81 protein-coding genes, 2 tRNA genes and 1 rRNA gene (1 of these 84 only partly in view) are annotated in these 88233 nt (G+C 60.6%); 53 read left to right on the forward strand and 31 right to left on the reverse strand.

Features of this window, described 5'->3' with window-relative positions; translation table 11 throughout:
- The 15 genes from asd to FEU76_RS11915 form a co-directional block, all read left to right on the forward strand.
- Positions 1-355 carry the final stretch of an aspartate-semialdehyde dehydrogenase gene (gene asd, locus FEU76_RS11845; RefSeq protein WP_144983231.1) on the forward strand. The gene continues 758 nt to the left of window position 1, outside the view, so 355 of the gene's 1113 nt are visible here — the last part of the coding sequence; its start codon lies beyond the left edge, outside the window; the stop codon is at positions 353-355.
- Positions 356-550: 195 nt separating this feature from the next.
- Positions 551-2623 carry a FimV/HubP family polar landmark protein gene (locus tag FEU76_RS11850; protein WP_144983234.1) on the forward strand — a complete coding sequence of 691 codons (2073 nt, stop codon included), beginning with the start codon at positions 551-553 and terminating at the stop codon, positions 2621-2623.
- A 9-nt stretch (positions 2624-2632) separates the two neighbouring features.
- On the forward strand, positions 2633-3571 hold the full coding sequence (truA, locus tag FEU76_RS11855) for a tRNA pseudouridine(38-40) synthase TruA (protein WP_039179907.1): 939 nt from the start codon (positions 2633-2635) through the stop codon (positions 3569-3571).
- Positions 3568-4200, forward strand: a complete 633-nt coding sequence (locus FEU76_RS11860) for a phosphoribosylanthranilate isomerase (protein WP_039179909.1) — start codon at positions 3568-3570, stop codon at positions 4198-4200. The genes truA and FEU76_RS11860 overlap by 4 nt, the downstream gene beginning before the upstream one ends.
- Before the next feature lie 72 nt (positions 4201-4272).
- On the forward strand, positions 4273-5511 hold the full coding sequence (gene trpB, locus FEU76_RS11865; protein WP_039179913.1) for a tryptophan synthase subunit beta: 1239 nt from the start codon (positions 4273-4275) through the stop codon (positions 5509-5511).
- Positions 5512-5519: 8 nt separating this feature from the next.
- Positions 5520-6323, forward strand: coding sequence for a tryptophan synthase subunit alpha (gene trpA / locus FEU76_RS11870; RefSeq protein ID WP_039179916.1), 804 nt, complete (start codon positions 5520-5522; stop codon positions 6321-6323).
- Positions 6324-6418: 95 nt separating this feature from the next.
- Entirely contained in the window at positions 6419-7420 is a 1002-nt protein-coding gene (gene accD, locus FEU76_RS11875; protein ID WP_039179919.1) for an acetyl-CoA carboxylase, carboxyltransferase subunit beta, read from the forward strand.
- Positions 7413-8708 carry a bifunctional tetrahydrofolate synthase/dihydrofolate synthase gene (gene folC / locus FEU76_RS11880; protein WP_144983238.1) on the forward strand — a complete coding sequence of 432 codons (1296 nt, stop codon included), beginning with the start codon at positions 7413-7415 and terminating at the stop codon, positions 8706-8708. Before accD ends, folC begins: the two co-directional genes overlap by 8 nt.
- 17 nt (positions 8709-8725) lie before the next feature.
- Entirely contained in the window at positions 8726-9409 is a 684-nt protein-coding gene (locus FEU76_RS11885; RefSeq protein WP_144983242.1) for an SPOR domain-containing protein, read from the forward strand.
- Between the two features lie 2 nt (positions 9410-9411).
- Entirely contained in the window at positions 9412-9960 is a 549-nt protein-coding gene (locus FEU76_RS11890) for a CvpA family protein (RefSeq protein WP_039179928.1), read from the forward strand.
- A 104-nt stretch (positions 9961-10064) separates the two neighbouring features.
- Positions 10065-11585, forward strand: coding sequence for an amidophosphoribosyltransferase (gene purF, locus FEU76_RS11895; protein WP_096922868.1), 1521 nt, complete (start codon positions 10065-10067; stop codon positions 11583-11585).
- Positions 11586-11675: 90 nt separating this feature from the next.
- Positions 11676-12875, forward strand: coding sequence for an O-succinylhomoserine sulfhydrylase (locus tag FEU76_RS11900; RefSeq protein ID WP_144983245.1), 1200 nt, complete (start codon positions 11676-11678; stop codon positions 12873-12875).
- Between the two features lie 221 nt (positions 12876-13096).
- Positions 13097-13672, forward strand: coding sequence for a cytochrome b (locus FEU76_RS11905; RefSeq protein ID WP_144983248.1), 576 nt, complete (start codon positions 13097-13099; stop codon positions 13670-13672).
- Between the two features lie 70 nt (positions 13673-13742).
- On the forward strand, positions 13743-14327 hold the full coding sequence (locus tag FEU76_RS11910) for a YceI family protein (RefSeq protein WP_016914033.1): 585 nt from the start codon (positions 13743-13745) through the stop codon (positions 14325-14327).
- A 109-nt stretch (positions 14328-14436) separates the two neighbouring features.
- Positions 14437-15768: an MATE family efflux transporter gene (locus tag FEU76_RS11915; RefSeq protein WP_144983251.1), complete on the forward strand. Its 1332-nt coding sequence runs from the start codon at positions 14437-14439 to the stop codon at positions 15766-15768.
- A gap of 13 nt (positions 15769-15781) precedes the next feature.
- Here FEU76_RS11915 and FEU76_RS11920 read toward each other — a convergent pair whose 3' ends face one another.
- From FEU76_RS11920 to FEU76_RS11935, 4 genes are all read right to left on the reverse strand, one after another.
- Positions 15782-17266, reverse strand: a complete 1485-nt coding sequence (locus tag FEU76_RS11920; protein ID WP_144983254.1) for an NCS2 family permease — start codon at positions 17264-17266, stop codon at positions 15782-15784.
- Positions 17267-17484: 218 nt separating this feature from the next.
- The gene (locus FEU76_RS11925; protein ID WP_096922872.1) at positions 17485-18675 is read right to left on the reverse strand and encodes an amino acid aminotransferase; all 1191 of its coding nucleotides are present in this window, start codon (positions 18673-18675) and stop codon (positions 17485-17487) included.
- Positions 18676-19014 carry a 4a-hydroxytetrahydrobiopterin dehydratase gene (locus FEU76_RS11930; protein ID WP_144983258.1) on the reverse strand — a complete coding sequence of 113 codons (339 nt, stop codon included), beginning with the start codon at positions 19012-19014 and terminating at the stop codon, positions 18676-18678.
- Positions 19015-19044: 30 nt separating this feature from the next.
- Positions 19045-19956 (reverse strand): GGDEF domain-containing protein, encoded by a 912-nt coding sequence (locus tag FEU76_RS11935; RefSeq protein WP_144983261.1) that lies wholly within the window; start codon positions 19954-19956, stop codon positions 19045-19047.
- Positions 19957-20247: 291 nt separating this feature from the next.
- On the opposite strand from FEU76_RS11935, the gene cobA reads away from it, so the two are divergent.
- The 4 genes from cobA (at position 20248) to dcd (ending at position 23865) form a co-directional block, all read left to right on the forward strand.
- Positions 20248-21063 (forward strand): uroporphyrinogen-III C-methyltransferase, encoded by an 816-nt coding sequence (cobA, locus tag FEU76_RS11940; protein WP_039182296.1) that lies wholly within the window; start codon positions 20248-20250, stop codon positions 21061-21063.
- 178 nt (positions 21064-21241) lie between these two features.
- Positions 21242-22333, forward strand: coding sequence for a kinesin (locus FEU76_RS11945; protein ID WP_144983264.1), 1092 nt, complete (start codon positions 21242-21244; stop codon positions 22331-22333).
- 153 nt (positions 22334-22486) lie between these two features.
- Positions 22487-23287 (forward strand): iron-sulfur cluster carrier protein ApbC, encoded by an 801-nt coding sequence (apbC, locus tag FEU76_RS11950; RefSeq protein ID WP_052196470.1) that lies wholly within the window; start codon positions 22487-22489, stop codon positions 23285-23287.
- Positions 23288-23298: 11 nt separating this feature from the next.
- The gene (gene dcd / locus FEU76_RS11955; protein ID WP_039182260.1) at positions 23299-23865 is read left to right on the forward strand and encodes a dCTP deaminase; all 567 of its coding nucleotides are present in this window, start codon (positions 23299-23301) and stop codon (positions 23863-23865) included.
- A 100-nt stretch (positions 23866-23965) separates the two neighbouring features.
- On the opposite strand, the gene purN is transcribed toward dcd, so the two are convergent.
- Both purN and purM read right to left on the reverse strand, forming a co-directional pair.
- Positions 23966-24709, reverse strand: a complete 744-nt coding sequence (gene purN / locus FEU76_RS11960) for a phosphoribosylglycinamide formyltransferase (protein WP_144983267.1) — start codon at positions 24707-24709, stop codon at positions 23966-23968.
- On the reverse strand, positions 24706-25785 hold the full coding sequence (gene purM, locus FEU76_RS11965; protein WP_039182255.1) for a phosphoribosylformylglycinamidine cyclo-ligase: 1080 nt from the start codon (positions 25783-25785) through the stop codon (positions 24706-24708). Before purM ends, purN begins: the two co-directional genes overlap by 4 nt.
- Positions 25786-25977: 192 nt before the next feature.
- Here purM and FEU76_RS11970 point away from each other — a divergent pair, with 192 nt between their 5' ends.
- Both FEU76_RS11970 and hda read left to right on the forward strand, forming a co-directional pair.
- A complete protein-coding gene (locus FEU76_RS11970; RefSeq protein ID WP_039182252.1) occupies positions 25978-27081 on the forward strand; it encodes an AI-2E family transporter in 1104 nt (367 codons plus the stop codon).
- Positions 27078-27782, forward strand: a complete 705-nt coding sequence (gene hda / locus FEU76_RS11975; protein ID WP_039182250.1) for a DnaA regulatory inactivator Hda — start codon at positions 27078-27080, stop codon at positions 27780-27782. Before FEU76_RS11970 ends, hda begins: the two co-directional genes overlap by 4 nt.
- 100 nt (positions 27783-27882) lie before the next feature.
- Here hda and FEU76_RS11980 read toward each other — a convergent pair whose 3' ends face one another.
- A complete protein-coding gene (locus FEU76_RS11980; RefSeq protein WP_039182247.1) occupies positions 27883-28257 on the reverse strand; it encodes a phasin family protein in 375 nt (124 codons plus the stop codon).
- A 353-nt stretch (positions 28258-28610) separates the two neighbouring features.
- On the opposite strand from FEU76_RS11980, the gene FEU76_RS11985 reads away from it, so the two are divergent.
- Positions 28611-29987 (forward strand): class II fumarate hydratase, encoded by a 1377-nt coding sequence (locus FEU76_RS11985; RefSeq protein ID WP_144983271.1) that lies wholly within the window; start codon positions 28611-28613, stop codon positions 29985-29987.
- Between the two features lie 37 nt (positions 29988-30024).
- On the opposite strand, the gene FEU76_RS11990 is transcribed toward FEU76_RS11985, so the two are convergent.
- A complete protein-coding gene (locus tag FEU76_RS11990; RefSeq protein WP_144983274.1) occupies positions 30025-31095 on the reverse strand; it encodes an endonuclease/exonuclease/phosphatase family protein in 1071 nt (356 codons plus the stop codon).
- 181 nt (positions 31096-31276) lie between these two features.
- On the opposite strand from FEU76_RS11990, the gene FEU76_RS11995 reads away from it, so the two are divergent.
- Both FEU76_RS11995 and FEU76_RS12000 read left to right on the forward strand, forming a co-directional pair.
- A tRNA-Val gene (locus tag FEU76_RS11995) sits at positions 31277-31353 on the forward strand.
- Between the two features lie 20 nt (positions 31354-31373).
- Positions 31374-31450, forward strand: a tRNA-Val gene (locus tag FEU76_RS12000).
- Between the two features lie 42 nt (positions 31451-31492).
- On the opposite strand, the gene FEU76_RS12005 is transcribed toward FEU76_RS12000, so the two are convergent.
- From FEU76_RS12005 to FEU76_RS12020, 4 genes are all read right to left on the reverse strand, one after another.
- Positions 31493-31960, reverse strand: a complete 468-nt coding sequence (locus FEU76_RS12005) for a GAF domain-containing protein (RefSeq protein ID WP_144983277.1) — start codon at positions 31958-31960, stop codon at positions 31493-31495.
- 95 nt (positions 31961-32055) lie between these two features.
- Positions 32056-32850 (reverse strand): MetQ/NlpA family ABC transporter substrate-binding protein, encoded by a 795-nt coding sequence (locus tag FEU76_RS12010; RefSeq protein ID WP_039182233.1) that lies wholly within the window; start codon positions 32848-32850, stop codon positions 32056-32058.
- 136 nt (positions 32851-32986) lie between these two features.
- Complete coding sequence (locus FEU76_RS12015) at positions 32987-33640, reverse strand: methionine ABC transporter permease (RefSeq protein WP_026001709.1); 654 nt, start codon at positions 33638-33640, stop codon at positions 32987-32989.
- Positions 33621-34664, reverse strand: a complete 1044-nt coding sequence (locus FEU76_RS12020) for a methionine ABC transporter ATP-binding protein (RefSeq protein ID WP_039182229.1) — start codon at positions 34662-34664, stop codon at positions 33621-33623. The genes FEU76_RS12015 and FEU76_RS12020 overlap by 20 nt, the downstream gene beginning before the upstream one ends.
- 462 nt (positions 34665-35126) lie before the next feature.
- Between FEU76_RS12020 and FEU76_RS12025 the strand changes: the two genes are divergently transcribed.
- The 10 genes from FEU76_RS12025 (at position 35127) to moaE (ending at position 42907) form a co-directional block, all read left to right on the forward strand.
- Positions 35127-35753, forward strand: a complete 627-nt coding sequence (locus FEU76_RS12025; RefSeq protein ID WP_144983280.1) for a riboflavin synthase subunit alpha — start codon at positions 35127-35129, stop codon at positions 35751-35753.
- A gap of 192 nt (positions 35754-35945) precedes the next feature.
- Positions 35946-37244, forward strand: coding sequence for an NCS2 family permease (locus FEU76_RS12030; protein WP_039182223.1), 1299 nt, complete (start codon positions 35946-35948; stop codon positions 37242-37244).
- A gap of 34 nt (positions 37245-37278) precedes the next feature.
- On the forward strand, positions 37279-37824 hold the full coding sequence (locus FEU76_RS12035; protein WP_039182221.1) for an adenine phosphoribosyltransferase: 546 nt from the start codon (positions 37279-37281) through the stop codon (positions 37822-37824).
- Between the two features lie 6 nt (positions 37825-37830).
- A complete protein-coding gene (gene gpt / locus FEU76_RS12040) occupies positions 37831-38310 on the forward strand; it encodes a xanthine phosphoribosyltransferase (RefSeq protein ID WP_016914007.1) in 480 nt (159 codons plus the stop codon).
- Position 38311: 1 nt separating this feature from the next.
- The gene (ung, locus tag FEU76_RS12045) at positions 38312-38995 is read left to right on the forward strand and encodes a uracil-DNA glycosylase (protein WP_144983283.1); all 684 of its coding nucleotides are present in this window, start codon (positions 38312-38314) and stop codon (positions 38993-38995) included.
- A 97-nt stretch (positions 38996-39092) separates the two neighbouring features.
- On the forward strand, positions 39093-39722 hold the full coding sequence (gene upp / locus FEU76_RS12050; protein WP_039182214.1) for a uracil phosphoribosyltransferase: 630 nt from the start codon (positions 39093-39095) through the stop codon (positions 39720-39722).
- A gap of 89 nt (positions 39723-39811) precedes the next feature.
- Positions 39812-41041, forward strand: a complete 1230-nt coding sequence (locus FEU76_RS12055) for a uracil-xanthine permease family protein (RefSeq protein ID WP_144983286.1) — start codon at positions 39812-39814, stop codon at positions 41039-41041.
- Positions 41042-41064: 23 nt separating this feature from the next.
- Positions 41065-41625 (forward strand): molybdopterin-guanine dinucleotide biosynthesis protein B, encoded by a 561-nt coding sequence (gene mobB / locus FEU76_RS12060; protein ID WP_144983289.1) that lies wholly within the window; start codon positions 41065-41067, stop codon positions 41623-41625.
- 4 nt (positions 41626-41629) lie between these two features.
- Positions 41630-42424, forward strand: a complete 795-nt coding sequence (gene moaC, locus FEU76_RS12065) for a cyclic pyranopterin monophosphate synthase MoaC (protein WP_039182206.1) — start codon at positions 41630-41632, stop codon at positions 42422-42424.
- A gap of 3 nt (positions 42425-42427) precedes the next feature.
- Positions 42428-42907 carry a molybdopterin synthase catalytic subunit MoaE gene (moaE, locus tag FEU76_RS12070; protein ID WP_144983292.1) on the forward strand — a complete coding sequence of 160 codons (480 nt, stop codon included), beginning with the start codon at positions 42428-42430 and terminating at the stop codon, positions 42905-42907.
- A gap of 80 nt (positions 42908-42987) precedes the next feature.
- Here moaE and FEU76_RS12075 read toward each other — a convergent pair whose 3' ends face one another.
- A complete protein-coding gene (locus FEU76_RS12075; RefSeq protein ID WP_144983295.1) occupies positions 42988-44586 on the reverse strand; it encodes a ribonuclease J in 1599 nt (532 codons plus the stop codon).
- A gap of 274 nt (positions 44587-44860) precedes the next feature.
- On the opposite strand from FEU76_RS12075, the gene purU reads away from it, so the two are divergent.
- Positions 44861-45715: a formyltetrahydrofolate deformylase gene (gene purU, locus FEU76_RS12080; RefSeq protein ID WP_039182197.1), complete on the forward strand. Its 855-nt coding sequence runs from the start codon at positions 44861-44863 to the stop codon at positions 45713-45715.
- A gap of 23 nt (positions 45716-45738) precedes the next feature.
- Entirely contained in the window at positions 45739-46410 is a 672-nt protein-coding gene (locus tag FEU76_RS12085) for an energy-coupling factor ABC transporter permease (protein WP_096922891.1), read from the forward strand.
- 34 nt (positions 46411-46444) lie between these two features.
- Here FEU76_RS12085 and lexA read toward each other — a convergent pair whose 3' ends face one another.
- The gene (gene lexA / locus FEU76_RS12090) at positions 46445-47122 is read right to left on the reverse strand and encodes a transcriptional repressor LexA (protein ID WP_096922892.1); all 678 of its coding nucleotides are present in this window, start codon (positions 47120-47122) and stop codon (positions 46445-46447) included.
- 224 nt (positions 47123-47346) lie between these two features.
- Here lexA and FEU76_RS12095 point away from each other — a divergent pair, with 224 nt between their 5' ends.
- The 4 genes from FEU76_RS12095 (at position 47347) to FEU76_RS12110 (ending at position 50238) form a co-directional block, all read left to right on the forward strand.
- Positions 47347-48033: a TetR/AcrR family transcriptional regulator gene (locus tag FEU76_RS12095; protein WP_039182189.1), complete on the forward strand. Its 687-nt coding sequence runs from the start codon at positions 47347-47349 to the stop codon at positions 48031-48033.
- Positions 48011-48526, forward strand: a complete 516-nt coding sequence (locus FEU76_RS12100; RefSeq protein WP_144983298.1) for a L,D-transpeptidase — start codon at positions 48011-48013, stop codon at positions 48524-48526. The genes FEU76_RS12095 and FEU76_RS12100 overlap by 23 nt, the downstream gene beginning before the upstream one ends.
- Before the next feature lie 83 nt (positions 48527-48609).
- Complete coding sequence (gene nagZ / locus FEU76_RS12105) at positions 48610-49629, forward strand: beta-N-acetylhexosaminidase (RefSeq protein WP_039182183.1); 1020 nt, start codon at positions 48610-48612, stop codon at positions 49627-49629.
- A gap of 30 nt (positions 49630-49659) precedes the next feature.
- Positions 49660-50238 (forward strand): hypoxanthine-guanine phosphoribosyltransferase, encoded by a 579-nt coding sequence (locus tag FEU76_RS12110; protein ID WP_096922894.1) that lies wholly within the window; start codon positions 49660-49662, stop codon positions 50236-50238.
- Positions 50239-50247: 9 nt separating this feature from the next.
- On the opposite strand, the gene ppsR is transcribed toward FEU76_RS12110, so the two are convergent.
- The gene (gene ppsR, locus FEU76_RS12115; RefSeq protein WP_016913992.1) at positions 50248-51081 is read right to left on the reverse strand and encodes a posphoenolpyruvate synthetase regulatory kinase/phosphorylase PpsR; all 834 of its coding nucleotides are present in this window, start codon (positions 51079-51081) and stop codon (positions 50248-50250) included.
- Positions 51082-51423: 342 nt separating this feature from the next.
- On the opposite strand from ppsR, the gene ppsA reads away from it, so the two are divergent.
- Both ppsA and ggt read left to right on the forward strand, forming a co-directional pair.
- The gene (gene ppsA / locus FEU76_RS12120) at positions 51424-53808 is read left to right on the forward strand and encodes a phosphoenolpyruvate synthase (RefSeq protein ID WP_144983301.1); all 2385 of its coding nucleotides are present in this window, start codon (positions 51424-51426) and stop codon (positions 53806-53808) included.
- A 180-nt stretch (positions 53809-53988) separates the two neighbouring features.
- The gene (gene ggt, locus FEU76_RS12125) at positions 53989-55776 is read left to right on the forward strand and encodes a gamma-glutamyltransferase (RefSeq protein ID WP_144983304.1); all 1788 of its coding nucleotides are present in this window, start codon (positions 53989-53991) and stop codon (positions 55774-55776) included.
- Positions 55777-55798: 22 nt separating this feature from the next.
- Here the strand turns inward: ggt and FEU76_RS12130 are convergent, their stop codons facing one another.
- The 3 genes from FEU76_RS12130 to acnB form a co-directional block, all read right to left on the reverse strand.
- Positions 55799-57682 (reverse strand): glycerophosphodiester phosphodiesterase family protein, encoded by a 1884-nt coding sequence (locus FEU76_RS12130; RefSeq protein WP_446718807.1) that lies wholly within the window; start codon positions 57680-57682, stop codon positions 55799-55801.
- Between the two features lie 87 nt (positions 57683-57769).
- Positions 57770-58264 (reverse strand): ribonuclease E activity regulator RraA, encoded by a 495-nt coding sequence (gene rraA / locus FEU76_RS12135; protein WP_039182167.1) that lies wholly within the window; start codon positions 58262-58264, stop codon positions 57770-57772.
- Positions 58265-58407: 143 nt separating this feature from the next.
- A complete protein-coding gene (gene acnB, locus FEU76_RS12140; protein ID WP_096922897.1) occupies positions 58408-61011 on the reverse strand; it encodes a bifunctional aconitate hydratase 2/2-methylisocitrate dehydratase in 2604 nt (867 codons plus the stop codon).
- 531 nt (positions 61012-61542) lie between these two features.
- Between acnB and miaE the strand changes: the two genes are divergently transcribed.
- Together miaE and FEU76_RS12150 are read left to right on the forward strand one after the other, a co-directional pair.
- A complete protein-coding gene (gene miaE / locus FEU76_RS12145; RefSeq protein ID WP_026001703.1) occupies positions 61543-62199 on the forward strand; it encodes a tRNA-(ms[2]io[6]A)-hydroxylase in 657 nt (218 codons plus the stop codon).
- A 30-nt stretch (positions 62200-62229) separates the two neighbouring features.
- Positions 62230-66135 (forward strand): AAA family ATPase, encoded by a 3906-nt coding sequence (locus FEU76_RS12150; RefSeq protein ID WP_144983310.1) that lies wholly within the window; start codon positions 62230-62232, stop codon positions 66133-66135.
- Here the strand turns inward: FEU76_RS12150 and FEU76_RS12155 are convergent.
- Genes FEU76_RS12155 through queC form a run of 4 tightly spaced genes read right to left on the reverse strand, consistent with a single transcriptional unit; the run spans position 66132 to position 68627 of the window.
- Entirely contained in the window at positions 66132-66416 is a 285-nt protein-coding gene (locus tag FEU76_RS12155; protein WP_052196469.1) for a YkgJ family cysteine cluster protein, read from the reverse strand. The genes FEU76_RS12150 and FEU76_RS12155 overlap by 4 nt on opposite strands.
- Positions 66413-67246 carry a 6-carboxytetrahydropterin synthase gene (locus FEU76_RS12160; protein WP_144983312.1) on the reverse strand — a complete coding sequence of 278 codons (834 nt, stop codon included), beginning with the start codon at positions 67244-67246 and terminating at the stop codon, positions 66413-66415. Before FEU76_RS12160 ends, FEU76_RS12155 begins: the two co-directional genes overlap by 4 nt.
- On the reverse strand, positions 67246-67920 hold the full coding sequence (queE, locus tag FEU76_RS12165) for a 7-carboxy-7-deazaguanine synthase (protein ID WP_039182154.1): 675 nt from the start codon (positions 67918-67920) through the stop codon (positions 67246-67248). The genes FEU76_RS12160 and queE overlap by 1 nt, the downstream gene beginning before the upstream one ends.
- Entirely contained in the window at positions 67920-68627 is a 708-nt protein-coding gene (queC, locus tag FEU76_RS12170; RefSeq protein ID WP_144983316.1) for a 7-cyano-7-deazaguanine synthase QueC, read from the reverse strand. Before queC ends, queE begins: the two co-directional genes overlap by 1 nt.
- A gap of 193 nt (positions 68628-68820) precedes the next feature.
- On the opposite strand from queC, the gene FEU76_RS12175 reads away from it, so the two are divergent.
- Entirely contained in the window at positions 68821-69237 is a 417-nt protein-coding gene (locus tag FEU76_RS12175; protein WP_144983319.1) for an SRPBCC family protein, read from the forward strand.
- A complete protein-coding gene (locus FEU76_RS12180; RefSeq protein ID WP_096922902.1) occupies positions 69230-69898 on the forward strand; it encodes a VTT domain-containing protein in 669 nt (222 codons plus the stop codon). Before FEU76_RS12175 ends, FEU76_RS12180 begins: the two co-directional genes overlap by 8 nt.
- 9 nt (positions 69899-69907) lie before the next feature.
- On the opposite strand, the gene FEU76_RS12185 is transcribed toward FEU76_RS12180, so the two are convergent.
- The 8 genes from FEU76_RS12185 to FEU76_RS12220 form a co-directional block, all read right to left on the reverse strand.
- A complete protein-coding gene (locus FEU76_RS12185; RefSeq protein ID WP_039182146.1) occupies positions 69908-70147 on the reverse strand; it encodes a DUF2789 domain-containing protein in 240 nt (79 codons plus the stop codon).
- An 86-nt stretch (positions 70148-70233) separates the two neighbouring features.
- Positions 70234-71304: an asparaginase gene (locus FEU76_RS12190; RefSeq protein ID WP_144983322.1), complete on the reverse strand. Its 1071-nt coding sequence runs from the start codon at positions 71302-71304 to the stop codon at positions 70234-70236.
- A gap of 29 nt (positions 71305-71333) precedes the next feature.
- Positions 71334-72536, reverse strand: a complete 1203-nt coding sequence (locus tag FEU76_RS12195; protein WP_144983325.1) for an MFS transporter — start codon at positions 72534-72536, stop codon at positions 71334-71336.
- A gap of 9 nt (positions 72537-72545) precedes the next feature.
- A complete protein-coding gene (locus FEU76_RS12200) occupies positions 72546-73049 on the reverse strand; it encodes a hypothetical protein (protein ID WP_039182141.1) in 504 nt (167 codons plus the stop codon).
- Between the two features lie 75 nt (positions 73050-73124).
- On the reverse strand, positions 73125-74381 hold the full coding sequence (locus FEU76_RS12205; RefSeq protein ID WP_039182139.1) for a DEAD/DEAH box helicase: 1257 nt from the start codon (positions 74379-74381) through the stop codon (positions 73125-73127).
- Between the two features lie 247 nt (positions 74382-74628).
- Positions 74629-75225, reverse strand: coding sequence for a PqiC family protein (locus FEU76_RS12210; protein ID WP_096922905.1), 597 nt, complete (start codon positions 75223-75225; stop codon positions 74629-74631).
- A gap of 11 nt (positions 75226-75236) precedes the next feature.
- A complete protein-coding gene (pqiB, locus tag FEU76_RS12215) occupies positions 75237-76910 on the reverse strand; it encodes an intermembrane transport protein PqiB (RefSeq protein WP_144983328.1) in 1674 nt (557 codons plus the stop codon).
- The gene (locus FEU76_RS12220; RefSeq protein ID WP_039182132.1) at positions 76903-78246 is read right to left on the reverse strand and encodes a paraquat-inducible protein A; all 1344 of its coding nucleotides are present in this window, start codon (positions 78244-78246) and stop codon (positions 76903-76905) included. The genes pqiB and FEU76_RS12220 overlap by 8 nt, the downstream gene beginning before the upstream one ends.
- A gap of 185 nt (positions 78247-78431) precedes the next feature.
- Between FEU76_RS12220 and FEU76_RS12225 the strand changes: the two genes are divergently transcribed.
- The 6 genes from FEU76_RS12225 to FEU76_RS12250 all read left to right on the forward strand — a co-directional run bounded on the left by FEU76_RS12225 (position 78432) and on the right by FEU76_RS12250 (position 86455).
- Positions 78432-79406: a calcium/sodium antiporter gene (locus FEU76_RS12225; protein ID WP_096922908.1), complete on the forward strand. Its 975-nt coding sequence runs from the start codon at positions 78432-78434 to the stop codon at positions 79404-79406.
- Positions 79407-79627: 221 nt separating this feature from the next.
- Positions 79628-81043, forward strand: coding sequence for a cytochrome ubiquinol oxidase subunit I (locus tag FEU76_RS12230; RefSeq protein ID WP_144983331.1), 1416 nt, complete (start codon positions 79628-79630; stop codon positions 81041-81043).
- Positions 81044-81046: 3 nt separating this feature from the next.
- The gene (cydB, locus tag FEU76_RS12235) at positions 81047-82048 is read left to right on the forward strand and encodes a cytochrome d ubiquinol oxidase subunit II (RefSeq protein ID WP_144983335.1); all 1002 of its coding nucleotides are present in this window, start codon (positions 81047-81049) and stop codon (positions 82046-82048) included.
- Positions 82049-82051: 3 nt separating this feature from the next.
- Positions 82052-83728, forward strand: coding sequence for a thiol reductant ABC exporter subunit CydD (cydD, locus tag FEU76_RS12240; protein ID WP_144983338.1), 1677 nt, complete (start codon positions 82052-82054; stop codon positions 83726-83728).
- On the forward strand, positions 83725-85431 hold the full coding sequence (gene cydC / locus FEU76_RS12245; RefSeq protein ID WP_144983341.1) for a thiol reductant ABC exporter subunit CydC: 1707 nt from the start codon (positions 83725-83727) through the stop codon (positions 85429-85431). Before cydD ends, cydC begins: the two co-directional genes overlap by 4 nt.
- 31 nt (positions 85432-85462) lie before the next feature.
- Entirely contained in the window at positions 85463-86455 is a 993-nt protein-coding gene (locus FEU76_RS12250) for an adenosine deaminase (protein ID WP_039182118.1), read from the forward strand.
- 40 nt (positions 86456-86495) lie between these two features.
- Here the strand turns inward: FEU76_RS12250 and FEU76_RS12255 are convergent, their stop codons facing one another.
- Positions 86496-87479: a cytochrome-c peroxidase gene (locus tag FEU76_RS12255; protein ID WP_144983344.1), complete on the reverse strand. Its 984-nt coding sequence runs from the start codon at positions 87477-87479 to the stop codon at positions 86496-86498.
- Between the two features lie 405 nt (positions 87480-87884).
- Between FEU76_RS12255 and FEU76_RS12260 the strand changes: the two genes are divergently transcribed.
- A 16S ribosomal RNA gene (locus FEU76_RS12260) occupies positions 87885-88233 on the forward strand; the annotation flags it as partial.

Consider the following 88233-nt stretch of genomic DNA (forward strand, 5'->3'; position numbering starts at 1 on the left):
GGGTCTGCAGAACAACCCGATTCCCATCGATGGGCTTTGCGTGCGTATCGGTGCCATGCGCTCCCACAGTCAAGCGTTCACCATCAAGCTGAAGCAGGATGTGCCGCTGGACGAAATCGAAGAGCGCATTGCCAAGCACAACGAGTGGGTTCGCCTGATTCCCAACGACAAGGAAGCCACTGTGGCAGGCCTGACCCCGGCAGCAGCCACGGGCACGCTGCAAGTGCCGGTCGGTCGGCTGCGCAAGCTGAACATGGGCGGTGAATACCTCTCCGCCTTCAGCGTGGGCGACCAGCTGCTGTGGGGGGCCGCCGAGCCGCTCAAGCGCATGCTGAAGATCCTGCGCGAGCAGTAATCCAGCGCGGGTCGTCAGGTAAACCAGTGGGAAGCTGTTCGCAGCTTCCCATTTTTTTGCCCGTCAGGCGTGTCGAGGGTGCATTGGCCCAAGCGGCATGTTAAATACGTTATGATAAAAACGAATTAAGTCATTGTGATGGGTGAACGTCTCGGCACAATGTAACGCAGGGAATCGCAGGCAGTAGGGGCCGTAATGAAAAACAAGCTGGCATGGTTGTCATGGCTGCCGCTAGGTGCGGTAAGCCCGTTGGCGCTGGCCGTGGGGCTGGGGCAGGTGACGGTCAACTCACCGCTGCAGGCACCGCTGAATGCCTCCGCACCCATCGTGGATGTCTCCGAGGCTGCGCTGGGCGAGTTACGAGTGGAGGTCGCTGATGAAGCAGCCTTTACCGCCCAGGGGCTGGAGTGGACACCGCTGGCGGCTAGCGTGCGCGCCGAGATCGAGCGTCTGCCCGGCGGTGCTCGGGTGGTGCTGCGCACCGAGCAGGAGGTGCTGGAACCCTGGCTGGATCTGCTGTTGACCATCAGCGGCCCCGAGGGGCGTAGCGCCGAGGCGTTCACGCTACTGTTCGATTTGCCGGAGAGCGCCGCCAGTGCGCCGGTGGCGGCACCGGTCAGCCATGTAAGCCCGTCCGCGACGGCTGCACAAGCCCCGCCACAGGCAGTCTCTTCTTCGCCATCGCCATCGCCATCGCCATCGCCATCGCCATCGTCCGCATCCGTGGCCAGTGCGGCCCAGGCGCCTGGCGGAACGGCCTATGTGGCCAGCGGCGATTCATTGTGGGGCGTGGCGGCGCGGGTCAAGCCCGCCGAGGTCAGCGTCCAGCAGATGATGCTGGCCCTGGTCGAAGCCAACCCGTCGGCGTTCCCTTCCGGTAACCCGGATGAACTTCGCGCCGGGCAAACCCTGGTAGTGCCAGGTCGCGAGCAAATCATGGCACGTAGCCCCAGCCAGGCATCCCAGGCGGTGCAGGCCATGCGCCAAACGGCGGCGGCGCCCGCGCCTGCGTCAACCCCTGCGGCGAGCGAACCCGAGGCCACGGCGGCGGCGCCATCGTCAGGCGAGGAGCCGGTGCTGGCCGACGAGGCGCTGGCCGCGAGCGAGCAGTTGCCACAGGGCGCGCCAGAAGGCCCATTGGCCGAGGGTAATGCCGAGGGCGAGACAGAGAGCGAGCTGGCAGGGCTGACCCTCAACGACCTGGCAGAACAGCTGCGCGAAAGCCAGGCCATGCTGCAAACCGTCCTCGAAGAGCGTGATCTGATGCGGGCGGAAATGGCCGCGCTGCGTCAGGAGGTGGCCTCGTTGACGGAGGCGCTACAGGCGTCTCAACAGGAAACCCAGCGTGCCCTGGCCGCCGCAGAAGCCATGGCGGCCAGCGCGGGTCAGGCGGCCGGTGCGCGAGCGTCCGGGCCGGGGGTGGTCGCACGGCTGGAGGCCTATCAGTGGCCGCTGGCCAGTGCCGCCCTGGCGCTGTTGCTGGGGGCGCTGGTGTGGTCACGCAAACGCCGCGAGCGCCAGTGGGAGGACGTGCCAGCGCCCGCCGCTGCCGTGGAAACGCCCCCACGGCGCGCCGAGCCAGTCATGGAAAGCACCGGCACCGCTGGCGCGCCTCTGGCGGAGCCGCCCCTTGCCGAACCACCGCCTTTCGATATCCCGAAAGCGCCGCCGCAGGTAGCCGAGCGCTATGAGCAGGTGTCTGCTGCTGACGAGCCGGTGACCGACGAGCTTGCTGTCCAAGAGCCTGTTGCTCAAGAGCCTAGTGAGCATAGCCCCTTGGAGGAGCCATCTTCGCAAGCCAGCTCCCCGGAGTGGAGTTCAAGCGAGGAAGAAGTCGAATCCGCTGTCGATGAAGACGAAGCCGCCCTGGAAGCGGCTTTCCTGGACACCCCCGAGCCCGTCGAAGAGCCAGCGCCGCGGCCGCCGCTGGCGCTGGAAGAGCCAATGCTCGTCGAACCGACGCCTGCCGGAGTGAATCAGGCCGCGCCCGACGCTCCGCCGGAACAGGAGGAGGATGCTGCGGAGCCGTCGACGCCCCAGGCGCCTGCGCAACCGGTGCCGGACGATCATCGGGCGCACTATATCGATTATCATCCGCCCTCGCTGCAGGCCAACGAGCCAGACGAGGCCGAGACCTCCTTGTCAGGAAACGCGGACGCTGCGCCGCTGCGCACCCGCTATACCCCTGAAGAGGAGTGGGAAATCGAAGAGGTGGCATTCGAGCCGCGACGTCGGGATAATAGCGACTCTTCCAAATCCTCCAAATGACGTGGCTTGATGACGCTGTTCTACCACTTTGATGAAACACAACCGCTGGCTGGCCGACTGGCCATGGGCGTCGAATATGACGGCACACGTTTTTGTGGCTTTCAGCGCCTGAAGCATGCCGCCTCCGTGCAACAGGCCATCGAAGATGCGCTGGGCAAGGTGGCGGGGGCGCCCGTGCATATCTACGCCAGCGGCCGTACCGATTCCGGTGTGCACGCCACGCGCCAAGTGATTCACTTCGACCCGCCGGTACAGCGCACTGAAAAAGCGTGGATCTTCGGCTCCAATACCAATCTGCCCCGAGACGTGGCGGTGCGTTGGGTGAAGCCGGTATCCGACGATTTTCATTCGCGCCTTGGCGCGCTGGCACGCCGTTACCGCTACATCTTTCTGAATCAGATCAGCCGCCCGGTCATGGAGCGCCACAACGTCACCTGGTGTCGCGACCCGCTGGATGCCGATGCCATGCATCGTGCGGCCCAGGTGCTGGTGGGCGAGCACGATTTCAGCAGCTTCCGCGCGGCGGGCTGCCAGTCGAAATCCCCCTGGCGCCAGATGCACTTCGTCGAAGTGAAGCGTTACGGCCCGCTGGTGGTGATCGATATCCAAGGCAATGCCTTCCTGCATCACATGATCCGTAACATTGCCGGAGCGCTGGCCAGCGTTGGCCGGGGGGCGCAGGACGAAGGGCATATCGCCCGCCTTCTGGCGATGAAGAATCGCCAGAAGGGCGATGTCACGGCGCCTGCCTGCGGCCTGCATTTCGTCGACTCCCTCTACGACGAACGTTTCGAGATTCCCAAGGAGCCGCTGGGGCCCAATCTGCTGGCCTTCACCGGCGAGTGGACCGGCGAGCGGGCGCTGCCGGAGACGCCCAGAGTGGCCGCCCGGCGCCAGCTCACCTTTACCCAGCAAGCCAGCCCTGAACAGCAGGAGAGCGCCTCATGACCGCACCTGGTCGCACGCGTATCAAGTTTTGTGGCTTTACTCGCCACGAGGACGTGGCCCAGGCCGTGGCGCTGGGGGTCGATGCGCTGGGGTTCGTCATGTGGCCCAAGAGCGCGCGGGGTATCGACCCTGATGCGTTGGCGGCGCTGGCAGCACCGGTACCGGCTTTCGTGACGCGGGTGGGGCTGTTCGTCAACCCTGACGTGGCGCTGGTGGAGGCGTGTTTGCCGCACCTGGATTTGATCCAGTTCCACGGTGACGAGCCCGCCGACTTCTGCGCCCAGTTCGATCGCCCCTGGATCAAGGCGCTGCGCATGCGTGACGACCTCGACCTGCATCAGGCAGCGCAGCAGTACGCGGCCGCCCAGGCACTGCTGCTGGACGCTTACCGACCGGGCGTGCCTGGCGGAACCGGAGAAACCTTCGACTGGTCTAGAATCCCCGCAGCCCTGCAAAAACCTGTTATTCTCGCGGGTGGGCTGACGGTCGAGAACATTGCCGCCGCGGTGGCGCAGGTGGCTCCCTATGCGGTTGATGTATCAGGGGGAATCGAAGCCGCCCCAGGCCAAAAGGATGCTCGGCGAATGGCCGACTTCGTGGCTCAGGTCGGGCGGGCCGATCAGCGCTGACGAGGGGCGTGAAACCCTTCTTCCGCCTTTATGTATTCATTCATCTTTGCCTTTCTGGCAATCCTGTGAGGTATGCCTGTGACAGTCTCAGCAACTGAAACCAAGTTCAGCGACCTGACCCGAATGCCGGATGCCCGTGGTCACTTTGGCCCCTATGGCGGCCGGTTCGTGTCGGAAACCCTGAGTTACGCTCTTGAAGAGCTGGAGCAGACCTACTTCAGCCTGCGCGACGACCCGGCCTTTCAGGCGGAGTTCGACCGCGACCTGGCGCACTATGTGGGGCGCCCCTCGCCGCTGTATCACGCCGAGCGCTGGTCCAACTCACTGGGTGGCGCGCAAATCTGGTTGAAGCGCGAAGACCTCAACCATACCGGTGCCCACAAGGTGAACAACACCATCGGTCAGGCGCTGCTGGCCAAGAAGACCGGCAAGCCTCGGGTCATCGCTGAAACCGGCGCGGGTCAGCACGGTGTGGCCACGGCCACGGTTGCCGCGCGGCTAGGGCTGGAGTGCGATGTCTACATGGGCGCCGCCGATGTCCAGCGCCAGAAGCTGAACGTCTATCGCATGCGGCTGCTGGGCGCGCGGGTCATTCCGGTGGAGTCCGGCACCCGCACGCTCAAGGACGCCATGAACGAGGCGTTGCGTGACTGGGTCACCAACGTGGACAACACCTTCTACATCATCGGTACCGTGGCCGGGCCGCATCCGTACCCGCTGCTGGTGCGCGATTTCAATGCGGTGGTGGGGCGCGAGGCGCGCCGCCAGTCGCTGGAGCAGATCGGCCGCTTGCCGGATGCGCTGGTAGCGTGCGTCGGCGGTGGCTCCAATGCCATTGGCCTGTTCTACCCGTTCGTCGAAGATGACGCCGTGGCCATGTACGGTGTCGAGGCAGGGGGCGACGGGGTGGAAACCGGCCGCCACGCCGCGCCGCTGTCTTCCAATGCACCGCGTGGCGTACTGCACGGCAACCGCACCTACCTGATGTCCGACGAAGCGGGCCAGGTGATGGATACTCACTCCATCTCCGCAGGCCTCGATTATCCTGGCGTTGGCCCCGAGCACGCGCTTTGGAAAGACGCCGGTCGCGTGCAGTATGTGGCCGCCAACGACCAGCAGGTGCTGGAAGCGTTCCGCGAGCTGACCCGCATGGAGGGCATCATGCCTGCGCTGGAGTCTGCCCACGCCTTGGCCCATGCCAAGGTGCTGGCGCCCACCATGCGGCCTGATCAGCATATCGTGGTGAACCTTTCAGGGCGTGGTGACAAGGACATCATGACCGTGGCTAACATCGACGGCATCGAGTTTTAAGGGCTAGCATGAATCGAATCGACCAGCGTTTTTCCGAATTGAAGCAGCAGGGCCGCAAGGCTCTGATCCCTTACATCACCGCCGGGGACCCTGCGCCCCAGTACACGGTAGGCTTCATGCACGCCCTGGTGGATGCCGGGGCCGATGTGATCGAGCTTGGCGTGCCGTTCTCCGACCCGATGGCGGATGGCCCGGTCATTCAGAAGGCCTGCGAGCGGGCTCTGAAGCAGGGCACCCGGCTGGTGGACCTGCTGGACATGGTGGCCGAGTTTCGCCAGACCGATACCCAGACACCCATCGTGCTGATGGGCTACCTGAATCCTATCGAACGCATCGGTTACACGGCCTTTGCCGATAAAGCCGCCAGCGTCGGTGTGGACGGCGTGCTGGTGGTGGACATGCCGCCGGAAGAGGCGGACGAGTTCGGCCCGCTGCTCAAAGCGCGCGGCTTGGCAGCGATTTTCCTGGTTGCGCCTACCACTTCCCATGCCCGTGCCGCTACAATATGCGCCCACGGTGAGGGGTATCTTTACTATGTGTCGCTCAAAGGCGTGACCGGGGCGGCCACATTGAACGCAGCCGATGTCGCTGAACACCTGGCGCCGCTGCGTGACATGACCGATTTGCCGCTGTGCGTTGGGTTCGGCATTCGCGATGGGGTGACGGCCGCCGAGGTGGCGAAAGTCGCCGATGGCGTGATCGTCGGCAGCGCGCTGGTCAACCGCATTGCGGACAGCGTGGATGCCCCTGAAACCATCGCCGGACAGTTGAAGAGCGTGTTGGCTGAAATGCGGACCGCCATGGATGCCTGAGTGCATCCTCTCATCGTCTACACTGAATCTTGAATTGACGACACTCATCAAGCTTGGCTTGGCCAAGCGTTGACGTATACGGAAGCCTTTTTGATATGAGCTGGTTAGACAAGATCGTGCCCTCCATGGGGCGTATCCAGCGGAAGGACCGTCGTGCCAGCGTGCCCGATGGCCTCTGGCGTAAATGTCCCAAATGCGAGGCGGTGCTGTACCTGCCGGAGCTGGAAAAGCACCACAGCGTCTGTCCCAAGTGTGACCATCACTTGCGTCTGACCGCCCGCAAGCGCCTTGACTGGTTCCTGGACAAGCAGGGGCGCGAAGAGGTGGGGGCCGAGATCGAGCCCAATGACCGCCTCAAGTTCCGCGACTCCAAGAAGTACAAGGACCGCCTGACGGCTGCCCAGAAAGAGACCGGTGAAAAAGACGCGCTGGTTGCCATGCGTGGCGAGCTGGATGGCCTGCCGGTCGTGGCCGTGGCCTTCGAGTTCACCTTCATGGGCGGCTCCATGGGTGCCGTGGTCGGCGAAAAGTTCGTGCGCGCGGCCACCATTGCGCTGGACGAGGGTATTCCGCTGATCTGCTTTGCTGCCTCGGGTGGCGCGCGGATGCAGGAAGCGCTGTTCTCGCTGATGCAGATGGCCAAGACCTCGGCAGCACTGGAGAAGCTCAAACAGGCGGGCGTCCCCTATATTTCCGTGCTGACCGACCCGGTGTTTGGTGGCGTTTCCGCGTCGCTGGCCATGCTGGGTGACCTGAACATTGCCGAACCCAACGCACTGATCGGTTTTGCAGGCCCTCGGGTCATCGAACAGACCGTGCGCGAAACGCTGCCGGAAGGTTTCCAGCGCAGCGAGTTTCTGCTCGAACACGGCACGGTCGACATGATCGTACATCGTCATGACATGCGTGCGCGTGTCGGTGGTGTGCTGCGCAAGCTGACTCATCAGAACCCACTGCACGTCAGTGGTGAGCCGGAAGTCGATGCCGAGATCGCGGAGCCAGTGGTTGATGAAGCAGCGCTGGCCGATGCCGCAGAAAGCAGCGCTCAGGCAGAGCCTGCCAAGCCTGCGAGCGATGACGCGTCGCGCAATGCCTAGCACGTTAGCCGAATGGCTGAATCATCTTGAGACGCTGCATCCGGTAGGCATCGACATGGGCCTGGAGCGGGTGTCGCAGGTGGCCCGGCGCATGGGGCTGCTGGACCGCCCCCTGGCCCGCCAGGTGATTACCGTGGCAGGCACCAATGGCAAGGGCTCGACCCTTGCCATGATCGATGCGGTGGCGCGGGCGCATGGCCTGCGCACCGGTACCTACACGTCTCCTCATCTGCTGCGCTATAACGAGCGTGTCACGCTGGAAGGTCGCGAAGCCAGTGACCAAACCCTGGTCGAAGGCTTCATTCAGGTGGAGGATGCTCGCCTGGAAGCGCCCGCCATCAGTCTGACCTACTTCGAGGCGGGCACTCTGTGTGCGCTCTGGTGTCTGGCCAATGCCGAGCTGGATCTGGCGGTATTGGAGGTAGGGCTGGGCGGGCGGCTGGATGCCGTCAACATCATCGATGCCGATGTGGCCATCGTGACCACCATCGCGCTGGATCATGCCAATTTCCTGGGAACCGATCTGGCTCAGATCGGCCGCGAAAAAGCGGGCATCTTTCGCCCCCTGAAACCCGCCGTATTGGGAAGCTTGACGCTGCCCACGAGCGTGCTGGACACGGCCATTGCCGTGGCTGCGCCCAGCTACGTGCTGGGCGTGGGTTTCAGCCATAGCGCGGGTGACGAGCCGCCAGGAACTCCTTGGTGCTGGCATGGGCTCAACGGTGAAGGGGATACTCTTTCCCTTGACGCGCTGCCCGACCCAGGCTTGCCCATCGACAATGCGGCGACGGCGCTGCAGGCGCTGGCGCTGGCAGGCGTGCCGTTGAAGGTGCGGCCGGTCAGTGAAGCGCTGGCCACTGTGACGCTGCCGGGGCGCATGCAGTGGAGCGGGCAGTGGTGCCTGGACGTGGGGCATAATCCGCATGCGGCCAGCTATCTGGCGCGCAGGCTTCCCGCGCCGCCTGCCGGTGGTCGCCAGTGGGGGCTGCTTGGCATGCTCAATGACAAGGATGCCGACGGTGTGATTGAGGCATTGTTGCCGCGTATCCGTGACTGGGTCTGCGTCAGCCTGGAAGGCGAACGTGGCCGCTTGGCCAGCGAGCTTGCCGAGCGTATTACGTCGCTGGGTGGGCGCGTGTATCATTGCGCCGATTCTCCGCAGGCCGGGGCAGAGTGGCTGGCTCAACGGCTGACGCCAGAGGATCGGGTATTGGCAACGGGGTCATTCTTTACCGTGGCAGCGCTACTGGCGATGTCACTGCCTCAAGCATCGCCGCAGGCACGTTAAGCTGGAGGGAGAGGGATATGAAATACGGTAAAACGGAACGCATTAGCGGTCTCGTGATTCTGCTGGCCGTGCTGGCGATCATCGTGCCGTGGTTGATGAGTGACCCGGCTCCCCGGGAGGAGCGTCCGCAGCCCACCTTCGTGATCGAACAGCCGGTGAACGTGGTGCGTCAGGACGTTCCTGTGCCCGAGATGCCTGCTTCCATCAACGCGCCGTCTCCCCTCGAGCCGCTGGAGAATGCCGAGGTAGTGGACGAGCCCATCGAGGTCGTGCCGCTGGAACCGCAGACCGAGGCCGTTGCCAGTGCGCCCGCTGAGACGCCTCCGCCAGCGGCACCCGCCGAAGCGCCGCGCAGCGAACCGACGCCCGCTCCCGCCAATGACCCGATTGCCGAGCTGGTGGCCGCTAACCAGAACCGTGGCAGCAGTAGCAGCGGCAGCAGCAATGGTTCTGCTCCCCAGGCTCAGCAGCAGGGCGAATGGGCCGTTCAGGTAGGCAGTTTTGGCGATGCCGCCAATGCCCAGCGCATCAGCGACCAACTCACCAATCAAGGTTTCCGCGTTTTCCAGCGCCCGCGTGACAACAACCTCACCACCGTGCTGGTGGGCCCGTACGGCTCTTCGGAAGATGGCGAGGCGGCGTTGGCGCTGGTGAAAGAGCGCGCCAATGTTCAAGGCCTTCTGGTGCGGGTAAGAGACTGATCATGGCGCTGACATGGATTGATGCCGTTTTTCTGGCCGTGCTGGCGCTATCGATGCTGGCAGGCTTCGTACGGGGCTTCGTGCGTGAATCGCTGGGGCTGGCTGCCTGGGTCGTCGCGCTGATGGTGGCGCGGGTGCTGGCCGAGCCGGTGGCCGAGCTTATGGCCGGCTTCATCGAGAGCTTCGATGCTCGCCTGGTGCTGGCCTTTGCGCTGGTCATCTTTGCGGTGATTCTGCTGTGCGGCATCGTGATACGTATCGTTCACGCCGCCGTGGAGTGGGTGGGCATGGGGCTGTTGAACCGCTTTGCGGGCGCTGCGTTCGGGCTTGCCCGTGGCGCGGTCATCCTGCTGGTGGTGACCGTGCTGATCACCTTGACACCGTTGGCAGACCTTCAGGCATGGCAGGAAGCCTCGCTGCGCCCCACCTTCATCGAGTTGCGGGACTGGGCCGTGAGCCAACTGGACCAGTGGGAGCGTGAGCTGCCGACGCCACCGGCGTCGCTGCGCGATGTCTCGCTCCCCGAATTGCGCGTACCCGTTCAGCAGTAGCCGAGCGGTGGATGTCGTGCCGCTGTCTGGCAGCGGCACGAGTAAGTTTGATGATCATACGGGTTTGCACCAGCAAGCCGTGGTTTTAAAGCGAGGTAACTGGAATGTGCGGTATAGTGGGCCTTCTGGCCAAGCAGGCGGTAAATCAGGGAATCTACGATGCCCTGACCGTACTTCAGCATCGGGGCCAGGACGCTGCCGGCATGATGACCTGGAGCGAGGGACGCTTCCTACTGCGCAAGAGTAACGGCCTGGTCCGTGACGTTTTCCATACTCGCCACATGGCGCGCCTGAAAGGCAACCTGGGCATTGGTCACGTGCGCTACCCCACGGCAGGCTCCTCCAGTGAGGCCGAGTCTCAGCCGTTCTACGTCAACTCCCCCTACGGCATCGCGCTGGCCCACAACGGCAACCTGACCAACTCCGAGCAGTTGAAGCAGGAACTGTTCTCCACGGACCTGCGCCATATCAATACCAGCTCCGACTCGGAAGTGCTGCTCAACGTCTTCGCCCACGAGCTGGGCAAGCAAGGACTTCACCTGGAAGCCGAGGACATCTTCGATGCGGTGCGTCGCGTGCATCGTCGCTGCAAGGGTGGCTATGCGGCCGTGGCGATCATCAACGGGTTCGGTATGGTCGCCTTCCGTGACCCCCACGGCATTCGCCCGGTGGTGTTCGGAACGCGCCAGGACCCCAACGGCCAGGAAGTGATGATCGCTTCCGAGTCGGTGGCGCTGGACGTGGGTGGTTTCGAGCTGGCGCGTGACCTGGCGCCGGGCGAGGCCATCTTCGTCGACATGCAGGGTCAGATTCACACCCAGGTCTGTGCCGACCGCCCCGAACTGCGTCCGTGTATCTTCGAGCACGTCTATCTGGCGCGCCCCGACTCCATCCTCGATGGCGCTTATGTCTACGGCACGCGCATGCAGATGGGTCGCAAGCTGGGCGACCGCATCATGAACGAGTGGCCCGACCACGATATCGATGTGGTCATCCCGATCCCGGACACCTCACGTACTTCGGCACTGGAGATGGCCCAGCATCTTGGCGTCACCTACCGCGAAGGCTTCATGAAGAACCGCTACATCGGCCGTACCTTCATCATGCCCGGGCAGACTCAGCGCAAGAAATCGGTGCGTCAGAAGCTGAATGCCATCGATGTCGAGTTCAAGGGCAAGAACGTACTGCTGGTGGATGACTCCATCGTGCGCGGCACCACCTGCAAGCAGATCATCCAGATGGCCCGGGATGCCGGTGCCCGCAAGGTCTATTTCGCCTCGGCGGCGCCCCCGGTGCGTTACCCCAACGTTTACGGCATCGACATGCCCGCGGCCACCGAGCTGATTGCCCATGGCCGTACGGAAGATGAAGTGGGTCAGCTGATCGGCGCCGACCGCATTTTCTATCAGGACCTCGAAGACCTGAAGAGCGCCTGTCGCGAGGTCAACCCCGAGATGGAAGCCTTCGATTGCTCGGTGTTCGATGGCAACTACGTCACCGGCGATATCGACGAGGCCTACCTGGCGGTACTGGAAGCTAGCCGTAACGATGCGGCCAAGGACAACAGCGCGGGTGACCATGCGCTGGTTGACATGCACAATCAAGACGATGACCTGGACGACTGAACGCGCATGCGCTGGCAACTTTCCTCAGGGGGAGTTGCCGGGGGAGTGGACGTTTTGGAAGCTGGACGTTTTGGAAAAGAGGGCGCTGCCATGCACGATGATCATCACCAGGAGGAGTGGTCGCTCGAAACGCTCGCCATTCGCGCGGGGCACCACCGCACGTTTGAGCAGGAGCATGCCGAGCCGATTTTTCCCACCTCGAGCTTTGTTTACGAGAGTGCTGCCGAAGCTGCCCGCAAGTTCGGTGGTCAAGAGCCGGGTAACGTCTACTCGCGCTTCACCAATCCGACGGTACATACCTTCGAACGCCGACTGGCGGCCCTCGAAGGCGGTGAGCGCTGCGTCGCCACCAGCTCTGGCATGGCCGCCATTCTTTCCACTGCCCTGGCACTGCTGTCGGCGGGGGATGAGATCGTGGCCTCGCGTTCGCTGTTTGGCTCTACGGTCAGCCTGTTCGACAAGTATCTGGGCAAGTTTGGCATTACCACGCGCTATGTGGAGCTTTCCAATCTGGCAGCCTGGGAAGCCGCAGTGACGCCCGCAACTCGGCTGATGTTTGCAGAAACGCCGTCCAATCCGCTTTCCGAAGTGGCCGATATTCCGGCCCTGGCAGCGTTGGCGAAGCGCAGCGGGGCCTTGCTGGCCATCGATAACTGTTTCCTTACGCCTGCTCTGCAACAGCCGCTGGCACTGGGGGCTGACCTAGTGATTCACTCGGCCACCAAATACCTGGATGGCCAGGGGCGCGCCGTGGGTGGAGCGGTGGTGGGGCGTCATGACCTGCTGGAAGAGGTGTTTGGCGTCGTGAGGACCTGTGGCCCTTGCCTGAGTCCGTTCAACGCGTGGATCTTCACCAAGGGGCTCGAGACCCTGTCGCTGCGCATGAAGGCCCACTGCGAGAACGCCTTGAGCCTGGCCCGCTGGCTCGACCAGCACCCCGCCGTCACTCGGGTGTATTACAGCGGCCTGGAAGCGCACCCTCAGCATGCGTTGGCCAAGCGCCAGCAGCAGGGTTTTGGTGCCGTGCTGGGATTCGAGGTGCTGGGTGGGCAAGAGGGCGCCTGGCAGGTGATCGACGCCACGCGCATGCTGTCGATTACCGGCAATCTGGGCGATGTCAAAACCACCATCACTCACCCGGCCACCACGACCCACGGGCGCCTTTCCGATGAGCAAAAAGCCGCCGCAGGGATTGCGCCGGGGCTGATTCGGGTAGCCGTCGGGCTTGAAAGTCAGGCGGATATCCAGCGTGACCTGGCCCGTGGCCTGGATGCGCTGGCTGCTCGTTGAAGTACGATATTGTGACGACTGACCGGCCGAGAGGCCGGTTTTTTATTGGCGAAACACGCCGACGTTTCATAAAGTGACACGGTACGGGCACGATGAAACGGTTTTTCCGAACGATGCGTTCTGCTTTTTTCAGCAGTGTTTTGTCATGCGAAAGGTTATGATTTTCATAACAAGTGAAGCATGCTGTGGGGCAGCGTGCAGCCGTCAATGGGGAATCAAGGATGTGGCGTAATACACGCAGTGGCTGGGGGGTGATCAGTATCGCGTTTCACTGGCTGAGCGCTTTGACCATCATTGGGTTGTTCGCGTTAGGCTGGTGGATGACCGGGTTGGGTTATTACGACCCTTGGTACAATCAGGCTCCCTGGATACACCGCTCGGTGGGCGTGCTACTGCTGCTGGCCACCTTTGGTCGATTGGCTTGGCGTTTCATGCAGCCGACCCCCGCGGCCGAGGGAGGGCGATTCGAGCGTCTGGCGGCTCACCTTGGCCACATAGCCCTTTACGTTTTGATGCTGACGGTACTGTTCAGTGGCTACCTGATTTCGACCGCCAACGGCCGTTCCATCAGTGTGTTTGGCTGGTTCGATGCCCCTGCCATCCTGCATGGCCTGCCCAATCAGGCCAGCGTGGCGGGCGACATACACTGGTACAGCGCGTTGGCGCTCATGGTATTGGCAGGTGGGCATGCGTTGGCGGCATTGGTACATCATTGGCGCTGGCGGCACGACACGCTGCGCCGCATGGTCAACCCGCGCCATGCGCAGCCAAAGCCCCATGCCCAGCCAAAGATTTGAACCCCTGTTCTACTCACCGCGGACTCATGATGGATCCGCAGTTTTGACCAAGGAAAGCGAGGAGATAGCAATGTTGAAGAAGACAGCGATTGCCACGGCACTGGCCGCAGCGGCTCTGGTTCCCTTGAGCCAGGCTCAGGCGGCTGATTATCAGATCGATATCGAAGGCCAGCACGCATTCGTGCAGTTCAAGATCAACCATCTGGGCTTCTCTTACATTCTGGGCAGCTTCGAGACCTTCGATGGCCAGTTCCATTACGATGCCGACGACCTGGATGCGTCTTCCGTCTCCATGGAAGTGCAGGTCAACAGCCTGACCACCAACCATGCCGAGCGTGATCGTCATATTCTGAGCGCTGACTTCCTCAACGCCAGCGAATTCCCCACGGCGACCTTCACGTCCACTGGTTTCGAAGCCACGGGTGATAACGAAGGCGTGGTGACCGGCGAGCTGACGCTGCACGGCGAAACTCAGGAAATCGAAATGCCGGTGACCCTGATGGGCGAAGGTGAAGACCCCTGGGGTAACTACCGCGCTGGTTTCGAAGGCAGCACCATGCTGACGCTGAGTGATTTCGGCATCGACATGAGCGACTTCCCGGAAGCCATGCACGAGCTGGAACTGTACGTCACCTTCGAAGGCATCCGCCAGTAAGCGATGACTGATCAGAACGCTGCCACCTTCACGGGTGGTGGCGTTTTTTGCGTTTTAAAGCCCCCGTAAATCGAGCAATACACCAAGGAGGCCGCCGTTGGCAGCCGCTATGCAACAACGTGAGTTGGCTATCACCCTGTGGCGTCAAACCTGGCCCATGGCCATTGGTGTTCTGGCGCTGCTCGGGTTTCAACTGGTCGACAGCGCCTTCATCGCGCGGCTGGGCACGGCCCCGCTGGCCGCGCAGTCGTTCACTTTTCCGCTGTCGTTTTTGATCATTGGTATTCAGGTGGGGATGGGCATCGCCATTGCGGCGCTCATCTCCCGAGCCTTGGGGGCCGGTGAGCAGGCCAGAGCCAGGCGCTTGAGCAGCCTGGTGCTGTTGGCGGGTGGTGCGGTCATCGGTGTGCTGGTCGTCGTGCTTTGGGCGTTGCAGGAGCCCTTGTTCAGCCTGCTGGGGGCCGACCAGCGTGCGCTAGGGCACATTCGAGCCTACTGGGCGCCGCAGCTGTTCGCCGCCTGGTTGGGCGCCTTGCTTTACTTCATCTACAGCGTGTTTCGCGCCCACGGCGATACTCGGTTGCCTGGCAAGATGATGGTGGTCAGCAGCCTGGTGAACCTGGTGCTGGACCCGCTGTTCATTTTTGGCATAGGCCCCTGGGAGGGGTGGGGGTTGCCGGGGGCTGCCTGGGCCACGGCCATTGCCTTTGCCGTGGGCTTGTGGTTTACCTGCCGCAAGCTCTATCGGCGTGACTGGGCGACCTCGGTGGCGCTGTGGCCAGAGATCAAACGCTCCTGGCGGCCTTTCACCGGCATTGCCGCGCCAGCCATGGTCAGCCAGCTGATGCCGCCGCTGGCCGCCATGCTGGCGATTGCGGCGGTGGCGGGGCTGGGGGATACCCAAGTCGCGGCCTGGGGGTTGGCCAGCCGATTGGAAACCCTTTCGCTGATGGTGATTCTTGCCATGACCATGTCGCTGCCCCCCTGGTTGGGGCGCTGCTATGGGGCTGGAGACTGGGAGCAGATTCATCGTCTCATGCGCCTGGCGCTGACCGTGGCCGTGGCCTGGCAGTTGGCGCTGGGCGTGTTGTTGGCGCTGGCGTCACCCTGGGTGGCCATGGCGCTGGCCGGTAATCCGGAAGTACAGAGCGAACTGGCGCTGCTGATACGTTTTCTGCTGCCCAGCTATGCGGCGCTGGGTGTATGCATGCTGGTGGTCTCGGCGGGCAATGCGCTGGGCTGGCCGCTGCGGGCCATGCTGCTCTCCAGTGCGCGGCTGTTCGTGTGCTACCTGCCGTGCCTTTGGGTGGGGGCGCAGCTGTTTGGCTGGACGGGGCTGGCTGCGGGTGCCGCTGTGGGGAATGTGCTGGCAGGCCTGATGGCTTGGGGAGCGCTGCGGCAGATTCTCTCCCGCCCGCATCGGCGGGCGGGAGTGTCATGACCCGACGACAGGTTCAGTGCTGGCGGCGTGATTCCTGAAACGAGAAATACAGGAACAGCAGCGCCATGGCGAGATAGCCCATCACGAAGTCGGGGGCCGCATTGAAGGCCAGCTTGGGCGCATGCATCAGGCCAACGAATGAAAAACCCGCTGCGATGGCGGCAAAGGCCGCTGCCCTGCGGAACTGATGGTCGATCACCGACACGGTCATGGCGCCCAGCAGGATGGCCATGAACATGGCACCTTGCCCCAGCACGACGATGGCGCTGGAGATGTCGCTGACCACCTCACCAGCTCCCCGGTTGAAGCGCGTCATCACATAATTGGCGAAGTAGGGCAGCATCGCCAGGGCGATGGCCGGGTAGTAGCGGGTATCGTTGGCCTGGAACGCAGTGGCGATCATGGACATCCCCACGAACACCAGAATAGGCGCCACGACGGAAACCGGAATGATGGCCGCCAGGGCAGCAATCAGGCCGAACATGGTGGCCAGCGCGTAGACGGCGCCGTTCAGCAGGCTGTAGCCGCGCCCGGCGCCCATCCATTTGGCACCCACCGTGGCAATGTAGACCGTGGTAGGAAACACGCCCCCAAACAAGGCCCCGATCATGGTGCCCGCGCCATCCACGGCCTGGCACTCCCGCACATCGTACTTGTCGCCTGCGGCTTCCATGGCCTCGACGTTGTTCATGGTTTCGATGGCGTTGTACAGGGTAATGGGCAGCACCACGGTCAGGACGGCCAGCATGCCGGTGAACAGCAGGCCCAGCCCTTCGAACCAGGCGAGATTGGGCAGCAAGGGGTAGAACCCCAGGTGGGTGAAGGCATCGCTGAAACGCTCGGTGCCTGCATCGCCAATCAGGTAGGCCATGGTCGTCCCGATGACGATGGCAAACAGCGAGGTGGGGAGCTTGAAGGGCATGCTCACCCTGGCGACCAGGCCCACGATGATGATCCCCAGCACCAGTAGCCCGATCACCGGCATTTCCAGTGTCTTGAACAGCATTTCACCCGCAATGAAGGTCAGCGCAACGCCTGCCACGGCACCCAGCATCGCGGCTCTGGGCAGGTGATACTGTACCCAGCGGCCCACGACGCTGATCAGGGCTTCGATGGCGCCGCTGATGAAGCAGGCGGCCACGGCGACTTTCCAGGCGAGTTCAGCATCGCCGGTCAGCTGTTTGGCGGGCAGCAGCACCCCGAACAGGAAGACGAACATCACCGGCGTGGAAATACCGTAGGAGAGCGCTGTGACGTCGCTGCGGTTCTCCTTGCGCGCCAAGCGAGCGGCGCTCCAGGCGTAGTAGAAATTGCCCACCATGACGGCGACCGCCGCCCCTGGCAGCACCTGCCCATACACGATGGAAGCAGGGAAACCCATGCCCAGCATGGTAATGGCGATAATGACGAAATTGGCGATGTTGTTCTGGAACAGCGCAAAGAAAGCGTCGGTATCTTCTTTTTTGTACCAGGGGTAGGGAGTGCTGGCAGCCGCCATGTTGTGCCTCTCGGTTATGGTGTGTTGTATACAAGGCTACGCTGAGTGTGCCGAATATTTGACTAATCGGTCAAGCGTTGCGTTGTCACGGACGCCGCGCGGGCGCCCCAGGCTCTGGCGGCGAAGGCGCAATTGTACACATCATTGCCCAAGAGGTTGATCTTTCTAAACAAAAACGCCCAGGCCAAAGCCTGGGCGTGATACGTCAGTGCGCGAGATCAGTCGTTGACTGCCGCGATGGCCTTGGCCAGGTAGGGAAGGTTCTCGTGGGAGAAACCTGCCACGTTGGCCCGGCCCGAGCGCACCATGTAGATGCCGAACTCGTCACGCAGGCGGTCTACCTGTTCCGGAGTCAGGCCTGTGTAGGAGAACATGCCGCGCTGCTCGGCTACGCAGGCGTATTTTTCCGCCAGACCGTAAGGCTTGAGTGCTTCGACGAAATCGCGACGCAGGGTGTTGATACGGTCGCGCATCTCCGTCAGCTCTTCACGCCACAGGGCGGACAGCTCGGCATCGTGGAGGATTTCACTGACGATGGCGCCGCCGTGGGCGGGCGGGTTGGAGTAGTTTTCCCGGGCAACGATGGCTGCCTGAGAGCGTACGTTTTCCATCTGCTCGGCGTCCTTGGCCACCAGAATCAGGCAGCCAGTGCGCTCGCAGTAGATACCGAAGTTCTTGGAGCAGGAGCTGGTGATGATCACCTCATCCAGGTTTTCAGCCAGCAGACGAACGCCGTAGGCATCTTCTTCCAGCCCTTCGCCGAAGCCTTGGTAGGCGAAGTCGATCAGCGGCAGCAGCTTGCGCTCTTGCAGAACGGCCATGACTTCCTGCCACTGGGCTTGAGAAAGATCGAAGCCGGTGGGGTTGTGGCAGCAGGCATGCAGCACGACCACGTCGCCTTCGGGGATCTGCTTGAGTGCTGCCAGCATGCCCGCGAAATCCAGACGGTTCTCGGCATCGACGTAGGGGTATTTGTGCAGCGCAATGCCCGCCGCGGTGAAGATGCCGTGGTGGTTGGGCCAAGTGGGGTCGCTGACCCAGATGCCTTTGCCGGGCAACTGGCTGGCAATGAAATCGGCCGCCAGACGCAGAGCGCCCGTGCCGCCCGGTGACTGCGTGGCGCTGGCACGATTGGCTTTCAATACCGCTGAGTCGGCACCCAGTACCATGGGCAGCACGGCATCGCCATAAGCAGGCGCGCCATGGGAGCCGATGTAGGTCTTGGTGGTTTCATTCTTGAGCAGGCGAGCTTCTGCTTCCTTGACCGCGCGCATGACCGGGGTATTGCCCGCTGCGTCACGATATACACCGACACCAAGGTCCACTTTCTGCGGATTGGTGTCTTTCTTGAAAGCTTCGATCAACCCGAGAATGGCGTCTCCAGGGACTCGCTCAATTTGCTCAAACATTTATTCGACTACCTCGTCGGTTCTGGCGGCAAGAATGAAATCATTGAGATGCAGGCCGCGCAGGGTATGCGTCCACCAGGTCACGGTGGTGCGACCCCACTCGGTCACGATGACCGGATGATGCCCAGCCTGCTCGGCGACCTCACCGACACGCTGGGTAAATGCCAACGCATCCGCGAAATCACGAAACGCAAAGCGTCTCGTCAACTTCATGATGCCATCGTGTTCGATAATCTGCCACTCTGGAAGTGCGGCCAGATGGGGTTGGCATGCCTCATGAGCGAGCGGCATGGCATCTGACGACACGGGCTGGAAGGCAGTGCGAGCGAGGCTTTGCATGGTCGGTCTCCGAAGGCGACGTTACTAGCGTCAGGGTAGAAGACGCACGCAGTCCCGGCCAACCTCCTTGGCGCGATAGAGCGCCTGATCCGCACGCTCCATCAGGCTGGTCAGGGGTTCGCCACAGCGGTACTCCGCAACCCCGATGCTCAGCGTGACGCTGCTCTGGCCAATGCCGAAATCGTGCTCGGCGATGGTTTTGCGCAGGCGGTCGGCAAGCGCATGGCATTGCTGCAGCGAGGTGAGCGGCAACAGTACCATGAACTCTTCACCTCCCAGGCGGGCAACCACGTCTTCACAGCGCAGCAGCGAGCAGGTCAACGTGGCGAGCTGTTTGAGTACCTTGTCGCCCTGCAGATGTCCCCAGGCGTCATTGAGCTGCTTGAAGTGGTCGATGTCGATCATCATGACCGACAGTGGTGAGCCATGGCGCGTGCTCAGGGAGCTCAAATGCGTCAGTTGCAGCATCAACTTGCGCCGGTTGGCCAGGCCGGTCAGCGGGTCGGTATCGCAAAGCCGACGCAGGCGCTGCTCTTCCAGCACCTGGTCGGTGATATCCATCATGATACCGCTCCAGCGCACGCCATTGGTGAAAGGTTCTGGGTTGGCGCTGACCGCGATCCAGCGAGGGTTTTCTTCTGGAAAGGGGAATCGGAAGCGGGTGGTCAGCGGCAGCATCCAGCGTGCTGAGCGCTCGATGGCCGACATGATCTTTGGGTAGTCGCTGCCAGTGAGTTGCTCCAGCAGCGGCTGGGCATCTTCGGCGAGCTGGTGTTTGTCGATATAGGCAAGTGCCATGCCACCCCCTTCCAGATAGGGAAAATGCATGTGGCCAGCGTGCGTGCGGTAAAACTGAAAAATGACCCCTGGGATGCTGCTGATCAACTCTTCCGTGCCCGGGGCGGCAGGCTTGGAAGTAACGGATGCCTCATTCACGGACATGCGTGAATCTCCAGACGATAGGCCTATTATAAGTTAGCTGTGAAGATTAGCCCTAAATAGGTAAATGGGATGTAAGCCATTGCTGACAAATTGTCTTTTATTAATAATTTTTTGGAATTAAAAGCAGATTTTAAATTCTATATGGCTCGTTTTTGGCGGAGATGGCCTGTGCAGAGCGCACCATTCGGTTTAAAATTACTTTTCGGCATATGAATTATTATTCTTATTACTTTGGTGGCGGGTTTGGCTGCACAGCAATCACACGAGGTGGATACGTCCATAATGGCAACCATGAGCGCACAGACAGGCGTTGGCCGTGTCAGTTTGGTAGGCGCAGGGCCAGGCGACCCGGAGTTACTGACCCTGAAAGCCTTTCGTCGGCTCAAAAGTGCCGAGGTGGTGCTTTATGACCGTCTGGTGAGTGATGAAATCATCGCGCTGCTGCCACAGGAAGCCGCGCGCTACTATGTCGGCAAGGCGCGTTCGTCCCACAGTGTGCCTCAGGAGGGGATCAATCAGGCATTGGTGGAGTGGGCCCGACAGGGCAAGCAGGTGGTGCGTCTGAAAGGTGGCGACCCGTTCATTTTTGGGCGTGGGGGAGAAGAGCTGGAAACCTTGGTGGCTGCCGGTATCGAGGTAGACGTCGTGCCCGGCATCACCGCTGCCTCGGGGTGTGCGGCTTATGCTGGCATACCGCTGACCCATCGCGATCATGCGCAATCCGTGCGTTTCGTGACCGGGCATTTGCAGCAGGGCGAGTTTACCCTCGATTGGCCTACTCTGGCGCAGCCTGGCCAGACCCTGGTGTTTTACATGGGGCTGAGTAATTTGACGGCCATTTGTGAGGGGCTGATGGCCCATGGTTTGCCACCGGAAACGCCCCTGGCACTGATCGAGCAGGGAACCACGCGCCAGCAGCAGACCCATACGGGCACCCTGCGGCAACTGCCGACGGCTTTTCTGCAAGGTGCCATCCAGCCGCCTACGCTGTTGATCGTGGGAAGCGTAGTGACATTGCATGCGCGCCTTTCGTGGTTCGAGGTGGAACAGGGAGCCGCTCAGGGCTTCGGTGAAGAGAGCCATCTTTGCAAAGTGCGTCGCCCGTGACGGCATCTGGCCACTCGAGAGAGGCAGGCTTCGAAGCCGTATCTTGCTGAGCGCTGGCGATATGCGGGTGGCTGTGTATGCTGGTAAGGACTACTTTTAGAAACGATCGTTGACGATAGCGAGCGATTTGTCACTCACGTTGCTATTACCAGCAGCCAAGCGAAGAGAGGGATGCAGCATGTCAGAAGCAAACCACCCAGAGCCGCACACACCTGCTGGCAAGCCTGATATGAAGACGCTGTTTCAGGATAACCGCGTCAAGGGGATTGCCGGTATCGCGGCCATTGCGGTGATATGGGCCATCATGGCGCAGTCCAATGCAGGCACCCATCGTGATCGCGTCGAGCGGCTGGAAGGCCAGCTCAACAGTGTCGAGCAGGAGAATGCCCAGTTGAGCCAGCGCCTGGCCGAGGTCGAAGAAGCCGAAGCCGACCTGACCGCCATGCGTGAAGAAATTGCCTTGTTGGCGCAGCAGCAGGAAGAAGCTTCTGAAACGCTGGCGTCTGCTCAGGGCGAGGTAGGCACCGTGCAGTCGCGTCTGGAGGAGTTGGAAGCGCAGCGGGATGCCCTTGAGCAGGAAGTGACGTCACTGGAAGAGCGTCTGGCGGGCGCCGAGAGCGAGATGGAAAGCCTGCGCGAAGCGCGCGACCAGATCGTCAGTGAGCGTGATGAGGCCGAGTCTAGCCTGCAACAGATCGAAGATGCCCGTGAAAGCGCGGAGCAGGCGCGTCAGGAGGCTGAAGCAGCTCGTCAGGAAGCCGAAGAGCAGCGCCAGCAGGCGGTAGAAGAGCAGACGGCTGCCGAAGACGAGCTCAGTGAGCTGGAATCCCAGGTCAACGAGGCCAATGAGCGCCTGGCCGAGCTGGAAGAGCAGATTGCCAGCCAGCAGAGCGAGCTGGAGTCGCTGCAGGAAGAGCGCGATAGCGTGACCAGCGAGCGCGATGCGATGCAGTCCGAGATCGAGTCCATGACCCAGCTGCGCGAGGAGGAAGAAGAGAGCCTGAGCCAGGTGCGCGGTGAAATGGATGACCTGATGGTGGCGTTGGACATTGGCCGTGAGGAAGTCGCCAATGTCGAGAGCGATATCGAGACTCGCGAAGAGCAGCTGGAACGCTTGGAGAGCCAACTGCGCGAGTGGCGTGAAGAGCTGGCCGCGCTAGGCGACCGCCTGCACGTGGATGATGCTGCCAACGATGAGGTGCCTGACCTGTCAGGTGATCAAGAGAGCGATGGCGACGACGCTGACGCTGACGATACGCAAGCGCAGTAAACGGAGTTCCGATGGCTGAGGCCATCGTGTTCTTCCAAGAGCGGGCACGGGGCTTCCCATGCCCGCTTTTGTTTTTGTCGGTTTAGAAATGGGCGGTGGAGGAGTATCATTCCCGCCAGACCATGCAGGTATTCAACAACGGGAGAGCCATTGATGGATGGTGTGAAACATATCGTGGCCGTGGCCTCGGGCAAGGGTGGTGTCGGCAAGTCGACCGTGACCGTGAATCTGGCGCTGGCATTGTCGGCTCAGGGCTACCGTGTGGGCGTGCTGGACGCCGATATCTATGGACCCAGCCAGGCCCAGATGCTGGGCGTCAAGGAGGGCATGCGTCCTCAAGCCGGGGAGAACAATACATTTTTGCCCCTGGAAGCACACGGCATCCAGGCCATGTCGATGGCGTTCATGGTCAATACCCGTGATGCCATGGTATGGCGTGGCCCTATGGTGGTGGGGGCGTTCCAGCAGATGCTCACCCAGACCCAGTGGGACAACCTGGACTTCCTGCTGATCGACATGCCGCCCGGTACCGGCGACATTCAGTTGACCCTGGCGCAGAAAGTGGCCGTGTCGGGTGCGGTGATCGTGACGACACCTCAAGACATCGCGCTGCTGGATGCTCGCAAGGGCATCGAAATGTTCCGCAAGGTCAATGTGCCTGTGCTGGGGGTAGTCGAGAACATGAGCCTTTACCACTGTGAGCAGTGCGGCCATGAAGCGGCGATCTTTGGCACCGGTGGCGGTGACCGCATTGCCGAAGAGTATGATACGGCGGTGCTGGGTCGGCTGCCGCTGACCCTGTCGATTCGTGAATTGGCCGACTCCGGGCGCCCCAGCGTGGTTGCCGAGCCGGAGAGTTCCGTGAGCCAAACGTTTGCCGAGATTGCCCGTCAGGTGGCGCAGTCCGTCAACGCCCATCAATCCGGTGGCCCGACGATTTCCTTTAGCGAGTGATGAAGTAACCGATGAGCATTAAATCAGACAAGTGGATCCGCCGTATGGCGCAGAGCGATGCCATGATCGAGCCATTCGAAGCCGAGCAGGTGCGCTACGTCAACGATCAGCGGGTGATCTCCTACGGCACGTCCAGCTACGGATACGATGTGCGCTGTGCCGATGAGTTCAAGGTGTTTACCAATATCCACTCTGCGATTGTCGATCCCAAGTCGTTCGATGACAAGAGCTTCGTCGATGTGAAAGGGGACGTGTGCATCATTCCCCCCAACTCGTTCGCGCTGGCGCGCACGGTGGAGTACTTTCGTATTCCGCGCAACGTGCTGACCATTTGTCTGGGCAAATCGACCTACGCGCGCTGCGGCATCATCGTCAACGTGACGCCGCTGGAGCCGGAGTGGGAAGGTCACGTGACGCTGGAGTTTTCCAACACGACCAACCTGCCTGCCAAGATCTATGCCCATGAAGGCGTTGCCCAGATGCTGTTCCTCGAGTCCGACGAGGTCTGCGAAACCTCGTACAAGGATCGTGGCGGCAAGTACATGGGACAGCGTGGGGTGACCTTGCCCAGAACGTGATGGGGAAGGCCTGAGCGCTTGGCCATTGTCAGATGGCAGGAGAAAAAACGCCCTGATGCAGTGATGCATCAGGGCGTTTTGGGTTGGGCGCAACGATGGGTCAGGTGTCGTTGGCTTCTTCGTCCAGCTCTTCGGCGGCATCCGCATGGGAAAGACGCATGCCATGGGGCGGTAACAGGTGGCCGTCCATGCGTGCGCCTTCGGCGGTGTATTGCATGCGTCCTTCAAGGAACCAGTGAACGGCAATCGGGAAGATCAGGTGTTCACGGGCGTGGACTTTTTCCTTGAGGGTCTCGACGCTGTCGTCGGCGGTGACGGCGAGCTCGGCTTGCAAGACCACTGGCCCTCCGTCCAGCTCTTCGGTGACGAAATGCACGCTGCAACCATGCTGGGCAACGCCATCGGCCAAGGCTCTGGCGTGGGTGTTGAGGCCCTGGTAGGCAGGCAGCAGCGACGGGTGAATGTTGAGCATTCTGCCCAGGAAGCGCTGTACGAAACGTGGCGTCAGAATCCGCATGAAGCCCGCCAGAACGATGAGATCCGGCTCATGGCGTTCGATCACTTTGATCAGCGCGCCGTCGTAGGCGTCGCGACTATCGTATTCACGGTGGGGCAAGGCCACCGCTTCGATACCCGCTTCGTGGGCGCGCTTCAGACCGTAAGCGTCCGGCTCGTTGGAGATGACCGCGACGATCTCGCCGCCCAGACGGTCGTGCTGCTGGGCATCGATCAAGGCCTGCAGGTTGCTGCCGCTGCCGGAGATCAACACCACCACACGACGCGCTCCCACGGGTTCCGGGGTCAGGTCGTTGATGGTATCCGTGCTGTACTCGGTACTGCTCATGCCTGCGGGCCTGCCTTGAGGTTGTTCAGCACCACGGCCTCGTCCTCGCGTGCCACGATGTGACCAATCTGGTACACGGTTTCACCTTGAGCCTGCAAGTGAGCCTTGGCGGCTTCCGCCTGGCTCGCAGGCACTACTACCACCATGCCGATGCCGCAGTTCAGCACGCGGTGCATTTCGGTTTCGTTGACGTTGCCCTTGGCTTGCAGCCAGTTGAATACTTCCGGGCGCTGCCAGGTGGTCAGGTCGATCTGTGCCGCCAGGTGGTCGGGCAGCACGCGGGGAATGTTTTCCAACAGGCCGCCGCCGGTGATGTGCGACAGCGCATGCACCGCCAGCTCCGTTTCACGCATCATGGAGAGTAGCGATTTCACATAGATGCGCGTGGGGGCCATCAGTGCCTCGCTCAGCGGCTTGCCGTCCACCTGCTCTTCCAGCGACGCCTGGCTGACTTCGAGGATCTTGCGAATCAGGGAGTAGCCGTTGGAGTGAGGGCCGGAAGAGGCGAGGCCCAGCAGCACGTCGCCTTCGGCAACCTTGCTGCCGTCCAGGATCTCCTCTTTCTCCACGACGCCAACGCAGAAGCCGGCCAGGTCGTAGTCGTTGCCTTCGTACATGCCGGGCATCTCGGCGGTTTCGCCGCCCACCAGGGCACAGCCGGCCAGTTCGCAGCCTGCACCAATGCCGGTGACCACGTCGGCGGCGATATCCACGTCCAGCTTGCCCGTGGCATAGTAGTCGAGAAACAGCAGCGGCTCGGCACCGGCCACGATCAAGTCGTTGACGCACATGGCTACCAGGTCGATCCCAATAGTGTCATGCTTGCCCAGGTCCATGGCCAGACGCAGCTTGGTGCCTACGCCGTCGGTACCAGAGACCAGTACGGGTTGACGGTAACCCGCAGGCAGCTCGCACAGGGCGCCGAAACCGCCGAGGCCGCCCATGACCTCCGGGCGTGACGTGCGCTTGGCCACATGCTTGATGCGGTCCACCAAGGCATTGCCTGCATCAATATCGACGCCTGCGTCCTTGTAGCTGAGAGAGGGAGTCGACTGGGAAGAGGAGGTCTCGGTCATGACGGGTCCTGTGAAGCCTATGCAAAGCGATTGTGCTGGCAAATTGCCAGTGCCGGAGCGATAACGGCCTGCGATTGTATCACTGCGCGACGTAAGTCGCACCGATGGACACGTTATCAGATGCGTGCTGGCCAGGTTTTGTTACTATTCATTGCTTGACGCTGACCGTTTATCCAGGAAGGAGAGAGTGAAATGCGACATTCGTGGTGGGGCATCCTGTTTTTGGTGGCCCTGGTTGGCGTTGTGTATTTGCTGGATGCCGTCTTGATGCCCTTCATTGCCGGACTGATTCTGGCGTACCTGGCAGACCCGTTGACCAACTATTTTCAGCGGCTGGGCCTCAAGCGGGTGTGGGCGGTCAGTAGCGTATTCCTCATTTTACTGCTGGTGCTGGCCATCAGTCTGTTGATTCTGATTCCGCTGGTCATCCAGCAGATCAAGCAGCTTGGGGAGATGGTGCCGGGGGTGTTCGACTGGGTGGAAAACTACCTGGCCCCGCAGGTGCAGGAGTGGACGGGGTATGACCTGCGTTCCGAGCTGGACAATGTTCAGGAGACCCTGGCTGAAAATTGGCGCGATGCCGGTAGCTACCTGGCCCAGGCGCTTGGTCAGATCGGCCGTTCGGGCATGGCGTTTGCCACGTGGGTGACCTACGTGGCGTTGATCCCGGTGGTCACCTTTTACCTGTTGCTCGACTGGAACCGGTTGCTGAACAATCTGATCGACTTGATTCCGCGTCACTGGGTCGATGACGCCACTCGGTTGGCCAAGCGCTGCGACGAGGTGTTGGCGGCTTTCCTGCGGGGGCAGTTGCTGGTCATGCTGTGCCTGGGCATTATCTATGCGGTGGGTCTGACCCTGATGGGGCTGAATTTTGGCCTGTTGATCGGTGTCATTTCTGGCCTGGTGAGCATCGTCCCCTTTCTGGGGTTCATCGTTGGGCTCAGCAGTGCCTTGGTGGTGGCATTGTTCCAGTTCGACAGCTGGTGGGCGCTGTTGGGAGTGCTGGGGGTATTCAGCCTGGGGCAGGTCATCGAAAGTGTCGTGCTGCAGCCCAAATTGCTGGGTGACAAGATTGGCTTGCACCCGGTGGCGGTCATTTTTGCGGTACTCGCGGGGGGCAATCTGTTTGGCCTGACCGGGGTGCTTCTGGCCTTGCCAGCGGCTTCGGTCATCATGGTGCTGCTCAAGGAAGTCAAAGAGCGTTACCAGAACAGTGCCTTGTATGATGAGACGCTGGAGCCGACGTCACCGCCGCACGAACTGGGTCTCCAGGACAAAAGGGAGTCTTCATGAGCCGATTGCCGGCACAGTTACCGCTCGGGGTGGGGTTGCGTGATGACGCAACGCTGAACAATTACTATCCCTCGAGCGGTAATGCAGCTCTGGTGCAGCATCTGACGCAACAGCTGTCGCCAGACGCCGAGCCGTTCATCTATCTTTGGGGCGCGCCGGGCAGCGGCCGTAGTCATTTGTTGCAGGCGGCCTGCCACGCGGCGTCGGATCAGGACAAGCGTGCCCTTTACCTGCCGTTGGCCGACCTGGGCCATTTCCCACCGCTGATGCTGGAGGATATCGAGCGTCTTGACCTGGTGGCCATCGACGACCTTGAATACGTCATCGGGCGCAAGCGTTGGGAAGAGGCGTTGTTCCACGCGTTCAATCGCTTGCGAGATGCTGGCAAAGCGCTCTTGATCGCCGCCAATGCGCCGCCCAGACGGCTGGACGTCGTGCTACCGGATCTGGCCTCACGGTTGACCTGGGGGGTGACGTTTCATCTTCACCCGCTGGATGACCAGGAGCGCTTGGCCGCCTTGAAGCTGCGGGCTCGGGTCAGGGGAATGGAGTTACCCGACGATGTGGGGCGGTATATCCTGCATCGCGGCCCCCGAGAGCTTGGCGAGCTGTGTCGGGCGTTGGAGACCCTGGATCAGGCGTCGCTGTCGGCCAAGCGCAAGCTGACCATCCCTTTCGTGAAAGGCGCACTCAACTGGTAGACATCATTGGCAGGTGCCATGAAAAAGCCCCGAGCACAGCGTGTTCGGGGCTTTTTACGTTGGGCTGGCCTCACTCACGTGCTACCAGCCTGGCGTTTGATCAGGCGCTCTTGCTCATTTTGCTGGCGGCTGCCTGAGCCTGCTTGACGTTTTCTTCGGTCAGCTTCTGGCTTTTCTGCAGGAAATCCTGCTGCAGCGATACTACCTTGTCAGCGTCGCCCTTGACGCGCTCGGCCAGGTCCTTGGCCACTTTTTGCTGGCTTTCCATGTAGCTGCGCAGGCCATCGGCATCCTTGACGCTCATCAGCTGACGCACCTGAGCGATGCCGGTGTCCACGTACGCTTTGTTCGCGTCCAGCTGGGCATTCAGCAGTTTTTCAGAGTAGTCGATGCTCAGGGTCATGTAAGCACGGGCAGGTGCCATGAACAGGTTATCGAACTGCTGAGTCATTTCGTTGGTGTTGAAGGTACGCATGGTGATATCTCCTAGCCTTGTTTTGGGCAAAGTCTTGGGCAAAGTCTTAGGCAAACGGATTGCTGATCGAGTAGGGCAATCCAATATTCAAGGCTCAGCAACCGCGTTCCTGAAATCGCTACTGCAACTGCTGACCTCATCTTGCTTTGCAGCATAACAGCTGTTTTTGTGCAGTGCAACATGGCGCAATCGCCTCTTGCCCTCCATGCTGTGGGGACGCTGTTTACCGATCCACGGAACATCGCTACACTTTAAGTTATGGATAATCATTATCATTTGATCGTCACTGCTGGCTATGCCAGCCATTGACGAGCGAACTGAATTCGATGAGCCAATTGGAAAAGGAGAGCACCATGAGCACGCGGATTGAACGAGACAGCATGGGTGAGCTGGAAGTACCCGCAGAAGCCCTCTACGGTGCCCAGACACAGCGGGCGGTAAACAACTTCCCGGTGTCGGGCACACCGTTGCCCGCGGCGTTCATTCACGCTGTGGCGCGGATCAAGCTGGCTGCCGCGCGCAGCAATCAGGCGCTGGGGTTGCTGGATGAACAGCGCGCCGCGGCCATCGAAAAGGCGGCCATGGCGGTGATCGACGGGCAGTACGATGAGCACTTCCCAGTGGATGTGTTCCAGACGGGGTCGGGCACCTCGACCAACATGAACGTCAATGAGGTGCTGGCGACCCTGGCCAGTCGTGAAGGGGTCGAGGTCACGCCCAATGATCACGTCAACATGGGGCAGTCCAGTAACGATGTCATCCCGACCGCCATTCATCTGTCCGCAGCGATTGCGGTACATGAACAGCTCCGACCTGCCCTGGTGCAGCTGAAAGAGACCATCGACCGCCGTGCCGAAGCGCTTTCCCACGTGGTGAAGACCGGGCGCACGCATTTGATGGACGCCATGCCGCTGCGCATGGACCAGGAACTGGGTGGTTGGTCCAGCCAGGTGGGGCAGGCCATCGAGCGTTTTGACAGCGCCCAGCAGCGGCTGTGCCGATTGGCGCAAGGCGGTACGGCAGTGGGCACGGGTATCAATGCGCCTGAAGGGTTTGCCGAGCGGGTGGCCGAGGACCTGAGTCGACAAACAGGGCTTTCTCTGGTGCCCAACGACAGCTTCTTCGCCAGCCTGGGCTCTCAAGATGCTGCCGTCGAGCTGTCCGGGCAGCTGCGCGGCTTTGCCTGTGTGGTGATGAAAATTGCCAATGACCTGCGCTGGATGAACTCTGGACCGCTGGCAGGGCTGGGTGAGATCGAGCTGGAGGCGCTGCAGCCGGGGAGCTCCATCATGCCTGGCAAGGTCAATCCGGTGATTCCCGAGTCCGCGGCCCAGGCGGCGGCTCAGGTGATCGGCCTGGACACGGCGGTGACCGTGGCCGGGCAGAGCGGTAACTTTCAGCTGAACGTGATGCTACCGCTGGTGGCGGCCAATCTGCTGACCTCCATTACGCTGATGAGCAACACTGCCACGCTGCTGGCCGAGCGGGCCATCGCCACTTTCAAGGTGCGCGAGGACAATTTGCAGGGGCCGCTGGCGCGCAACCCGATTCTGGTCACGGCACTGAACAGTGTCATTGGATATAACGCTGCCGCGGCCATTGCCAAGAAGGCGTATCAGGCGGGTCGGCCCATCATCGACGTGGCCGAGGAAGAAACCGACCTGGACCGCGCGACCCTGGAGCGCTTGCTTGACCCGGCGGTGCTCACGCGTGGGGGGATTCCTCAGTAAACAGCCGCGCTCTGGCCTGGTTCAGGCCAGTTTGGCGTCAGGTCTGCTGTTCTTCGCTCTTGCCTTGCGCAATGGTGGCACTGGCTTCCTGACGCTCTTCCGAACTGGCGGAAGGGGTGTCGTGCTCATCCTGGCGCGCCGGCTGGTAGCTGAGCGTCGCCAGGATGGGGAAGTGATCCGACCCGAAGTCTTCCAGGCGCTCCATGTGGGTGAGCGTAAACTCCTCACTGACGAACACATGATCCAGCGGCCAGCGCAGCACAGGGTAGTGGGCGTGAAAGGTGCTGAAGAGCCCGCGGCCGCGCCGGGGGTCGAGCATGCCACTGACCCTGCAGAACAGCCGCGTGGTGCGCGACCAGGCCACATCGTTTAGATCGCCCGCCACGACGGTGGGGAAAGGCTCTTCGTGGACTTCCTGGCCTACCCATAGCAACTCGGCGTCGCGCCACAGCGACTTTTCGCTCTCGCTGGGGGCGGGCGGTCTGGGGTGCAGGGCGTAGAAGCGAATCTGTTCGCCGTTGTCCAGGGTGACGCGCGTGTGGATGGAAGGGATGTCGTCCTGAATGAGCCACTTTACCTGTGGGTTGCTCAGCGGCAGGCGCGAATAGAGATGCATGCCATAGAGGTTGTCCAGCGGCACCTTGACGCTGTGGGGCCACCGTTCATGGAGAACGCTATCGAGCTGCTCTTGCCACCACTGGTCGGATTCGAGAGTGAGCACCACGTCTGGCTGGTGGCGCTCGATCATGGCCAGCAGTTTCGCTGACTGGCGGTTGGGCGTGAGCACGTTGGCGATCAGCAGCGTCAGCGTCGGGGCCTGGCTGTCGGCGTGGGTGGCCTTGACCTGGACTGGCCAGCAGCGGGTCCAAGGGATGATGTAGCGCAGTTGAAGCAGCAGGCTCACCAGGGAAGCCGCCAGAGCAATGTTCTGCCAATTGCCAGCAGGCAGTATCAGTCCGCTCAGCAGCGCACAGAGCGCCGCGGCGGTCGCCAGCTGCAAACGTGGAAATTCGACGCTGCGAATCCACCACCAGCGTAGGCGGACTCTGGCCAGCAGCGTGGCGAACAGGAGTGTCAGAGCGGTACAACCCAGTAATGGACCGAGCAAGCGATACCTCCTGGCATCATGATATGGCGATTTAACGTAGATGCAGCTTAGTGGTTACGTTTATCAAGTGTCGATATAATTCTTCCAGCTCAGGCGGTTGCCAGAGCCTTGCAGAGAAGAAGACGTAAAAATGACTTGCAATTCAGCTATAAAGCCGTAGAATACGCATCCGTTGCACAGCAGGACCATAGCTCAGTTGGTTAGAGCGCCACGTTGACATCGTGGAGGTCGGCGGTTCAAATCCGCCTGGTCCTACCAATCATGTGCAGCCACGTTTCAGGACCATAGCTCAGTTGGTTAGAGCGCCACGTTGACATCGTGGAGGTCGGCGGTTCAAATCCGCCTGGTCCTACCAGATTCTCCAAAAAGCCCCGAGCAATGCTCGGGGCTTTTTGCGTTATGGGCGGGGCAGATCGGTGTGGCGAATGAAGGTATCGACCAGCGCCTCGATGCCGGCCTGGTCCTGGGCGCTGAAGCGGGCCAGCTGGGGGCTGTCGATATCCAGAACGCCCCATAGCCAGCCATCCTGAACGATGGGGACGACCAGTTCGGACTGGGAGGCCGCATCGCAGGCAATGTGGTCGGCTACGGCGTGTACGTCGTCGACCCGCTGGGTGGTGCGACTGCGCGCCGCTGCGCCGCATACTCCCTTGCTGAACGGAATCGGGTTGCAGGCGGGCTTGCCCTGGAAGGGCCCCAGGGTCAATATTTCCGGCTGGCGCTGCAGGTAAAAGCCTACCCAGTTGAGCTGTTCCAGCGATTGCTGGATGAACGCGCTGGTCTGGGCGCTGTTGGTCAGCCAGTCGCGTGTGTCCAGCAGGGCAGCGAGCTGTCGATTGAGCAGGTCATAATCGATGGGGGTCATGTTGTTTCCCGGTTCGGATCAATGTATCGGATCAAAACGCATCAGGCCAGCCTCGCGGCTGGCCTGATGGCAAAGCGTGTGTGCTGCTCGGCGGATTATTCTTCGATCCAGCCAGGTACGGCGGCACCTTTGAACAGCTCGGTGGCTTTCTCGATGACTTCGTCGCGCTGGTAGGCTTCGACCAGTTGGCGAATCTCTTCACGCTCTTCGTCACCGCCACGTACGGCAATCAGGTTGACGTAGGGAGACTCGGGGCCTTCCTTGATCAATGCGTCATCCAGGCTGAGGCCTGCTGGCTGAGCAAAGGTGTTGTTGATGAAGGCCATGTCCACGTCGGGCAGTACGCGAGGCAACTGCGCTGCTTCGATTTCACGGAAGCGGAAGCCGCGCGGGTTTTCAGCGATGTCGATGGGGGTGGCTTCCAGGAACGTCGGATCGTTCAGCGTGATCAGACCTTCGTTGTGCATCAGGATCAGAGCGCGACCTTCATTGGAAGGGTCGTTCGGCAGGGCGATCTGAGCGCCGTCCGGCAGCTCATCGATGCTGCTGTATTTTTCAGAGTAGGCGCCAATGGGGTACACGAAGGTGTAGCCGGCGATGGCAAAGTCGTAGCCACGGTCGTTGATCATGGCTTGCATGTAGGGCTCGTGCTGGTAGGCGTTGGCATCCAGGCTGCCATCGGCCAGTGCCGCGTTGGGCGTCACGTAATCGGTAAACTCGATGATTTCGACGTTCAGGTCGAACTCTTCCTTGGCAATGCGCGCCGCGACTTCCATGACTTCGGTTTCCGGGCCAGCGACCGTGCCCATCTTGATGGTGCGCGTGTCGGCGTTGGCGACGTTGATGGCCAGTGCCAGGGCGGTCAGGCTGCCAATAACGAGTTTTTGCATGGCGTTGCTCCAGTGTTGTGGTGAATCGTGTTGCAATGATGCGGTAATAAGAAACGCAAGTCTAATTCGTTTTCGCTATATGTGGCTATGCTGATCAAAGCTAAAAGCTATGTCATTTCGCTGAGCCGTCGGTGGCTTACTTGCGATCGCTTTTGCGTACCAGATAGTCGCCCAGGCTTTGGAAGCCTTGCACCATGACCACCAGAATCACCACGGTGATCAGCATGATGGTCGGGTTGAAACGGTTGTAGCCATAGCGAATGCCCAAATCGCCAAGGCCGCCACCGCCAACGGCGCCTGCCATGGCCGAGTAGCTCACCAGGGTCACCACGGTAATGGTGAGGCCGGTGATGATGCCGCCGCGTGCTTCAGGGATCAGCACCTTGGTGATGATTTGCCAGGGCGTGGCGCCCATCGACTGGGCGGACTCGATCAGGCCGGGCGAAATTTCGTTGAGCGCGCCTTCGATCAGACGGGCGACGAAGGGGATGGCCGCGATGGTCAAAGGAACCGAGGCGGCATTGATGCCGATGGAGGTGCCGACCAGCATTCGCGTGAAAGGAATGATGGCGACCATCAGAATGATGAACGGAATCGAACGGCCTACGTTGGTGATGATGCCCAGTGCCTGGTTGAGTACCGGCATGGCCAGAATCTGCCGGGGCCGCGTGACGTACAGCAGCACCCCCAGCGGCAGGCCCAGCAGTGTGGCGATGACGCCGGACACGGCCACCATGTAAAGGGTGTCCAGCGTCGCCTGTAACACGAGATCAAACATTGCGCTGGACATGACCCAGTACCTCCACCTGTAGTTGATGCGATTCCAGATAAGACATGGCTTGCTCGGTCTGTGCCGGAGTGCCCAGCAGCTCGGCGATCATCAAGCCCAGCGTGCGCTCCTGAATCGACTCGACCTTGGCCTGCAGAATGCTGACATCCACGCTGCATTCGCGCGCCAGACGTGAAATCAGCGGCGTGGAGACCGCATCGCCCGAGAAGGTCAGCCGCACCACCGGGTGGGTCTGCTCGCCGGGCTGCGCTTGCAAGCGCTCCAGCAGCTCCTTGGGTGGGCTCAGCTGCAGGAAGTCGTTGAGGAACTCGCGACCTAGCTGGGTGGCTGGTGCGGTAAAGAAATCGCCGACTTCGGCGTCTTCCACCAGTCGCCCGCCGGAAATCAGACTGACGCGATGGCAGATCGATTTGACCACTTCCATCTCATGAGTGATCAGCAGAATGGTAATGCCCAGCTGCTGATTGATGTCGCGCAGCAGTTCGAGAATGGAGCTGGTGGTTTGCGGGTCCAGGGCCGACGTGGCCTCGTCGCAGAGCAGTACGTTGGGCTTGCTGGCCAGCGCCCGGGCAATGGCCACGCGCTGCTTCTGACCACCTGAGAGTTGCGCGGGGTACTGCTTGGCCTTGTCGGCCAGACCGACCATGTCGAGCAGTGGCAAGACGCGGTTCTTGATGGCGCTGCGCTTCTCGCCCATCAGCTCCAGCGGCAGCGCCACGTTATCGAAGACGGTGCGCGTGGTGAGCAGGTTGAAGTGCTGAAAGATCATGCCAATACGATGGCGTGCCTGATTCAGGTCGCGGCGGCTCAACTGAGTCATTTCCTGGCCGTCGACCTGTACCTTGCCACTGGTGGGGCGCTCCAGCAGGTTGACGCAGCGGATCAGGGTCGATTTACCTGCGCCGGATAGGCCGATGACGCCGTGAATGCTGCCCTTGGGGATCGTTAAATTGACATCCCGAAGGGCGTGAACGGCGCTGGGGCCGCTGCCGTAGGTTTTGCTTACGTTGCTAAGTTCAATCATAGCGTCTGCCTTAATGTTAGGCCGAAGACGGAGTGCGGGGGAGGCGAGCGTAGGGAGGGTAACAAAAAAAAGGCCACCCTTGCGGGTGGCCATCAACGCTGGACACACCCTTTTAGCTGCACTTCACGTGGTTACAGGAACCGCGTGGACGCCCGCAATCTGGGTACAAATCGGCGTCATTACATTTGCGGCGAAAGTCTAAAGAGAGGTGGGTGAATTGTCAATTAAATACGGTCTATTTCATGTTTAAGCGTGCTTATACAGAGTTTTCCGCTTTTTTAGGGCTTGTTTTTAGTTTTTGATTCTGAATTGGGCCTTTTCAGGCTGCGTTGGGCAGCAAAAAACACGCTGTTCAAGCACTTGCCGGGCCTGCACTGCACAAGGTTGGGGCATAGGGTGTAAGCTTGCGGAAATTTTTACAGCTTGAGCCAGTTCGCTGGCGAATCAACAGAGGGAAAGTCCATGTTCACCGGTATTGTGCAAGGTATCGCCGAAGTCGTCGAAGTGCTGGAGCTGGAGGCGTTTCGTACCCACGTGGTGGCGCTGCCCGAAGAGCTGCGTGAGGGGCTGGAAATTGGTGCGTCGGTAGCACATAACGGGGTCTGTTTGACCGTCACGCGCATCGAAGGTGAGAAGGTCAGCTTTGATTTGATGCGTGAAACGCTGCGATTGACTAATCTTGGTGCAATCGAGGTGGGGCAATGCGTCAATATAGAGCGTGCAGCCCGTTTTGGTGATGAAATTGGCGGGCACTCCATGTCCGGGCACGTCATCTGTATGGCCAAGGTCGTGACCATCGAGGAAGCCCCCAATAATCGTCGGCTGTGGTTCTTGCTGCCCCCCTCGATGGCCAAGTTCGTGTTCGAGAAAGGCTACATTGGCGTGGATGGTATCAGCTTGACCGTGGGGGACTTACGGCCGGCTGGCGCTGGGGAAGGGGTGGAGTTCAGCGTCAACCTGATTCCCGAAACGCTGTCGCGCACCATGCTCAAGGAGCGACTGGTCGGGGACTGGGTCAATATCGAGATCGACCCGCAAACCCAGGTCATCGTGGAGACCGTGGAGCGGGTGCTGGCGAGTCGGCTGTAGAAAATTATCGGCCAGTGTTGACCAATCGGTTAGCTTATGGCCTGAAGTTTGCTAATCATAAGATAGGGGCGCCATCGCCCTTTCATTCGCTGCACACGGGGTACTCGCATCGCGCAGTGCCTTTCGGTAGTATGTGCGGCTTTTCTCGCACCAAGGGACGCATCCAGCGTAAGCGCGAAGGATAAAAACGACATGAAATTTCTGGACAACTACTTCAAGCTCGCCGAGCAGAAGACCAACGTAAAAACCGAGGTGATTGCAGGGGTCACCACGTTCCTTACGATGGCCTATATCATCTTCGTCAACCCGAGCATTCTTTCCGAAGCCGGCATGGATTACGGTGCCGTGTTCGTGGCGACGTGTCTGGCGGCGGCCATTGGCTGTTTCGTGATGGGGCTATGGGCCAACTACCCCATTGCCCAGGCGCCGGGGATGGGTTTGAACGCCTTCTTTACCTATGGTGTCGTGCTGGGGATGGGCTACACCTGGGAGGCCGCGCTGGGGGCGGTATTCTTCTCGGGCCTGACCTTCTTCCTGCTGAGTATCTTCAAAATTCGTGAGTGGATCATCAACTCGATTCCGCTGTCGCTGCGATTGGGCATTGCGGCGGGTATCGGCCTGTTCCTGGCGATGATCGCCCTGAAGAATGCGGGCATCGTGGTGTCCAACCCGGCGACCTACGTGGCGCTGGGCGACCTGTCCCAGCCGCCGGCCATTTACGCCCTGTTGGGCTTTTTCGTGATTACCGCGCTGGCCTACCTGCGCGTGACCGGTGCGGTGATGATCGGTATTCTGGGTGTGACCGTCATGGCCATGGTGCTGGGCCACAACCAGTATGGCGGGATCATGTCCATGCCGCCTTCCATCGCGCCGACGTTCATGGCCATGGATCTGATGGGTGCGCTGGACGTGGCCATGCTGAGCGTGATTTTTGCGTTCCTGTTCGTGGACCTTTTCGACACCTCGGGTACGCTGGTGGGCGTGGCACACCGTGGCAAGCTGCTGGACAAGGATGGCAAGCTGCCGCGCATTGGTCGTGCCATGATGGCCGATAGCACGGCGTCCATGGCCGGTGCTGCGCTGGGTACTTCCACCACGACCAGTTACATCGAGTCGACAGCGGGCATTGCCTCGGGCGGCCGTACCGGACTGACGGCGGTGGTCGTTGGCGTACTGTTTTTGATCAGCCTGTTCTTTGCGCCGCTGGCGGGTTCCATTCCGGCCTATGCCACGGCGGGCGCTCTGCTGTACGTGGCGGTGCTGATGGCGGGTAGCCTGGCGCATGCCAACTGGGAAGACCCCACAGACGCCGCGCCGGTGCTGATCGCTGCGCTGGCCATGCCGCTGACCTTCTCGATTGCCGAGGGTATTGCCCTGGGCTTCATCAGCTACGTTGCCATCAAGACCCTGTCAGGTCGATTCAGCGACCTGAATCCGGCAGTGGTCGTGCTGGCGCTGCTGTTTGCAGCAAAATTCCTGTTCCTGGGCTAACTGCCCGCATTTTGACTAATCAATGAGAGACGCGATGAGCATCTACGGCGATTACATTAAGTCCGTTATTCGCACGGTTCCTGACTGGCCTGAGCAAGGAGTGAACTTCCGTGACATCACTCCGCTGCTGCAAAACAGCGCTGCCTTTCGCAAGCTGATCGATAGCTTCGTGCACCGCTACCAGGAGATGAACCTGGATGCCATCGCGGCGATTGACGCTCGTGGCTTCATTATTGGCGCCCCGTTGGCCTATGAGCTGGGCTGCAGCTTCGTGCCGGTGCGCAAGAAGGGCAAGCTGCCGTTCAAGACGATCAGCGAGACCTATACGCTGGAGTATGGTCATTCGGAAGTCGAGCTGCACGCCGATGCTTTTCAGCAGAATGACCGTATTTTGTTGATGGATGATCTGATTGCCACCGGCGGTACCATGCTGGCAGCGGCCAACCTCATTCAGCGCTGCGGCGGCCAGGTCGTCGAGACGGCAACGATCATCGACCTGCCTGAACTGGGTGGCTCTACCAAAATTCGCGATGCGGGCTATAGCGTATTCGCGGTCTGTTCCTTTAATGAAGACGAGTAACGCCCCATGAGCAGCGAACGCTACCACCAACACTTCACCGTCTCCTGGGATCAGATTCATCGTGACGTTCGTCAGCTATGCCATTTGCTGATCGAGCGTGACTTCAAGGGGATCGTGGCGATTACCCGAGGCGGATTGATTCCTGCGGCGCTGATTGCCCGTGAACTCAACATCCGCCTGATCGACACGATCTGCATCAAGAGCTACGACCACATGAACCAGGGTGGCCTGGACATCATGAAGGGCGTCGACCACGACGGCGAAGGCTGGCTGCTGGTGGATGATCTGGTCGACACCGGCAAGACGGCGCGTGCGGTGCGTGAAATGCTGCCCAAGGCGCATTTCGTGACCATCTACGCCAAGCCCGAAGGTCGGCCGCTGGTGGATCAGTACCTGACCGAAGTGGCACAGCAGTGCTGGATTCAGTTCCCCTGGGACATGGGCATTGCCTATGTCGAGCCTCTCGCCGACCAGATGAAGAAGTAACATGTCGACTCCGCTACCCAATGACTGGCAACAGTGGCTGGGGCAAGAGTTCAAGGCCGACTACATGTCGGCCTTGAAAGCCTTTCTGGCTCAGGAAAAAGCAGCCAAGAAGGTCATTTATCCTCATTCGTCCCACTGGTTTCGTGCGTTCGAGCTGACCCCGCTGGCCTCGGTCAAGGTGGTCATTCTCGGTCAGGACCCCTACCACGGCCCCAACCAGGCACATGGCCTGTGTTTTTCGGTGCAGCCAGGGGTGCCGGTGCCGCCGTCGCTGGTCAACATCTATAAAGAGTTGGCGGCGGACGTAGGTTTTACACCGGTGCGCCATGGCTTCCTGGAACCCTGGGCCAAACAGGGCGTGTTGTTGCTGAACACTGCGCTGACTGTGGAGCAGGGCAATGCAGCGTCGCATCGCGGCAAGGGCTGGGAGTCGTTCACCGACCGGGCCATCGAAACCGTCAGCCAGCACGGCGAGCCCTGTGTGTTTCTGCTCTGGGGCAGCCATGCCCGCCAGAAGAAAGCGCTGATCGATACCCAGCGCCATTTGGTACTGGAGTCGCCCCATCCTTCGCCGCTGTCGGCACACCGTGGTTTCTTCGGTAATCACCATTTTTCCAAGGCAAATCAGTTCCTCCAGCAGCAGGGCCGTGCGCCTATTACGTGGCAATTGCCGGAAAAGCCTTAACCTGATGGTCAGTTGCGGGTAGAATGGCGCGCAATTTTGATCGCGTGTCGATGCGATCCTGATTGCCATCCCGAATCCCCTGTAGTGAGGAAGTCCCATGAGTGTGTACGCCATTAACCATCCGCTTGTTCAGCATAAACTGGGACTCATGCGTGAAGCTGACCTGAGCACGAAAAGCTTTCGTGAATTGGCGGGTGAGGTGGCCAAGCTGCTGACCTACGAAGCGACCAAGGGTCTGGAGCTTGAAAATCACGAGATTCAGGGATGGAACGGTGAGCCTATCGCGACACAGCGCCTCAAGGGTAAAAAAGTCACCATCGTGCCTATCCTGCGCGCAGGCCTGGGGATGCTGGAAGGCGTGACCGACCTCATCCCCAGTGCGCGGGTTAGCGTGGTAGGCCTTTATCGTGATGAGGAAACGCTGCAGCCGGTGCCATACTTCGCCAAGTTTGCCAACGATATCGAAGAGCGCATGGCCATTGTCATCGACCCCATGCTGGCGACCGGTGGTTCCATGGTGGCGACACTGGACATGCTGCGTGAGCGCGGTTGTGAACACATGAAAGTGATCGTGCTGGTGGCTGCCCCTGAAGGGATCAAACGGGTGCAAGATGCTTATCCTGATGTAGAAATCTACACCGCGTCGGTAGATGACCGACTCGATGAGAATGGCTACATCGTCCCCGGCTTGGGAGATGCCGGCGACAAGATTTTCGGAACGCGTTAAGCGCTCCGTAACATACAGCCCCTTACGCACCGCGTTGGGGGCATTTTTTTGCCTCCGTTATCTACGATAGACCTTCCTGGAGTGGTGCAATGACAACGAATAGTGCACAAGAGTCGTGGCCTAAACTACTGCTGACCGGCGGACAAATGCTGTTCGTCGCGTTTGGTGCCTTGGTGCTGGTGCCGCTGCTGACGGGCTTGGACCCCAGCGTGGCCTTGTTTACCGCTGGGGTGGGCACGCTCGTTTTCCACGGCATTACGCGCCAGACGGTGCCGGTCTTTTTGGCTTCTTCCTTCGCTTTCATTGCCCCCATTCAGGGCTCGATTGCCAGCTTTGGAGTCTCTGCCACCATGGGCGGGCTGATGGCCGCCGGGTTGGTATACGTGGCCATTTCACAGGCCGTTCGACTGAAAGGCACGGCCTGGCTGCACCGCTTGTTGCCACCGGTGGTGGTGGGGCCGGTCATCATGGTCATTGGTCTTGCTCTGGCGCCAGTGGCGGTCAGCATGGCCACGGGTGAAACCAGTGACAACATTGGTTACGGTGCGGCGATCTTTCTCTCCATGGCCAGCCTGTTGGTGACCCTGGTGCTGGCCGTCTTTGGCCGCGGCTTGCTACGTCTGGTGCCCATCATGGGCGGTATTGCGGTGGGCTACCTACTGGCCCTGCTGATGGGGGTGGTCGATTTTACCCCGGTCAGGGAAGCGGCCTGGCTGTCGGTGCCCAATTTCACTGCCCCCAGTTTTCACTGGGCCGCAATCCTGTTCATGATTCCGGTGGCGATCGCCCCCGCTGTGGAGCATATCGGCGACATGGTGGCGATTGGTTCGGTGACCCGCAAGAACTACCTGGAAAAGCCCGGCCTGCATCGCACGCTGCTGGGTGACGGCCTGGCCACGACCACGGCGGCGCTGTTCGGTGGTCCGCCCAATACCACTTATTCCGAAGTGACCGGCGCGGTGACACTGACCAAGGCGTTCAACCCGAAATACATGGTGATTGCCGCCGTGCTGGCCATCGTGCTGGCATTCGTCGGCAAGCTGGGTGCCTTGCTGCAAACCATTCCCGGTCCGGTGATGGGCGGCATCATGACTCTGCTGTTTGGCTCGATTGCCGTGGTGGGCATGAATACCCTGGTGCGCGCAGGGCAGTCGCTGACGGCGGCGCGTAATCTGGTGGTGGTGTCGCTGATTCTGGTCTTCGGCATTGGTGGCATGCAGTTCGGGGGTGGTCAATTCACCTTGCAGGGCGTAAGTTTGGCAGCCCTGGTGGGCATTGCGTTAAACTGGCTGTTGCCTGCAGAGAAAGAAGGCGAATAGTCGCTCAGTTGACGAGGTATGCCATGAAAGAGCCACCAAACTGTGGGTTTCCGGTGCTGGGCGTCGCCGCGTGGAGCGGGACGGGAAAGACCACGCTGCTCGAACAGCTGCTGCCTCGGCTGCGAGCACTTGGCCTGTCGGTGGCGGTGATCAAGCATGCCCATCACCAGTTCGAGGTGGATCACCCTGGCAAGGATAGTTACCAGTTGCGCAAGGCCGGAGCGGCCCCGATGCTGGTGGCATCGAGTCGCCGTCTAGCACTGATGATGGATATGCCGACAGAGGAAGAGCCGGATCTGGCGTATCTGCTTTCGCTCATGGCACCGCATGCACCTGACCTGGTCATCGTCGAAGGTTTCAAAGCCTGGCCCATCGCCAAGCTGGTGCTCTACCGAGAGGGCATTGGCGATGCGCACATCCTCGATGACCCGCATGGAGTGGGCGTTGCGCTGAGTGGCGCGGCGCCTGTGCCTCTGCGTGAGGATGTGATGCGGCTGAACCTCGACGACATTGATGGTATTGCCCGCTGGGTGTTCGACTGGGCTGCCGAGCAGCGCCACTCTCTGATTGATAGCAAAAGGTGACACGATGCAGTTAACCCACCTCAATGCCCAAGGCGAAGCCAACATGGTCGATGTTGGCGACAAGGCTGAGACACGCCGAGAGGCCGTCGCCTCTGGACGAATCGTGATGAGCGCTCAGACGCTTCAGCTGCTGACGGACGGTGCCTTGCCCAAGGGTGATGTGCTGGCCACGGCGCGCATCGCCGGTATTCAAGCGGCCAAGCGTACCCATGAGCTGATACCGCTGTGCCACGCCTTGGCGCTTTCCAAGGTGTCGGTGGACTTCGAGATCGACCACGACAACGGTTGGGTCAACGTTACGGCGCTGTGCCGCCTGAATGGCCGGACGGGGGTAGAGATGGAGGCCCTGACGGCCGTGTCCGTGGCATGCCTGACGCTGTATGACATGTGCAAGGCCGTCGATAAAGAGATGCGTATCGAAGCCGTGCAGTTGGAGAGCAAGCAGGGGGGTAGCCGGGGAGATTACCAGCGCCTGATGCCCGCGCCCATCGTGACCGGCGAAGGGGCATCGGGGGAAGTAAGCCTTGGGGAGCGTTGCTCATCTCCCTGCGTGCGGGTCAAGTTTCTGGCCGAGCTGCGCGAGCGGGTCGGGGAAAGCGATGTGTCGGTGGATCTGGATCGCTTGCCGAGCCGCAACGTCGCGGGCCTGAAGGCGGCGCTCAGCGCTCAGGATGCGCGCTATGCGCTGTTGTCCGATCAGCGTACGTTATGTGCCATCAACCAGGTCATGGCCAGCGACAGTTCGCGCATTACCGACGATGACGAAGTGGCGTTCTTCCCACCGGTCACGGGAGGCTAAGCCATGGCGCTGCTTGAGCATCCGCATAAAGCGCTCGTGGTCGAGGTCACCGAGGAAAGCTTCTCCATGGCGCATGGCTACGAGCAGGCGCTTCGGGGTCGCACGGATATCGGCGCGGTGGTCAGCTTTACCGGGCTGGTGCGCGACTTCAACGAGTCGCCCGATGTACTGGGCTTGACGCTGGAGCATTACCCCGGAATGACCGAGCGCAGCCTGATGGAGATCGCCGAGCAGGCCTGGCAACGCTGGTCGCTCCAGGCGGTGCGCATCATTCATCGGGTGGGAGATTTGGCGCCAGGTGACCCTATCGTTCGCGTGCTGGTCGCCAGTGCGCATCGCCGGGATGCCTTCCTGGCCTGTGACTTCATCATGGACTATCTCAAGACCCAGGCGCCGTTCTGGAAAAAGGAGCGCGCACGCCAGGGGACGTATTGGGTCAAGGAGCGCAAAACCGATCAGCAGGATGCCGAGCGCTGGTCATGACCCGCGCTTGGGCCTGCTGAATTCGGCATGAACTTTGGCAAGAACTTTGGCATGAATTTTTGCCTGAACTACCGCGTGAACTACTGCCGATCGAGTTCTTCCTCGGTCGGCATATCGGCGGCCATGATCTGCAGGTGCACCTCAGGCATGTGCTGAAGGTGGTTGGCCAGCCAGTGCATCAGGCGCGGTTGCAGCGCCTGGCGCAAGTCTGCCAGGGTCTCGGCCTCGATCTCTTCCAACTGCTCGTCCAGCCAATCGCTGAAACTCTCCTCATCCAGCGGGCTGGCTCCCGTGGTATCCAGCATCATCCGTCCAATGCGCCACCAGCCGGTCTCGGTGGCGGTCACCGGTAGTGCCAGAAACAGGCTTCCGCGCCGTGCGCCGGGAGTCTGGTGCTCGAGCCCGGGGTGGGGCCTCACGCTGTTTTGATCGACGATGCAAGGTGGCTGGGGGTGGCGTGTTTCCAGGCGCAGGCCCTGGTTGTCGAGCGCGATCATGTCGCCATTGAGCGGCGCAAGGGGCGCGCTGATGCCCAGCTGTTCGGCCAGTGCCTGGTGGGCCTGCTGATGTCGAGCTTCACCGTGCACGGGTAACAGGGCTTTTGGGCGTACCCATTGGTAAAGCTTCTTGAGCTCTTCTTGGGCTGGATGCCCTGTGGCATGCAGCTCGGGATGATTGTTTTCATCGAAGAGGTCGACACCCAGCTGTAACAAACGTTTTTTAAGCTGTTCGATGGGGCGCTCATTGCCCGGGATGGCCTTGGCGGAAAAAATGACGCTGTCACCGGGCTCCAGGTCGACGAAGGGATGACGGCGTTGCGCCAGTCGTTGAAGCGCAGCGCGTGGCTCACCCTGACTGCCCGTGGCAATGATCACGACTTCTTCGGGGGGCAAATAGCCAAGATCGTGGGGCGGTACCAGTGCCGGAAAATCGTCCAGGTAGCCCAACCCTCTGGCCACGCTCACCATGCGCTCCATGGAGCGGCCCATCAAGCTGACACGGCGTCCGCAGGCTTGTGCGGCACGCCCGATGGCCAGAACCCTCGCCAGGTTGCTGGCGAAACACGACACCACGACGCGCCCCTTGCACTTCGCAAGGGTGCTGGCCAGTGCCTTGGCGACATCGCCTTCGCTGGCCGACTGCCCTGGCATGGGGGCATTGGTAGAGTCACCCACCACCAGGTCCAGAGGGGCCAGCGCGCGGAAATGGGCGGCATTCACCGGCGCACCGATGAGCGGCTCCGGGTCCAGTTTCCAGTCACCCGTATGCAGAACCCGATAGTCGCCTGCCTGCATCATGATGGCGCAGCTTTCAGGTATGGAGTGGGTGACACTCAAGTAACGCAGGGTAAAGGGCCCGCGCTCAACCGCATCGCCGGGTTCGATGATTTCGATGGCAGCGCTGCTGAGCTGGTGTTCGGCAAACTTGTGGCGCAGCAGGCCCGCCGCCAGCGGGGTGGCAAAAATAGGGCAGCCCCAGCGCGGCCATAGCCAGGCGGCGGCGCCGATGTGGTCTTCATGACCATGGGTGATGAACAGCGCGGCAGGCGTGATACCGAGGGTCTGCAGGGTGTCGGTGTTGGGTACCTGCAGCGGCGAGTTGGGCAGATCTTGACGAATCATCATGCCGCAATCGACGGCGATCCACTGATCGTCGTATCCATACAGCGTAAGATTCATTCCAATTTCACCGCATCCACCTAGCGGAAGCAGGTGCAGGGGCGGGCGGCGACGGGGACGAAGTTGAACGCGTGGTGGATGCATCGGTCATGAAAAGCCTGGGAAGTAATCTCTTAACTATACGGGAAGGGAGGGGCCTGTAACAATCATCGCGGCACTGCACCACAGTGCTTGGTCGCAGCGCTTGCGTTACACTAGCGCGCCTGGTGAGGCTTGCCTGTCGGCAGGTAAGTCCCTGGCGAACGTGCCGTTACATACGCAAGAGTGTTCATTGATGTCTCATTATTACCGTTTAGTTGTGTCGTGCCCGGATCAGGTGGGCATCGTGGCGCGTGTTTCCAGCTTCATTGCCCAGCAGGGCGGCTCGATTACCGAGGCCAGCCAGCACTCCGACCTGGAGACGGGTCGCTTTTTCATGCGTTACGAAATTCTCGCCGATTCATTGGGCATGTCTGCCGAGGCGCTGCGCACGGCGTTCGAACCCGTCGCCGCCGAATTCGATATGCAGTGGTCACTGGTGGACACCCAGAAGCGCCGCCGCGTGGTGTTGATGGTTTCCCGGGAATCCCACTGCCTGGTGGATCTGCTGTATCGCTGGCAGGCAGGCGAGCTGGATTGCGATATCGTCAGCGTCATTTCCAATCATGACGACATGCGTTCGCTCACCGAGTGGTACGGCATTCCTTATCATCACGTGCCGGTGGACCCGGCCAACAAGCAGGCGGCTTTCGATCAGGTACAAACCCAGATCGATGCGGCACGGGCCGACTGTGTCGTGTTGGCGCGGTACATGCAGATACTGCCCCCCTCGTTGTGCGAGCGCTATGCCGGGCGCGTCATCAATATTCATCACAGCTTCTTGCCCTCCTTTGCCGGGGCAAAGCCTTACCACCAGGCTTACGAGCGTGGCGTCAAGCTGATCGGTGCCACCTGCCATTACGTGACCGAAGAGCTGGATGCGGGGCCCATCATCGAGCAGGATATCCATCGGGTAAGCCACTGCCATACGCCCACCGATCTGGTGCGCTTTGGCCGTGATGTGGAAAAAGCCGTGCTGGCCCGCGGCCTGCGCTGGCATCTGGAAGACCGCGTATTGATTCACGGTAACAAGACCGTCGTGTTCAGCTAACTCGCCCACCGGGGAGGGGCGCCATGTCCTTTGCACAAAGCGTGCTGGCCACCTGGGCACTGCTGGCTACCTGGCTGGTGTCGGCAGGTGCGCTGGGGTGGGTGCTTTGGCAGCGCCCCTGGCAGCCGCTGCTGGAAGATACCGGTTTGCAGCATCGCTGGATGGCCGCGACGCTTGCCGTGATGCTGATGTGGCAGCTGCGGGCCCAGGCGGTCGATTGGTTGACCCTGCATCTGGTGTTCACGGTGCTGATGACGCTGGTGTTCAAGGTGCCCCTGGCCTTGATCAGCAACTTGCTGCTCAACGTGGCGATGGTGGTGATCGGGCGCAATGCCTGGGAGCTGTTGGGGCCCAACGTGTTGGTGACGGGACTGGTGCCCGCCGTGATCACGGGGGTGGTATGGCGTATCGTGGATCGCCGCTTGCCGGACAACCTGATGGTGTTTCTGTTTGCCTGCGGTTTTTTCGGTGCTGCGCTGGCCACGCTAGGAGGCGGGCTGGCGGCCGTGGGGCTGATTCTGGTGGCGGGCACCGACCCTGAAGCGATTTATCTGGCTCAGGAGTATGCCCGCTTTTTACCCTTGCTGATGCCCTCGGAAGCCTTCATCACCGGCATGCTGCTGAGTATCTTGCTGGTCTACCACCCGCACTGGGTCGCCACGTTCAACGACCATCGTTACATAGATATGCAGTAGGCGGTGGCTTGGTCCAGTGCCCTGGCCCAGTATTTTAGCCCAGTGCCTGGCCGTTGCCGCCTCGGATGACGCCTACCCCGACGCCTTCGATATCCAGCTGTTGAGTTCTCAGGTCGATTTCGATGGGGGCGAAGTCTTCGTTCTCGGCGAGCAGCGTGACGTGATGCCCCTGGCGTTTAAAACGCTTGACCGTGACTTCGTCTTCCAGGCGCGCGACGACGATCTGACCGTCACGCACGCGGTCGGTACGATGCACCGCCAGCAGATCGCCTTCCAGAATGCCCACGTCCTTCATCGACAGGCCGCGAACTCGCAGCAGATAGTCGGCCTTGGGGGTGAAGTACTCTGCAGGGAGCGGGCAGTAACGGTCGATATGCTCCGCTGCCAGAATGGGACTGCCCGCCGCGACTTCGCCAATGACCGGCAGCCCGCTGGGCGTGGCATCGTTGGCGGCGCTGGCAGGCTCGGCTGCCGGGGGCGTGGCGTCGAGCGGCTCCTGGTTGGGCAGGCGTATGCCGCGGGACGTATTGCGAATGATGCGAATGGCACCTTTGCGCTCCAGAGCGCGCAGATGCTCTTCGGCGGCGTTGGGGGAACGAAAGCCCAGCGCCTTGGCGATTTCGGCGCGGGTAGGGGGGTAGCCAAGCTCGCCCATGGTCTTCACGATAAAATCATATACATGCTGCTGGCGTGCGGTGAGTGGGCGTGACATATCAGACTCCAAACAGTGAAAAGACAGTCGCTACATGTCCGTAAAATCAGTATGTGTTTAAGTATACAGTATGTTGCTCTGTCCAGTACATGATGAGTTGCAATCCGTACCGTGGCACGCAGCCTGAACCTTGAGCGGGATAATCGTTTGAGCCAGCAGGGGTAATGGCATACTATTCGCCAACGCGATCGCCATGTTTTAAACACCTGTTTTGGGAGGGCGCTATGGCCCAGTCGGATACGGTCACACGTATTTTGGATACGGCAGAGGTGCTCTTTGCAGAGCGGGGGTTTGCCGAGACATCACTGCGCAATATCACCAGCAAAGCGCGGGTCAACCTTGCTGCCGTCAATTATCACTTCGGGTCGAAGAAAGCGCTGATACAGGCGGTATTTGCCCGTTACCTAGACCCGTTCTCCGAACGCTTCCATACTGCGCTGGACGAGCTGGAAGCGCGCTACGAAGGCCAGGCCATTCCTCTGGAGGTGCTGCTGGAAACCATGGCCACTACCGTGCTGGCCGTGCCTGCCGAGCGGCATAGCCTGAAAGTGTTCATGCGGCTGCTGGGGCTGGCTTACAGCCAGGCGCAAGGACACCTGCGTCGCTACATTCAGCAGCAGTATGGCGATGTCTTCACGCGCTTCACGGAGTTGGTGCGCCGGGCGACCCCCGAGCTGCCAGATGCCGAGCGTTTCTGGCGGCTGCACTTCATGCTGGGCACGGTGATTTTCACTCTGTCTGGCCTGGATGCACTGCGCGATATCGCCGCCAAGGATTATCAAGAGCAGGTAACGGTACGCGACTTGATCCGACGTCTGCGCCCCGTTGTGGTGGCGGCCATGAGCGCGCCGATGCCGTTGCCCGCAGCAACCGTGGATGAGAAGCCCCATGCACACGCCCAGATTGGCTGACCTGCCGCCCGTTGACGGTGGCTGGATGGAAATCGACACCGAGGCCCAACGCCTGCGCTGGTGGCAGGGGAGCGCGCTAGAGCATGAATGCGCCATTTCGACGGGCAAGGCCGGCGTAGGGCAAGAAGAGGGCAGTGGACGTACTCCGTTGGGTTGGCACTACATTCGAGCAGCGATTGGCGATGGGCTACCCGAGGATGCGGTCTTTCGGGGGCGTCGTTGGACCGGAGAGGTCTACTCTGCCGATTTGGCGGTCGAATTCCCCGAGCGCGACTGGATCTTGACCCGCATACTGTGGCTATGTGGCCTGGAGCGCGGTATCAATCGCGGCGGCTGTGTCGATTCCCAGCGTCGCTACATCTACCTGCACGGTACTCCCCCTGACCAGCCCATGGGCCTTGCTGCTTCTCACGGCTGTGTGCGTCTACGTAATCCCGACCTGCTCTGGCTTTTCAAACGGGCTGTGCCGGGTACGCCAGTATGGCTGCATTGACGTTTTCCCCGCTGGCATACTCCACATTTTGAAAGATCACACGGGTGGTCTAGAATGACGCCCTTTTTCCTGGACCCAGTACGATGACTCAACCTTTAGGCCCGGTCATGCTCGACCTGGAAGGCCAGACCCTGACCAAGGAAGACAAGCGCCTGCTGAAGAATCCCGCGGTAGGTGGCGTGATTCTGTTTGCTCGTAACGTGGAAAGCGCCACCCAAGTGCGGGAGCTGTGTGACAGCATTCGTCGTGTGCGCGGCGACCTGCTATTGGCCGTCGACCAAGAGGGCGGTCGGGTCCAGCGTATCCGGCAAGGCGTGACGCGCCTGCCGCCCATGGCTCGGATTGGCGACGTGTTTGCCCATGATCAGTCGGTAGGGCTGGCGCTGGCCAAAGATACCGGCTGGCTGCTGGGCATGGAAATGGCCGCCTGTGGCCTGGACATCAGCTTTGCCCCCGTGCTGGACGTGGACAGCGGTATTTCCAGCGTGATCGGGGAGCGCAGCTTCAGCCGAGACCCTCAGCACGTCGCCTTGCTGGGGCAAGCCTTCGTGCACGGATTGCATGAGGCGGGAATGGCAGCTGTGGGCAAGCACTTTCCCGGCCACGGCGGCGTGGGGGCCGATTCGCACACCGCCCTCCCTGTCGATGAGCGTCCGCTCTCGGCCATCAAGGAGCACGACCTGGTGCCCTTCAGCCAGCTTGCCACGCTGCTCAACGGCGTCATGCCCGCCCATATCGTCTACTCTGCCTTCGATTCGCGTCCGGCCGGTTTTTCGCCCAGTTGGCTAGGCATGCTGCGTGAGTCGCTGGGCTTCAAAGGCTGCATCTTCTCGGATGACCTGAGCATGGCGGGGGCTCATGAGGCGGGTGGCCCCGCCGAGCGTGCCAAGGCTGCCCTGGCAGCGGGCTGCGACATGCTGCTGATCTGCAACGACCGTGAGGCTGCGCTGGAAGTGGTGCAGGCCTGTCATGACGTATTCAACAAGCGGCCCGCCAAGCTGCGTTATGGTCGCGCGCGACCGCAGCTGGAAGCACTGGCCGCGCTGGGCCGTTGGCGCAAGACCCACGCCAGGCTGGAAGCGCTGGTCGCTGACGCCAGCTAATTGACCCATAAACTGTTTTGGAGAGGCTCGATGTCCAAATTGGATAAAGAGGCGCTGGAGTCGCTGGACTCCATGCGCGAGTTGATGGACAACGCCGACTGCTTGATTTCACAGGAGCAGGTCGAGCGTGCGCTGGACCGTATGGCGGAAGAGATTACCCGTGACCTGGGCGATAAGCTGCCGGTTTTCTACTGCGTCATGAACGGGGGGTTGATCACCACCGGTCATCTGCTGACACGTCTGGGTTTCCCACTGGAAGTGGACTACCTGCACGCTACCCGCTACCGCAATGAACTGCGCGGCGGCGAGCTGTTCTGGCGGGTCTCTCCGGAAGTCCCCATGGCGGGTCGGCATGTGGTGATCGTCGACGATATTCTCGATGAAGGCGCCACCCTGGCGGCCATCCTGGCGTACTGCAAGGAAGCCCAGGCCGCCAGCGTGACCACCGCCGTACTGGTGGACAAGCAGCACGACCGCAAGGCAGTCCCTGGCCTGAAGGCCGATTACTGCAGTCTGGAAGTCGCCGACCGCTACGTCTTCGGTTTCGGCATGGACTACAAAGGCTACTGGCGGAATGCCCCGGGGATTTTTGCGCCCAAGGGCATGTAAAGCACTGGCCTAGCGGGGCGAGAAACGTCTTGCCAGGCCGGTTTCGGCAATCATGCGGGTGGAGATCTCCTCCACGGAGAAGCGTGTGGTGTCGATGAAAGGAATGTTCATGCTGCGGTAGAGCGATTCGGCCTGCTCGACTTCCTGCAGGCACTGATCCATGGAGCTGTAGCGGCTGTTGGGGCGACGCTCGTTGCGAATGGCCGCCAGTCGCCGGGCATCGATGGTCAGGCCGAACAGCTTGTGCCGGTGCGGTGCCAGCGCTTTCGGCAATTTCAAGTGGCCATCTTCATCCAGGTCGTCCTCGGTCAGCGGATAGTTGGCCGCGCGAATGCCGAATTGAAGCGCCAGGTACAAGGACGTTGGCGTTTTACCGCAGCGAGATACCCCCACCAGAATGATGTCTGCCTTGTCGTATTGATGGGTGCGGGCACCGTCATCGTTATCCAGTGCAAAATGCACCGAGTGGATACGGTCCATGTAGACATCGTCGCTGCCTATGGAGTGGGTGCGCCCCACGCTGTAGGAAGAGTGCGTGCCCAGCTCTTGCTCCAGCGGTTCCAGAAACGTCGAGAAGATATCGACCTTGAAGCCGGAGGCCTGGCGGATGACGTTGCGGATCTGCTGGTCGACGATGGTGTCGATGATGATGGGGCGAACACCGTCGCGCATCGCGGTGGACTCGATGATCTCGGCGACGGCTTGAGCCTTTTCCAAGGTGTCGATGTAGGGCTTGGTGATCATGTTGATGTCCACGTCACTGAACTGCGCCAACAGGCTGCGCCCCAGGCTTTCTGCCGTGATCCCCGTGCCATCGGAAATAAAAAAGGCTGTTCGTTTCATAGTCTGTCCGCCATCCTCACCCAACTGATTTACGAGCGCTCATTGTGTGCCGTGTGCCATGGCAGTACAACGTTTTCGAGTGCAGGGTTTTCGAGTGCAGGGTTTTCGTGAGCAGGGTTTGCGTGTGCAGGGTACTTGCGATTGGCCTCGCAATTGTGCTCGCGCAAACAGGTCTGCGTCCTGTCCTGACTACATAAATGCCATGTTTCCGGCCGATGTTGTAAAAATCCTCCACTCCCTGCGCTGTTAGACCAATGGCGAATAGGGGGCCGCGATGCTAGGGTGACAGCGTGAATGGGTGTCGTCCCAACGGTTGCATCAATGTCTGAGTGAGGGGGTTGCGTGGAAGAGTACATTCTGTGGTTCGATCAGCTGGGTATGGCGGACGTCGAACGCGTGGGTGGTAAGAACGCCTCGCTTGGCGAAATGATCTCCAACCTGGCCGGTGTGGGTGTCACGGTGCCCGGCGGTTTCGCCACTACGGCCCATGCATACCGCGAGTTTCTCTCCCACGAAGGCCTCAACGACCGTATCAACGACACCCTGGCACGGCTCGACGTCGACGACGTCAAGGCGCTGGCCGAGGCTGGCAAGCGTATCCGCCAGTGGATCATCGAGACGCCGTTGCCGCCCACCTTCGAAGCGGCATTGGAGCAGGCGTACCAGCAGTTGCAGGCAAAACACCCCGGCCTGAAGGTTGCGGTGCGCAGCTCGGCAACGGCGGAAGACCTGCCGGATGCATCGTTCGCCGGTCAGCAGGAAACCTTCCTCAATATCGAAGGCCTGGCCAACATCAAGCATGCGGTTCACGAAGTCTTTGCCTCATTGTTCAATGATCGCGCAATTTCCTACCGCGTCCATCGGGGCTATGCCCATGAGAACGTTGCCCTGTCGGCCGGTGTGCAGAAAATGGTGCGCTCCGAGACCGGTGCGTCCGGTGTCATGTTTACCCTGGACACCGAGTCCGGCTACCGGGACGCGGTGTTCGTCACCGCCTCCTGGGGGCTGGGCGAGACCGTAGTGCAAGGGGCGGTCAACCCTGACGAGTTCTATGTGCACAAGCCCACGCTGGCCGCCGGGCGTCCGGCCGTGTTGCGTCGTACCCTGGGGTCGAAACTGATCAAGATGGTGTACGGCAAGGATGCCAGCGCAGGTCGTTCGGTGAAAACCGTTGACGTGCCTTACAAGGATCGCGGGCGTTTCTGTATCGACGACGAGCAGATCATGGACCTCGCCCGTCAGGCGGTCACCATCGAGCAGCATTACCAGCGGCCCATGGATATCGAGTGGGCGCTGGATGGTGATGACGGCAAGCTGTACATCGTGCAGGCACGTCCTGAAACCGTCGTTTCCCAGCAGGAGGGCGGCAAGCTGGAGCGCTTCCAGCTGCGCGAAAAGGGCCGCACGCTGATCACTGGTCGGGCCATTGGGCAACGCATTGGTCGTGGTGCGGTCAAGATTGTGCTCAGTCCTGACGAGATGGACAAGATTCAAGAGGGTGACATTCTGGTCACCGACATGACCGACCCCGACTGGGAGCCGATCATGAAGCGGGCATCGGCCATCGTCACCAACCGGGGCGGGCGTACCTGTCATGCGGCGATCATTGCCCGTGAGCTGGGCATTCCCGCGGTGGTGGGGTGTGGAGATGCCACCACGCAGCTGCAGGAAGGCTGCGACGTGACGGTCTCCTGTGCCGAGGGCGATACCGGCCATGTGTATGAAGGCCTGCTGGCCTTCGATTGCAACGTCTCCAGCGTCGATGCCATGCCGGAGATTCCCTTCAAGATCATGATGAACGTGGGCAACCCGGACCGTGCCTTTGGCTTTGCCAGCCTTCCCCATGCGGGCGTGGGGCTGGCGCGTCTGGAGTTCATCATCAACCGCATGATTGGTGTGCATCCCAAGGCGCTGCTGGATTATCAAACGCTGCCGGTTGACCTTCAGCAGGTGATCGACCTGCGTACGGCAGGGTACGCCGACCCGGTCAGTTTCTACGTGGACAAGCTGGTGGAGGGGATTTCCACCTTGGCGGCGGCGTTTCATCCGCAGCGGGTGATCGTTCGCCTCTCGGATTTCAAATCCAACGAATACGAGAACCTGATAGGCGGCAAGCTGTACGAGCCAGGTGAAGAGAACCCCATGCTGGGCTTCCGTGGCGCTTCTCGCTACATTTCCGATGCCTTCCGCCCCTGTTTCGAGCTGGAGTGTCGGGCGCTGAAGCGCGTGCGTGAAGAGATGGGCTTCACCAATGTCGAGATCATGGTGCCTTTCGTACGCACCACGGATGAAGCCCGTGAAGTAGTCGAGCTGCTGGCCGCCAACGGCCTGAAGCGCGGTGGCAGCAGCGACCCTGACGGCCTCAAGGTCATCATGATGTGCGAGCTGCCTGCCAATGCGCTGTTGGCCGACGAGTTCCTCGAATATTTCGACGGCTTCTCGATTGGCTCCAACGACCTGACACAGTTGACCCTTGGGCTGGATCGTGACTCGGGCATCGTGGCCCACCTGTTCGATGAACGTAATCCGGCGGTGAAAAAACTTTTGGCCATGGCCATTCAGGCGTGCAAGGCACGAGGCAAGTACGTGGGGATTTGTGGCCAGGGGCCTTCGGATCACCCGGACCTGGCCAAATGGCTCATGGAGCAAGGGATCGACTCGGTATCGCTGAACCCGGACGCGGTTCTCGAAACCTGGTTCATGCTGGCAGGAGAGAGTATCGCCTGACATCCATGGGTTAGTTAGCCTGCTGTTCGATTTGCGCCCGGCCATTGTGCCGGGCGCACGGGTTTTATAGGCTACGCTTTGTTTTGGATGACACCGCTCTGGATAACACCGCTCTGGATGACGGCGCCCCCGAGGCGCTGTGCGATGTCTGCCTGTGTCCTGGTTAAAAGGAGAGAAATTATGCTGCCTAAACGGGCAATCCCCCTGACGGGCCTACTACTCGTTCCTATGGTGAGCTGGGGGTTTAGTTACCAAGCCCCCGAGATGTCGCCGGAAGTAGGCTCAGGGTATGAGGAGAAGCCCGGTTGGGCCGTTGAATCCTTTGCCGTTGCTGCGGCGAACCCGCTGGCCACTGACGCGGGTTATCAAGTGCTCAAGGCCGGTGGCAACGCCATCGATGCGGCGGTGGCCGTGCAAATGGTGCTGACCCTGGTAGAGCCGCAGTCCAGTGGGATCGGCGGCGGCGCCTTCTTGATGCACTACGACGGCAGCAATGTGCAGGCCTTCGATGGTCGCGAGACCGCGCCTGCCGCGGCCACCGGTGAGCTGTTCATGGAAGATGGCGAGCCGCTGCCGTTCATGGAGGCGGTGGCCAGCGGTCTCTCTGTGGGGGTGCCGGGGGCACTGCGTATGCTGGAGCAGGCCCACGCCGAACATGGCCAACTCGCCTGGCGAGAGCTTTTCACCCCTGCCATTACGCTGGCGGAAGAGGGCTTTGCCGTCAGCCATCGGCTGCATACCAGCCTGGCCAACGATACGGCGCTGCGCGAGGACCCGTTGGCCCGAGCGTTCTACTACGATGAGCAAGGCGAGCCGCTGGCCGTTGGTGACACATTGACCAATCCCGCGCTGGCCGCCATTTTGCGCCGAGTGGCAGAAGAGGGCAGCAGCGCGTTCCACGAAGGTGCGATTGCCGAGGATCTGGTGGCCCGAGTGCAGTCCCATCCGCAGCGTCCGGGCGAGATGAGCCTGGACGACCTCAGCGGCTATGAGCCGGTGGAGCGTGAGCCGATCTGTACGCCCTGGCAGGAGTGGGAAGTGTGTGGCTTCCCGCCGCCGTCGTCGGGTCATATCACCGTCATGCAAATCCTCGGTATTCTCGATCAGCAGCCGTTGATCGAAGCACCGCTGGATAACGGTGCTCCCAGTAGCGGTTGGCTGCATCAGTTCCTCGAAGCGTCTCGGCTGGCCTTTGCCGACCGAGGTCGCTACATCGGCGATCCTGATTTTGTCGAGGCGCCGGGAGGCGATTGGCGCACGATGCTGGCCCCTGAATACCTCAACCAGCGTAGTCGCCTGATGGGCGAAGCGTCACTGGGCGATAGCGTCGAGCCTGGCAACCCCGGTGAGCTGGAAGTGAGCTTTGCCAGCCAGCCCGAACAGCCTGAGTATGGCACCAGCCACATCAGCATCGTGGACGGCGATGGCAATGCGCTGGCCATGACCACGACCATCGAGCAAGCCTTTGGGTCACGTATCCTGGCAGACGGGGGCACGGGGCTGGCAGGGGGCTATCTGCTCAATAACGAGCTGACCGATTTCGCCTTCGAGCCGGAAAGTGAAGGCCTCCCCGTGGCCAACCGCGTTGAGCCCGGCAAACGTCCCCGTTCCAGCATGAGCCCGACCCTGGTCTTCGATCTGGAAAGCGGTGAGCTGGTGGCCAGCCTGGGCTCGCCAGGTGGCGCAGCGATCATTCATTACACGGCCAGAAGCCTTGTGGCCATGCGTGACTGGGGGCTCGATGCTCAGGAAGCGCTGGATCTGCCTCATGCCATCACCTTGGGAGGCGATGTCTACCTGGAGGAGGGGCGATTCTCGGAGGAGACCGCCGAGGCACTGCGTGGGCGCGGACATCAGGTGAGTGAGCGGGAGTTGACCAGTGGTCTGCAAGCCATCATGAAGCTGGAGGACGGCACCTTGTACGGTGGCGCCGACCCGCGTCGTGAGGGCGTGGTCATGGGTGAGTGATGTCCTTGCCCGCCGTCTCGCGCTACTGACGTAGCCAGTTGCGCAGTTTTACCAGCATCAGGCCGCCATCGCTCATGGCATGGCGGTCTTCGATCAGTTCCCTCAAGCGGTCAGGATAGTCGGTGATGATGGCATCCACGCCAAGATCGATCAGCGTCGACATCCTGGCTCGGTCATTCACCGTCCAGGCATGGATTTCATAACCATACAGTGCCGCCAGACGGATTTCCTGTCGGGTAATGCGGTTATGTCGCAAGCCCAGCGCATCGAATTGACGACGGTCGAGCGTGCCGGGGAGTATCAGCTGCGCCAGTAGTGTCACCCTCAGCTCGGGCGCCCGCTGCTTGATGAAGTTGACCAGCGCGGGCGACATGGTGGCCATGCGCATTTCCAGCAGCGTATGCGGGAATCCGCAGGCGGCCATTCCATTCAAGGCATCGTGCTGGGTGGCCCAGCAGCGGTAGCGACGATCGTTTTCCTCATCCAGTTCATCCAGTACCGCTTGAGCCAGCGCTTCCTCCTGGCCCGGGAGCGGTTTCATGTCGATCATCAGCGCGGCGCGGCCCTTCACCAGCGCCAGGGTCTCGTCCAGCCCGGCGATTCGTTCGTTCTGGAAGGCATCGCCAAACCAGCTGCCCACATCGAACTCGCTCAGTTCATCGCGGGTCAGTTCGCCAAACTCCCTGGGGTCACCCGTGAGCCGAGCCAGCGTGCGGTCGTGGTAGAGCATGACCTGCTGGTCGGCGCTGAGACGCACGTCCAGCTCGACGGCATCGGCACCATCGTCCAGTGCCTGGCGCACGGCGGCCAAGGTGTTTTCAGGCGCCACCATGGAGCTGCCTCGGTGGGCGATGATGGCGACGTTGTCGCGTATTTCGAAGCTGTTGAGTATCCACCAGGCTTGCAGTGCGGCAATCAGCAAGACGCACACTTCCAATGCCCAGGCCAAACGGCCTGTCTGTTCGCTCCCGGGAGCGGCAGGCCGAGCCTCCCGATAGGCAAGCTGCAAGTAAAGGCAGGCCGACAGCAGCGCATGGGTGGTAATACCCAGAAACGTGATGGTCAGAGTGATCAGGACATAGCCGGTCAGATAGGCCAGCATCGCCGGTACCAGGACGGCACTGTGCTCGGGCAGCCACCATAGCAGCGGCGTGATGAGTGTGTCATAGAGCCAGGTGGTGGCAATCGGCAAGGCAATGATGACGAGCAGTAACAGCAGCACCGCCGCGCCAATGGAGCGGTGCCAGCCCCGGGTAAGGTGCACGCTGCGCTTCAGGGCCTGCAGCGGGTGGCACTGTTCCAGCGCCACCAGGGGCAGAGCCAGTAGCCAGCGCAGATACAGCCAGGCAGCCAGGCTCATCCACAGCAGCACGACCGGCAACGCACAGGCAATGAAGTACCACAGCGCCGGAGGGCGTACACGCTGTAGATAGTAGGGGTCAAGACCGCTGAGCCAGAGGTCGTATAGCCAGGCGATGGCGACCATGAAGGGGGCCAGCAGCAGCAGGTGGGCACCCACCTGCAGGATCACCAGCAGCAGCAGTGCTGGTAGGCGCCGAGTGCTGAGCCACAGGGCCTCCAGTGCCAGGCGGTAGTGGTTGTCCTTGGGCCTGCTGGCCACTTGAAGCATGCCCGCTTGCTGCCAGTAGATCAGCAAGAAAGTGACCGCAAGGCCTGCCAGAAGGGTGAACAAGCCCAGGGGGCTGAACAGCAGCGCCAGCAAGGCATCGTTGGTGACCACGGTTCGGTTGAGCTGCGCCATGAATCGCTGGGAAGCCCAAGCCACCAGCGGCAACACCACGGCCGATGCCAACAGCGTGAACAGCAGGTGGTAGGCAATCAGTGGGCGCAGGTGGTCACGAAGGGTGCGAAGTAGGGCATAGCCCAGTGGCTTGAGCGGCTGCATGGTGTCCGTGGCATGAAAATGAAATATCAGGGTGGCACTATCTGCCACCACTGACAAGTCTGGCGGGTTAGCCGGGGTTAGGCGCGTTCAAGAGAGTTTGAGCGGCTGTTCGGCGACGATGATGCCGTTATTGTCGGCGTAGAGCCATTGACCCACCTGCAGCGTGACGCCTGCAAAGGTCACCGCCACGTCGCGCTGGCCTTCGCCATGTTTTTCGCTGCGACGAGGGTGGCTGCCCAGCGCTTGCACGCCCAGTGGCAGGGTCGCCAGAATGTCCACGTCTCTCACACAGCCATACATGATGACGCCTGCCCAACCGTTTTTGGCGGCTTGTTCAGCCAGCATGTCGCCCAGCATGGCGCAGCGATGAGAGCCGCCTGCATCCACTACCAGGATGGCGCCTTCACCGGGCTCGGCGACGGCCTGCTTGACCATGGAGTTGTCTTCGAAGCATTTGACGGTACGAATAGGCCCGTAAAAGTGATCGACGCCGCCGAAGTTGGCAAACATCGGCTCGAGCACCTTGACCTCGGGGTACTGGTCGCACAGATCGGGGGTAACGACGTAAGGTGTGGTCGTCATGAGGGTCTCCTGTCAGTGAGTGAAGCCGCTGATAATAAAAACGCCCCGACCTGCGAAGGAAGGGGCGTTCGGTCATCGGCTCAGAGTCGCGTGGCGTCTCTGCGATGTTGCGAGCATCGGCGATGGGGCAGTAGCCGTGGCGCTTAGGCCTCTTGGGCTACTGGAATCACGTTCGAGGCGACCTTCTGGTACTCCTCGATTTCGTGGAAGTTCATGTAACGATAGATTTCGCCAGCCAAGGCGTCAAATTCGCCCATGTAACGCTGGTACTCAGCCACTGTCGGCAAACGGCCTTCCACCGCTGCGACCGCTGCCAGCTCCGCCGAGGCGAGGTAGACGTTCGCGCCATCTCCCAGGCGGTTCGGGAAGTTACGTGTAGACGTAGACACGACGGTGCTCTTGGCAGCCACACGCGCCTGGTTACCCATACACAGTGAACATCCCGGCATTTCCATGCGGGCGCCTGCACGGCCGTAAATGCCGTAGTAACCCTCTTCGGTCAGCTGGTGCTGATCCATCTTGGTCGGCGGCGCCAACCACAGGCGGGTCTTCAGGCTACCCGCAGGCTGTTTCTCCAGCAGCTTACCGGCGGCACGGAAGTGACCGATGTTGGTCATGCACGAACCGATAAACACTTCGTCGATCTTCTCGCCAGCCACGTCGGAGAGCAGGCGAGCGTCGTCCGGATCGTTGGGAGCGCAGAGAACAGGCTCCTTGATCTCGCTGAGGTCGATCTCGATGATTTCGGCGTACTCGGCATCTTTGTCCGCACGCATCAGTGACGGGTTGGCCAGCCAGGCTTCCATCCCCTCGATACGGCGGCTGATGGTACGGGCATCGCCATAACCGTTGGCAATCATCCACTTCAGCAGCGTGATGTTGGACTTCAGGTACTCGGTCACGCTCTCTTCGGACAGCGTGATGGTACAGCCAGCCGCACTACGCTCGGCCGAGGCATCGGAAAGCTCGAAAGCCTGCTCGACGGTGAGGTCTTCGAGGCCTTCGATTTCCAGCACGCGGCCGGAGAAGGCGTTTTTCTTGCCGGATTTCTCGACCGTCAGCAGACCCTGCTTGATGGCGTAGAGAGGAATGGCGTGAACCAGGTCGCGCAGCGTGACGCCAGGCTGACGCTCACCCTTGAAACGCACCAGAACGGACTCGGGCATATCCAACGGCATGACGCCAGTGGCAGCAGCAAAGGCAACCAGACCAGAACCTGCCGGGAAGGAGATGCCGAGCGGGAAACGGGTGTGGGAGTCACCGCCGGTGCCGACCGTGTCCGGCAGCAGCATGCGGTTCAACCAGCTGTGGATGATACCGTCGCCGGGGCGCAGTGAAACACCGCCACGGTTCATGATGAAGTCGGGCAGGGTGTGGTGAGTGTCCACGTCCACCGGCTTGGGATAGGCTGCCGTGTGGCAGAAGGACTGCATGACCAGGTCGGCCTGGAAGCCCAAACAGGCCAGGTCTTTCAGCTCGTCACGGGTCATCGGGCCAGTGGTGTCCTGGGAGCCGACGGTAGACATCTTCGGCTCGCAGTACATGCCGGGGCGAACGCCGTTCAGGCCGCAGGCCTTGCCAACCATCTTCTGTGCCAGCGTGAAGCCTTTGCCGGTATCGGCAGGCTGGTCCGGCAGACGGAAAACGTCTGACGGCGCCAGTCCCAGGGACTCACGCGCCTTGCCGGTCAGGCCACGGCCGATGATCAGCGGAATACGACCGCCTGCACGCACTTCATCGAGAATCAGCTGTGTTTTCAGCTCGAAGGTGGAGAGCACTTCATCGGTGCCGTGCTTGCACACTTTGCCTTCATAGGGGTAGATGTCGATGACATCGCCCATTTCCAGCTTGGAAACATCCATCTCTACCGGCAGGGCGCCTGAATCTTCCATGGTGTTGAAGAAGATCGGGGCAATCTTGCCGCCAAAGCAGAAACCGCCGCCGCGCTTGTTGGGCACGTAAGGGATATCGTCACCGAAGAACCACAGCACCGAGTTGGTGGCTGATTTGCGCGAAGAGCCTGTGCCGACTACGTCGCCCACGTAAGCCACTGGGTGGCCTTTGGCTTTCACGGCTTCGATTTGCTTGAGCGGGCCAGTGGTGCCGGGCACTTCGGGCTCGATACCGTCACGCTCGTTCTTGAGCATGGCGTTGGCGTGCAGCGGGATATCCGGGCGCGACCAGGCATCCGGCGCGGGCGACAGGTCGTCGGTGTTGGTTTCACCCGGGACCTTGAAGACGGTCAGGGTGATTTTTTCTTCCAGCGCAGGCTTGGAAAGGAACCACTCGGCGTCGGCCCAGGACTGCATGACGTCCTTGGCGACGGCGTTGCCATTCTTGGCGCGCTCTTCCACGTCGTGGAACGCATCGAACATCAGCAGAGTGTGCTTGAGCTGTTCACCTGCTTCACGGGCCAGCTCTTCGTTATCGAGCAGCTCGACCATGGAAACGATGTTATAGCCGCCCTGCATGGTGCCCAGCAGTTTGACGGCATGGACCTTGTCGATCAGCGGCGAGGACGCCTCGCCTTTGGCCAACGCGGTCAGGAAGCCCGCTTTGACATAGGCGGCTTCGTCGACGCCCGGCGGTACCCGGTTGGTGATCAAGTCCAGAATGAACTCTTCTTCTCCGGCCGGCGGGTTCTTCAGCAGCTCGATCAGGTCGGCGACTTGTTCGGCGGTCAGGGGCTTGGCTGGGACGCCCTCTGCAGCGCGTTCCTCGACATGTTGGCGGTAAGCTTCAAGCACGTTGGGGCCCTCTCATCTTCTTGGTAGTGATCATCAGTGGTAGCAAAAGACGCCTGCACGGTAACAAGGACATCCTTCGATCACATGACATACGCTTGAGAATCAGCGTCTGGTGGATGGCTCGGATTCTACGGGAAACTGTCGACAATGTTAAGAAGTCAGGCGGGATGCCTACTTGTACTTTGTGTTGAGATGTTGAAAGCCGCTTTCCTGAGGGCGGTTTTTTTGATTAATGTGCCGTAAACATGAAAGATTTTTACCGAGAGGCGTGTTTTTAGGTGACGGCTGGTGTGATTATCGTGATGCCGCGTTACCATGGTTGCCAAGCGAGTGCTGGCCTGTAGAGCTGGGTAGCCTCGGCAAGCGTGATTCCCGTGTGGAGCGTGATTCAGGCTTGCTATACATTAGTGTCAATGCATTTTTAAGCGAGGCTGGAAGACACGTTTGTTCCTCCTCGCACCAATCAGGGAACGGACGCCATTGGCGTTTATATATTGTACAATAGTGTGATAAACGCTTGGTGCTGGTGTTATGTCGATACAATTAATGGCGTTGCAAACAGCGGAACATGCGCTGCAAGCGGATGATCTGTTGCCAGAAAGTTTGCATGACTTTTTAGCTTGCCCGACCCCCGATGCCTGGTTGCAATGGGCATTGGCCAACCCGGAAACACTGCTGATCGATCACGCACAGTGTGAAAAAAAAGCGGCTTCCACGGCCATGAGCCTGCTGTATCGCTACGTGGATCAGCCGCTGCTGTTGAGCAAGATGTCGCAATTGGCCCGCGAGGAGCTGCTTCATTTCGAGCAGGTAGTGGGCTTGATGGAACGCCGTGGTGTTCCTTATCGCCATCTGACGGCGTCACGCTACGCCGAAGGCCTTAGAAAGCATTTACGCAGTCAGGATCCTGAGCGCTTGATCGACTTGTTGATCATCGGCGCTCTGATCGAGGCGCGCAGCTGTGAGCGCTTCGCGCGACTCATTCCTTACCTGGACGAAGAGCTGGCCAAGTTCTATCGCACCCTGGTCAAGTCCGAAGGGCGTCATTTCGAAGACTATCTCTTGCTGGCTCGCCAGCAGACCGATGCGCCTATCGACGAACGCATCGCCTTCTTCGTTGCTCGTGAGGCGGAACTGATCATGTCTCCAGATACGGCTTTTCGTTTTCATAGTGGCGTGCCTGCGTGATGCGCCGCTAGCCAAGGCAGGATGTGTAACATGCGTGATGCTCAACAGACAGATCAGTTGACCCTGTTTGGTCACTTCTCCTTGACTCAAGGGGAGGACGTGCTCACTCATTTCAGCTACGACAAAGTCAAGGCGCTGCTGGTGTACCTGCTGCTTCATCGCCAGCCCGTCAATCGTGCCGCCCTTGCGGAGCTGCTGTGGCCAGACCAAGGCCTCTCCTCGGGCAGAACCAACCTGCGCCATGCGCTGCACTGCCTGCGCCAATCCATGGGCGAGCATGCCGATCACGTACTGAATGTGTCGCGGCAGACCATTGCCTTTCATCTGCCGTCCCACTGGCAGGTGGATTTGCATGAGCTGCAGCAACTGCTGGAAGGGCCCAAGGATCTGGAGACGCTGGATGCGCTGATGGAGTGCTACCAGGGGGATCTGATCGAGGAACTGCAGCTCAGCAACTGCAGCGAGTTCCAGCGCTGGCTGGTGCAAGTGCGCAATGAGTGGCGCCAACGAGTCATCCGTTTTGCCGAACAGGTGCTGGAAGCACACGCCGAAGTGCCGGATGCCATGCTGGAAGGACTGGTCAGCCGCTTTTCAGGCTACGGCCCGTTCCACGAGCGCTGGGTGCGGCAGCTAGCCGAGCAGAACCAGATGGCTGCGGCCCACGAGCAGTACAACAGCTACCTTCAACTGCTGGCGCTCTCCGGACAACAGCCTGAGCCCAGTTTCGTGCAATTGGCCAGTTTCTGGTCGGATGGTCACCACGACCCCCGCGCGATGTCGCCACAAGGGGCCTTTTCGCGCGCGTTGGCTGCGGACAGCAAGCCGCTGCGCGAAGATGAGATCGAGCTGCGTCAGCTTTCGGTGATGGCCATCCGCTTGCGCTTGAAGGGTGACTGGCCGGATCGCGCGGCTACACGCAACTGCTTGGCCCTGCAGCTGGAACTGTTGAGATGGTTGGAGCAGCAGTGCCACCATCTGGGTGGTTTCTGGCTGCCGGGGGCAACAGGGGGCTTGGGTCTGGCCTGCTTCGGTACCCATGGCCCCGCCCATCAACTGGCGGAGCTGGTGGCGCTTTATGAACACTGCCGTCAGGCGCTACCCCAGGAGAGCCGTCGCCACTGGGCCGGGGACGCCGAACCGCCGGTGTTCGAACTGGCGGCCGGACTGCACAGCGGGCGCGTGGTCTACTTGCCCGAGCGCCAGCTGGCCGACCCGCTGGGCCAGGTGACGCAAGAGTCTTTGGAGCTGATGAGTGCCGCCGAGGGAAGCGAGCTGGTCATCTCTCAGGAGGCCAGCCAGCACATGCCCCCCGCGCTGGATCTGCAGCCCAGGCTGGTATCTCGCTTGGTGGCCAGCGATGGCCGAGTGCGTTTGCGTGCGCTGGTGCTGGGTCAGAACGAAGGCGGGCGTGACGCTTTGCCGCCGAGCCTGGTGGGAAGGGAAACCTCGCTACGCACCTTGCGCGATGCGCTGGCACGTGCCGGCATCGGTTTGCGGCAAAGCGTGCTGGTGCGTGGTGCCTCGGGCATGGGCAAGTCGGCGCTGATGGTGGGATTCCGGCAGCTGGAGTTGAGTCGCGATGCGGCAATCTGCTGGCTTCCGACCACTCGGCTTTCGGTACTGGACCCTTACGGGGTGGCGCGTTCACTGCTGGCTTGGCACCTTGAGCACCCACCAACGCTCGAGTCGGTGCATGCACTGCAGGCAACGTTGGGGCTCGATACTGCTGACGGTGCGCGTCAACAGCTGCTCGAAGAAGCTCTGGGGGTCCGCGAAGTTCAGGAAATCACCCAGCTGACTCAAAATGGCGAAGCCGTGGAGCTGGTGGTGAAGCTCTTGCACCGGTTGATCGACCATCGTGCCGCGACACAAACGCTGGTGCTGATGATCGATGACCTTCAGTGGCTCGATGAGCCGTCTTTCAAGGTGTTGGCAGGGCTGCAGGCCCGCCTGCCGATCAATACGGCCTTCATGATGGTGGCCAGCCACCATGGCCGCGAACCGCTACCGGTCAAGCTGCACTGGGACCAGCAGATCACCCTGGGCAGGCTGGATGCATTGCAGTCCTCACGGCTGCTGTCGCAGCTTTCTCGTCGCTACCGTATTCATCTGAGCCCACGGCTGCGCAACCAGATCATTGAGCGCTGTGATGGCGTACCGCTTTACATGCAGGAAATTTGTCGACGCCTCGACATGGATCGTCGCGAAGGTCGCAGCGTGCACCTGGACGAGCTGCCCAAGGGGCTGCTGGGGCTCCTGGCCAGCCGAATCGATCAGTTGGAGGGTGATCGTGTCATTGCCCATATCGCAGCGGTCTTGGGCAAACGTTTCCGATTGGATTTTCTGACGGAATGCAGCGGTTGGGAAAAGCCGCGATTGTGCCAGGCGCTGGAGCACATGCGCGCGTTGGAGATCATCGAACCCATCGACAAGGAGGGCGGTGATCACGAGTACCAGTTCAGCCACCAGCTGCTTCAGGAGGCTGCCTATCTTTCCTGTCCTCGTGATGTCAGGGTCAAGCTGCATCAGCAGGTCGTGACCTTGATCGAAGAGCGTTTTCCGGTATGGATCAGTCGCCATCCGGGAGACTTTGCCACGCATCTGCGGCGCAGCGGCCACTATGCACGTGGGGCCCGCTACTTCGAGCTCTCGGCGCGCGAAGCGCTCAAAGTGAGCGCCAACCGCACGGCGCTGCGCATGGCCGATTTCGGCCTGGCCAGCCTGCGCCACGTAGCCCATGAGGTGGAGCGTGAAGTCAGCCTACTGACGGTGCGTGGCCAGGCAGCGTTCGCCCTGGAAGGGCACGGTTCGCCTACGGCCCATGAAAGCTTTGTGAGAGCCCGGGAGCTGCTGCGTCAAAGCGGCGGCGACACCCCTGAAGACCCGGAAGACCTCGAGCAGATTTTCCTGGTCAAGTGGGGGCTATGGGTGGGGCGTAGCCAGCGCTATGCCCACGCCGACGCCTTTGCGTTGGCATCGACCCTGGCGGATATTGCCGCTCGGTTGGAAGACCCGCGCTACCGTCGACTGGCAGATTACGCACGAGCGCACTGTGAATACTGGGCGGGGCGCATTCAGCAGGCCCACGACCATCTGGACGAAATCGATCCGCTGAATGCCACGATGATGATCGAGTGGCTGCCGTTCTCGGACCATCCCCAGGTAACGGCGGCCTGTTTTCAGGGCTGGGCGCTCTGCTTGCGAGGTGATTACCATCGCGCTGAGCGGCATGTCTCGGCGGCCATTCGGCTAGCGGAGCAGATCGGCCATCCCGGCACCCTGGCCATGGCGCTGATGTTTGCAGCAGCGCTGTATCGTCAGTTGGGCCATGTGCATTTGGCGGCCCGGCATGCCGAGCGAGCAGCGGCTATGACAGGAACGCCAGATCTTCAGCTGTGGCAGATTTCCGCTCAGGGAGTGTTGGGTTGGCAGCGTGCGTTGGCGGGGGATCAGGGGGGCTTGGTGCAAATGCGCGACAGCCTGGATCAGATGGCCGAATTGAACGGCCGAGACCGCTTCCAGCGGCCCGTGTTGTGGTACTCCGATGCCTGTATCGAGCTGGGTGAGCTGCACGCAGCCGAAGAGTATCTCGACCAGTGCCTGGTGATTGCCCGTGAGCGCACGACGCTTTTCCTGCCCGAACTGGCCACCCAGCTGGCCCGCGTGCGTGACCTGCTGGGTCACCCTGCCCACGAGGTCAAGGCGTTGGCGGAAATGGCCATTCAGCAATCCCGCGAGCATGGCAACCGCCATCAGGAGTTGGCGGCGCTGGAGCTATGGCTTACGCGTATAGAGCCCAATGACCAGAAAGCGAAAGAGGTGTTTCGTCGACTGTTGGGCGAGGTAAGCCATAGCGATGCGCCGGTGCTGGTGCGCTGGATCAGCCTGCTGGACCGTCGCTTGCCGCACCCGGTGAGCCTGGGAGGCGAGGTCTAACCGGCTGTGGCGGTTTCCCACCAGTAGAGTGTGGCGAGGGCCTCTTCTCGGTCCTCGCCACACACCTCCTTGTCGAAGTCGAACTGGCTGCATACGGCAGGGCGACGGGCATCACCAAAGAGCATGCAGAGATGTTGCTCATTCAACTGAACACAGCGAACGCCTGAGGGCTTGCCGTCTGGCATGCCGGGAATGGGCGAGCTGATGGACGGCGCGATGCAGCAGGCGCCACAGCCCATGCGACAACTGCCCTTTCGGTCACTGGTGATCAGAGTCGTCATGGCGCTGCCTGTGCCGTAGCCCCCTTGTTGATACCTTCGAAGGCTTCCACGTAGGTTTCCTGCTGAGTTTGCTGGGCGATACTGTCGGCCAGCCAACGGGCGATATTTTCCACGGTCGTGGGCGCTGGCAATACGCTGCAGCGGTGAGCGGGCAGGGTGATCGAGAACTCACCCTGTTCGGCTGTGTAGCGACAGGTCAGTGTGGTGGCTGTCTGTTCCGCCACATCGGCCTGTTCCAGCAGGTAGCGGTTATCCAGCCATTCACTCCATTGTGCCTCAAGGGCAGGTTGGCGCTGCTGGTGTTGATAGACATGCAGCCGGGAGCGGTGGCCATGGGCGATACGCTGGCAGTTGCCCAGGTGACGTTTCAGGCCGTGACTGTAACCATAGGATGCGCCTTCGATACGCTCTTCCTGCAGGTTCAGGGTGACACGGGTGACGTTGCGAGGCCGAGCGCGTGTCAGCTCTTCGCTCAGGAGCTGAGTCACCCTGGCCAGCGAGATGTGTTCCCAGGGGAGCAGTGTGAACGCCTGGGCAGGTCCGCGAACTTCCATCGGATAGGGCGTGGCTGTGCGAACGCACAGGCCTTCTGGGCACTCGCTGATGTCTATGCCGGGCGCCTTGGTGGGCACCAGCAGCGTATGATCCAGCCCGTTGTCCAGCGTGCGCTTGATCCAGGGTTTCACTTCACCAAAATCGAACAGCATGCCGTCTTCACCCAGTTCGCCATCCAGATGGGCGTCGACCTGCCAACTGCAGCCGGTCAAGCCGCGCTCAGGGCACCAAAGGGAGACATCGATATGGGTCAGGTGGTGAACGAATAAAGCCATCAATCGAATCCTGCGATCTTGTGGGTTTGCAGCGACAAGCGCCACTGGGGGTGGGTCATGCAATAGGCCGTCGTGGCGGCCACCGTGGCGGCATTGCGCTCAGCGACAGTGGTATGGATCGTGTCGGCATGCTGGGCGACGTGATCCATGGGCTGCAGGTAAAAGTGTCGAAAGTGCAGCGCGGCAAACTGCTCGGGCGGGGCGTCGTGCTGTGGGTACACCAGCTTCAGCTCATCCCCTTGGTGAATGGCCAGCGGGTTGCTGCCCTTGGGGCTGACGCATAGCCAGTCGATTCCGGCGGGCGCGGGCAGCGTGCCGTTGGTTTCCACGGCGACCTCGAACCCTTCGCTGTGCAGCATGGCGATGAGCGGGGTATCGAGCTGCAGTAACGGCTCTCCTCCGGTAAACACCACATAGGGCACCGCGCTGCCTGCGTTGGCTGGCCACAGCTGTTTGATATGCCGTGCCAACTGCTGCGGGCTTTCGAAGCGACCGCCATTGGCGCCATCGGTGCCGATGAAATCGGTATCGCAGAAAGTGCACTTGGCCGTGGCTCGGTCGGCGTCACGCCCCGACCAGAGATTGCAGCCCGCAAAGCGACAGAAAACGCTGGCGCGCCCCGCCTGGGCACCTTCGCCCTGCAGCGTGTAAAACGCTTCTTTGACGTGGTACATCAGCAGTCTCGCTCGGCAAGGGGAGCATACGCGAGCGGATCGGTGGCCTGATTGGCGGCAAAGGCCGCCAGCCGTTCACGGCAGCTGCCACACTGCCCGCAGGCGAGCTGCTGGCCTTCGTAGCAGGTCCAGGTATGGCGGTAATCCAGGCCCATGGCGAGCCCATCACGCAGGATGTCGGCTTTGCTGGAGGCCAGATAAGGGGCATGGACGGTGACGGGTTCGAAGTTGGCAATCTGCGCCACATCGTTCATGGCTTCGACGAAGGCCGGGCGGCAGTCGGGGTAAAGCACGTGATCGCCGCCGTGCGCGCCATAATCCACGCGGCTGGCACCGATATTGACTGCCTTGGCAATGGCCAACGACAGCAGAATCATGTTGCGATTGGGCACCACGGTGCTGTGGAGCGAGTCGGCATCGTACTCCCCTTGAGGCATGGTCAACGCAGCGTTGGTCAATGCCGAGTTGTCGATCAGCCCGTGGATGGCGCGAATATCGACGACCTGATGAGGGATGGCCAAGGACTCACATACCTGACGTGCAACGTCCAGTTCACGACGGTGGCGCTGACCGTAATCGAAGGATAGCGCTTGGACAGCGAGGCCCTCGCGTAGCGCACGGTGAAGGACGGTATAGGAGTCCATGCCGCCGGAGTAGATGACGACGGTGGATGGCGCCTGGGCGCCGGATGATGCAGTGGATGACATGCTGGGTACTCATGGTCGGAGAATTTATGTCGTGCCTGCCCAAGCAGCAGGGCGGTGTTCCGGGGTCCGGTCCGGAAGGCGGGCAGTTTACGCAATGCCGCTCTTGCTGACCAGTGTTCTGGGTGGTGGCATCCGGTGTGCCAATGGAATTGGCGTGATAAGCTACTCATCTACAGCCGCTAGAGATGGACGCATGGCCACCATAGAACATAGTGAAATCGTTAGAGCCTCCCCGGAGCGCGTATTTGACTTGTTACGCCGAGTGGAAGATTTTGCGGATTATTCGGACCTGATACGCTCGATCGATCGTCTTGGCGAAAACCGCTACCGCTGGCACGTGCGGGCAGTGGGCATGGATTGGGCGTTTGACGTGGAGGTAACCGATATCGATCCTCCAACGGTGCTGGCCTGGGAGTCCCTGGAAGGTGTCAGGAACCAGGGGCGCTATCAGCTGCGTGCCGTACCCGAAGGGACTGAGGTGTCGCTGACGCTGAGCTATGACATCCGCAATCGTCTGATGGAAAAAGCGGTGAACAAGGCGGCCAAACCGCTGGTCGGAAAGGTCAGTCGACAAATTCTCGAGCGGGTTGAAGCACGCCTCAATGCGTAAATTATCTCTCTATTCCTGGCGTTGGGCGGCCGCGTTTGCGGTGGCTGCCATGCTGGCCTACATATGGCTTTGGTACTCTCCGGACCTGATGGCGGTGAAACGCTGGGCCGCGACCATGTCTCATCATCCCGTGGTCGTGGTGACGGTCATGCTGACCATGGCGGTCACCCTGGCGATTGGCTTGCCTGGCAGTATTGGACTGTGGTTGATTGCCCCCTTTTATCCCCCCTTGGTCGCTACGGTGATGTTGACCATCAGCAGTGTCGCGGGTGCCTGGGGAGCCTATCTGCTTGCTGCACGGGTCGGCGAGCGTTGGCAGCCCAAGGGGCTGACCCTCAAGGTCATGGACACGCTGAAAGCGCGTAGCGATCTGCTGACGCAATGTGCCATGCGTGTGTTGCCGGGCTTTCCACATTCAGTGATCAATTTTGCGGCAGGCTTGGGGCATATTGCCCTGGGGCGTTATCTGCTGGCTGCAGCCTTGGGGCTGGCCGTGAAATGGGCTGTCTACAGCAGTGCCATTTACGGTGCGCTGGAAGCCATCGAAGAAGAAGACCCGCTGCAGATGGACGTACTGCTGCCGCTTCTGGCGTTGACGGCTTTGTTGCTGGCGGGGGCCTGGTACCGGCGCCGCCTGGAAGCGGCGCGGGAGCAGGCGTGATGCGAAGGCCTATTCGGCTTTGTGCATCGAGGCATCCAGATGATCGACGACCTCGGCCCAGTCGGCATCTTCTTCCACTGCTTCGCGTAGAAAATCCGCTTGGCCCTCGTTCCAGCAGGGGGCGTCGGCCAAGGGCATCTCTTTGGGCAGCGGGGAGTTCCGTTCGATAAAGCGTTCGATGGAGGCTGAATCCGAGCGCAGCCCCAGTTGCTCAAACAGTTCGCTAAAGTGATGTACCGGTTGATCCATACGTTTCCACCTGTTTTCAGAAGGTTATGTTGCACTCCATGTGTTCTGTTTAACCATAGCCGTTCTGTGCCGGGATGCCAGTCTGGCTATCGCTCGCCCACTAAGGGAGTGACAAAGCGCGTTGCCCGGTCTTCGTGAGCAAGCGGCTGCGCCAGCAAATGTACCAGCTTGGTGTAAGCCGCCTCGGGCGTCATGGAGCCCCCGGAAAGCACGCCAGCATCCGTCAGGCCATGGCCCGCCGAGTACGCGCCCAGGTGAAGGGTTCCCTGTGGACACTGGCTGACCGCCGCGATCAGTTTTCCTTCCCCGCTGGCACGCGCCAGTACCGCTAACAGGTCCGGGTCGTCAGGCAGGTTGCCTGCTCCCCAGAGTTGCAACAGTGCTCCCTTGACGCTGTCGTGAGCCAACCAGCTGGAGAGCTGCCAGGCGGCCATGCCTGGCCACAGTGCAATGCGCACTACTTGCCCCTGGGCAAGGCACCTGTAGTCTGGGAGTTCGAAACGGGGGGCGCCGCGCTGATGCATTGCCAGCCCTCGGCTGGGATACAGCACGCAGTCATCGTCTACCCGTTCACCCAGCAGGGGGTAGTTGGGGGAGGCAAACGCGGTCATCGCTTCACAGTGCTGCTTTACCGTTCTGACACCCCGCATCAGGCGTCCCGCAAAGTATATCGCCACTTCCTGCAGGGCGCTCATGGCCGCGAATTGCAGGGCGCCGCATACGTTGTCCAGAGCATCGCTATTGGCTGCCTCCAGCGGTTGCATGGCCCCCGTCAATACGACCGCCTTGTCCAGCCCCTGAAGCTGATAGGCCAGGCTCGAGGCGCTCCAACTGAGCGTGTCGGTGCCGTGCAGGATGACAAAGCCTCGGTAGGTTGCAAAGCGTTCGGCGATGTCGGCGGCCAGCGTTTGCCACGTCGTGGGCGTGGCGGCACTGGAGTCGATCAAGCGGTCATGGCTGATGATGTCGTAGGCAGGCAATGTCTGCTGGCGAGCGATAGGCAGCTGTTGAAGGGCGTTTTGCAACCTCTCGGCAAAGTTGCCCGCGGGCACCAGACCCTCGGAGGTGGGCTGCATGCCGATCGTACCGCCGGTGTAGATGACCAGTACCCGCTCATGTGGGTAGGGGGTGTCTGTCAAACGAGGAGCGTTACTCATGGCCATGTCCTGGTAAAGGCAAAAAAGAGTTATTGAAGGTAGACGCGCAGCTGACCGCCTTGATCATCCAGCTGCCGATTGCGACCTGCCAGACAGGCAAAGCCGCAACAGACCAGAATCAAGCCGATTAGCAGCCAGGCAATGTGCGCGGTCGAGGCGCCCATCTGCAGCATCACACCCACGCCAAAAGGGCCCAGTGCGGCCAGTGTGTAACCGCCTCCCTGAACCAGTCCGGAAAGCTGTCCAGCCAAAGGTGCGTTGGCGGTGCGGAGTACGAGCAGTGCCAGGGCCAGGCTGAAACTGCCACCCTGACCAAGGCCCAGCAGGACGGTGCCCGGCCAGCGCCAAGCCATCGGCGCAATCAACAGCAGCGCCAAGCCGATGGCCGTAGCGGCCAGTACCATGAGGAGGGCAGGTCGTTGGTCCTTGTGCCAGCGGGCAACCCATGGGGCCGCCAGCGCCGAGGCCAGTTGGCTCATGATGGAGACGGCCATGGTCCAGCCAGCGTCTGCTTCGCTATAGCCACGGTCGATGAGCAGGGTGGGCAGCCAACCAAACACGATGTAAGCCATGGAAGACTGAATGCCCATGAAGAGCATCACATGCCACGTCAAGGGTTGGCGTAGCAAAGCGGCAAGCGGCACTCGGAAGGTGGGCTGAAGCGATGGCGCTGCGACGGGGCGTGGCGCAAAGCCCGACCATAGCAGCCAGGCTGCCAAGGCCAGTAGTGACCAGCTCATCAGGCTGAGTTGCCAACTGCCCAGCCAAGTCAGTAGCGGGACGCTCAGTCCTGCTCCCAAGGCGCCACCAAAGCAGAGCGCCATGGTGTACAGTCCTGTCAGCAGGTCGGCGCTGTGCGGCAGTTCGCGTTTGACCAGGGCGGGAAGCAGTGTGCCCGCTATCCCGATAGCACCGCCTGCCATGGCCGACCCCAGGTACAGCAACCCTGGCCAGGGAGCGCCCCGTACCAGCAGGCCGGTCGCCAACAGCAGCAGTGCGGCACTCAACGCCCGCTCACTGCCCAGGCGTTTGCTGAGCCAGGGTGCCAGCGGTGCGGCAAGACCCAGGCACAGCACGGGCAGCGTGGTCAAAATACCGGCAGCGGTAGGCGACAGCCCCGCGCTTTCCTGCAGCCTGTGCAGCAGGGGGGCCACCGAAGACATGGCCGGGCGTAGATTGAGCCCAACCACGAACATCAAGAGGATGAAGCTGACGGCGCGGCGTGTCACCATGACGAGCGCTTATTTCATGTAAGGACGCAGGTCACCGCGTACGGCATCCAGCAGGGTGATGAAGTGGTAGTCCTGGGGCGTATCGATGGCATCCACACGTACCTGGGTGCGCATGCCTTTGTTGATGTCCAGCTTGTCGTAGATTTCCAGGGTCAGCTTGCGTGCCGGTTTGTCGCCTAATGCAATGGCGCCATCCGCCAAATTGAAGGTTTCCAGCAGCGTCGCTCTGATGCGAGTGCTGTTGCCTTCACTCAGCACGCGACGCACGAACAGCCAGCCTTCACAAGGCAGGGAGGCGTTGTCATCGCATTCACGCAGAAACAGTGTTCGATAGCAGGCGCCTTCGTTCGAGGCTTTTTCAGCCATGCTGCGATAGGCCTGAATGACCTGTGCCGAGGAGGCGCGAGCATCTTCCAGACGCTGTGAGATACCCTGATGCTCGCGGCTCAGCTGCTCCTGACGCTGAAAAGTCAGCCACTGGCGATAATCTGCCATCAGTTGTGAAGACGCCATAGTCACTCCATGAATTGGTTCAGCGAAACGCCGGAATATGCGAGGCGATACCTTCGCACATTCCGGTCGTTGGGGCTAGCGGCGAGCGCGACGGCGGCGCTCGCCGCCGTTGTTGGCTTGCGGGCTCTCGGACGCGCGACGGGCGCGAGGTTGACGCTGGCTGCGGCGGCCATTTTCGATGGGTTCGGGCTTGGCATTGGGGTCAGGCTCGAAGCCGGGCTCGACGTGCTTGGGCAGCGTTTGATTGATCAGCCGCTCGATGTTCTTGAGCAGGCCATGCTCATCGACGCATACCAGTGATACCGCTTCACCGTTGCTGCCCGCGCGGCCTGTGCGCCCGATGCGGTGCACGTAATCTTCGGCGACGTTGGGCAGGTCAAAGTTGACCACGTGGGGAAGTTCGCTGATATCCAGGCCACGTGCGGCAATGTCGGTGGCGACCAGTACCTGCAGGTCACCACTCTTGAAGGCCCCGAGCGCTCGAGTACGCGCGCCCTGGCTCTTGTTGCCATGGATCGCCATGGCTGGAATGTCCTGCTTGGTCAGCTGCTCTGCCAGGCGATTGGCGCCGTGCTTGGTACGCGTGAAGACCAGTACTTGAAACCAGCCATGACGCTGAATCAAATGGGCCAGCAGGTCGCGTTTCTTGTCGCGGTCCACGCGGTAGATGGCCTGCTCGATTTTTTCGGCAGTGGTGTTGCGCGGGGCCACTTCGATCATCGCCGGGTTGTTCAGCAATTGCTGGGCCAGGGCCTGAATCTCGTTGGAGAAGGTGGCCGAGAACAGCAGGTTCTGGCGCTGTTTGGGCACCAGGCGCAGCAGGCGCTTGATGTCGTGGATGAAACCCATGTCGAGCATGCGGTCGGCTTCATCGAGCACCAGTATTTCCACGCCAGACAGATCCACGTGCCCCTGCTGGTGAAGGTCCAGCAGGCGGCCCGGGGTAGCCACCAGTACGTCCAGACCGGCTTTCAGGGCGTCTACCTGGGGCTGTTGGCCGACGCCGCCGAAAATGATGTGCGAGCGCAGTGACAAGTGCTGCCCGTAAGCGGTGACGCTTTCACCGACCTGGGCGGCCAGCTCCCGAGTAGGGGTTAGAACCAGTGCACGGACCTGGCGTTTGCCGGGGCGTTTGCCTTGCATCAGGCGTTGCAGCATGGGCAGCGTGAAGCCTGCGGTTTTGCCGGTGCCCGTCTGGGCGCTGGCCAGCAGGTCTCGGCCTTCTAGTACGACGGGAATGGCCTGGCGTTGAATCGGGGTGGGCTGATGATAGCCCTGTGCGCCAATGGCGCTGAGTAGATCAGGGTGCAGACCAAGGTCAGAAAAGCTCATGCATTCTCCGCAGTCGCCAACCCCTCACTCTCTAAGTGAGGGGTTGGCGTCATGTTCAAGATACGAGGATGTAATTGCGCCATGAAGGCGCATCTAAGAATCAGATCGGGCAGCCACGATGGGCGTTCTAAAGCCACGCAGCCATTGCCCGCAGGGCTGCGTGGAAGTGATGGGGTGCGCTTGCGAAAGGCGCTGGCGCCGAGTGTAACACGAAAGTCTCACTCAGCGCTGTCGATGCGGACGTGAATTAGCCGCCAGTGAAATAGCCATTGCGACGAATCTGCTCGGCGATTTCCACGCTCAGCAGGTTCCAGCTTTCACCCAGCGCGCGTACCAGGGCAGGGTAGCCATCTTCTTCCAGGGGCGTTTGCGTAGTGAAGCTTTGCAGTGTGACCAGGCTATTGTCTGCGCGGCGCAGCTGCCACTGCCCGCTGGCTACCGCCATGCCATCGTGGCGCCCCTGGAACTGATCCACCTCTACTGAAAGCGTCAAGGCGTCTGGCAGCGCGCCCTCTGAACGCACCACCTGCAGCTGGGGAAGCTGCAGGGCCAACTGCGCCCGCAGGCTACGTTCCAGCTGACGGCCAATGCCCTCGGCCCACTGGTGTTCACGAGCCTGGTTCAACGTGATGTCGTCCAACTGCATGACGATGCCATCCACGTCCAGATAGTGCGCCAAGCGTGGAGCGCGGATGGCCAGCGTGCCCGTGGGTTGGCTAGGGGCGCTGCTGGCCGCGGGGCTGGGCAGCATGTAGCGAGCTGGGGGAGTGACGCTGCTTGCGCACGCGGTCAGGGCCATGCAGGCAGCGGCAATGATCAGCAGTCGTGTAAAAGGTTGAATCATGATCTCTCCTGTCAGCGCGGGGCGCGGGGCGTCGGGTCCTGGGTGTCGAGGTTATCGAACAGCAGGGCGCGAGGATTTTCATTCAGCGTACGCGTAAGCGGCTGCAGGTCTCGCATCAGGCGGTCCAGTCGCTCGATGGCCGTGGTCAGCTCCTGATAGGCGGGCGACGACGGCGATACCCCCTGCAGTGTGCTGCGCAGCTCTTCCAGCGTGCTGTTCAAATTGCCGCCAATCGCGCGAGTATCCGGGTCGCTCAACAGTTCGTTCATCGAACGACTGACGTCACGCACTTCGTTGAGCACATGCTCTGAGGCTTGCAAATTGCGGTCCAGACCTGCCAGTAGTGGTTCGACCTCGAGTGCGTTGAGCTTTTCCAGCAGATCGGTAATCTGCCCCTGAATCTGGGCAAAGCCACCGGCGACGGTGGGGAATACCGTCCGTTCCGAGAAAGTTTCCGCTATGTATTCATCGGGCAGGTCGCGCTGGAAGTTCAGATCGACGAACAGCGCCCCGGTGAGCAGACTGCCGTTTTTCAGCGATGCGCGCAGTCCCAGGCCAAACATCCTGGTGAAGCGATTGTCCCAATCTTCCAGATCGATATCTGAATTCTCGATGCCCAGCCGTTGTGGCTCGATGCGAATCAGTACCGGTATCGCGAACCGCGCTCTGGAATCTGGCTGAGGCGCGGTAAAATTCCAGGGTACCGCTGCCACGGTACCGATGCGCACGCCGCGAAACTCTACTGGCGCTCCGCGGGAAAGACCACGCACCGTGTCGTCGACCAGCAGCACGTATTCCAGGTAGCGGTTGAAGGTACCTTCGCGGGCGTCGTCTTCATCGGCGTAAAGATTGAAGCGCGCGTTATGCTCAACGGGTCGTCCCATGGGCAGATCTTCGGGCACGCCAAAGGTCACACCGCCGCCCAGCAATGCTTCGAGCGATTCGACATTGACCCGAAAGCCATTGGCATCCAGGCGAAAATCAACGCCGCTGGCCGTCCAGAATCGGGTGCTGTCGGTCACCAATTGGGAATAAGGTTCTTCGATGAAAACCTGGTGATACATGGTGCGCGAATCGGCATCGAAGCGGGTGTCTTCGACGCGACCAACGGTATAGCCCTGATAGGAAACCGGGTCGCCGACGCGCAGGGAGTTGCCCAGTTGGCTGACCAGGCTGATTTGAAGTCCGGCCTGTCCTGCCGTGGCCACCGGCGGCACGTCGCTGACGGAGAACTCCCTTCTCGGTTCGTCCGATTGGCCGGGCTCCAATTGAAGGTAGGCTCCGGATAGCACGGTGCCCAGGCCGCTGATGCCTTCGCGGCCAATGCGCGGCTTGACGACCCAGAATCGGCTGTCCTCTCTGAGCATGGCTTCGGCTTCGGGCTGGATTCGGGCGGTCATCACAGCTTGTGAGAGGTCGTCCGACAGGCGCACGCTTTGTACGCGACCAATCTCGACGTTGCGGCTGCGTATCAAGGTGCTGCCTGCCTCGATGCCTTCGGCGTTGCTCATGGTCAACGTGATCAAGGTGCCACGGCTGGTGTAGTTGTCATACACCAGCCACAGGCCAATGATGACGGCCACGAGCGGTACGATCCAGATGGGCGACAGCCGTTTCTGCCGAGAGGCTTTGGCTCGGTGGAGTTCGTTGTCAGTATCGGTGTTGGGGGTTACATCATTAGCCATCAATAGCGTCCTTGGTGGCCGTCGTGCGGCGGGCAGGGCATGGAGCCGGGGAGTCCCAGATCAAGCGAGAGTCGAACGTCATGGCGGCCAGCATGGTCAGCACGACCACGGCGCCAAAAGCGAGTGCTGCGGGGCCGGGGGTGATCGACATCAGCGAACCGGCACGGATCAGGGCAACGAGAATCGCTACCACGAATACATCCACCATGGACCAGCGGCCAATGAACTCGGTGATGCGATATAGCCGCGTGCGGCTGTTGGCGTTGAGCTCGTCGCTGCGATTGATCATCAGGCATAACCATACCAGCGCGACCAATTTGCCGACAGGCACGATGACACTGGCAATGAAAATCACCGCAGCCACGGGCCATGACCCCATTTGCAGAAGCTGCACAACACCGCCAATGATGGTCGAGGGTGCCGTATGGCCAAGGCTGGTAGTGGTCATGATGGGGTAGACATTGGCAGGAATATACATGATCGCCGCAGCAAAGAGCAGCGCCCAGGTGCGCTGCAAGCTGTACGGAAGCCGTGTGTGCAATTTTTCGTGGCAGCGAACGCACCGTCCATGGCCCTTATCCAGGCGGTTGACCAGCCCGCAGGTGGGGCAGCCCGTCACGTTCTGGCTCGCCGCCGTGGCACCCGTCAGGGTGCCTTCCGGTGCCAGTGGCTCGCCCTCCAATGAAAACCACATCCAGTCCGCGTCGATGGACTGTGTGGTCATCAGTAGCAGGATCGCGAACACACAGAAGGCCCAAAAGGAGATGCCCAGCTCGATCTGTGCCATGCCGGCCACTTTGATCAGGCTGACCAGCGCGCCGATGATGAATACATCGGCCATCATCCAGGGGGTCAGGTGGGCCAGCGAGCGAGCGATATCACGACTCAATGGCAGCGGGCGGGCGCGCAGTAGCCCGAACTGTAGCCAGATGACCCCCGTCAGGTAGACCGCAGGCAGTACCACGATGGTCATGATCACTGCGATGGCCACGACAGGCTGATGAAAATTGATCAGCGCCGTGGCCGTCTGGGTCAGCTCGATGCGGTTGCCGATACCGCCTACGCTGAAGCTGACGAAAGGAAACGAAACGGCCAGGATGAGTGCCACCAGTGAGGCAATGGCCAGTGCCATGCTACGTTGCGCGGGGTAGCGGTGGCGCTTGACCAGCACATGGGAGCATCGTGGGCAGGAGGCCTTCTCACCCGAGCCCAAAGGGGGCAGGGCCGAGACCCAGTCGCACTCATGGCAGGCGCGCAGCCGTCTGCGCTGGACGCGTGCCTCGGGGGGCGTGCAGTCCACGGCGGGGGTATGCATGGAAAGGGTGGGTCGTTTCATGAAAGAGACATCAGGTAATAGCAAACTCTCGATAGTTGGCGCATTTTAAATCAATATAGAGCCGAGACGTGAGTGTCAAATCAGGGACACCTCGCTTCTCTTGAACTCGGTGCTTGACCCCGCCTCCCGGTTCGACAAGGATGCAGCCGCGATAGTGCCTAATACGATGACATTAAGGAACCGAAATGTTGCTTGCCTTTGTAGCAGTGGTGGTAGGGCTCGTCCTGCTGATCTGGAGTGCTGAAAAATTTATCGATGGCGCTGCTGCTACCTCGCGGTGGTTGGGGTTGTCGCCACTGCTGATCGGTATGCTGGTGATCGGATTCGGAACGTCGGCCCCTGAAATGATGGTCTCCGTACTGGCGGCCATGCAGGGTAATCCCGGGCTGGCGGTAGGCAATGCTTACGGATCCAATATTGCCAACATAGGGCTGGTGCTGGGTTTTGTGGCGCTTATAGCGCCGCTGGCGGTGCACTCCAGCGTTATTCGCAAGGAGATGCCGCTATTGGTGGCGGTCATGCTGCTGACCGGTTACATGCTGATGGATGGCTGGATTTCTCGCGGTGAGGCAGTGTTGCTGCTGGCCGCGCTGGGGATATTCATTACGGTCAGTATCATCCAGTCACGGCGTCATCAGGCGGATGCACTGACCGATGAAGTGACGGAGAGCCTGGACAGCAAGCCGCTGTCACGTGGTATGGCATTGATGTGGACGCTGGTGGGGTTAGTGCTGTTGGTAGCCAGCTCGCGTCTGTTGGTGTGGGGCGCGGTAGAAATTGCCGTAGGATTTGGTGTCAGCGATCTCATCATCGGTTTGACGGTGGTGGCCGTCGGTACGTCGCTACCCGAGCTTGCCTCGTCCATCAGTGCCTTGAGGCGCAAAGAGCACGATATGGTGCTGGGCAACGTGGTGGGCTCCAATCTGTTCAATAGTTTGGCCGTGGTAGGGTTGGCGGGGGTCATCACGCCTATCGAAGCGGGTCGTGAGGTGCTGGTGCGTGACTGGAGCGTGATGACCTTCATGACGCTGATGATGGTGCTGTTTGCATTCTCCTGGCGTGGCCGTCCGCGGCGGATCAATCGTCTGGAGGGTGGCGTGCTGTTTTCCCTGTTTGTCGCCTACACCGGCTACATGGTCAGTCTGGTGGTGATGACATGACTTTTTTTAATTGAAAAAGAGCAGTTTGCCTGAATGGCATGCGTCAATGCGACACAGCTTTTTGGGCAAACTTGCGCTGTATAACGGGTGTCGAAGCGTTAAAATGCAACACAGCTAAAGAATAAGCTTAGTGCTTATAACTAAAATGCAGTGCCATTAAGGCTCAACTAAGCTTGTGTAACCCATTGATGGGATATTGATCCAGGTCTTAGGAGCGTGTGATGGAACTCGACCCCCTTGTACTATCGCGAATGCAGTTCGCCTTCGTTGTATCGTTTCATGCGATCTTTCCGGTCTTCACCATCGGACTGGCGTCTTATATAGCGCTGCTTCATGGGCTGTTCTTCAAGACCAACAACCCCGCTTGGGACCGCTTGGCACTGTTCTGGACCAAGGTGTTTGCCGTGGTTTTCGGAATGGGCGTAGTCTCCGGGATCGTCATGTCTTTCCAGTTTGGCACCAACTGGAGCAACTTCTCCCAGGCAGCGTCCAACTTCCTCGGGCCGGTGCTCAGCTACGAGGTCGTTACTGCTTTCTTCCTTGAAGCGGCATTCCTCGGTGTCCTGCTCTTTGGCCGAGGCAAGGTGCCACAAGGGGTGCACCTGTTTGCTGCCATCATGGTGGCGATCGGTACGTTCATTTCGTCGTTCTGGATTCTTTCTGCCAACAGCTGGATGCATACGCCGGCAGGGGTAGAGCTCATCGACTATCGGTTCCACGTGGTTTCCTGGACCGAAGCGATATTCAATCCCTCCTTTCCTTACCGCTTCGCACACATGGCCATGGCATCTTTCTTGACCGGTGGCTTCGTGGTGGCCGGTGTGAGTGCTTGGTTCCTGCTGCGTGGTCGCGACCCGGAAGCCAACCGTCGAGCGCTTTCCATGTGCCTTTGGTTGCTGCTGTTTCTGGCGCCAGCCCAGGCGGTCGTGGGGGACTTCCATGGTTTGAATACCCTGGAGCACCAGCCGGCCAAAGTGGCGGCCATGGAAGGGCATTGGGAAACCTCTGGCAACGTTCCGTTGCTGCTGTTCGCCATCCCGGACCAGGAAGCGCAAACCAATCGCTTTGAAATCGGCATTCCCAATCTTGCCAGCCTCATCCTGACCCACTCTACGGATGGGGTTATTCAGGGGCTGAATGAATTTGCTCCTGAAGAGCAGCCACCGGTCTGGATCGTCTTCTGGGCGTTCCGCGTGATGGTGGGGATCGGTCTGTTGATGATTGCCACCGCCTTGGCAGGGCTGTTGCTGCGTCGCAAAGGCAAATTCCATCAGCATACCGGGTTCCTCAAGACGCTGGTGTACATGATCCCCATGCCGTTCGTCGCCGTGCTGGCTGGTTGGATCGTGACCGAGTCAGGACGTGCCCCATGGCTGGTATACGGCATGATGACCCATGCGGAAGGCGTTACGCCTTCGCTGACCGGCCCCATGGCGCTGTTTACGCTGGTGGGCTACGTGCTGGTGTACGCGGTGGTGTTCTATGCCGGTATCTACTATCTGACCCGCGTGGTGCGTAACGGCATGCTGCCCAAGGAAGAGCGTGAAACGGCAGGCGACAATTTCAGACGCCCCATGCGTCCACTGTCGGCCACGGAAACTCCCTTTGATGACGATGTCGACCCGGTGAGGAACTGAGACATGGAAATGTTTGATCTGACGATAATCTGGGCAGGCATCATCGGGTTCGGGTTGATGATGTACGTGCTGATGGACGGTTTCGATCTGGGGCTTGGGATTCTGTATCCCTTCGCCCCGGACGAAGACGCCCGGGATGTGATGATGAACTCCGTGGCGCCGGTCTGGGACGGCAACGAGACGTGGCTGGTGCTGGCGGGTGCCGGTTTGCTCGGGGCTTTCCCGCTGGTCTATTCGGTCTTCCTGCCGGCACTCTATATTGGCGTGTTCTTGATGCTGGCGGGGCTTATTTTCCGGGGTGTGGCCTTCGAGTTCCGCTTCAAGTCCCGGCGCAATCGTCGCTGGTGGAACCGCGCCTTCTGCTGGGGCTCCGGCGTGGCCGCTTTTGCTCAAGGGGCGGTGGTCGGTGCATACATCCAGGGGTTTCATGTCGAAAACTTTGCCTTTGCAGGTGGCGCTTTCGATTGGCTGACGCCTTTCTCGGTACTGACCGGCTTCGGCCTGATGGCAGGTTATGCGTTGCTGGGAGCCACCTGGTTGATCCTCAAATCCGAGGGGCATATTCAGGAGTGGGCTTACAAGGTGACGCCGCTGCTGTTGGCGCTGGTACTGGGCGTCTTCGGTATCATCAGCATCTGGACACCGTTCGTGAATCCGGTGGTCTGGGAGCGCTGGTTCGGTCATTTGCAGCTGATCTGGATATTCCCGGCACTGGCGCTGCTGTCGGCCTTCATGGTGTATCGCTCCGTGAAACGTCGTGACGAGGGCATTCCCTTCGTGGCCACCATCGGCATCTACGTGTTCACTTACCTGGGGCTGATCGTCAGCAAGTGGCCCATCATCGTGCCCCCCAACTACACGCTGTGGGATGCCGCCTCCGCCCCTGAATCTCAGCTGTTCCTGCTGATCGGTGTGCTGTTCGTCATTCCGATCATCCTGACCTACACCGCCTGGACCTACTGGGTCTTCCGCGGCAAGGTGCGCGTCGGCGAAGGGTACCACTGATTCATGGCCCCTCCTGCGGCCCAGTCGAATTCGTTGACGCCGCGCCGTTGGCTGAGCACGCTGGCTCGTCGTGAGCGTGCTCGGCTGGCGCTGGCGGCGTGCTTCGGCGTGCTGTCCGGCGCTCAGACGATCTTGCTGGTGGTCGGGTTGGCGTGGTCGATCGAGCAACTGGTCGTTCATGGCCGCTCACCTGTCACGCTGGTGCCCGTGCTGCTCGGCCTGGTGGTCGCCGTGGCGTTGCGCTCACTGTTTCTTGCCCTGCAAGAGTTGTTCAGTGCAACTGCCAGCTTGCGCATCCGTCAGTACGCTCGTGAGCAGGTCTTGAACAAGGTCGCCGCGCTAGGCCCGGTCTGGATGACGCGGCAGCAGAGCGGAGCCCTGGCGACCCAGTCGGTCGAGCACATCGAAGCCCTCGATGGCTATTTCGCACGCTTCCTCCCGCAAATGCGCATCGTGCTTTTGCTGCCACTGCTGATTGCCGTCGTGGTGGGCTGGCTCGACTATCTGGTGGCCATCTTCTTGCTGCTCTCTGCGCCATTGATTCCGCTGTTCATGGCCTTGGTAGGCATGGGGGCAGAGCGTCTCAACAAGGAGCAGTTTGCTTCCGTTGCCAGGCTCTCGGCGCATTTCGTCGACCGCGTACGCGGCATGACGACGCTGCAGCTATTTGGTCATACGCGTGCTGCCCAGCAGGACGTCTGGTATGCCACCGACCAGTATCGCCGCCTGAGCATGCGCACTCTCAGGCTGGCATTTCTTTCGTCAGCGGTATTGGAATTTTTTGCCTCGGTGGCTATCGCCGTCGTCGCCATGTACGTGGGGTTTGGTCTGTTGGGCTATATCGATTACGGTCCTTCCCCCTCGCTGACCCTGTTCAGTGGTCTGGCGGTGTTGCTACTGGCTCCGGAGTTCTTCCAGCCCTTGCGCACCCTCTCGCAGCATTATCATGACCGTGCTGCGGCGCTGGGGGCGGCAGAGAGTATCGTGACCATCCTCAATGAGCCTGACGTGGTGCCGACCCGGTTTGACGCCCCCGTCGAACCCGATGCATCGATTGAATTGGTGGATGTCGAGGTGGGCTATGGTCGGCACTCGACGGTCTTGACGGGCGTCTCGGCCACGATACGTCAGGCAGATGTGGTGGTCATTACCGGAGAGTCAGGCAGTGGCAAATCTTCCTTGCTGGCGCTGATGGCCGGTTTTATGGCGCCTCTGCGTGGTGCTTGCAGAGTCCGCCAGGGCGAACAAGTGGCGTGGCTGGATCAATCACCCTGCATCATTCAAGGCTCGTTGGCCGATAACCTGCGCCTGGCGGCGCCTGAGGCGACACCGGCTGCCATGCAGGAGGCTCTGGAAAGCGCAGGCCTGGGTGAGCTGTTGGCTGCCTTGCCCCATGGCCTGGAGACGGTGGTAGGGGAGCGCGGGGTCGGCTTGTCGGGAGGTCAGGCGCAGCGCTTGACCCTGGCTCGAGTATTTCTCAGCCAGGCACCGCTGGTGTTATTGGATGAGCCCACGGCCAGCCTTGATTCGGCGACGGAAAAGAGCGTGATCGACGCACTGCTGGCCTGGTCGGCGGAAGGGCGAACGTTGGTCATGGCAACACATCACCCTGCGGTGATGGCCGTTGCCACTCGCCACTGGGTGTGTCGAGACGGCCAGCTTCACGAGGTGGCGCCATGAAATTTCTGCACAATGACCTGAGCCCATGGCTGGCACTCATGTTAAGGCGCAGGCAGCGCTTCCTCGTGGGTGCGCTGCTGGTATGGGTAACGTTGCTGGCTGGCCTTGCGCTGCTGGGTTTGTCCGGCTGGTTCATTGCGGCGTGTGCCCTGGCGGGCATTGCGCTGGCGGCTGGGTTGCCGTCATCACTGGATATTTATGTGCCCGGCGGCGGCATTCGTTTTTTTGCCTTGCTGCGCACCGTCGCTCGATACACCGAGCGGCTCTACAACCACAATACCGTGCTGACGCTGCTGGCGGATTTACGCTATCGCGTCTTCGGTGACTTGACGCGCCTGGATGACGCATCGCTGCGGCGTCGGCGAGTCGGTGAGTGGTTGAGTCGCCTGACGGCGGATATCGATGCCCTGGATAGCCTGTATCTGCGCCTACTGGTGCCGCCAGTAGTGGCCTTGTTGAGTGTCTGGATCGTCGCAGGTTTCATCGCTATCTGGTTACCGCTGGTGGGAGCCGTCGTGGCCTGTGTATTGACGCTGCTGTGGCTGGTCATCACCCTGGGCTTTGCCAGGCTGGGTTTCACCAACAGCCATCGGCAAGTGGATGATCAGGAGGAGCTTCGGCGGCTGGTGTTGGATCAGGTACAGGCGTCCGCTGAGCTGATGAGCTACCGAACCAGTGACTGGTACCGCAGGAAAATACGAGCGCACGAACAGCAAGCGCTGGATAACCAGCGTCAGTTGGCCGCGAAGGCCGCGCTGGGAAATGCGCTACTGATGGCGGTAACGGGGCTGTTGATCATCGGTGTGCTCTGGCTGGGTAGTCTGGCACTGGCCGAGCAGCGCGTGGTGGGCCCCATCATGGTCATGGCCGTGATTGCCGTGTTTGGTATCAACGAAGTGTTGGCCAGCCTGCCTGCTGCTTTTGTGCGGTTTGGCGCCAGCCACGGGGCGGCCCAGCGGCTGAATGCTCTGCAGGCGACACAAGGGCAAACGCGTGTGGGCTCGCTTCCGGATGACGATGGTGGCCATGCCCTGCAACTGCGTGAGGTCATGTTCCGTTATCCGGATGCGGCGGGCTGGGCGATATGCCAGGTTTCCCTGACCCTGCCCGCCGGTCAACGCGGTGCCATCATGGGTATTTCGGGTTCGGGCAAATCGACGCTGGCCAATTTGATCATGGGCCGCATCTCTCCCACTGAAGGGGACGTGTGGGTGGCGGAGCATGCACCCTCTGTCATTACCCTCGAAAGTAGCGCAGCACATATGGGGTACCTCCCCCAGCAAATAGACCTGTTCGATGGATCGCTGGCCGATAACCTGCGGATCGCCAAGCCTGACGCGACAGACGAAGAGCTTTGGCAGGTGCTTGCCCAGGTCGCTCTCTCGGACTGGGCGAAACGCCAGCCTCGTCAGTTGGCGACTCAGGTGGGAGAAAGAGGGCAGCAGCTTTCAGGCGGGCAGGCGCGCAGAGTGGCGTTGGCGAGGTTGTTCTTACGCTCGCCCTCGGTGGTATTGCTGGATGAGCCCTTCGCGGGAGTGGATGCGGCAACCGCCCGGCACGTGGCGGCCTCGCTGGACGCCTGGTTGGTAGGCCGTACGGCGATTTTCTTTGTTCATCAAGTGGATGATGCGGCCCTGGTGCCGGGTTTGGCTCATCAATGGTGGCTTGATGGTGGTAAGTTAATTCACGATACTTCACTTTGATATTCACCGAATCGGCAAGTAGGCGGCGACCATGAACGACTTTTTACGACACCTTCCCAAGGCTGAGCTTCACTTGCATATCGAAGGTTCTCTCGAGCCGGAATTGATGTTCCAACTGGCGGAGCGTAACGGCATCGAACTCCCCTATGCCACGGTCGAAGAGGCCAAGGCAGCTTACGATTTCAAAGACCTGCAAGGGTTTCTGAATCTTTATTACCAGGGCATGAACGTCTTGCGCAGCGAACAGGACTTCTATGACCTGGCCATGGATTATTTCAAGCGTGCCCGCTCGGAAGGCGTGCTGCATATCGATATGCACTTCGATCCCCAGGCTCACCTGCAGCGTGGAGTGCCTCTGGAGGTGGTCATGGCGGGACTGCTCAGGGCCAAGCAGGAGGCCGAGAGTCAGCTGGATCTTTCAGTAGGCATGATCATGGCCTTCCTGAGAGATCGGCCAGCCGACGAGGCACTTCACGTTCTCGAGCAGGCGGCACCCTACTGGAAAATGCTGGATGCCATTGGCTTGGACAGCGCCGAGCGTGACAACCCGCCCGAGAAGTTTCAGGCCCTGTTTGCGCGCGCCAAAGAGCTTGGGCTGGTGCGTGTGGCCCATGCGGGCGAAGAGGGGCCTGCCGCTTACATTACGCAAGCCCTGGACCTGTTGGACGTTCAGCGCATCGACCACGGCGTGCGCTGTCTCGAAAGCGAAGACGTCGTGCAGCGCCTCAAGGAGTCTCAAACGGTACTGACCGTGTGCCCGCTCTCCAATGTCAGCTTGAAAGTGGTCGATCAATTGGATCAGCATCCGCTACCGGCGTTGTTGGAAGCGGGGCTGAAGGTCACTATAAGCTCTGACGATCCTGCTTATTTTGGTGGTGGGCTGCTCGAAAATCATATCGCCTGTGCCGATGCCTTTGGCTGGGGAGAAGATACCTTCAAATGGCTGAACCGCAATGCCATGGAAGAAGCCTTCGTCAGCGACGCGCGACGCGCCGAACTGCTGAAGCGCCTGGAGGCAGCCTGACATAGCCTGCCGCCGCCCCTATGGGCGGCGGCATAGTGCATCAGGGTAGAGCGGGCACCTCGAAATCGGGCATTTCACCTGTCAGGGAGTGCAGAAACGCCGTGATGTTATCGATGGTGGGTTCGTCAAACTCACGTCCCAGCATTTCCTGGCCCATGATGGCCACCGCTTCTTCAAGCGTTTCGGTGGCACCATTGTTCATGTACGGGTAAGTGACGCCGACATTGCGCAAGGTGGGGGTGCGGAAGCGGTACTGGTCTCTTTCCTCGCCAGTCACCACGTAGCGACCCAAATCTTTCGACCCCGGCACCTGAATGGCGTGGAACTGGCTATCGGTAAAGTTGGCGCCGCGATGGCAGGCGATACAGCCATTATCCACGAAAGCCACCATACCCTCTTTTGCCTGATCGCTGATGGCGTCCATATCACCCCGCAAATAACGATCGAAAGGTGCGTTGGGCGTGTTGAGCGTTCTCTGGAAGGCGGCCAGTGCCTTGGCCAGGTTCTCGGCATTGATGGGGTCATCCTGGTCGGGGTACGCTTCCGTGAAGCGTTCCTGGTAGAGCTCGAACTCTGTCAACCTGTCCAGGGCGTGTTCCAACTGCATGGCCATCTCGACATCGGCTTCGATGGGGCCCAGTGCTTGACCCTCCAAATCCGGCTCTCGTCCATCCCAGAATTGCGATCCCAGGAAACCACTGTTGAGTACGGTGGGTGTGTTGCGTTCGCCAACCTGACCGTTATGGCCCACGGCTCTAGGAATGCGATCTGACCAGCCGAGCGCTGGGTTATGGCAAGTGGCACAGCTGATGACACCGCTGGCGGAGATCCTGGGCTCGAAAAACAGCATGTTGCCCAGCATCACCTTTTCATCGGTCTGTGAATTGTGGGCAGGCAAAGGTGGTAAGTGGGGCAGCGGTTCGAACCTGTCGCGGTAGCTACCGAGTTCGTCGTCTGCCCACAGTGAAGTCGTGCCTAATAGCGCGACACTCGCAAGTCCGATGGCAATACGTGATGTTGTCATGGTTTCCCCCTCCTGTTTGACCGGTCTGGTGTGCACCGTTCTTTTCAGCGGTGCTTCAACAAGTCTAAAAAAGCGGGGAAGGGCAGGGCTTGCCTCAGGTCAACTTTCCGGCCATTGGTGACCCGCAGGTGCTTGAACGGTGAATGAGAAAAAAGCTTGACGATCAAAAAGAATTGGGTAGAATACGCCCCACATCGAACGGCAACGCCGACAGATGGCTCTTTAACAATTTGATCAGGTAATTCATGTGGGCGCTTGCCGATGAGGGTGAATCATCACCGAATATCAAGGCAAGCGAACACCAAGATACTCTTCGGAGTATCACAGTGAATTCGTTTGAACCTTGAGCCAAGTTTGATCCGCTTTTGTTGCCTTCGGGCAGCGAGTAAGGATCGCATTGATCTTAAACTGAAGAGTTTGATCATGGCTCAGATTGAACGCTGGCGGCAGGCCTAACACATGCAAGTCGAGCGGTAACAGGGGGTGCTTGCACCCCGCTGACGAGCGGCGGACGGGTGAGTAATGCATAGGAATCTGCCCGATAGTGGGGGATAACCTGGGGAAACCCAGGCTAATACCGCATACGTCCTACGGGAGAAAGGGGGCTTCGGCTCCCGCTATCGGATGAGCCTATGTCGGATTAGCTAGTTGGTGAGGTAAAGGCTCACCAAGGCGACGATCCGTAGCTGGTCTGAGAGGATGATCAGCCACATCGGGACTGAGACACGGCCCGAACTCCTACGGGAGGCAGCAG

The sequence above is a fragment of the Halomonas sp. C22 genome, from assembly GCF_007655045.1.
Lineage (GTDB): Bacteria > Pseudomonadota > Gammaproteobacteria > Pseudomonadales > Halomonadaceae > Vreelandella > Vreelandella hamiltonii.

Excerpts from the sequence above, each read along its gene's own strand:
- FEU76_RS11850 (WP_144983234.1), top strand. The coding sequence starts at position 551 with ATGAAAAACAAGCTGGCATGGTTGTCATGGCTGCCGCTAGGTGCGGTA.
- truA (WP_039179907.1), top strand. The coding sequence starts at position 2,633 with ATGACGCTGTTCTACCACTTTGATGAAACACAACCGCTGGCTGGCCGA.
- FEU76_RS11860 (WP_039179909.1), top strand. The coding sequence starts at position 3,568 with ATGACCGCACCTGGTCGCACGCGTATCAAGTTTTGTGGCTTTACTCGC.
- trpB (WP_039179913.1), top strand. The coding sequence starts at position 4,273 with ATGCCTGTGACAGTCTCAGCAACTGAAACCAAGTTCAGCGACCTGACC.
- trpA (WP_039179916.1), top strand. The coding sequence starts at position 5,520 with ATGAATCGAATCGACCAGCGTTTTTCCGAATTGAAGCAGCAGGGCCGC.
- accD (WP_039179919.1), top strand. The coding sequence starts at position 6,419 with ATGAGCTGGTTAGACAAGATCGTGCCCTCCATGGGGCGTATCCAGCGG.
- folC (WP_144983238.1), top strand. The coding sequence starts at position 7,413 with ATGCCTAGCACGTTAGCCGAATGGCTGAATCATCTTGAGACGCTGCAT.
- FEU76_RS11885 (WP_144983242.1), top strand. The coding sequence starts at position 8,726 with ATGAAATACGGTAAAACGGAACGCATTAGCGGTCTCGTGATTCTGCTG.
- FEU76_RS11890 (WP_039179928.1), top strand. The coding sequence starts at position 9,412 with ATGGCGCTGACATGGATTGATGCCGTTTTTCTGGCCGTGCTGGCGCTA.
- purF (WP_096922868.1), top strand. The coding sequence starts at position 10,065 with ATGTGCGGTATAGTGGGCCTTCTGGCCAAGCAGGCGGTAAATCAGGGA.
- FEU76_RS11900 (WP_144983245.1), top strand. The coding sequence starts at position 11,676 with ATGCACGATGATCATCACCAGGAGGAGTGGTCGCTCGAAACGCTCGCC.
- FEU76_RS11905 (WP_144983248.1), top strand. The coding sequence starts at position 13,097 with ATGTGGCGTAATACACGCAGTGGCTGGGGGGTGATCAGTATCGCGTTT.
- FEU76_RS11910 (WP_016914033.1), top strand. The coding sequence starts at position 13,743 with ATGTTGAAGAAGACAGCGATTGCCACGGCACTGGCCGCAGCGGCTCTG.
- FEU76_RS11915 (WP_144983251.1), top strand. The coding sequence starts at position 14,437 with ATGCAACAACGTGAGTTGGCTATCACCCTGTGGCGTCAAACCTGGCCC.
- FEU76_RS11920 (WP_144983254.1), bottom strand. The coding sequence starts at position 17,266 with ATGGCGGCTGCCAGCACTCCCTACCCCTGGTACAAAAAAGAAGATACC.
- FEU76_RS11925 (WP_096922872.1), bottom strand. The coding sequence starts at position 18,675 with ATGTTTGAGCAAATTGAGCGAGTCCCTGGAGACGCCATTCTCGGGTTG.
- FEU76_RS11930 (WP_144983258.1), bottom strand. The coding sequence starts at position 19,014 with ATGCAAAGCCTCGCTCGCACTGCCTTCCAGCCCGTGTCGTCAGATGCC.
- FEU76_RS11935 (WP_144983261.1), bottom strand. The coding sequence starts at position 19,956 with ATGTCCGTGAATGAGGCATCCGTTACTTCCAAGCCTGCCGCCCCGGGC.
- cobA (WP_039182296.1), top strand. The coding sequence starts at position 20,248 with ATGAGCGCACAGACAGGCGTTGGCCGTGTCAGTTTGGTAGGCGCAGGG.
- FEU76_RS11945 (WP_144983264.1), top strand. The coding sequence starts at position 21,242 with ATGTCAGAAGCAAACCACCCAGAGCCGCACACACCTGCTGGCAAGCCT.
- apbC (WP_052196470.1), top strand. The coding sequence starts at position 22,487 with ATGGATGGTGTGAAACATATCGTGGCCGTGGCCTCGGGCAAGGGTGGT.
- dcd (WP_039182260.1), top strand. The coding sequence starts at position 23,299 with ATGAGCATTAAATCAGACAAGTGGATCCGCCGTATGGCGCAGAGCGAT.
- purN (WP_144983267.1), bottom strand. The coding sequence starts at position 24,709 with ATGAGCAGTACCGAGTACAGCACGGATACCATCAACGACCTGACCCCG.
- purM (WP_039182255.1), bottom strand. The coding sequence starts at position 25,785 with ATGACCGAGACCTCCTCTTCCCAGTCGACTCCCTCTCTCAGCTACAAG.
- FEU76_RS11970 (WP_039182252.1), top strand. The coding sequence starts at position 25,978 with ATGCGACATTCGTGGTGGGGCATCCTGTTTTTGGTGGCCCTGGTTGGC.
- hda (WP_039182250.1), top strand. The coding sequence starts at position 27,078 with ATGAGCCGATTGCCGGCACAGTTACCGCTCGGGGTGGGGTTGCGTGAT.
- FEU76_RS11980 (WP_039182247.1), bottom strand. The coding sequence starts at position 28,257 with ATGCGTACCTTCAACACCAACGAAATGACTCAGCAGTTCGATAACCTG.
- FEU76_RS11985 (WP_144983271.1), top strand. The coding sequence starts at position 28,611 with ATGAGCACGCGGATTGAACGAGACAGCATGGGTGAGCTGGAAGTACCC.
- FEU76_RS12005 (WP_144983277.1), bottom strand. The coding sequence starts at position 31,960 with ATGACCCCCATCGATTATGACCTGCTCAATCGACAGCTCGCTGCCCTG.
- FEU76_RS12010 (WP_039182233.1), bottom strand. The coding sequence starts at position 32,850 with ATGCAAAAACTCGTTATTGGCAGCCTGACCGCCCTGGCACTGGCCATC.
- FEU76_RS12015 (WP_026001709.1), bottom strand. The coding sequence starts at position 33,640 with ATGTCCAGCGCAATGTTTGATCTCGTGTTACAGGCGACGCTGGACACC.
- FEU76_RS12020 (WP_039182229.1), bottom strand. The coding sequence starts at position 34,664 with ATGATTGAACTTAGCAACGTAAGCAAAACCTACGGCAGCGGCCCCAGC.
- FEU76_RS12025 (WP_144983280.1), top strand. The coding sequence starts at position 35,127 with ATGTTCACCGGTATTGTGCAAGGTATCGCCGAAGTCGTCGAAGTGCTG.
- FEU76_RS12030 (WP_039182223.1), top strand. The coding sequence starts at position 35,946 with ATGAAATTTCTGGACAACTACTTCAAGCTCGCCGAGCAGAAGACCAAC.
- FEU76_RS12035 (WP_039182221.1), top strand. The coding sequence starts at position 37,279 with ATGAGCATCTACGGCGATTACATTAAGTCCGTTATTCGCACGGTTCCT.
- gpt (WP_016914007.1), top strand. The coding sequence starts at position 37,831 with ATGAGCAGCGAACGCTACCACCAACACTTCACCGTCTCCTGGGATCAG.
- ung (WP_144983283.1), top strand. The coding sequence starts at position 38,312 with ATGTCGACTCCGCTACCCAATGACTGGCAACAGTGGCTGGGGCAAGAG.
- upp (WP_039182214.1), top strand. The coding sequence starts at position 39,093 with ATGAGTGTGTACGCCATTAACCATCCGCTTGTTCAGCATAAACTGGGA.
- FEU76_RS12055 (WP_144983286.1), top strand. The coding sequence starts at position 39,812 with ATGACAACGAATAGTGCACAAGAGTCGTGGCCTAAACTACTGCTGACC.
- mobB (WP_144983289.1), top strand. The coding sequence starts at position 41,065 with ATGAAAGAGCCACCAAACTGTGGGTTTCCGGTGCTGGGCGTCGCCGCG.
- moaC (WP_039182206.1), top strand. The coding sequence starts at position 41,630 with ATGCAGTTAACCCACCTCAATGCCCAAGGCGAAGCCAACATGGTCGAT.
- moaE (WP_144983292.1), top strand. The coding sequence starts at position 42,428 with ATGGCGCTGCTTGAGCATCCGCATAAAGCGCTCGTGGTCGAGGTCACC.
- FEU76_RS12075 (WP_144983295.1), bottom strand. The coding sequence starts at position 44,586 with ATGAATCTTACGCTGTATGGATACGACGATCAGTGGATCGCCGTCGAT.
- purU (WP_039182197.1), top strand. The coding sequence starts at position 44,861 with ATGTCTCATTATTACCGTTTAGTTGTGTCGTGCCCGGATCAGGTGGGC.
- FEU76_RS12085 (WP_096922891.1), top strand. The coding sequence starts at position 45,739 with ATGTCCTTTGCACAAAGCGTGCTGGCCACCTGGGCACTGCTGGCTACC.
- lexA (WP_096922892.1), bottom strand. The coding sequence starts at position 47,122 with ATGTCACGCCCACTCACCGCACGCCAGCAGCATGTATATGATTTTATC.
- FEU76_RS12095 (WP_039182189.1), top strand. The coding sequence starts at position 47,347 with ATGGCCCAGTCGGATACGGTCACACGTATTTTGGATACGGCAGAGGTG.
- FEU76_RS12100 (WP_144983298.1), top strand. The coding sequence starts at position 48,011 with ATGCACACGCCCAGATTGGCTGACCTGCCGCCCGTTGACGGTGGCTGG.
- nagZ (WP_039182183.1), top strand. The coding sequence starts at position 48,610 with ATGACTCAACCTTTAGGCCCGGTCATGCTCGACCTGGAAGGCCAGACC.
- FEU76_RS12110 (WP_096922894.1), top strand. The coding sequence starts at position 49,660 with ATGTCCAAATTGGATAAAGAGGCGCTGGAGTCGCTGGACTCCATGCGC.
- ppsR (WP_016913992.1), bottom strand. The coding sequence starts at position 51,081 with ATGAAACGAACAGCCTTTTTTATTTCCGATGGCACGGGGATCACGGCA.
- ggt (WP_144983304.1), top strand. The coding sequence starts at position 53,989 with ATGCTGCCTAAACGGGCAATCCCCCTGACGGGCCTACTACTCGTTCCT.
- FEU76_RS12130 (WP_446718807.1), bottom strand. The coding sequence starts at position 57,682 with ATGCAGCCGCTCAAGCCACTGGGCTATGCCCTACTTCGCACCCTTCGT.
- rraA (WP_039182167.1), bottom strand. The coding sequence starts at position 58,264 with ATGACGACCACACCTTACGTCGTTACCCCCGATCTGTGCGACCAGTAC.
- miaE (WP_026001703.1), top strand. The coding sequence starts at position 61,543 with ATGTCGATACAATTAATGGCGTTGCAAACAGCGGAACATGCGCTGCAA.
- FEU76_RS12150 (WP_144983310.1), top strand. The coding sequence starts at position 62,230 with ATGCGTGATGCTCAACAGACAGATCAGTTGACCCTGTTTGGTCACTTC.
- FEU76_RS12155 (WP_052196469.1), bottom strand. The coding sequence starts at position 66,416 with ATGACGACTCTGATCACCAGTGACCGAAAGGGCAGTTGTCGCATGGGC.
- FEU76_RS12160 (WP_144983312.1), bottom strand. The coding sequence starts at position 67,246 with ATGGCTTTATTCGTTCACCACCTGACCCATATCGATGTCTCCCTTTGG.
- queE (WP_039182154.1), bottom strand. The coding sequence starts at position 67,920 with ATGTACCACGTCAAAGAAGCGTTTTACACGCTGCAGGGCGAAGGTGCC.
- queC (WP_144983316.1), bottom strand. The coding sequence starts at position 68,627 with ATGTCATCCACTGCATCATCCGGCGCCCAGGCGCCATCCACCGTCGTC.
- FEU76_RS12175 (WP_144983319.1), top strand. The coding sequence starts at position 68,821 with ATGGCCACCATAGAACATAGTGAAATCGTTAGAGCCTCCCCGGAGCGC.
- FEU76_RS12180 (WP_096922902.1), top strand. The coding sequence starts at position 69,230 with ATGCGTAAATTATCTCTCTATTCCTGGCGTTGGGCGGCCGCGTTTGCG.
- FEU76_RS12185 (WP_039182146.1), bottom strand. The coding sequence starts at position 70,147 with ATGGATCAACCGGTACATCACTTTAGCGAACTGTTTGAGCAACTGGGG.
- FEU76_RS12190 (WP_144983322.1), bottom strand. The coding sequence starts at position 71,304 with ATGAGTAACGCTCCTCGTTTGACAGACACCCCCTACCCACATGAGCGG.
- FEU76_RS12195 (WP_144983325.1), bottom strand. The coding sequence starts at position 72,536 with ATGGTGACACGCCGCGCCGTCAGCTTCATCCTCTTGATGTTCGTGGTT.
- FEU76_RS12200 (WP_039182141.1), bottom strand. The coding sequence starts at position 73,049 with ATGGCGTCTTCACAACTGATGGCAGATTATCGCCAGTGGCTGACTTTT.
- FEU76_RS12205 (WP_039182139.1), bottom strand. The coding sequence starts at position 74,381 with ATGAGCTTTTCTGACCTTGGTCTGCACCCTGATCTACTCAGCGCCATT.
- FEU76_RS12210 (WP_096922905.1), bottom strand. The coding sequence starts at position 75,225 with ATGATTCAACCTTTTACACGACTGCTGATCATTGCCGCTGCCTGCATG.
- pqiB (WP_144983328.1), bottom strand. The coding sequence starts at position 76,910 with ATGGCTAATGATGTAACCCCCAACACCGATACTGACAACGAACTCCAC.
- FEU76_RS12220 (WP_039182132.1), bottom strand. The coding sequence starts at position 78,246 with ATGAAACGACCCACCCTTTCCATGCATACCCCCGCCGTGGACTGCACG.
- FEU76_RS12225 (WP_096922908.1), top strand. The coding sequence starts at position 78,432 with ATGTTGCTTGCCTTTGTAGCAGTGGTGGTAGGGCTCGTCCTGCTGATC.
- FEU76_RS12230 (WP_144983331.1), top strand. The coding sequence starts at position 79,628 with ATGGAACTCGACCCCCTTGTACTATCGCGAATGCAGTTCGCCTTCGTT.
- cydB (WP_144983335.1), top strand. The coding sequence starts at position 81,047 with ATGGAAATGTTTGATCTGACGATAATCTGGGCAGGCATCATCGGGTTC.
- cydD (WP_144983338.1), top strand. The coding sequence starts at position 82,052 with ATGGCCCCTCCTGCGGCCCAGTCGAATTCGTTGACGCCGCGCCGTTGG.
- cydC (WP_144983341.1), top strand. The coding sequence starts at position 83,725 with ATGAAATTTCTGCACAATGACCTGAGCCCATGGCTGGCACTCATGTTA.
- FEU76_RS12250 (WP_039182118.1), top strand. The coding sequence starts at position 85,463 with ATGAACGACTTTTTACGACACCTTCCCAAGGCTGAGCTTCACTTGCAT.
- FEU76_RS12255 (WP_144983344.1), bottom strand. The coding sequence starts at position 87,479 with ATGACAACATCACGTATTGCCATCGGACTTGCGAGTGTCGCGCTATTA.